This window comes from Nonomuraea candida (genome assembly GCF_000725485.1).
Lineage (GTDB): Bacteria > Actinomycetota > Actinomycetes > Streptosporangiales > Streptosporangiaceae > Nonomuraea > Nonomuraea candida.
Map to the genome: position 1 here is coordinate 167,594 of NZ_JOAG01000010.1, position 101,292 is coordinate 268,885.

Sequence of the window (101,292 nt, forward strand, 5' to 3'; positions counted from 1 at the left end):
CCGGGTGACGAGGGGGCTCCGCCGGCCGGGCCGAGGGCTCTTCCGGTCGCCAGGGGGCGGCGGCCGCTCGTGAAGCGGAGCCATCCGCAGGGCGGCTACGCGTAGAGCTTCTCGATCACCTGTGCGACGCCGTCGTCGTCGTTGGTCGCGGTCACGTGGTCGACCGCCGCCAGCACGTCGGGGTGCGCGTTCGCGACGGCGTACGACGTGCCTGCCCAGCTCAGCATGGGCAGGTCGTTCGGCATGTCCCCGAACGCGACGACCTGGGCCGGCTTGATCTCGTGCTGCCCGGCGAGCGCCGCCAGGGCCGTGGCCTTCGTCACGCCCTGGGCGCTCATCTCGATCAGGCCCCTGCGGCTGGAGTGCGTGGCCGTCACCAGGTGCCCCACCAGCTCGTGGACGATGGCCTGCAGCTCGTCGGCGCCCATGGCCGGATGCAGGGCCAGCAGCTTGGCGCACGGCCTGGCGGTCACCGAGTCGACCCGGACGGCTCCCGCGTGCCGGTCCAAGCCTCCTAGCAGGAAATCTGACTCATGCGCAAAACCGGCTTCATACTCGACCGAAAATACGAGTTCGGACACGTTCGCTCTTAGCTGAGCGACGACTTCCTCCAGTACGTCCACGGTGATGAGGTGAGATTCCACTATCCGTTCGGTATGGAGATCGTAGATCAGGGCCCCGTTGGCGCAGATGGCCAGGCCGCGGTGCCGCACGGCGCTCGCCACCCCGCCCATCCACCGGGGCGGACGCCCTGTCACGATGGCCAGCACGGCCCCGGATTCCTCGACCTTGCCGAAGGCGGCGACCGTGCGGGGAGACACGGTTCCGTCTGTGCGCAACGCGGTGCCGTCGAGGTCGGTGGCCACTAGACGCGGTGCGGGAAGACTGTGCATAACAGGTTCCAGTTTGCCCGGTGATGCCGCCTGACAGAAATCTTCCTAGGGACGGGAACACCAACGCGCCAGAATGGTGTTAGATGTGATGGCGTTGTATTAGCTGATCCCGTAGTGAAAACCAGCATGACTTTGTCTGAGCCACCCCGGGTGCTTGCTGTACGACACACCGGGACCCACGAGGTGTGGGTCCCATAGATTCACATCCTGAGGGAGAGCTTTTATGGCTCAGGGAACCGTCAAGTGGTTCAACGCCGAGAAGGGCTTCGGCTTCATCGCCCCGGACGGCGGTGCGCCGGACGTGTTCGTGCACTTCTCCGAGATCGTCGGCAACGGCTACCGCAGCCTTGAAGACGGCCAGCGGGTCGAGTTCGAGATCACGCAGGGCCAGAAGGGGCCGCAGGCCTCTCAGGTCCGAGCCATCTGACCTGTAGCAGCGAGATAGACCGGGGTTCGCTTCCAGCGGGCTCCGGTCTTTTGCTTGTGTCGGGGAGGTCACGGCTGTGACTCGACTCACACACGCGCCGAACCGGCGGGCCTCCGCCGCCCATCCACCTGGTATGAGGTACGCGTGGTTATGCCACCCCGTGACCGTCACCGGGGTGCTGGTGCTGCTCGTCAACGACCATCTGCTCAAACAGGCCTGGCCGGGGCCGGTCACCGGCAAGCTCAGCGACGTCGCCGGGCTCGTCGTGGCGCCCGCGCTGGTGTCGCTGCTGTTCCGGCGGCGGGCCGACCTGGCGGCGACCGTGCTCACAGGAGCGCTCTTCGCGGTCGTCAAAACGACGGAGACGGGCGCGGAGGCCGCCTCCCATGCCTGGACCCTCGTGGCGGGCCCGTCGCGCGTCCTGGCCGATCCCACGGACCTCCTGGCGCTTCCCGCGCTCGCCCTCGCCTGGTGGGCACGCCGCAGAAGCCTCGACCGCCCGCCGTCGGCCCGGTGGCGGATCGTCGTGACGGCGCCGCTGGCCGTCCTGGCGGTCGCCGCCACGAGCGCCACGCCCCCGCCGCCCTCGGCCATCTCCGTCGAGGTGGACCGCGACGGGCTGATCCACGTGCGCTCGCTCGGGGCACCGTCCTGGACCTCCGGTGACGGCGGCCTCACCTGGACGGATACGGACGGCGGACCGGCCATGGACGGCCGGCCGGTCAAGGAGGGGCAGAGCGCCATGTGCGTGCCCGGGCAGGCCACCCGGTGCTACCGCGTGGTCAAGGGCCGGATGGCGGTGGAGCAGTCGGACGACGGCGGCCGCACGTGGGAGCCGTCCTGGCAGGCGTCACAGGACGACCTGGCGCGGATGGCCAGGCGGTACGACCTCGACTGGATGAGCAGGGCCCACTCCGTCCCGGTCGGGCTCGCCTCCACGGCCCTGGCCGTGCAGGCGCGGCCCGGGGGCGGGCACGTCGTCGTGGTGGCCAACGGCCCCGCCGGCATCGTCGTACGTGACGCCTCGGGGGGCTGGCGGCACCTGGGCCGGCCGGGCGACGACCCCGCCGCCCTGGACCTGAGCCCCGAATCGGGCGTGGCGTTCTTCCTGGCGGCCTGCACGTTGCTCGGCGGGATGGGGGCCGGGCTGCGCCGCCACACCCGCGCCTACCTGACCTGCGCGACCGTCACCTGCCTGAGCCTGCTGGCGCTGCTCAACGGCGGCCTGGCGGGGGCGGGGAGCGTCTTCACGAGCGGGAACGCGTTCCCGCTCCACGGCTTCCTGCTCTTCGTCGTCCTCTCGGGCGCGGTGACGTGCCTGGTGCTGGCGTGCGCCGGCCGGGCCAGGCTCGTGCCCGTGACCGTCGGCCTGCTGGCCGCGCCGCTCGTCCACACGAGCGTCTATCTGCCGTTCCGGGGCTGGGCGGTGGGCACGCCGGACTCATATGGGGTCGCGGTCGCGCTGGCCGCGCTGCTGACCGGCCTCGTCCTGCTGGTGAGCGCCCTGCTCATCAGGAGGGACGCCCGCCGCGCGGACCCGCGTCCGGACGGCCGCTGACGGCGGCCGCCCGGGTGCGGGCTACTTGGCGGGCTGCAGGACGTCGAGCCCCACGTACGGGCGCAGCGCCTCGGGAACCACCACCGAGCCGTCGGCCTGCTGGTGGGTCTCCAGGATCGCCACGATCCAGCGGGTCGTGGCGAGGGTGCCGTTGAGCGTGGCCACGCTCTGGGGCTTGCCGTCCTTGTCGCGATAGCGGACGGCCAGCCTGCGGGCCTGGAACTCGGTGCAGTTGGAGGTCGAGGTCAGCTCGCGGTAGCGGCCCTGGGTGGGGATCCACGCCTCGCAGTCGAACTTGCGCGCCGCCGACATGCCGAGGTCGCCCGCCGCCGTGTCGATGACGCGGTAGGGCACCTCGATCTTGGCCAGCATCTCCTTCTCCCAGGCGAGCAGGCGCAGGTGCTCCTCGTGCGCGTCCTCGGGCCGCACGTAGGAGAACATCTCGACCTTGTCGAACTGGTGCACCCTGATGATGCCCCTGGTGTCCTTGCCGTACGAGCCCGCCTCGCGGCGGAAGCACGACGACCAGCCCGCGTAGCGCAGCGGCAGGTCGTCGGCGTTGAGGATCTCCTGGGCGTGGTAGCCCGCCAGCGACACCTCGGAGGTGCCGACCAGGTAGAGGTCGTCCTCGGGCAGCCGGTAGATCTCCTTGTCGTGGGCCACGTGGAAGCCGGTGCCCTGCATCGTCTCCGGCTTGACCAGCACCGGAGTGATCATCGGCGTGAACCCGGCCTCGATCGCCTGCTGCATCGCCATGTTGAGCAGGCCGAGCTGCAGCCGCGCGCCGACGCCCTTGAGGAAGAAGAAGCGCGAGCCGGACACCTTGGCCCCGCGCTCCATGTCGATGGCGCCGAGCGCCTCGCCGAGCTCCAGGTGGTCCTTCGGCTCGAAGTCGAACTGCCTGGGCTCGCCGTGCGTCTCGAGCACCACGTAGTCGTCCTCGCCGCCGGGCGGGGCGCCCTCCTCGACGAGGTTGGGCACCGTCTGGAGCAGGTCGTCCAGCTCGGCGCCGAGCTTCTCCGCCTCGGACTCGGCCGACTTGACCTGGCCCGCGAGCTCCTTGGCCCGCTGGAGCAGGGCGGACTTCTCCTCGCCCTGCGCCCTGGAGACCGACTTGCCCATGCTCTTCTGCTCTGCGCGCAGAGACTCGAACGAGGTCAGCGCGGATCGGCGGCGCTCGTCGAGGTCGAGCAGCGTGTCGACGACCGAGTCGTCCTCACCGCGGGCACGCTGCGACGCCCGTAGCCGGTCGGGGTCCTCACGAAGGGTACGCAGGTCAATCACAAGGAAAGGCTACCGGCGCGGGAGGGCCCCACGCCCCTGGTTTCCCACCGGCCACCCGCCCTCACCCCTGTGAGGGCGGCCGGCCGGGGCCGCGCTCAGACCTGGCCGGTACGGATCCGCGCCAGCCAGTCGCCCGCCTCGGCGAACTCCCGGTCGGACGTGCCCCGCTTGATCTGCGGCACGATGCCGTCGGCCCGCGGGTAGCTGCCCAGGAAGCGCACCTCGCCGCAGATCCGGTGCAGCCCGGCGATGGCCTCGCCGACCCGCGCGTCGGCGATGTGCCCCTCGAAGTCGAAGTGGAAGAAGTAGCGCCCGATCCCGTCACCGGTCGGCCGCGACTCGATGCGCGTCAGGTTGACCCCGCGCACGGAGAACTCGGTCAGCATCTCCAGCAGCGCGCCCGGGTGGTCGTCGGCCAGGAAGACCACCAGCGTGGTGCGGTCGGAGCCGGTCGCCGCCGGGAGCGGCGCGGGCCGGCCGACCTTGACGAACCGGGTCACGGTGTCGGACCGGTCGCCGATGTCGGTGGCCAGCTCCACCAGCCCGTAGTGCTCGCCGGCGATGCGGGCGGCGATCGCGGCGTCGTACGGCGAGCCGGGCAGCGAGACCTCCTGCGCGGCGGCCGCGGTCGAAGGCGCGGCGACCACGACGGCGTCGGGCAGCTCGCGGGCGATGAAGTTGCGGCACTGCGTGATGGCCGCGGGATGGGTGTAGACCCGCTTGATGTGGGGGATCTCGGTGTCGGGCCGGGCCAGCAGCGAGAACTGCACGGGCAGCAGCAGCTCGGCGTCGATCAGCAACGGCTCGCCCCAGGCGAACTCGTCGAGGGTCGTCGTGATCGCGCCCTCGATGGAGTTCTCCAGCGGCACCACGGCGCCGTCGGCGTCACCGGTGCGGGCGGCGTTGAGCGCGGCGCTGACGGTCGCGCAGGGCAGTCGCTCGGCGGTGGGGTCGAGGAGCCTCAGGGCCTCTTCGGTGAAGGTCCCTTCCGGTCCGAGATAGGCGAGTCTGGGCATGGACCCAGACTATCCGCAGGTGAAGACTTCCCAGCGGATCTTTTACCCAAGCGTTGAACACGCAGCTCGCGCCCCCTGCCCCGAACTCGCCGCTCCCGCACGGCCGCCGACGCCCGCACGGCCGCCGACGCCCGCACGGCCGCCGATACCCGTACGGCCGCCGATACCCGCACGCCACCCGGGAGGGGGCCTACAGCGACTCGGAGGCCGGGCACGCGACCAGCGGCCCGTGCCCCAGCCTGGCGGCCCGCACCGCCTCTTCCTCCTCCGGCGACAGCGGCTGCTGCCCCTTGCCGCCCACCACCGTCCGCACGTACGTACGCGTCTCGCTGCGCCCGTTGATGGAGGTCAGCACGATCCCGTCGCCCAGCCCGTTGATCATGGCCACCGAGAACGACAACCGCCCGGTCATCTCCGACAGCGCGTCGTAGCGGCACACGGCCACGTCCCGGATGGCCCTGAGATCACCACGGCCCTCGCTGAGCTGCCGGAACAGCAGGTGCCGGCAGTCCTCGACCGTGGCCCTGGCCTGGCGCGACGCCAGATATCCCAGCAATACGCCGCTGACCCCTGCGACGACGCCCACGATCACCCCTGCGGTAACGAGCACGGCACAGAGGGTAGTGCCCGGTCAAGTGATCTGTCGGCGTTTCGGCAGCCAGGACGTCAACAACCACACCAGCGCCAGCGCGCCGAGCCCGTACCCGTTCTGGACGATCTTCCCCAGCACCAGGCTCACCCCCGGTATCTCGGCCGCCTTGAGCGAGACCCCCCACCAGGGCACCGGCACCACGTAGTACAGCCACACCCCCGCCGCGACCCGCAGCCGCACCGGATCGCGCCCGTCGCCCACGATGGCCGCGAGCACCACGACCACCCAGGCCAGGTGGTGGATCCAGGCGACCGGCGACAGCAGCACGGCCATCAGCCCGACGAGCGCGACCGCCGTGAGCCCGTCACCCGCCCGGTACGCCGCCAGCGCCCCCCGGAACCCGAACCACCCGACCACGGCCACGAGCACCGCCCAGATGGCCGTCGTCAGCAGGTCGGGCAGGTAGAGCCGGATCAGCATGCCGCGCATCGACTGGTTGGTGGTGGCCGCGTTCGCGCCCAGGCGTTCGGGGTCGAGCAGCGCCGAGAACCAGAAGTCCACCGCGTCCTGCGGAATCACCGCGAACGGCAGCAGCGTCAGCACCGCGGCCACGAACGACGCCATGAAGAACGTCCGCCACTGCCTGGTGACCAGCAGGTAGATCAGGAAGACGCCGGGCGTCAGCTTGACCGCCGTGGCCAGCCCGATCAGGAACCCGCGCGGCCACCACGGCCGCCTGGCCACGCAGTCGGCCAGGCACAGGGCGACCAGCAGGATGTCCACCTGGCCGAACCGCACCTGGTCCCTGATCGGCATCAGGTAGGTGCAGGCCACCATGAGCAGCGCGAACACCCACGGCGCGTACCCGCGCGACGACTCCCGCCCCAGCACCTGCCGGAACGCGAACCCCACGGTCACGGCCAGCGCCACGAAGATCCCCGCCGTCCACACCCACTGGGCCGTCTCCCACGACATCAGGGCCAGCACCACGGCCAGCATCGCGGCGATGGGCGGGTACGTGAACGGCAACAACTGCGGCGCGGGCGTGACGTAGTCGTACACCGGCCGGCCTTCGAGGAGCATCTGCCCCCCGGTACGGTAAACGTCGAGGTCGACCAGGCGTTGGTCGTCCGGATTGGTGAGCCATCCGTGCACCAGGGGGGCCGCGGCCGCCACGACGACGAGGGCCGCCACCACCCACGCCCACCACTGCCGCCGTCTCACCCGCACCTCGCCACTTGTCACGGTGTGGCACGTTACCGTGGCTGTTGTTGATCGAGGGGCAGACTACTGGGGGTCCGCACATGCCGAACGCCACACCGTACCCGCCAAAGGTCCGGTATGCGTCGCACCCCCACCCCGCCCGTCCCGCTCCCCTTGGCCACCAGGTCGGCCCTGGCCGGCGCGCGGCCGGCCCCGCACGCCTCGTGGACCTCGGCCCCCGCGTCGGGCGTCCGGCCGGCCTCGGCCGGCGTCTCGCCCTCCTGCTCCTCGCCGTGCTCTCGCCCTGCCTCCTCGCCGCCCCCGCCACGGCTGCGCCCCTCCCCGCCACCACCCCCGTCCTGAGCGCCGGCGCCGCCGGCGGAATCGGAACCCCCAACGCAACCGGGATGGCCGACGGAACCGGGGCCCCCTACGCAACCGGGATCGCCGGCGGGACCGGGGCCCCCTACGCAACCGGGATCGCCGGCGGGACCGGGGCCCCCTACGCAACGGGGATGGCCGGCGGGACCGGGGCCAGCCGCGGAATCGAGGCGACCGGCGGGAGCGAGGTGGGTCACGGTGCCGCCGTGGCCGATCGGGCGGGCGAGGCGAGTGTCGTCGCCGACCGGCGGCGGGTGGCCCTGATCGGCGTTCCGGGGCTGGAGTGGAGCGACCTGGACGAGACGAGGACCCCGCACCTGTGGCGGCTCGTGGGGCAGGGGGCCTCGGGCTCGCTCTCCACCCGGACCGTGCCGCCCCCCGACCGGGGCATCACCTGCCCCGCGTCCGGCTGGCTGACGGTCTCGGCGGGGCAGCGGGCGGGCACGGAAGGCAAGGGCTGCCAGGCGGCTCCCGTTCCCCGGGCCGACGGTGAGAGTGCCACGGTGCCGGGGTGGGACGCGCTGGCCGCGTACCAGGCCGAGACCGGCTACGACGCCCGGATCGGCACGCTCGGCCAGGCCGTCGCGCACGGTGGAGGGAAGGTCGCCGCGATCGGTCCCGGCGCTGCGCTGGCCGCAGCGGACAAGACCGGAAATATCACCAAATACTCTCCCACTCTCGACGGCCTCGGCGATCCCACCGCCTACGACCTGATCGTCTTCGAGGCCGCCGACCTCGCCGACGCCTGGCAGCGGCAGCCCCTCGACGAGTACGGCGTTCCCGCCGCCCTCCCCGCCGCCGCCCGCCGCGCCGCGGTGAGCCAGGCGGACCGGCAGATCGGCGCGCTGATCGGCCGGCTGCCCGCGACCACCACCGTCCTGGTCGCAGGCGTCTCGGACGTCACCCCGAACGCCCACCTCCACGTCGCCATCGCCGCCGGCCCCTCCCCGGACGGCCGGCCGTATCGCCAGGGCCGCCTCACCGCCACCTCCACCCGCCAGGACGGCCTGGTCGCGATCACCGACCTCACCGCCACCACCATCCAGCTCCTGGGCCTGCCCGCGGCCCGGGAGGTGGTCGGCCGCCCCTGGCAGGCGGGCGGGCCCGCCCCCGCCGCGCCGTCCGAGACGGTGACGGAGCTGGCGGACGCGGACCTGGCCAGCCAGGTGCTCCGTGAGGTACGCGGCCCCTTCTTCACCGTCCTGGTCACCGTCCAGCTCCTCTTCTACGCCTTCGCCGCCCTGGCCCTGCGCCGCCGCACCCGCATCCCCGCAACCCCGCCCACACCTGGGAAGTCGCGTGGCTCCGGCGCGCACGCCGGAACCGACGGCACGGCTGCGCGTCCCGAAGGCCACGGGACAGACGCCCATCCCGGCCCCTCCGGCACGAACGCACCCGCCGGGCTGCCCGGGGACGGACAGCCCGGAACCGCCGACGCAGGCGAGCAGCCCGGAATTCCCGACGCAAGCGGACAGCCCGACACCCCCAGCGCAGGCGGACAGCCCGGAACCCCCGACGCGGGCGGACAGCCCGGAATCCCAGGCGCGGGGGCGCATGCCGGAGCCTTCGGCATGGGCGCGCACGCTGGCGCCTTCGGCGCGGGGGCGCACGGGCGGGAGGCGGCGGGGGCTTCCAGGCTGCTCACGGCCGTGCAGATCGTCGCCGTGGTCAGCGGGGCCATCGCCGTGTCCACCTTCCTGGCCCAGCTCGTGCCCTGGTGGACCTTCCCCGTGCCGATGTTGTCGGTGATCGTGACGATCCTCGCCATCGCCGGCCTCATCACCGCGCTCGCCTTCGCCGGCCCCTGGCGCGCGCACGTGCTCGGCCCCCTCACCGCCGTCGCCGCCATCACCTCGATCGCCCTGCTGCTCGACGTCATGACCGGCTCCAAGCTGCAGGTGAACGCCGTGACCGGCTACGAGCCGGTGACCGGAGGGCGCTTCTACGGCTTCAGCAACATCGCCTTCGCCGTCTACGCCACGGGCACCATCCTCGGCCTGGCCGGGGTGGCGCAGTGGCTGCTGCGACGGAACGTGTCGAGAGGCGTGGTCGTGGCGTTGTGCGGGGTCTACGGGGCATTCGCGATCTTCGCGGACGGATGGCCTTCGTGGGGCGCGGACTTCGGCGGTGTGCCGGCGTTCGTGGTCGGCCTGGCCGTCTTCCTGATCCTGCTCTCCGGCAAGCGGGTCTCCCCGCTGAGGCTCCTGCTCGTGGGCCTGGCAGGGGCCGTGATCGTGGGTGTGCTCTCCCTGGTCGACTGGCTGCGCCCGGAGACCCAGCGCACTCACCTGGGCAATTTCGTCCAGCAGATCATCGACGGCCAGGCGTGGACCGTCATCGGCCGCAAGTTCGGCGCCATGATCGGCGTCACGGTGGGCAACTGGTCACTGACCCTCCTCTCGCTGGTCGCGCTGGCGTTTCTCTTCCTCGTGCTGGCCCGCCCGTCACGCTGGGGCGCCTCCTCGCTCGGCCAGGCCTACCACCTGGCCCCGACGCTCAGAGCGGGCCTGTTCGGCGCCCTGACGTGCGCCTTCGTCGGCTTCCTGATGAACGACTCGGGCATCGCCATTCCCGCTATGGCGCTGACGGTGGCCGTGCCGCTGACGCTCGCGGCCTGCGTGCGCGCCCTGCAGCTCGCCATGCCCACACCACCAGCGCCACGGTCAGAGCGAGCAGAACCCAGGCGAGCCGGGGCCTGAGCTCGCCGCTGAGCCACGCCAGATCGCCCGGCACGCCGTCCACCCTCGCGGGCAGGTAGGCCAGCGACAGGACCAGCAGGTGCGCGACCACGAACGAGTCGAGGGCCGAGGCCGTGACCAGCGCCAGCATCCCGAACGCCAGGCCGTCGTACCAGGGCAGGATGTACGGCGTGGCGAACAGGTAGGCCACCACCAGCCCCGCCGCCACCACCGGCGCGTCCAGCCCCCGACCCGCCCCGGGGAGACCCCCGCTCGCCCGGGGCGGCGCAGGGAGGCTGCCGCTCGTCCAGCGTGCGCGCGAGGCCAGGCGGAGCAGGGACCAGGCGATGAGGGCCAGCAGCAGGAGCGAGCCGACCTGGATCTCGCCGCGGTATGCGCTCCCGGGGCCCACGATCCCCTGGAGCCAGCCCTGGACGAGCTTCCAGAGCGAGGCATGCGAGATCGCCTTGCTCGTGCGGGTCATCGGCGCGATGGCCTCGGGCCCGACGATCGCGTATCCGGCGACCACGACCGCGACGGCACACCCCGCCATCAGGGCCAGGCGGGCGGGACGGCGGCGCAGCTCCCAGGCCGGGCCCAGGGCCACGAGGCCGGCGTTGACCTTGACGGCCACCCCGAGCCCGAGCAGCGCGCCCGAGCCGGCGGGCCGGCCCCTCGCCAGGAGCGCGGCGACCATGCAGGCGATGGCGAGCGTGTCGACGTGCATGCCCGCGACCAGGTGGTAGAGCAGGAGGGGATTGGCGGTCCAGAGCAGGGCCCCGCGCATCCGCCTGACCGGGTCGTCCCGCGTGAAACGGTCGATGAGCAGGCCCGTCACGATGAACGCGGCGGCGTTGAACAGGGCCAGCACGAACATCGTCAGCCGGAGCGAGTCGTCGCCGACCCAGCTCGCCACCGCCTGCAGGGCCGTGGCCACCGGGCCGTAGACGCTCGGCTCCTCACGCCACGGCCGCTCCACCGCGTCGGCGATCGGGTCGCCGGGCAGATCGACCGCGCCATGCGTGTACGGGTTGAGGCCCAGCGTCACCATGCGCCCGTAAGCGGCGTAGTTGAGGTGGTCGCCGGAGCCCGAGGGCGGCAGGAACGCCAGGATGCCCGCCGCCACGCACCCGGCCGTCACCAGCACCCGCACGCCCGGCAGGCCCCGCCACCAGCTCTCCGGGGAGGCCGGGGAGGCCGGGGCGCCGGCGGGATCTCGCAGTGACCACAGCGCGGCGAGCAGGCCCAGGCCGCCCAGGACGACGGCGGCCGCCGCCAGGACGATCACCAGGTGCGGGTCCGGCGCCACGTCGAGGGAGTAGGGCGGATGCCAGCCGGGGCCGCCCAGGGCCGGGACCATCGGCGACGGGCCGAGGAGCCCGATGGTGATCGTCAGCAGGATCGAGACGCCGATCGCCGCCGCGGCCGGCCCGCCCGGCCGGCCTCGTGCTCTTGGGTGCCGCGTCTCCGAAGTCACCGGGAAATTCCAGCACACTCGCGGTACGCCCTCGCCCGAAGCCCGCCCGCCTGTGGACAACGCCCCCTGAAGCTCCGCCGCCTGTGCACAACCCGCCCGCGAACTCATGTGGCCTGCGCGGCGCCCCCACCCTGGGGACACTCGGCGCGCCCCGGAGTCCAGGTCTATGGACGGAGGCTCCGTGCGGATGCAGAAGGGTCTCACGCGCCCGGTCGACAACAGGCGGCGGCCGTCGGCGCGCGCAGCAGGCGCGGACGGCCGGCGACCGACGCGGGCAGCAGGCGTGAGGGCGACAGGCGAGGGTCGGCGGGTGGCCGGCTGGCGGTGGCTGGGGGTGAGGTCAGTGTTTGGGGCGGAGTTTGTCGAGGTTCTGGACGACCATCGGCTCGCGTACGGCCAGGGCGCGCGCCACGTCCCGCAGTTGCCGCGCCCGGTGGAGCTGTGCCCGCCAGTCGGTCCCCGTGGCCCGGTGGGCCATGTCGACCTCGACCTCGGTGATCCGGTATCCCTTGCGCAACAGGTCGATCGTCAGCGCCGTCTCCACCCCGAACCCGTGCGCCAGCGGCCTGGCCGCCTCGAAGGCCGCCCTGGTGAGGCAGCGCTGCCCGTTGAGCGGCTGGGCGGGCGTGAAGCCGGTGGCACGGCGGATGCCCTCCTTGGACAGGCGCACCACTAAGCCGTGCCCGCCGAGCTTGACCCTCGTCGCGAAGACGGCGATGGTCATGTCGGCCTCGCCCGCGCGTACGGGCTCGATGAGCGGGGCGGCGGCGCGGGCCGTCTCGCCCAGGTCGGCGTCGAGGAAGAGGAGGTGGCGAGGCGCGTCGTCCTCGTCGAGGAGGCGCACGGCCTCGGCCCCCGTCTCCATGGCGGCGGCCTTGCCCCGGTTGCGGCTGTGGCGGACCACCCGCGCCCCGGCGGCGCGCGCCACCCTGCCGGTCCGGTCGGCGGACCCGTCGTCGACGACCACGACGAGATCGACGCCGGGCAGGGCCGCGGCGGCCGTGACGGTGGCCGAGATGCGGTCGGCCTCGTTGACGGCCGGGATGATGACCGCGGTGTCGCCTCTCACCGGCCCTCACTTCCGCGGCCGGGCACGCACCTGATCATGATCCCTCGGCGATGAGGAACTCCTGCGGCACCTCTTCGTGCACGGTGAACACGGAGTCGAGCCCCGTGACCTGCAGGATCTTGCGTACGGCGGGCCGCGGCGCGGCCACCTCCAACGTCCCTCCCTGCTCTTTCATGCGCTTGAGCGCCGAGAGCAGCACGTTCATCCCCGTGGAGTCGCAGAAATCCACGGCGGACATGTCGATGACCACCCGGCTCGGCCCGTCCTGCAGCAGCCGAGTGAACTCGGACTGCAGGTGAGGCGCCGTATAGAGGTCGATTTCTCCGGTGATGGCAACGAGTGCGCACCCGGCATGTGATCGAGTCGAGACCTTGAGCTCCACATGGGCAGGCTAGCGGCGCGGAGGCTTCCGGTCACGTTGTCACGCCGATAGGGGAACGACAGGTTTTTGTCCTCCGTTTGGGCTCCATGAAAACGGAGAGTACGCGAAGCTTGACAGCGTGACACGGGAACCGGCACGGCTTCATGGCGAAGGAGGGGCTGGGGCACGACCGACGGGCCCCGCATCGATGAATGCAGACAAACCCGAAGACGCTCAGCGCCAGGGGCTCAGAGAACGCCTGGAGACCATCCTCATCAGCACAGAGAAGGCGACGTCATGGCATGACGAAGCAGGACGCCTGCGCGCCCTGGTGAACCACGAGGGCTACGTGCCCATCCGCACCCGGCTGGCGGTCGAGGACCTCGACTTCCTGGCCACGGCCCGCACCGAGCTGCTCAGGTTCTCGGAGCTCGGGCTCAGGTTGCTCGATCTCCACCAGCCGCGCGACGCGGGGGGCATCACGAGCGACACCGCCCATCCGATCCTGCGGTGCCGCAGTTGCATGTGGCGCTGGCCCTGCCCGACGTTCCGCGCCATGTCGGAGTCGTTCGGCGCCCTCCGCGACCATCCGGAGAGCGTCTGAAGGACCTCGAAGCGCCAGCCGGAGAGCATCCGGAGAACCTTGAGGCGCCGACCGGAGAGCGTCCGGAGGACCTCGGAGCGCCGACCGGAGAGCGTTTGAAGGGGCCTCGAAGCGTCAACCGCCGGCCAGGGGCAGCCGGATCTCGAACCGGCACCCCGGCCCGTCGTTGACCACCCCGATCGTCCCGTCGTGCGCCTCCACGATGCCCTGCGCGATGGCCAGCCCCAGCCCCGCCCCGCCGGCGGCGGTGGGCGTGCGCGCGGCCTCCCCCCGGAAGGCCACCTCGAAGACCCGGGGCAGGTCCTCCTCCGGGATTCCTCCGCAGCAGTCCGTGACCGACAGGCGGGCCACGCCCTCGGCGTCCGCCTCGGCCCGCAGCACCACGGTCCCGTCCGACGGCGTGTGCCGGATGGCGTTGACCACCAGGTTCCCCAGGGCGCGTCCGAGCGCCCCCGCGTCGGCCTCCACCGGCACGGCGGCGGGCGCCTCGGCGGTGAGCGTCACGCCCTTGGCCCTGGCCAGCGGCTCCGCCCCGGCGAGCGTGTCGGCGACCAGGTCGGCCAGCCCGATCCTGGCACGCGTCAGGCGGAGCGCCCCGGCGTGGATGCGCGACAGCTCGAACAGGTCGTCCACCATGCCGGACAGCCGCTCCACCTCGAGCCTGATCTGGGCGTGGTAGCGCGCGACCGTCGCGGGGTCGGACACCACGCCGTCCTCCAGCGCCTCGGCCATCGCCCGCATCCCGGCCAGCGGCGTGCGCAGGTCGTGGCTCACCCACGCCACCAGCTCGCGCCGCGCGCCCTCCAGGGCCCGCTCGCGGGCGTACGCCTCCTCAAGGGTGTCCGCGATCGTCTGCAGCTCGGCGGGCAGCCCCCGGGGGGCCGCGAACGGCGTCTCCCGTACGGCCTCCACCAGCCGCCTGCTCTCTCCGACCACCCGTCTGGCCAGCACGAACGCCACCCCGAGCCCCACGAGCCCGCCGACGGCCACCACGCTGAGCACGAAGTCCCTGGCCGCCCCCTCGATGAACATCCCGGTGATGATCGCCACGACGCCCGCCAGCGTGGCCGTCACGGCGACCACCACGACCACGGCCAGCATGACCCCGATCGACCTGGCGCGCAGCCGTCCCATCACCCAGACGCCGGCCAGCGCGACCAGCAGCCCGAGCCCGGCGGTGACGGCCACGACCTGGGCCAGGTCGCCCGGCTGCGGCATCACGGGGCGGCCAGCGGCTCGTAGCGGTAGCCGACCCCCCACACGGTCACGATCCTGCGCGGCTCGGTGGGGTCGGGCTCGATCTTCTCCCGCAGCCGCCGCACGTGCACGGTCACGGTGGAGGAGTCGCCGAACGACCACCCCCACACCTGGTCGAGCAGCGCCGACCGGCTGAACGCCTGGCGCGGGTTGCGCATGAGGTAGGCCAGCAGGTCGAACTCGCGGGCGGTGAGCGGGATCTCCTCGCCCCCCAGGCGTACCTCGTGGGCTCCCACGTCCACCACCAGGTCGCCGTCGCGCAGCACGCCGGTGCCGCCGGTGACGGAGGCGCCGCGGGCGCGCCGGAGCACCGACCGCACGCGCAGCGCCAGCTCGCGCGGGCTGAACGGCTTGGTCACGTAGTCGTCGGCGCCGGTCTCCAGTCCGGCCACGCGGTCGATCTCGTCGCCGAGCGCGGTCAGCATGATCACGGGTACGGGCCGGCGCTCCCTGAGCCGCCTGCACACCTCCAGCCCGTCGATCTTGGGCAGCATGAGGTCGAGCACCATGAGGTCGGGCGGGTCGGCCAGCGCCCTGCGCAGCGCCTCCACGCCGTCGCGCACGCACTCGACCGCGTGCCCGTCGCGCTCCAGATAGCGCGCCACGACCTCGGAGACCGTCGGATCGTCGTCCACCACCATGATGCGCGTGTTCACCCCCTCACGGTACGTCCGGGTGGTCCCGGTGCGAGGGGTACGTCATCGCTTCGTAAGCCTCAGGCCAGGTCCTCCCCGCACGAGCGGTACGTCTCGCTTCGTTAGCCTCGCGGATCATGTCCCGAGGACGTACGGTGGCTCCATGAGTAGAGTCGTGATGCTCGTCCTGGGGGCCCTGCTGGGTCTCTTCGTGCTGTTCAACTTCCTCCTGCCCATGCTGGCAGGACTGCTGAAGCTCGCCCTGATCATCGGCGTGGTCGCCGTCGTCGTCTTCGTCGCGGTCGCCGTGGTGGGCAAGTCCTCCCGTTCGCACTGACCCGCTCACGCTGACCCGTGGGCATGACGCAGTTCCTGTTCGATCCGTGGCTGGTCGGGATCACCATGATGGCGATCCTGCTGCTGGCCACGTGGGCGGCCGCGCTGCTGCCCGTCCTCGGCGGGCAGCCGCCGGGCTTTCCGCTGACCTACGCGCGCCGCAGCGCCTTCCAGCGGCAGCGTGACCCCGACGCGGCAGGTCGATCGCGTCCCCGGGCCCCTTAGGCGTGCCCCGCTTCCGTTGCGCGAGCGGGGCTCCCTGACATCTCTTCGGGCGGGCGAGCCCCTTCCTTCCCCTACGCGAGGAAACAGGGCTCATGATCGATTCTCTTGTCACGTTCGTCATCAATCTGTCCGGCGGCAGCGCCGCGCTCGGCATCGTGCTGTTCACCCTGGCCGTACGGCTCCTGCTGCTGCCGCTCAACGTGCGCCAGGCGCGCACGATGCGGATCCGGGAACGGCTCGCGCCGAGACTGCGCGAGCTGCGCGAGCGCCACGGGCGCAACCCCGAGCGGTTGTCGAAGGAGCTCAACGCCCTCTACGCCAAGGAGGGCACGTCGCCGTTCGCCGGGTTCTTGCCGATGCTGGGGCAGTTGCCGTTCCTGTGGCTGATGTACCGGGTGGCCACGCATCCGACCGCGCTCGTCGGCCATGACCTCTTCGGGGCACCCCTGGGGCACCAGGTCGCCGCGGTTGTGGCCAATTACGGTCTGGTCAGCGGACCATTTTTGGTCTTTGTATCGGTCATCGCACTGGTCATAGCGGTGGCCTGGCTCTCCAGCAGGCAGATCAAGGTCGTGGAGGAGCAGCCGGAGGTGCTGACGAAGATCATGCGGCTGCTTCCGTACGGCACGGTGCTGGCCGCGCTCGTGCTGCCGCTGGCCGCCGGGCTCTATCTGCTCGTCTCGACGGCGTGGGCCGTCGGCGAGCGCGCCGTGCTCCACGCCCGGCCCGCCTGAGCGGCGGACCGGCCCCGTGACGAGCGGCTAGCCGGCTTCCCTGAGGGCCGCCACCTGCCCGTTCACCGACTGGCTCGGCGCGGGCAGGATGGCCCAGACGGTCGTCGTGTCACCGTCGTGCCTGACCCCCCAGCTCTCCGCCACGTATTCGACGATCCCCAGCCCCCGGCCTCCGAGCGAGGACAGGGTCGGGCGGCCCGCCCGCGGCTCGGTGGCCGCACCCCCGTCGCTCACCGCCACCTCGATGTGGTCGTCGCTGCGCAGCCAGGCCACCCTGACCATGCCCGACGGCAGCGGATGCGCGTGCCTCAGCGCGTTGCTCAGCAACTCGCTCACCACCAGCACGGCATCGTCGATCGCGGCGGAAAAAACCCCACTGTCCTGCAGGTCTGTGCTCAGACGCTGGCGGGCGACGGCGACGCTGGACGGCGCGTACGGCAGCAGCACCACGCTTGACACACCCACCTCCCCGTTCCCTGTGCCCCCCGCGGGAACACTCCCCGGTACGACCGAAATGCCCCGTTACTCAATCCCAGAAACCGCATCTCGATCACAGCTTGTACACATTGGACGATAGATCAGCGCAACCGTGACCACCTCGTTACCGCATCGGTGTGTCGGATCGGATAGGGGACGCACACCTGAGGACAAGTCGCATTCTCGTGCCGCCTCCCGGCCTCGGATGGGCGCTCACATCTCCCCCTTGTGCTCTGGCGAGGCTGCGGACGATGTAGAGACCGAGCCCCACTCCACCAAACCGTCTCCGGTCGCCGCTGTCCACCTGGACGAAGCGCTCAAAGATCCGCTCCCGGTCAGGCGGGGCGATACCGACCCCCTCGTCGTCCACGACCACGACCACGTTGTCGTCCTCGGGCCAGGCCGCGACGCTGATCAGCCCGCCGTCGGGCGAGTACTTGAACGCGTTCTCCAGCAACTGCCCCAGCACGATGTCGGTGGCCAGGGCGTCGCCCAGCACGTGCGGCAGCCCCTCCGGCAGGTCCACCTCCACCCGGTGCCTGTCCGACAGCACGGGCAGCCCCAGCGTGGCCCCGTCGATCCGCTCGGCCAGGTCGAACGCCTCGATGCGCACCTTCAGCTCGTCGGCCCCCGCCCTGGCGCCCAGCAGCAGGTGGTCCATCAGCTCGCCCAGCGACCTGGACCGCTCGGCGATCGTGTGCACGGCGGCGCGGCGCTCCAGGTCGCTCATCTTCTCCCAGCGCGCGTCCAGGGTGCCGGCGAAGCCCCGCACGATCGTGATCGGCGTGCGCAGCTCGTGGCTGGTCGTGGCCAGGAACAGGTCCTTGGCCTCCTCCAGCTCCTTGGCCGCGGTCACGTCGCGGAAGTCCACGACCACCTCGCCGGTCTCCTCGATCTGCGCGCTCACCACGTCCAGCCACCGCCCGTTGTCCATCTGGAAGGTCACCTTCTCCCCGGCCGCGGGCAGCGGGAACGGCGGCGGCCCGCCGATGACCGACTCGGGCGGCAGCGCGGTCAGGCCGGCCGCGGCCGGGTTCCACCGCACCACGCGCCCGGCCTGGTCGAGCACGGCGATGCCGTCGGCGCTGGCGTCGAACACGGCCCGCTCGTGGGCCCGCTGCCGCACCGCCTCCTGGTAGGCCACCGCGTTGCCGACCGCGATGCCCGCGTGGCCGGCCAGCAGCTCCAGCAGCTCCAGTTCGAGGTGGCCGGGTGTGCTGCGGGCGAACAGGGCGTACAGGGCGCCGTACGGGCGGCCGCCCACGGCCGCCAGCCCCAGCGCGATCGTGTGCAGGCCGCGCAGCCGCGCCCACACCAGGTCGTCGAGCCCCTGGGACTCCAGCATCACGGTCTTGCCCGTGCGTAAGAGCTTGTCCACCAGGCTCGTCCGCAGGTCGGTGGTGGTGCCCCTGATCGCGTCGGGCAACTGGTAGGTGCTGACCAGCCGCAGCCGGTCGCCCTCGATGAGCACGAACCCGCCCGCGTCCGCGCCCGTCAGCTCGGTGAGGCTGGCCGAGATCCGGTCGAGCACGGCCGGCAGCTCCAACTCGGAGTTGATGTCGCCGACCACGTCGGTGAGCCGGCGCACGAGCCTGGCCCGGCGTGCCATCCGGTCTCTGGCCAGCACGTCGGCCATGGCCGGGTGATAGACGCACACGTAGCCCGCCACGGCGCTGCCCAGGCGCAGCGCGCCGATGTCGACCCGCAGGTCGAGCAGGGTGCCGTCGCGGTGCAGGCGCCGGGTGCGCAGCGAGACCGGCTCGCCGGTGCGTACGCGCTCCAGCGCCGCGTTGTGCTCGGCGCTCAGCTCGTCGGGCACGATCGGCGCCCTGCGCCCGAGCAGCTCCTGCGCCGTCCAGCCGAACACCTGCTCCGCCGCGGCGTTCCACACCAGCACGCTCTGGTCCCTGTCGAGGGCGACGACGGCGTTGGGCGAGCCGGCGAGCGCCGCACGAGCGATCTCATCGTCACTACCGGCCCATTGGTCCCCCACTCCTCCATAGTGCACGTGGCGCGGTGGGTGCGTCGGGCGATCCGTCCGATACGCTGCGGTCACGGTGATTCCCGGGTGGTCGGAGAGGTGGAGGCATGTCGAGCAACGATCTCGATGCCCTGTTGCGGGTGACCTCCAGCACCTATCGGGGTGATACGCCACCGGACATCGCCTTCGACACCTACGACGGGGCCGTGGGCCGGCTGGTGCTGGCCGTGACGGGCAAGGGCATCGCGGCGTGCAGCTTCGAGCCGGAGAACGACGTGTTCGAGCTGGTCTCCAGGCACGTGGGGCGGTTCATCGGGCCCGACGCCCGCCGGATCGACCCGGTGCGCAGGGAGCTGGACGCGTACTTCTCGGGGCGGCTGCGGACCTTCGCCACGCCGGTGGACCTGACGCTGGCCACGACCTTCGCCCGCACGGTGCTGCAGAAGACGATGGCCGTCCCCTACGGCACCACCACCACGCTGGAGGAGATCGGCCAGAGCATCGGCAGGCCGCGCGCGCTGCGCGCGATCGGCAACGCGCTGGCCTCCAACCCCGTCTGCGTGATCGTGCCCTGCCACCGGGTGGTGCGCGAGGACGGCGCGCTGGGCGACTATGCCGGCGGCCAGGCCGCCAAGCAGCACCTGCTCAACGTCGAGCGGCGCGCCGCCGCAGGATGAGCCCGATGAGGAGCGTCACCAGCCCCGCCACCAGCGCCCCGCCCAGCGCGCCGTTCATCCACGTCTGCCGGGTGAAGCCGATGGCCGTGCGCACGCCGGTCCAGAAGGCGTCCCAGGCCGGGACCGTCGGCGACGAGGTCGTCAGCCAGTAGGCCACGAAGCCCAGCGCCCACGGCGCCAGCATGACCCAGCGCGAGGGCGCGTCCTCGGAGGTGTTCCAGCGGCGGGCGCCGCCCAGCACGAAGTAGTCCACGGCGAGCACCGCGAACATCGGCACGAACACGGCCCCGATCACGCCCAGGAACGCGCTGTAGGACGTGACGTCCACGATCAGCGCGATGGCGACGGTCAGCACGCCGATCGCGACGGAGAACACCCGCCGGTCCATGCGCGGCATCAGGTTCTGCAGCGAGAGCGTGGTGGAGTAGACGTTGGCGAAGGACTGGTCGGTCTCGCGCAGCACGAGGATGCCGAAGAACAGCGCGCCCAGCGGGGCCGCGACGAACGGGCCGAAGGTCGCCACGGGGTCGGCCGAGCCGGCCATCGCCACCGCGTACACGCCCAGGCCCAGGCAGGCCACCTGCGCCAGCGTGTAACCCCCGACCACGCCGGTGAAGGCGGCGGCGCTGGAGCGCGAGTGCCTGGCGAAGTCGGCCGCCATGGGCACCCAGGAGACCGACAGCGCGATCACGTAGTCCACCGCGGCGGGGAAGGCCGTCCAGCTCCCGCCCGTCTGAGCGGGGGCCTCGCGCAGGAACACCACCGTGAACCAGATCATCGCGACGATCACGCCGGCGGTGACGTACCGGCGCAGCACCCGGATCGACCCGAGCGGCCAGATCGTCAGCGCGGTGGTCAGCACCCCCGCGACGATCACCCACACCTGGTACGGCACGCCGCCGAAGATCGCGCTGGCCCCCATCGCGATCACCCAGAGCTCGAAGGCGCCCCAGCCGAGCATCTGCACGATGTTCAGCACCGTGGGCAGGTAGGAGATCCGGGCCCCGAACAGCCCGCGCAGCAGCACCATCGACGGCTGTCCCGTGCGCGTGCCCGGGATGGCCGACAGGCCCACCATGGCGGTGCCGATCAGGCTGCCGACCACCGTCGCGACGAGCGCCGCGGCCAGGCTGAGCGGCGCGTTGCCGAGCGGGTCGAGCAGGAACATCGCCCCGGAGAAGCCCAGCAGGCTGACACCGAGGTTGGCCCAGAGCGCGCCCTGGTCGAGCACGCCCAGGGTCTTCGGCGGCCGGCCTTCGAGTGTCAGTGGAACTTCATCGGCGACATGCGTCATCGCACTTCTCCCTACGCCGGCATTATCCGGACAGGTTCCGGCGGTCGGCAGCGGATCGAATTGCTGCCCTCTCAGCCCGGCGACCCCGAGCTCCCGCGACGATCTGTAGTTTGCGCCCTCATCATGCCTTAACGGCGGCCGAACCGCCACAGTGGGCGATTTCAGGCGACGTACGGCGGCTGGCCGGTCTCGCTGACCATCGGGCGGTTCGCGGACTCCCACGACTGCATGCCGCCCCCGACGTTGACCGCGTCGCGCCCGAGCTGGTTGAGCCAGGCCGCGACCTGCATCGACCGCCCGCCCACCCGGCAGACGACGTAGATCGTCCGGTCGTCGGGGATCTCGTCGGCCCGGCCCTGGATCTGGGTCATGGGGATGTGCACGGCCTCGGGGGCGTGGCCGGCCAGCCATTCGTCCTGCTCGCGGACGTCGAGCAGGTAGGCGTCGTCGGGAACGGCGTTGGCCTCGATCTCAGGAACGGTCATGACCCCATCATCTCGCGACCGGGGAGTGCCACCGTATGAGGGAGGTGGACGGCGATCCGGGCGACCGGGCCCGCCTCACCGAGCGCCGCCGTCGGCACGCGCGTCGTAGGCGGCACGGGCGGCGGCGATCTCCTCCCGGTGCGTCTCGGTCCACGTCACCAGGGACTTGATGGTCTGGTGCAGCGTACGGCCGAGCGGCGTCAGCTCGTAGTCCACCCGGGGCGGCACGACGGGGTGGACCGTGCGGCGGACCAGGCCGTCGCGTTCGAGCTGGCGCAGCGTGACGCTGAGCATGCGCTGGCTGATGCCGTCGATCTCGCGGCGGAGCTGGGTGAAGCGCAGGCTCTCGCAGTCGAGCAGGGCGATCACCAGCAGGGACCACTTGTCGGCGATCCGGTCGAGGATCTGCCGGACCTCGCAGTCCTCCCTGACGTCCCACTGGCGCACGTCGTAGTCGTCGTCGTCCATGGTGCCTTCGGAGTAACTGAGTGATCTGAAAGTGCCGTCTTCCATGAAATTTCATGCTGGCGCATGATTTGCACGGTTACAAGAGAGAACTGAGCGACGAGAAGTAACCGGGGGTTTGTCGTGCCTGTGTCTGCCCGTTCCTGGGCCGTGTTGATCGTTCTGTGCGGTGCCATCTTCCTGGAGGGCATCGACGTGGCGATGCTGAACGTCGCCCTGCCGTCCATCCGGGCCGACCTCGGGCTGTCCACGGGCATGCTGAGCGGGGTCGTGAGCGCGTACGTGCTGGGTTACGGCGGGTTCATGCTGCTCGGCGGCCGGGCGGCCGACCTGCTGGGGCGGCGCCGGATGTTCCTGCTGTGGCTGACGGTCTTCCTGCTCTTCTCCGGGCTGGGCGGCTTCGCGCAGGAGGGGTGGGTGCTGCTGCTGGCCAGGTTCGTCACCGGGGTGGCCGCCGGCTTCATGACGCCCGCCGGGCTGTCGCTGATCACCACGAGCTTTCCCGAGGGCAGGCCGCGCAACCGGGCCCTGCTCATCTACGCCGGCACGGCGGCGGGCGGGTTCGCGCTCGGGCTGGTGATCGGCGGCCTGCTGACCGCGATCGACTGGCGCTGGGTGTTCTTCGCCCCGGTCCTGCTGTCGCTGGTCATCCTGCTCGCCGCGATCCCGCTGCTCAGGGAGCCGGAGGCGGAGCGTCCCGCGGTGCGGGGCTTCGACCTGGCGGGCGCGGCCAGCGTCACCGGGGCGATGATGCTGCTGGTCTACGGCGTCGTACGGCTGGAGCGCCCGGCCGACGGCCCCCTGCTCACGGTCGCGGCCTTCGCCGGCGGCCTGGCCCTGCTGGCGCTCTTCGTCACCATCGAACGCCGCTCCGCCAACCCCCTGGTGCGCCTCGGCATCCTGCGCTCGGGCCCGCTGGTGCGCGCGAACCTGATGGCCGCCCTGCTCACCGCCTCGTTCTTCGGCTTCCAGTTCCTGCTCACGCTCTACCTCCAGGAACTGCGCGGCTGGTCCACGATCCAGACCGGCCTCGCCCTGCTGGCCGCCGCCGCCGACGTGGTGCTGGCCCCCACGCTCACGCCGTGGCTGGTCAACCGGTACGGCAACGTCAAGGTCGTGCTCGGCGGCCTGCTGTCGGGCCTGCTGGCCTACGCGTTGTTCCTCGGGGTGGGCCTGGACTGGACGTACGCGGCCATGCTGCCGTCGATGCTGCTGATCGGCCTGATGTTCGCCTTCGCCTACGGCCCGCTGACCATCGTGGCCACGGACGGCATCGCCCCGCAGGAGCAGGGCCTGGCCGGCGGGCTGCTCAACTCCTCGTTCCAGTTCGGCGCGGCGCTGGGCCTGTCGATGGTGACCGCGGTGAACGTGGCGGTGCTGGGCGGCGCGACCGGCAAGGAGGCGGGGCTGGCGGCGATGCGCACGGCGCTGCTGGTGCCCACCGCCGCGACGCTGCTGGCCGCGGTCATCGCGGTCGTGAGCCTGCGTACGCGGGCGCGCGTCCGCGTCGAGGAGCCGGTGCTCACCGCCACCTGAGCGGCGCCCCGTGCCCGCGGCGGGGCTATTTGAGCAGCTTGGACAGGCGGCGGTCGGCCAGCGGCTTGCCGCCCGTCTGGCAGGTGGGGCAGTACTGCAGCGAGGAGTCGGCGAACGAGACCTCCCTGATCGTGTCGCCGCACACGTCGCAGGGCTGCCCCGTGCGGTTGTGCACGCGCAGCCCGGACTTCTTCTCCGCCTTGAGGTCCTTGGCCGCCAGGCCGTGCGCGCGCTCGACCGCGTCGGCCAGCGTGGTGACGATGGCCTCGTGCAGGTCGGCGATCTGCGCGTCGGTCAGCGTCGCGGCGATCTTGAACGGGGACATCCTGGCCGCGTGCAGCACCTCGTCGGAGTAGGCGTTCCCGATGCCCGCGATGACCTTCTGGTCGCGCAGCAGCCCCTTGATCTGGGAGCGGTTGCCGCTGACGATGCGCTTGAGCGCGTCGACGGTGAAGGAGTCGGCGAGGGGGTCGGGGCCGAGGGCGGCGACGCCGGGCACATCGTCCGGATTTTTCGTGACATAGACGGCCAGCCGCTTCTGGGTCCCCGCCTCCGTCAGCTCGAACCCCGGCGCCCGGCCCTCATCGTCGGGCGCCAGCCGCACCCGCACCGCCAGCGGCCCCTTGCCCGGCCGCACCGGCCGGGCTCCCGACAGGTCCTCGCGCCAGCGCAGCCACCCGGCCCGCGCCAGGTGGATGACCAGGTGCAGGCCGTCGCAGTCGAGGTCGAGGAACTTGCCGTGCCTGGTCACGCCGGTGACCGTCAGTCCGCCGAGCGCGCTCACCGGCGGGTCGAACGTCTTGAGCGCCTGGAAGGCGACCACGTCGACGCCCAGGATCGTGCGGCCCACCGCCCGCTCGCGCAGGAAGTGGGTAAGGGACTCCACTTCGGGAAGTTCGGGCATGCTCCCAGGGTACGTGCCGCGCCCCGATGTCCAGGGCCCGTCACCCCGGCCACGACGCCTCGCCCGCAGGACGGGCGCGCACCCACCGGCGGGCACCCGGCCGATGTGCGGCCAACCGGCGGGCACCCGGCCGACGTGCGCCCCACCGGCGGGCGGCCGGCCGGTCGTGCTCCGGGAGGGGCCGGCCGGCGGGGGTCAGTTGGCGTCGAGGATCTCCTTGGGCACCGGCCGGTCCTCCTTCAGGGCGTTGAAGAGCTGCAACGCCTTCGTCCTGTCCCACTTGACCGCCGTGCCGCCGTTGGGGATGACCTCGTTGCCGCCGAACGGCACCACCGTGGTCACCGGGCTGTCGCCCATGGCCAGGCCCAGCGAGAGCAGGTTGAAAGCGCCCGTGCCGTCGTCGACCTCGACCGCGTCGGTGGCGCTCATGGCCAGCGGGATCGAGGTGAACGGGTTGATCAGCACGCCGGGGCTGGCGGCCTTCTTCACCACCGCGCCGAGGAACTGCCGCTGCCGCTTGGTGCGCTCGAAGTCGGGCAGCGCGCCGCCCTTGCGGGTGCGTACGTAGCCCAGGGCCTGCGAGCCGTTGAGCTCCTGCACGCCCTTCTTCAGCTTGAGCCCCGCCTTGGGGTCGTTCACGGCCGCGCGGACGTTGATCTCGACCCCGCCGATGGCGTCGACGATGTCCACGAAGCCGGCGAAGCCGATCTCCATGTAGTGGTCGATGTGCACGCCGGTGACCGTCTCAACCGTCTGGACCAACAGCCTCGGCCCGCCGATGGCGTAGGCGGAGTTGAGCTTGTCGCGCCCCTTGCCCGGGATGGTGACGGCGGAGTCGCGCGGCAGGCTGACCAGCGTGGGCTTGTCGCCGCTCTCGGGGATGTGCAGCAGCATCATCGAGTCGGTGCGCTGCCCGGCGGCGCGGCCCGTGGCGAGCCTCTTGCGCTGGGCCGCGGTCAGGCCCTTGCGGCTGTCGGAGCCGACGAGCAGCCAGTTGGTGCCGGGGGTGTCGGCCACGCGGTCGGGATACTCGTCGAGCACGCCCTCGATCCCGGTCAGCCGGGAGTTGATCCAGAAGAACAGGCCCACGGCGGCCACCAGCAGCACGACCAGTAACCCGGCGATGATCCGCAGGATCGCGCGGCCCGACGGTCTCCTGCGCGGCCCGCCGGGGCCCTTCGGCGGCCGGCCCGGCCCCTCGGGCGGGCCCTCGCCCCGGGAGCGGAGCGGCCTGATGGGGCTCTTGCCCGAGCGTTCGCGCCCGTAGACCCGCGCGCCGGCGCGCGGCGGCTCGGCCCGCAGCGACTCGGGGACCTGAGCGGCGGCGGGAAGCTTGTGCGTGGGCGCTCCCGGCCCTCCTGCGGGCGCGGGCGCTCCCGGCCCTCCTGCGGGCAGCCGATGGGCGGGCGCGCCACCGGAACGCAGGCCGTCACCGGGCCGTGGTGGCAGCGGGCGGCCGTCGCCTGGCGAGCGCATGGCCCGCGTCCGGTCGTCCTCAGACACTTCGCCTTCCCTTCGCTTTGTCATAAACGCTACGTCCAACCCCCTGGCAGTGAAGACGTTCGGCCAAGCTTTTCCCAGGGAAAAGTACGCGGAACCGGCTCAGAGTCACTGCGGAAACATAGATGCCACCAGCATCGTTACCGTTATGGACGACCTCTATCGAAGGGATGATCGTGTCCGATCCGGACCCCTGGAGTCTTCGCCCGTGCTCAGGCACGGGTTCCTCTGAGGGCTCACTGCGGTGAGCGCCTATCTCGGGCTGCTGGCCCTCTTGCTCCTCACTGCGGCGACGGGCTACTTCGTCGCCCAGGAGTTCGCCTTCGTGGCCGCCGATCGCGGCGTGCTGCGTGAGCAGGCCGCCGCCGGCGACGTCTCCGCCCAGAAGGCACTCCAAGTCACTTCTCGCCTGTCCTTCATGCTCTCCGGCGCCCAGCTCGGCATCACGGTGACGGCGCTGCTGGTCGGGTTCCTGGCCGAGCCGGCGATCGCCACGATCACCCGGCCCTGGCTGGCCGACGCCGGCCTGTCCGACTCGATGATCACGGGTGTCTCCGTGGCGATCGGCGTCTTCGTGGCGACCGTGGTGCAGATGGTGCTCGGCGAGCTGGCCCCGAAGAACCTGGGCATCGCCAGGCCGGAGCCGGTCGCCAAGTTCCTGGCCCGTTCGACGCTGGTCTATCTGACCGTCGTCGGCCCGGTGGTCAGGCTGTTCGACTCGGCCGCCACCGGCCTGCTCAGACGCGTCGGCATCGAGCCGGTGGAGGAGGTGGAGCACGGCGCCACCCCCGAGGAGCTGTCGCGCATCATCGCCGACTCGACCCAGGCGGGCGAGCTGCCGCCGAGGCTGTCGGACCTGCTGGAGCGGGCGCTGAGGTTCGGCGACCGCACCGCCGAGGAGATCATGGTCCCCCGCCCCAGGGTGGTGGTGCTGCGCTCCTCGCAGCCCATCTCCGACCTGCTGTCGGTGATGCGCGAGTGCGGCCACTCCCGCTACCCGGTGCTCGGTGACGACGGTGACGTGGCGGGCGTGACCGGCGTGCGCGAGCTGCTCGCCTCCGGCCTCGACGAGGGCCGCATCGCCACCATCACGCGCCCCGCGCTGCTGGTCCCCGACTCGGTCCCGCTGCCCGCCGTCCTGGACCGGATGAGGGCCGCGAAGGACGACATCGCCTGCGTCATCGACGAGTACGGCGGCCTGGCCGGCGTCATCACCGTGGAGGACCTGGCGGAAGAGCTGGTCGGTGAGCTCGTCGACGAGAACGACCCGGAGCCGGTGGGCGCGGTGGAGCACCCCGACGGCATCTGGGAGGTCCCCGGCAGCCTCCGCCTGGACGAGGTGGAGCGCGCGACCGGCGTGGCGCTCCCCGAGAGCGACGACTACGACACCCTCGCCGGCCTGGTGCTGGCCAAGCTGGGCAGGATGCCGAACCCGGGTGACACGGTCGTCGTGCCGATCACCCCCGACGCGGACCCGTTCGCGGAGACGGCACAGGAACATCTGGCGGAACTCACAGTCATGTCACTCAACCGCCGCGTCCCCGAGTGGGTGCGGCTGACGCCCCTCCAGCACGTGGAGGCGACGTCCCGATGACCATGATCATCATAAGCCTCGCGCTGCTCGCCTTCAACGCGCTCTTCGTGGCCGCGGAGTTCGCCTTCGTCTCCTCCCGGCGCCACCGCCTGGAGGAGATGGCCTCGGGCGGCAACCGCCTGGTCAGGATGGCCGCCAGGTCGGCGGCCGGCGGCAGCAGGCAGCTCTCGCTCATGCTGGCCGGCGCCCAGCTCGGCATCACGCTGTGCACGCTGGGGCTGGGGCAGGTCACCGAGCCGGCGATCGAGCACTACCTGGAGCCGGTCTTCGCGGCCATCGGCGTCCCCGAGGCGCTGCGCCTGCCGATCGCGCTGACGTTCTCGCTGGCCCTGGTGACCTTCCTGCACATGGTGGTGGGCGAGATGGCGCCCAAGTCCTGGGCGCTGACGCACCCGGAGCGGGCCGCGTTGCTGCTCACGTTCCCGTTCCGGGCCTTCACCACCGTGATGCGCCCGCTGCTGTCGACGCTGAACGGCCTGACGAACGTGCTGCTCCACCTCTTCGGCGTGCAGGCGCGAGACGAGCTGGCGACGACCAGGACGCCGCGCCAGCTCGCCATGCTCGTGGGCGAGTCGGGCCGGATGGGCCTGCTCGACCGCGAGGAGCACGACCTGCTGACCAGGGCGCTGCGGCTGGACGACGAGGGCATCGAACGCCTGATGGTGCCCATCGACCGGGCCGTCAAGGTGCCGGTGACGGCCACGGCGTCCGAGATCAGGTCCGTCGCGGCGGGCAGCCGCCACCTGCGGCTCCTGGTGGAGGGCCCCACGGGGGTGAGCAGCGCGCTGCACGCCCGCGACGCCCTGCTGAAGCCCGGCAGCACGGCCGGGGACCTCGCGCGGCCCCTGCCGAAGCTCCCGTGCGTCACGCAGGTGCCCGAGGCCGTCACGGTCCTGCAGGAGGCGCGCTCCCACCTCGGCCTGGTGACGAACCAGGACGGCGAGGTCATCGGCATGGTGAGCCTCACCGACCTGGTGGGCGAGCTCCTGGACACCAGGGCCGCCTGACCCTCCCTCCGCTCCGGTACGGGCACGGCACGCCCGTACCGGGCGGCTCAGCGCGTGTTCGCGCGCTGTCAGAGCCGTGTCAGCGGCGGCCGCCATCTTCGGAGTGCGAGCCGGACGGCGACGAGGCGCACAGGAGCCTCGGACGCCTGCCACCCGGAGAGACGGAAGAGGAAGCGCCCATGTCGAACGTCAGCCTGTCCGAGTCGAACGTGAACCTGTCCGAGCTGGTCGCCGCCCGCCTGATCGTGGGCGTGGACCTGGCCGGCCGCCTGTTCACCCGCGCCTGACCGCCTCGCGGGCGTCCGCACCCCTGGCGCCCGCCCGGCGCGGGCCCGTTCCGGCGCGGGCCCGTTCCGATCGGAATCGGGCCCGGCGGAAAAGAGCGGTGCGTGCCGCAGCGGTAACCACATAATGTGACCTAAATCACGTAAGTCATCCGAAAGCGATCTGCAAGCGGGGGGCTCTACGGTCTCCATGCGGAGCACAACCGTTCACACAAGGTCGTGACAAAGAAGTAGCCCCGGCTCTTGCGAACCGGGGCTTGTTTCGTCAGTGTGGGTCTGCCGATTTCATCGGTGACCCGAGGTGGGCGAGGAGGGATTTGAACCCTCACGTCCTTTCGGACACACGGACCTGAACCGTGCGCGTCTGCCGTTCCGCCACCCGCCCTTGTGGGTGCGGAAAGAACATTAGCACGGAACAGCCAGTGGTACTGAACCCGGATACGATCGCATAAGACACGGGAGCGGAGGAGCTGGGCGCGGCAGCCGACGGGCGCCTGGCACGCCGCGACGTGGAACGAGCGGAAACCGGGCGCCGAAGCGTCTCGGGGCCGCGATCATATGCACGGAGGAAGGGAGGTACCCGGTGGGAGTCCTTCAGCGCTTCGAGCGAAGGCTCGAAGGCTTGGTTGAGGGGGCCTTTGCGCGGGCGTTCAAATCTGACCTTCAGCCGGTCGAGGTCGCCAGCGCGGTTCAGCGGGAGATGGATGAGCGTGCGGCGATCGTCGCGCAGGGTCGGACGCTCGTGCCCAACGACTTCGTGGTCGAGCTGTCCACGACCGACAGCGAACGGCTCGAGGTCTACGCCGACAGCATCAGCCACGAGCTGGCCAACCTCGCCAGGGAGTACGCCAAGGAACAGGGCTACTCCTTTGTGGGACCGGTCCGGGTCCGTTTCGAGACCGCGGGCGACCTGGCTGTGGGTCTGTTCCGCATCAGGTCGGGGGTCATCCGCGGCGCGACGGTCGAGCAGGACGAGATCCGTCAGCCGGCGAGCGACCTGCCCCCTTCCCGTCCGCACGCGTTCAACGGGCGGCCGCGGCTGCTCGTCTCCACGCAGGACGATCCGCAGGGCGACCGCTCCTACGAGCTCACCACTCCGGTGACCTTGCTCGGCAGGGGCACCGACTGCGATCTCCGCCTCGTCGATCCAGGAGTCTCGCGGCACCACGCGGAGCTGCGCGTCGAGGGCCAGCTCGTGGTCCTCGTCGATCTCGGATCGACGAACGGCACCTTCGTCAATGGCCAGCCGGTACGCAGGATCGAGCTCCAGAACGGCACGCGAGTGACCCTGGGGCGTACGACTCTGGTGTTCCGGCGCGATTAGGGGTAGACAAACGGTCCATGTCCGAGCTCACGCTGCTGCTGATCCGGCTCGCTTTCCTGGCGGTGCTGTGGTTCTTCGTCATTGCCGCAGTCGGCGTGATCCGGACTGACTTGTTCGGCTCACGTACGGCTCCCGCGGGTGGGCGCAAAAGCGCCAAACCCGCCAAACCGGTGGTCAAGCCCAAGAGCAAGAAGGGCGAGCCACGCCAGCTCATCGTCACCGGTGGCCCTCTCCAAGGCACCACCATCAACCTCACGGAGACGCCCATCACCATTGGCCGGGCGAATGACGCCACGCTGGTAGTCACCGACGACTACGCTTCCAGCCGGCATGCCCGGCTCTTCCCTCAGGACGGTCAATGGATCGTGGAAGATCTTGGGTCCACCAACGGCACGTATCTCGACCGCTCGAAAGTCACCCGCCCGACCCCGGTGCCGCTCGGTGTTCCGATCCGCGTCGGCAAAACAGTCATTGAATTGCGCAAATGACCATCGCACTCCGCTACGCCGCCCGCTCGGACGTCGGCCTCCTCCGCGAAGGAAACGAGGACTCGGCGTACGCTAGCGGCCGCCTGCTCGCCGTCGCCGACGGCATGGGCGGGCACGCACACGGCGAGGTGGCGAGCTCAGTCGCCATCGCCGCCATGGCCTCTCTGGAAGAGGCCCAACAGGGGGGTGACCTGCTCAACGCCATCGAGGCAGCGGTACGCGACGCCAACCGCAAGCTGCACGAAATGGTGGGGCGGGATCCCAGCCTCAAAGGCATGGGCACGACTCTGACGGCCATGCTCTGGAACGGCACCCAGGTCGCGCTGGTGCACGTCGGCGACTCGCGCGCCTACCTGCTCAGACGCGGGGAGCTCTACCAGATCACGCATGACCACACGCTGGTGCAGCAGCTCGTCGACGACGGGCGCATCACGCCGGAAGAGGCGGCCACGCATCCGCAGCGCTCGATCCTGCTGCGCGCGCTCGACGGCAGCGGCGAGGTCGATCCCGACCTCACGCTCCGCGAGGCGCAGGTGGGCGATCGCTACCTGCTTTGTTCGGACGGTCTGTCGGGCGTGGTCAGCGCGGAGACGCTGCACGCCACGCTGACCAACATCGACGACCCGGAGGAGGTCGTCCGCCAGCTCATCGACCTGGCGAACCGAGGGGGCGGGCCCGACAACATCACGTGCGTGCTCGCCGACGTGCTGGAGATCGGCGACGGGCAGCAGCTGCCCGCCGAGGCCGCCGTGGTCGGCGCGGCGGGCATGAACCGCCTGCACGATGACCCCCAGGAGACCTCGCCGGGGCGAGCGAGCGCGGTGACCGCGCCCCAGCCGGTGCTCTCCGACGACGACTTCGATGAGCCGGTCGCGCAGGCGACCCGGCGCTCGGGGAGGCGTCGCCGGGTGTGGCCCGTGCTGGTCACCGTGCTCGGCGTGGGCGTCGTCGGCGTCGCGGCCGGCGGATATTTCGGTTATCAGTGGACCCAGGACCAGTTCTTCGTCGGGGCCAGGGGCGACGAAGTGGTCGTGTTCCAGGGCATCCAGAAGGAGGTGGGGCCGTTCCAGCTCTTCCACGTCTCCCAGCCCACGGGCAAGAAGCTCTCCCAGTTGTCCGAGGCCGACCGCGCGCTGATCAAGAGCGGCATCCCGGTCACCACCGTCGCCGAAGGCGTAACGAGGATCAACAGGTTGAATTTCGCCGAGGAAGAATCCAAGGAAGAGCCCACCACGGAGGCGAGCGACTCCCCCAAGTCGACCGCCACCCCCACCGCGACCAAGACGAAGCAGCAGTAAATGAGCGAAGCCGCCGTCGATCCCGTCCCGATGCCCGCCAAGCGGCGCGGGGCCCAGTTGTTCATGCTCGCGCTCGCGGTGGTCATCGTCATGGGCGCCTACGCCAACGTGGGCCTGGCGATGGACGGGCAGATCCCCGCGGGCATGCTGACGTACGGGCTCGGGCTGGGCGGCCTGATGCTGGCCGCCTACCTGGTGCTGGCCAAGTTCGCCCCGTGGGCCGACCCGCTGATCCTGCCGCTGGTGACCGTCATCAACGGCCTCGGCCTGGTGATGATCTACCGGCTGGAGGCCGGCGGCATGCCGCTGGCCTCGGCCACCAACCAGATCATGTGGACGGCCGTCGGGGTCGTGATGTTCACCGTCACCCTGATCGTGCTGCGCGACCATCGCGCGCTCCAGCGGCTCACCTACACCGCGGGCGCCGTCGGCATGGTCCTGCTGGCGCTCCCGGCGGTCCTGCCGGGCAGCATCAGCGAGGTCCAGGGCGCCAAGATCTGGATCCGGTTCGGTGACTTCGCCTCCATCCAGCCGGGCGAGTTCGCCAAGCTGCTGCTCGTCGTCTTCTTCGCCGGCTACCTGGTCGCCAAGCGCGACGTGCTGGCGCTGGCCGGGCGGCGGCTGCTCTTCATCGACCTGCCCCGGGCCAGGGACCTCGGCCCCGTCCTGGTCACCTGGGGGCTCAGCCTGCTCGTCCTGGTCTTCGAGAAGGACCTGGGCACCTCGCTGCTGCTGTTCGGCACGTTCATCGCGATGCTCTACATCGCCACCCAGCGCACCTCGTGGGTGCTGATCGGCGTGCTGCTCTTCGTCGGCGGCGCGTATATGGCGGGGCTGGTCTTCGACCACGTGGGCGCCCGGTTCGACGCCTGGCTCGACCCGGCCAACCCGATCCATTACGGCAACGCCGACATCTGCCAGCAAGACCCGCCCGGCGACCCGATGTGCAGCAAGAGCTACCAGATCATGCAGGGCCTGTTCGGGTTCGGCGCGGGCGGCATCCTCGGCACCGGGCTGGCCCAGGGTCACCCCGACGAGATCCCGCTGTCGTTCTCCGACTTCATCTTCGCCGCGACGGGCGAGGAGCTGGGCCTGACCGGCCTGATGGCGCTGCTGATGATCTACGCGCTGCTGGTCGAGCGGGGCCTGCGCACCGGGCTCGCGGCCCGCGACCCGTTCTCCAAGCTGCTGGCGGGCGGCCTGTCGTTCATCCTCGCCTGGCAGGTGTTCATCATCGTCGGCGGTGTGACCAACCTCATCCCGCTGACCGGCCTGGTCACCCCCTTCATGTCCCAGGGCGGCTCGGCGCTGCTGGCTAACTGGATCCTTATCGCGCTCCTGGTACGCATGTCTGATGCGGCGCGCAGGCCTCCGCCCCAGGCGATCCAGAACGAAGGACTGACGCAGGTGTTCCAGCGATGAATCGCACTCTGAAGCGCGCGGCCGTGGCCTGCCTGGCCATGTTCGCGCTCCTGATGGTCAACGTGAACATCCTCCAGGCCGTCCGCGCCGAGGGGCTGCAGGACGACGCCCGCAACAGGCGCAACTTCTTCGAGCGCTACGCGATCGAGCGGGGCCGCATCACGGCCGGTGGCAAGGTGCTGGCGCAGTCGGTGGAGACGGACAGCAAGGAGTTCCGGTTCATCCGGAAATATCCGGATGCCCGCCTGTACGCGCACGTGACCGGCTTCTTTTCGCCCGAGAGCGCCGACGCGATCGAGGCGACCGAGAACCAGCTGCTCGACGGCTCCAGCGCCGACCTGCTGCTGCGCCGCAGCATCGACCTGTTCACCGGCGAGCCGACCAGGGGCGCCAGCGTCGAGCTGACGATCAACCCCAAGGCCCAGAAGGCGGCCTACGACGCGCTGCGCCAGAGCGGCAAGCGCGGGGCCGTGGTCGCGATGGACCCGAAGACCGGCGGCATCCTGGCGATGGTGTCGCTGCCGACGTACGACCCGGCCGAGCTGTCGGGCACCAACAAGGGCAAGGTCTTCACCCGCTACGACGAGCTGGCCAAGGACAAGAGCCAGCCGCTGCTGAACCGCACCATCGCGCAGACCTACCCGCCCGGCTCGACGTTCAAGGTCGTGACGATGGCGGCCTACCTGGAGGACGACCCCTCGCGCACGCCGCAGACCACGGTGGAGGCGCCGCAGAACCTGCCGCTGCCGGGCACGAACATCAGCCTGCCCAACTACGGCGGCTCGGCCTGCGGCAGCGGCCGGGTCACGCTGGTCTTCGCGCTGGAGAAGTCCTGCAACACGCCCTTCGGCTCGATGGGCATGGAGCTGGGCTACGACGCCATGAAGGAGCAGACCGAGAAGTTCGGCATGGGCAAGCCGCTGAGCGTGCCCATGCCCGTGGCGCAGAGCGACTTCGGCAAGCAGGAGGGCAAGGACGCCCTGGCCATGGCCTCCATCGGGCAGCGCAGCAACCGGATGACGCCGCTGCAGATGGCCATGATCGCGGCCGGCATCGCCAATGACGGGACGGTGATGAAGCCGTACCTCGTGAGCAAGGTCACCGACGCCAAGGGTGACACCATCGAGGAGGCCGAGCAGGACGAATGGACGCAGGCCGTCAGTTCCGAGACGGCGGCCAAGCTGCGCGAGATGATGGTGAGCGTCGTCAACAACGGCACCGCGAACCTCGCGCAGGTCCCCGGCGTCCAAGTAGGGGGTAAGACGGGCACGGCGGAGACGTCCGACAATCAGCCGCCGCATGCCTGGTTCATCTCCTTCGCCCCCGCGGAGGACCCGAAGGTGGCCCTCGCGGTCATCGTCGAGTCCGGCGCGGCCCGGGTCGGGGCGGAGGCGACCGGCGGCCACACCGCCGCGCCGATCGCAAAGGCCGTGATGGAGGCGGTGCTGAACAAGTGAGTGACGGTAACCTGCTGGGTCATGCGGCTCCGTAACCGCTACCTCCTGCTCTCCCGCATCGCCACGGGCGGTATGGGAGAGGTGTGGCGTGCCCGCGACGAGCTGCTCGGGCGCGAGGTGGCGGTGAAGATCCTGCGCAGCCACATCTACGCCGACCCCAGCTTCCGCGAGCGCTTCCGCAACGAGGCGCGCCTCACCGCGGCGCTGGCCGACCCCGGCGTGGCCCAGATCTTCGACTACGGCGAGCAGAGCGAGCTGGCCTACCTCGTCATGGAGCTGGTGCACGGCGAGCCGCTTTCGGCCATCCTGGCGCGCAACGGCGCGGTGGGGCCGGAGGTGGCGCTCGACGTGCTGCACCAGACGGCCAAGGCGCTGCACGCCGCCCATGCCGCCGGGATCATCCACCGCGACATCAAGCCGGGCAACCTGCTGGTCACGCCCGAGGGCACCATCAAGGTGACCGACTTCGGCATCGCGCGCGCCCTGGAGGCCGCGCCGGTGACGCAGACCGGCACGGTGCTGGGCACGGCGCAATACGTCAGCCCCGAGCAGGCGCAGGGCTTCCCGCTCACGCCCTCGACGGACCTCTACTCGCTGGGCGTGGTGGCCTACGAGTGCCTGGCGGGGCGCACGCCGTTCCGCGGGGACAACCAGGTGGCCATCGCGCTGCAGCACCTCAGCGAGCCGCCGGCGCCGCTCGGCGCCGACGTGCCCGCGCCGGTGCGCGAGCTGGTCATGTCGCTGCTGGCCAAGGAGCCCGAGCAGCGCCCCGCCACGGCGCTGGAGGTGGCCGACCGCGCCTACCTGCTGCGCGAGTCACTGGCCGGGCCGGAGCAGAGCGCCGAGCTGAGCATGCTCACCGACCCGGCCGGCTTCCGGGTGCGCGAGCCGGCCCCCATCGACGACCTGACGACCGACGACCTCAACCCGGCCACCACCCTGCAGCGGCCGCCGCCGCCCGCGGGCCGGCGCAACAGGGGCGTGCGGACGATGCTGGCCCTGGTCGCAGCGGCGGGGTGCGTGGCGGCGGTGGGGCTCACCGCGGTCTCGCTGGCCAACAGGGGAGAGACGGTCGCGCCGCCGCCCGAGATGGCGGAGCCGTCGGAGTCGCCCACGGTGGAGCCGACGCCGCAGAAGGTGAAGCCGACGAAGACGCGGATCCGGACCCGGACTCCGCAACCGCCGGTGGTGGTTCCGCCGAAGTCGACGGAGCCTATACCCTCGCCGTCGGCTACCGTAAGCAAGTCGGCTACTCCCACCAAGAAGCCGACGCCGAAACCGACCCCGACTCCGACCCGGACCACCCCTACGCCCACCCCGACCCCAACGCCAACCACTACACCGACAACGCCGACACCCACCGCCTCGCCGGACCCGGGTGATACAAACCCGCCCAAGGAGGAGACGTGATGCGCCATGGGGTCGATGATGGACACCGGCGGCCCCCCGAGCAGGCCGGTACCCAAGATGAACGGTAAGGGACAGTGCAGGAAATGACTCAGCCTCGGCTACTCGGAGGTCGCTACGAGCTCGACGGTGTCGTCGGGCGCGGCGGCATGGCCGAGGTGTATCGCGCCCGAGACATCCGGCTGGACCGCATAGTCGCGATCAAGACCCTCCGCTCCGACCTGGCGCGCGACCACACCTTCCAGGCCCGGTTCCGCCGTGAGGCGCAGTCGGCGGCCTCCCTCAACCACCCGGCCGTCGTCGCGGTCTATGACACCGGCGAAGACGTCACCGACGGCACCCCGGTGCCCTACATCGTGATGGAATACGTCGACGGCCGGACGCTGCGCGACCTGCTGCGCCAGGACCGGCGGCTGCTGCCCGAGCGCGCCGCCGAGCTGGTCGACGGCATCCTGCGCGCCCTCGACTACAGCCACCGCGGCGGCATCGTGCACCGCGACATCAAGCCGGCCAACGTGATGATCACGCGCGCGGGCGACGTCAAGGTGATGGACTTCGGCATCGCGCGCGCGATGGCCGACTCCGCGGCCACGATGACGCAGACGGCCCAGGTCATCGGCACGGCGCAATACCTGTCGCCCGAGCAGGCGCGCGGCGAGCGGGTCGACGCGCGCAGCGACATCTACTCCACCGGCTGCGTGCTGTACGAGCTGCTGACCGGCCAGCCGCCGTTCACCGGCGACTCCCCGGTCGCGATCGCCTACCAGCACGTGCGCGAGGAGCCCATCCCGCCCTCGCAGATCGACCCCGAGATCCCGCAGTGGGCCGACGCGATCGTGCTCAAGGCCATGGCCAAGGACCCGGCGCACCGCTACCAGAACGCCGGGGAGATGCGCGCCGACATCCAGCGCGCGATGTCCGGCATGCCGGTCGACGCCCAGACGATGGCCATGACGAGCAACTTCGGCCAGGGCACGCGCATGATGACCGCGGCCCAGGCGGCCCAGGGCCCGGCCACGCAGCGCACCAGCGCCGTCCCGCCCTACGAGTACGGCGACGACGACGGCGGTGGCCGCGGCGGGCGGCGCCGGGCGAGCGGCGGCGGCAACGCGCTCAAGACGGCCTTGTGGATCATCATCCCGCTGCTGATCATCGGCGCGTTCATCACGGTCGGCTACGTCGTGTTCAGCGGCCGGGGCACGCCCGCCGACACGCAGGTCACGATCCCGGCCCTGGCCTCGCAGGAGCAGGATTACGCCAAGTCCGAGCTCGAGAAGCTGGAGCTCAACGTCCAGGTGGTCCAGGAGTTCAGCTCCGAGATCGAGAAGGGCGCCGTGATCAGGACGGAGCCCGACGCCAACACCAAGGTCGACAAGGGCTCCCCGGTCAAGCTGGTCGTCTCCAAGGGCACCGAGAAGGTCAAGGTCCCCGACGGCCTGATCGGCGTCAAACAGGCCGACGCCGAGGCGCTCCTGGAGGAGAGCGGGCTGCGCAGCGTCATCAAGACGCGCAACTCCACCAGGCCCCAGGGCACGGTCATCGCCACCGACCCCAAGGCCGGCCAGGAGGTCGAGAAGGGCGGCACGGTCACCCTCTTCGTGCCCAAGGAGCTCGGCGAGGTGCCCAGCGTGGTCGGCCTCACCGAGGAGGACGCCATCGCGCAGCTCAAGGGCGCGGGCTTCAAGACGCGGACCGACAGGCAGCCCAGCGACCAGCCCGAGGGCACCGTGTTCCAGCAGAACCCGCCGGAGGGCACCAAGCTGGCGCCGGGCACCACGATCACGATCACGGTGTCCACCGGTCCCGAGGACACGGCGCCGCCGCCCACCACCGACGTGCCGACCGACGACTTCCCGTCGGACCAGCCGACCGACGACTTCCCGTCACAGGATGACCCGCCGACCGACGACAACCCGATCGGCGACGACGGGCTCGGCGGCGGCTTCGGCGGCTGAGGTCCACGCGGAGGGCCGTCCGTTCCCTGAGCGGGGATGGACGGCCCTCGGCCTGTCCTGGGCGCTCTGGGTGGCTCTCAGGGGTGCGCGGGAGCTCGGGCGGCGGCGTCGCCGCACGCACCGGCGGGGTGGGCACGCGGCGGTGAGGTGCGCGGCGAGGAAGTGAGCACGCGGCCGGTGAGGTGCGCGGACGCGAGAACGCCCCCGCCGCTCGGGGGCAACGGCGGGGACGCTCACTTGTACGTCGCTCTGCGCGAGACTTGTGTTACACGATTCTTCGCAGCCAATTTCCCAGCAGCCGGTGCCCGTGTTCGGAGAGCACGGACTCGGGGTGGAACTGCACGCCCTCGATGGGCGCGGTGCGGTGCCGCAGGCCCATGACCACGCCGTCGTCGGTGCGGGCGGTCACGTCGAGCACCTCCGGCACGGTCTCGGGCAGCACGGCCAGCGAGTGGTAGCGGGTCATCCGCACCGGCGAGGGCAGCGCCTCGAACACGCCCCGGCCGTCGTGCGCGATGGCGCTGGTGCGGCCGTGGAAGAGGTCGGGCGCGCGGGTCACGGTGGCGCCGTAGGCCACGGCGATGGCCTGGTGGCCGAGGCAGACGCCGAGCAGCGGCCGGCCGGTCCCGGCCGCGTGGCGGACCAGGGGCACGCTCACGCCGGCCGCCTCGGGGGTGCCGGGGCCGGGGCTGATGAGCACGCCGTCGAAGCCGTCGGCGTCGTGCACGCGCACGTCGTCGCGGGGCCGCACGTCGCAGTCGGCGCCCAGCTCGCGCAGGTATTGCACGATGGTGTGCACGAAGCTGTCGTGGTTGTCCACGACCAGCACCCTGCTCATTTCTCGACGGTCACCTCATCCAGCGTCACGGCGGGCTCCAGCAGCGGGAACACGACATACCAGAGTACGGCCACGACGGCCGCGAGCAGCACGACGGCCGTCAGCGCCCGCGTGCGCGGGCGGCCGGGCAGCTTGCGCCAGAGCCAGGCGTACATGTCACTCCTCGCCGGTCACTCGTTGCGGGTCACTCGTTGCGGGTCACTCTTTGCGGGTCACTCTTTGCGGGTCACTCTTTGCGCGGTTCGGTCTCCTTCAGCACGCCGTAGACGATGAGCCGTTCGGCGGCCGAGTATTCGGGGTGGCAGGTGGACAGTGTGATGAAGGCCCGGATGGGGCGGATGTCGGGCTTGCCGGGCACGGGGGCCAGCACCTCGATCTCGTCGGGGCGCACGATGTCCTGGGAGGTCACGCGGTAGGTGTAGCGGGCCTCGCGGGCCTCGACCACGATCTCGTCGTCGCGTTCGAGCTCGTCGATCTCCCGGAACGGCGCCGCGTAGGTGGTGCGGTGCCCCGACAACACGAAGTTGCCCGTCTGGCCCGGCATGGCGCTGTCGGGGTAGTGCCCCGGGCCCTTCTTGAGCTGTTCGGCGCCCACGCCCTCGACCACGGCGTACTGGTAGTCGCGGCCCAGCTTCGGGATGCGCAGCAGCGCCACGGCCCGGCCGAGCTCGATCCGGTCAAGCTTGCCGGCGTTCTCGCGCTCCAGCTCCCGCTTGAGCAGGAGCTGCTGGCTCTGGGTGTAGGCGCCGGTGCCCCAGAGCAGGTAGGCGCAGAACAGCATGAGGATCAGGCCCGCGGTGATGCTCGTCTCCCCCACGGCCCGGAGCGTGGCCCGCATTCGCTCAGGGTATTCGCGGATGTCGCGGGGCCAGGGGATCGCCATGTCGTGCGCGTGGCGACTATCCTGGGGCACGCTTCAACTACGCTTAACGAAGAGCCTGTGGACGATCCGGATGCCCAGGCCCTCAGCAGGAGTTACCCAGTGCCCAAGTCCAAGGCTCGCAACAAGAAGGCGGTCTACACTCCGCCGCAGAGGTCTCAGCAGGTCAAGGTCAGCCCGCGCTGGCTGGCGCCGACCATGGTCGTCGCATGGATCATCGGCATCCTGTGGATCGCGATCTACTACGTCGCCCCGCAGGCGCCCTTCTTCAGCGACCTCCAGAACTGGAATCTGCTGATCGGGTTTGTTTTCATCATCTTCGGTGTGGTGCTTTCCACCCGCTGGCGTTAGTTCTTTCCACAGTCTTTTCCACAGCCTGGGGAAGAGGTCAGACCGCGGCGAGGATCGCCGAGGTCCTGACCACCACGAGCACGGCCAGCAGGGCCAGCGCTCCCGCGATCGCCACCACCTGCCAGAGGGTGCGGTTGTTCTTGGGAGCGTAGGCCAGCGCCCCCGCCAGCAGCGATCCCGTGACGAGGCCGCCGATGTGGCCGGTCCAGCTGATGCCCGAGACCAGGAACGTGATCGCCAGGTTGAGCGCGATGAGCACGGCGATGCCGCGCACGTCCATGTTGAGCCGGCGACCCACCACGAAGACCGCGCCGAACAGACCGAAGATCGCGCCCGAGGCGCCGACGGTCGGCTGGTTGAGCGGGTCGAGCCAGAGGCCGAGCACCGAGCCGCCGAGCGCGCTGATCGCGTAGATGGCGATGTAGCGCACGTGGCCGAAGGCGCGCTCCAGGTAGGGGCCGACGACGTAGAGCGCCCAGCAGTTGAACAGGATGTGGAAGACGCTGCCGTGCACGAAGGCAGCGCTGATCAGCCGGTAGTACTGGTCGCCGAGCGCCACTCCGGCCGGCCACATCGCCAGCTGCGCGGTGACCGCGTCGCCCGTGAGGTATTGCGCGCCGAAGATCAGCACGTTGACGGCGAGCAGGGCGTACGTGACGAACGGCGTGCGCACGACGTTGCCGCCGAACGTCGACCTGGCCGTGCGGAGGCCCTTGTTGCCCTCGGCCACGCACTCGGGGCACTGGAAGCCCACCGCGGCGTCACGCATGCAGTCGGGGCAGATCGGACGCTCGCAGCGTTGGCAGCGCACCCAGGTCTCCCTGTCGGGATGCCGGTAGCACGTGGGCACGGCCTCAGCGGGCTGCTCGGGGTGCGGGGGCGGGCTGGGCGGCTGGCTGGTCATGACCGAAAGCCTATGGCTTGTACGGGCGTGCCGGGCTCCCCCGCCGGGCCCCTTCTGGGTGGGCACGGCAGGGGAAGGGCCGCAAGTGCGTCAGGCCGGGACGCGGTCGATGGTGACCGACTCCAGGATGACGTCCTCCGTCGGACGGTCGCGGCGGTCGGTGCGGGTCTTGGCGATCGCGTCCACGACCTCCTGGCCCTCGACGACCTCGCCGAAGATGGTGTGCTTGCGGTTGAGGTGCGGAGTCGGCACGACCGTGATGAAGAACTGCGAGCCGTTGGTGCCCTTGCCGGCGCGGACGCCGGCGTTGGCCATGGCGAGCAGGTAGGGGCGGTCGAAGGAGAGCTCCGGGTGGATCTCGTCGTCGAACTCGTAGCCGGGGCCGCCGATGCCCTGGCCGAGCGGGTCGCCGCCCTGGATCATGAAACCGGAGATGACCCGGTGGAAGATCGTGCCGTCGTAGTAGCGCGCGGTGCTCTTCTCACCGGTGCCCGGATGCGTCCACTCGCGGGAGCCCTCGGCGAGCTCCACGAAGTTGCGCACCGTTTTCGGAGCCTTGGTGGGGAAGAGTTCTACCTTGATATTGCCGCGATTGGTCTGCAGGTTCGCGATCAGCTTCTCAGCCACGAGACAGCTGCCCCCCTCTATGCACAGGGTTGGTTTTGTGGTGTTTGAGGATTATGGCCGTTCGGCCTCCCGAGCCATCCTCCCATGGACGGCCATGATTGAGCCGCCTTGTCCAGGGAAGGTCAGGCTCGGGGCCCCAACGACAGGGGAGGTTGTCGTGTCCCTGAGAATGAGAAAACGCCGCGTGGTCATGGAAGTGCCCGCCACGTGGATGGGCCGAATGAAGGCCCAGGCCGTACGAACCGGCCAGCGCATGGCGCCCATGGCCGACCAGGCCAAGGTCGTCGCCGCGCACCGCATCGAGGACGCCCGCTACTGGGCGGCGCCGAGGCTGGAGTCGGCGGCGCACGGGTTCGAGGACCAGGTCGCACCCAAGGTCAGCGCCATGCTGACCGCGGCGGCCAGGAAGATCGACCCCAAGCCGTCGCAGTCGAGGCGGTGGCCGATGCTCGTACTGCTGACCGGCCTCGCGGTGGGGACGATCGGTTACATGTTCTATCGCCGCAACGCAGAGCAGTGGACCGAGCACATGAAGGACTCCGCCTCCGATGCCTCACGATGGGTCAATGAGAAGGCGGAACGGACATCGGAATCCGCTGACCGGTTGGCGGCCAACGTGTCGAACAAGGCGGATGAGGCATCTCGCAAGATGTAGTGATCTCGCCGGGAAGCGCGCCCTCGGATGGTCCGGGGGCGCGCTTCGGCCGTCCGGGGCCGTTGACCGCACACCAAGCGCTTGCTACAAACGCGACCATGGCGCTGTCACCGCTCGATGACCACCCCGTGCACCAGGCCGCCCAGGTCATGCGGCACGTGACCACCGGAGACCGCAACTTCTACGACCGCTACTACTTCAACTGCCACGCCGCCTCCGACGAGCTCATGCTGATCGTCGGCCTCGGCCAGTACCCCAACCTGGGCGTCACCGACGCCTTCGCCTGCGTGCGCACCCAGGAGCTGCACCGCGTCGTCCGGGCCTCGCGCGAGCTGGGCGCCGACCGGATGGACACCCGGATCGGCCCCTTCCGGGTCGAGGTGCTCGAAGGACTCAAACGGCTCAGGGTGGTGCTGGAGCCCAACGAGCACGGCCTGTCGTTCGACCTCCTGTGGGAGGGCACGATCCCGGTCGTGCTGGAGCCGCGGCACTTCCTGCGGTGGCAGGAGCGGGTGGTGTTCGACTCTGTACGGATGGCGCAGACCGGCCGGTGGACGGGGCACATCACGATCGGCGAGACGGAGATCCCCGTCACCCCCGACCGCTGGATGGGCACCAGGGACCGCTCCTGGGGCATCAGGCCGGTTGGCGAGCCCGAGCCGCCCGGGATCCAGGCCAAGAACCCCGGGACGTTCTACTGGCTCTACGCGCCGATGCGCTTCGACGACCACGCCGTGCTCTGCATCGTGCAGGAGGACGAGCAGGGGCGCAGGCTGCTGGAGGAGGCGGTGCGCGTGTGGCCGGACGGGCGGGAGGAGTATCTCGGCAGACCGGAGTACCGCCCGGTCTACGCCCCCGGCACCCGCGACGTCACCGAGGCCGTGATCGCGTTCGCGCCTCCCGGCGGCAAGCCGTTCGACGTGCGCTGCACGCCGCTGCTGCCGGTGCACCTCATGGTCGGCACCGGCTACGGGCTGGAGCAGGAGTGGCGGCATGGGATGTACCAGGGTCCCGGGCCGGTCGTGCAGGGTGTTACGTACCGGCTGCCCGACGACGCCGCCAGGATGTGGGGCCTGGTGGACGCCGTCGGGCGCTTCGAGTACGACGGGCTCGTCGGCCATGGTCTCTTCGAGTACTGGGCACTCGGACCGCACCCGTCGTTCGCCGGGTGATCCGGCATTCCACGAGCCGCCTTGGCGGTCGCGGCTACTCCGGCTTTTCGCAGACCACCTTGGCGGTCTTGGCCCAGCCCTCGACCGGGGCCGCCGCCTCGCCCGTCTCCGTGGGCAGAGCCGGCAGGGCCGGCATCGCCTTCACCACGTCACCGGGGGCGAGCTTCTCGATCTCCTCCGGCGTCAGCTTCCGGGTCTCCGCCGGGGCCACCTTCTCCAGCTTGCCGATCTTGCCGAGCTTCTCGAGCTCCTCCGGCGAGAGCGGCCTGATCTTGACCGCCTCGGGCGCCTCACCCTCGGGAAGCGCCGGCGCGGCCTCGCCCTCGGGAAGGGCCGGCGTGACGTGCGCGTCCGAGCCGATCCGCGCCACCTTGCCCTCGCGCCGGACCACGACGCCCTTCTCAGCGGGCAGCGCCTTGACCAGCTCGACCGTCCTGCCGTCGCTGGTCGTGCAGGTCACCTTGGTGTCCTCGGCGGGGGCGGGCCCGTCGGCCAGGGCGGAGCCGGCCAGGCCGGTGACGGTGAGCACGGCGACCGCGCCGAGCACCGCGAGACGTCGTTTGAACATGGAATCTCCTCGAACGGGGACGATCTGACGCCTCAGAGCGTGGCCCGGCGTACCTGAAGCGATCCTGAAGAGGGCATAAACGATCTTCAGCTTCGCTTTAGGTGCTCTGAGGCAGGCTGGACGGCGTGCGAGTGTTACTGGTGGAGGACGAGCAGCGGCTGGCCGACCTGATCAAGGGCGGGCTGGCAGGCGAGGGCTTCGCGGTGGACGTCGCCCACGACGGGCGCGACGGGTTGTGGCTGGCCACCGAGAACACCTATGACGTGATCGTCCTTGACGTGATGCTGCCCAGGCTGAACGGCTACGCGATCTGCTCCCGGCTGCGCGAGGCCGGCGACTGGACGCCGATCATGATGCTCACCGCCAAGGACGGCATCTACGACGAGGCCGAGGCCCTGGACAACGGGGCCGACGACTATCTGGCCAAGCCGTTCTCCTACGTCGTGCTGCTGGCCAGGCTGCGGGCGCTGGTGCGGCGGGGCGGGCGCGAGCGGCCGGTGTCGATCACCGTGGGCGACCTCGTGATCGATCCGGCCGGGCTGCGCTGCCGCAGGGGCGAGGCGGAGATCGCGCTGACGCCGAAGGAGTTCGCGGTGCTGCACGCGCTGGCGCGGCGGCCCGGGGAGGTGGTCTCCAAGAGCGAGCTGCTGGCCCAGGCGTGGGACTTCTCCTACGACGGCGATCCGAACATCGTCGAGGTCTACATCAGCGCCCTGCGCCGCAAGATCGACGTGCCCTTCGGCAGGACGACGCTCATGACCGTCCGCGGGGCCGGATACCGCCTGGAAGCGGCATGAGACGGCGCGGGGGTCGCGGGCAGCGGCTCGGGAGGGAGGGCGCGTGAGGCGGGCGGAGGGGTGGGCCGGGCTGTCGTCGGTGCGGTGGCGGGCGACGGCGGCGGCCACGCTCGTGGTGGCGCTGGCCCTGGGGGTCGCGGCCCTGGTGCTGGTCGCGGTGCTGCGCGGCAGCCTGGTGGACAGCGCGGACGCCGAGGCGGCCAGGAAGGCCACGGCGGCGGTGCCGTACGCGGAGACGTTGCAGCTCAAGCCCGTGACGCCCGTCGAGCGGACCGACGGGAAGGCCGACGGGAAGGCCGACGGGAAGCCCGGCGAGAAGCCCGACCCGACGGCCGGCGAGAAGACCGGCGGGAAGACCGGCGGTGAGCCCGGGAAGAAGACCGGCGGGGAGGAGGCCGTCGCGGCGCCGGTGGAGGTCGTGCCCGCGCGGCCCGCCGGGGCCGTGCAGGGCGAGGTGCGCCTGCGCGACGGCACGATGGCGCGGCTGGCCGACCCGGACCTGCTGGTCACGAAGAAGGCCGCGACGGCGCCGGCGTGGGCGGAGCCGGGTCAGTACGCGGTCGCGGCCATCGAGGTGGCCACCGTCGACGGCCCCGCCATGGTGTGGTCGCGGGTCTCGCTGGAGGGCGCGGAGCAGGCGCTGCAGACCCTGTACGGCGTGCTGCTGCCCGGCGTGCCCGCGCTGCTGGCCGTGGTGGCCGGGATGACGTGGCTCTCGGTGAACAGGGCGCTCGACCCGGTGGCCGCGATCCGCGCCAAGGTCGCCGACATCACGGCCCGCGACCTGGGGCAGCGCGTGCCCGTGCCGCGTTCGAAGGACGAGATCGCCGCGCTGGCGACCACCGTCAACGGCACCCTCGACCGGCTGGAGACGGCCGTGGAGCGGCACAAGCGGTTCGTCGCCGACGCCGCGCACGAGCTGCGCAGCCCCATCGCGACCCTGCGGGCCCGGCTGGAGCTGGCCGCGCCCAGCGAGCTGACCAAGGAGGCGCTGGCCGACGTCGAACGCCTCCAGTCCCTGGCCGCCGACCTGCTCATGCTGGCCAAGCTGGACGCGGGCGAGCCGCTGCGGGCCGCCGAGCTGGACCTGGGGCAGGTGGCGGCCGAGGCGGCGCTGCGCGCCCGGCGGCGGCCCGAGGTGCGGGTGGAGCTGGACGTCGAGCCGGACGTGGTGATGCACGGGTCGAACGCGCATCTCGACCGGCTGGTGACGAACCTGGTCGACAACGCCGTGCGGCACGCCGCCTCCACCGTACGGGTGCGCGTGGCGGCCGAGGAGGGCGCGGCCGTGCTGAAGGTGCGCGACGACGGGCCGGGGATCCCGCCCGGCCAGCGGGAGGCCGTGTTCGACCGCTTCACCCGGCTGGACGAGGCGCGGGCCAGGGACGCGGGCGGGGCCGGGCTCGGGCTGCCCATCGCCCGCGACATCGCGCACCTGCACGACGGCTCACTCGTGTACGCCGGCGCCGGGTTCGTGGCCCGTTTCCCGTTGCGGGAGGGTTAGGGCGTAGACGGTGCTGCGTCTGGTGACGGTGAAGCCGGCCCGGGCGTAGACGCCGACGGCTCCCGTGGGGTTGTCGGGGTCGACGGTGAGCCCGGCGCGTTCGTACCCCTCCTCGGCGAGGGCGGCCAGCGCCCGCGCGACCAGCGCGCCCGCGACCCCTCTGCCGCGCCACTCCTTCAGCGTGCCGACGATGCGGATCCAGGCCAGGCGCACGCCGTCGCGGGCGCCGCGGGCCCCGGAGGAGTGCGTGATCAGCACGCCGACCGCCCGGCCCCGCGCCAGCGCCACGAACGAGCACTCCGGGCGGAAGCCCGCCGGGCCGGTGACGTGGACCGCCCAGCTCGCGGGGGTGTGCGGCACGGTGCCCCAGTGGTCGCGGAACGACTCGTTGCGCACGTGGCGGGCCCCGCCGTCCAGCTCGGGAGACCAGGCCACGATGGACACACCCGGCGGCGTCGCGATCGCGGGCAGGTCGGGCGGCGTGCCTGGTGGTGCCGTGGTCTCGGGCAGGCCGGGGGAAACGCCGGGGGTTCCGGTCCCGGGCGGGGCGATGGGCGCGTCTGGTGGCGTGCCGGTGGGCAGGCTCCGCTCCATGTCGGCGAAGCTGCGCACGGGGGTGAACCCGGCGGCGCGGGCCAGCGCCGCGATGCCGGGATTGCCGTCGTACGCCCACAGATGCACCTCCACCGGCACGCCGGGGAACGCCTTCTCCCCGAGCCGGGGCGCCGCCGCGACGGCCCAGTCCACGACGTGGCGGCCGAGCCCGCGCCTGCGGTAGGCCGGGTGCACCCCGCCCCACAGGCGCATGATGTGCACGCCGCCCTCCGCGGACTGCCTGGCGGGCAGGTGGCCGAACGCGATGACGCGGTCGCCGTCCCTGGCCGCGAGCGTGCCCTCCGCCAGGTCGAGCAGCGGGCTGGACAGCCGTTCGGCCAGGTCGCCCGCGTCGAAGACCTCGCCGGCGCGGTCGGCGGCCTCCACCTCGGCCCAGAACTCGGCCAGCCGGCCGGCGTCCTCACGCGTGAGCGGTCCCCATTCCATGCCCGCAGCCTAGGCGAGCCGTTTCGGGCGTCCCCGGTCAGGCGTCGAGTTGCAGGAAGGCGCGGGCGATGGCCTGGCGGCAGACGTCCTCGGGGTAGGGGAAGTGCTTGATCAGGTCGCGCAGCCCCTCCACGTGGGCGCGCTTGGCCAGCTCGGCCACCAGGGCCAGCTCCTCGTGCTGGGCCAGCGCGTACGCCCGGTCCACCACCGCGCCGTGCCCCGGCACGATCACCGGCTCGGGCATCTCCGCCAGCATCCGCGCCGTGGTGCCGGGCCAGTCCAGCGGGTACGAGTCGCCGAACGCGGGCGGCGCCCCCTCCTCCACCAGGTCACCGGCGAACACCACGCCCGCGTCCGGCACGTGCGCCACCACGTCGTTACTGCTGTGACCGAGCCCGAAGTGCCGCAGGTGCACGATGCGCCCGCCGATGTCCAGGCTGGCGGCGACCGTGAAGGTGTGGTCGGGCGGCACGATCGCCACCTCCTCCAGCTCCTCGCGCCGCTCGGGGCGCTGCTCGATCAGGCCGGTACGGTGCAGCTCGCCGTACGTCTCGATCTCCTCGGCGCATCGGGCGTGGCCCCAGATCTCGGCGCCGCCGAAGAGGGCGTTGCCGAAGTAGTGGTCGAAGTGGGAGTGGCTGTTGACCACCGTCCAGGGGAAGGCGGTGACCGTCCTGATCGCCTCGATGAGGTCGGCGGCCTCCCGGTGCGAGCCCCGCGTGTCGAGCACCAGGCAGTGCCCGTCGCCCACGATCAGGCCGGTGTTGACGTCGAACGACCGATGGCGCCGGACATAGACCCGGTCGCCGACCTCCTGCCACTGCTCGTTCATGCCACCGAACCCTACTTTCGGCAGCGATGCCTGGCATATGGCCTCCCCGTCGCCATGGCCCGATCTCGGCCGGAAGGCGGTCGCGTGCCGCTCAGCCCTGAAGGGCGTGCGGCTCAGCCCTGAAGGGCGTGCGGCTCAGCCCTGAAGGGCGTGCGCTCAGCACCGGAGGGGGCCGATCAGCCGTGGAGGTAGGCCAGGACCGCCAGCACCCGCCTGTGCCCGTCGGCGGCCGGGGGCAGGTCGAGCTTGGCGAAGATGTTGGCGATGTGCTTGGCCACGGCGGCCTCGGTGACGAACAGCTCACCGGCGATCGAGGCGTTCGTCCGCCCCTCCGCGATCAGGCCGAGCACCTCCTGCTCGCGCGGGGTGAGCCGGGCCAGGGGGTCGCGCCGCCGCCGCAGGAGCTGGCGCACCACCTCGGGGTCCACGACCGTGCCGCCCGCGGCCACCCGGTCGAGGGCGTCGACGAACTCGCGTACGTCGCCGATGCGGTCTTTCAGCAGGTAGCCGACGCCGGCCCCGGCGCCCGACTCGAGCAGTTCGGCCGCGTACGTCTGCTCGACGTACTGGCTGAGCACCAGCACGGCCAGGTCCGGCCGCCGGGCGCGCAGGTGGAGCGCGGCCCGCAGCCCCTCGTCGGAGAAGCCCGGCGGCATGCGCACGTCGGTCACCACGGCCTCGGGGCGGTGCTCGGCGACGGCCTCGATCAGGGCGGGCGCGTCGCCGACGGAGGCGACGACGGTGTGGCCGAAGCGTTCGAGCAGCCCGGCCAGGCCCTCGCGGAGCAGGACGGCGTCCTCGGCGATCACCACGCGCACCGGATCTCCCTCTGGTCTGTCATGAGCCCTCGCCTGTCATCAGCCCTCTGTCATGAGTCCTCGCCCGTCACGAGCCCGCGCCCGTCACGAGCCGGGGATCTCCACCCGGACGCGGGTCGGGCCGCCGGCCGGGCTGGACAACGACAGTCTGCCGCCCACCACGGACAGCCGGTCGGCCAGCCCCGTCAGCCCCGTGCCCCGTTCCGGGTCCGCGCCGCCGACGCCGTCGTCGCGCACCTCGACGACCAGCGTGCCGCCCTCCATCCGGCCGGTGACGGCGGCCCTGGCGGCCCGGCTGTGCTTGGAGACGTTCGCGAGCGCCTCGGTGACCACGTAGTACGCGGTCACCTCGACGGGGGCGGGCAGGCGGCCGGGCAGGGCGACGTCCACGTCCACGGGCACGGGCGAGCGGCCGGCGACGTCGCGTACCGCCGCCGCGAGGCCCCGGTCGGTGAGCACCTGGTTGTGCACGCCCCTGATCAGCTCGCGCAGCTCGGCCAGCGCCCGCTTGGCCTCGTCGTGGGCCTGCCCGACCAGCCGCGCCGTCTCCGAGTCCGCCGGCAGGTCCAGCCGGGCCATGCCGAGCTTCATGGACAGGGAGACGAGGCGCTGCTGCGCGCCGTCGTGCAGGTCCCGCTCGATCCTGCGGCGCTCCACCTCGAAGGCATCCACCAACCGCGCCCGCGACCGCAGCACCTCGTGCAGCTCGGAGTCCGGCGGCGCGAGCATCGCGCGCGCCATCGCCCCTCGCGCGCCGCCCCACGCGGTGATCGTGTACGCGGCCACGGGCAGCAGCAGGACGCCCGCCAGCGACGCCGGCGCGCCGATGAGCGGGGACACCGGCTCCTGCAGCACCGGGGTCAGGGCCAGGACCAGCGGCCCGGCGATCGTGAACGCCAGCATGAGCAGGTCGATCCACCAGAACGCGAGCACCGTCATCACCGCCAGCCAGACCTCCCGCCGGCGCCGGTCGGGCGGCTCCGGCACGGGGGCCGGGTCCACCAGGCGCAGCCTGAGGCGTTCGAAGCGGGCGACGAGCGGGACGGACAGGGCCAGCGCGGCCAGGCCCGCGACGGCGCCCAGGGCCGGGGTGACGAGCGCGCCGCCGGCGGCGGCCGCGGCCGTGGCCCCGGCGGCCAGGCCGGGGACGACACTGGCCGCGAGGTACGCCGCGCCGCGCCACGGCCACGAGGAGGCGAGGAACGGCAGCGGGCGCCGGGTCAGGGCTTCCAGCGCGGTCCTGTTGAGCACCTCAGGACCGTATCGGCCGGCCGGAAGGCCGGTCAGTAGTGCTGGGTAGAGCTTTTCCCCGGGGCGCCGTCACGGATTCGCGCGGGCGGGTGACGCCGGGTGAATGGCCGCGCCATTTCCGTCGCGGGATTCACGCCGGGGGGCCGCATTCCACTCCCGCTGTTCGGCCGCGCCGTTCCCGGCGCCCTCCGAATTTCCCGCGGAAATGCGCCGCGTTTCACCGGCGTCGTCTTTCCGGGCGTACGGCAGCACGCCTATCTGGAATTCGTCCTCATAGATGATGGTGCCCGGGTCGGGCGAGCGGACGATGTCGCAGGGCACGTCATAACGCCGCAACAGGTCCTCCAGCGGCGCCAGCGCGGCCATGAGCGAGGTCGCGCCCGGCTTGAACCAGGGCACGGCGCGGATGGTGTTGCCGTCGGCGTAGAAGGGCGGGTAGGGCAGACGGGCGATGAACCAGTTGTCGACCTCCCCGAAAAGCTCGTCGTCCTGCGGGGCGAGGCGGCCGGCACGGCGGAGGTGGTGACAGGCGGCGAAGATGCCGACGGGCACGCCCAGCCGTCCGTAATAGCGGACTTGGAACCGTACATAAAGGCGGCCGTCGCCTTTGCGTGGGGGTTTACGGCTTCCTGTGGTCACAGGATTGGTTTACCCCGCGGGAACGGCCACCGCACGAAATGCCTACCCTGCGGTCATGGTGGTCGCACGCCCCGGTCAGATTCGCCAGCGTCCGAAAAGGCCCCGGCCGGACCCGCCCCTGGCCGGAAGCCCGCCGGAAGACCTCGCCGGTCAGACCTCGACGCCGCCGCGGCGGCCGAACCGGTCGGCCACGGCGTCGAACATCGGCACCGCCGAGCCCAGGTCCGTGACCTCAGCGATCGGCAGGCCGAGTTGCGGGTCGAAGCACTCGAACCCGGACTCGCGCTCCACCAGCGACGCCACCTCGTACAGCAGGCCGACGACCCGCCGCGCCTCCTCGCCGTGGGTCCAGTAGGGGACGCTCATCTCCCAGCCGCCCTCCCAGTGGTTGACCGCGATGCCGGTGCCCTCGTGGTCGAGCTCCCAGTTGGGCGGGTACGCGACGATGCGCACCTCGCCGAGCAGGTCGCGGGCGCCGGCCACGATGGTGTCCCACGCGGCCAGATCGGGCGTGCGGGGCTGCCCGGAGGACTCCAGCGCCTCGTCCCACGACTGTCCGGGGTCACGGCGGGCGAAATAGAGGTCGTAGCTCATGGGGACGAAGGTACTGGCAATCCGGGCCGCCTATGGATCTTGGTCTCGCCGTACGGCCGGCGGGGGTCAGGCGGCGCCCTTCGGGGGACGGAACTCCAGGCCCTCGAACGTGCCGGAGTCGCGCCAGGCGGCGATGTGGGTGAAGTACGCCATCGCCCCGTGCGGGTGCCCGACGCCGACCCAGCTCTTCCTGCCCGCGTCCCGGCCCTCGTTGTTGTAGTAGCCGGGCGTGCAGTCGGCGGAGCCCAGCAGGCGGGCGGTGCCGGACAGCAGGAACTCCACCCAGGCGTCCTCGGCCCGCGCCGTGGGCTCGACCTCCGCGTACCCGTGGTCGAGGGCGTGCCTGACGGTGACGGCGATGGTCCTGCCGGCCTCCGTCAGGTTGTGCGGGATGTTGGAGATGAGGTTGGCCCCCTGCGTGGGCTGGACGAGGAAGACGTTCGGGAAGCCGTGCACGTGGATGCCGTGCAGCGTGCGCATGCCCTCCGCCCAGTGCTCCGACAGGCGCGTCCCGCCGCGCCCGGTCAGGTCGTAGCCGGCGCGGCGGTGGTAGTCGGTGCCGACCTCGAAGCCCGAGGCGTAGATGACGCAGTCCACCGCGTACTCCTTGCCGGCGACCACCACGCCGGTCTCCGTGATCCGCTCGACGCCCTTGCCGTCGGTGTCCACGAGGTGCACGCCGGGCAGGTTGTAGGACTGGAGGTACTCGTCGTGGAAGCAGGGCCGCTTGCAGAGCTGGCGGTACCACGCCTTCAGGCCGCGCGCGGTCTCCGGGTCGCGCACGACGGCGTCCACCCGGGCGCGGATCTCCTCCATCTTCTCGAAGTCGGCGTCCTCGAAGGCGGCCAGCATCCGCTCCTGGGTGCGCTCCTCGGGCGGCAGCGCGCCGAGCCTGGCGCGGAAGCGGCGGGCGAGGTCCGTCCAGCCGTCCATGACCAGGTCCTCCTCGGCCAGGCCGCCGGTCTGGTTGGCGGTGAAGTTCTCCAGCCAGCGCTGCTGCCAGCCCGGGGTGGCGATCGAGGCGAACCAGCCGGGGTCGGTGGGCCGGTTGTCGCGCACGTCCACGGAGGACGGCGTGCGCTGGAAGACGTACAGCTCCGCGCACGAGCGCGCCAGGTGCGGCACGCACTGGACGGCCGTCGCGCCGGTGCCGATGATCGCCACCCGCTTGTCGCCCAGCCGGTCCAGGGGCGCGCCCGAGGGGTCGCCGCCGGTGTAGGCGTAGTCCCAGCGGCTGGTGTGGAAGGAGTGCCCGCGGAAGTCGTCGATGCCGGGGATCCCGGGCAGCTTCGGCACGTGCAGCGGGCCGATGCCCATGGCGACGAACTGGGCGGTGAACGCGTCGCCGCGGCCGGTTCTGATCAGCCAGCGCGATCGGGTCTCGTCCCAGGTGAGGTCCACGACCTCGGTGTGGAACAGGGCGTTGTCGTACAGGCCGAAGTGTTTGCCGATGCGGCGGCAGTGCTCCAGGATCTCGGGGGCGTGCGCGTACTTCTCGGTCGGCATGTGGCCGGTCTCCTCCAGCAGCGGCATGTACACGAACGAGGCCGTGTCGCACTGCGCGCCCGGATAGCGGTTCCAGTACCAGGTGCCGCCGAAGTCGCCCGCCTTGTCGATGACGCGCACGTCGTCGATGCCGGCCTCCTTCAGCCGGGCGCCGGTGAGCAGCCCGGCGAAGCCGCCGCCGATGACGGCGACCGTCACGTGGTCGGTCTTCGGCGCGCGCTCGGTCACCGGCGTGTACGGGTCGTCGAGGTAGCGGGCGAAGCGGCCGGTGAGGCGGAGGTACTGGTCGTTCCCGTCCGGGCGGAGCCGCTTGTCGCGCTCTTCGCGGTATTTCCGGCGCAGGGCGTCCTTGTCGAGGTCGGCGACGGTCATGCACCCTCCCGTTGCTGATAATTCCAGAATTGCATTCGGTCCTGTCGCCGACAAGCCCCCGGACGGCAACCCGGTTTGCCGTTTCCGGGACCGTCCTGGTGCAATGGGGCCGTGGACTCATCGGCCATCGCCAAGGCCCTCACCGACGTCGGCCCCCGGCTCAGGCGGCTGCGCACCGAGCGCGGCGTCACGCTGGCCGCGCTCGCCGAGGCGACCGGCATCTCCAAGAGCACCCTGTCCCGGCTGGAGTCGGGGCAGCGGCGGCCGAGCCTGGAGCTGCTGCTGCCCATCTCCCAGGCCCACCAGGTGCCCCTCGACGAGCTGGTCGGCGCGCCGGAGGTGGGCGATCCGCGCATCAGGCTCACGCCGCGGCGGGTCAACGGCAACGTCGTGCTGCCGCTGACCCGGCAGCCGGGGCCGATCCAGACGTACAAGATGGTGATCCCCGCCTCCCGCGACAGGCCCGACCTGCTCACGCACGAGGGGTATGAGTGGATCTACGTGCTGTCCGGGCGGTTGCGGCTGCGGCTGGCCGATCACGACCTGGTGCTGGGGGCGGGCGAGGTGGCGGAGTTCGACACCCGGGTGCCGCACTGGTTCGGCAGCACGGGTGAGGGGCCCGTGGAGATCCTCAGCCTGTTCGGGCGGCAGGGCGAGCGCATCCACGTCCGCGCCAAGCCCGCCACCGGCGGAACCTCCTGACCTGGTTGATCAACGGTCCCGCTCGCTGTCCGGGTTGTCCACTATGGTGGTGGATCGCACACACGAGGAAGCGGATTCGTCTTGGCTCATCGCGCACTGCTCATCGCCCTGTTGCCGGCGATCGGCCTGCGGGTGCTCGCCGTGCTCGGATTCCCGCCCGCCATCCTCTTCTACGGCGACTCCTTCGCCTTCCTGCGCGAGGAGCTGACCCCCGGCACCGCCAGGCCCTCCGGCTACTCGCTGCTCCTGGCGCTGCTGCGGCCCGCGCACAGCCTCACGCTCGTGACGGTCCTGCAGCACCTGCTGGGGCTGGCGCTGGCGATCGCGGTCTACGCCCTGCTGCGCCGCCGCGGCCTGCCCGGCTGGGGCGCGACGCTGCTGGTCACGCCGCTGCTGTACGACGAGTTCCTGATCCTGCTGGAACACATGATCATGGCGGACGCCGTCTTCATCGTGCTCGTCACGGCGGCGATCGGGCTGATCGTCTGGCGGGTCACGCCCGCCACGGCCGCCGTGGGCGGGGTGCTGCTCGGCCTGGCCGGGATCACCAGGACCGTCGGGCTGCCGCTGCTCATCCTGACCGCCGCGTACCTGCTGATCAGGCGGTACGGCCGGCGCCCGCTGGTCGCGCTGCTCGTGGCCGGGGCGATCCCGCTGGGCGCGTACGCCACGTGGATGAAGGCCGAGAAGGACACGTTCGCCCTGACCCAGGCCGACGGCAACTTCCTGTGGTCCAGGACCATGAGCTTCGCCGACTGCGACGTGATCGAACCGCCGGAGCGGCTGGCCGTGTTGTGCCCCGGCATGCCGGTCGAGCAGCGGCCCTATCCGCCGCACTGGTTGTGGGAGAGCTTCTCGCCGCTGCTCAAGGTGCCGGGCACGGCCAACCGCAACCAGCTCGCCGGGGAGTTCGCCCGGCAGGCCATCCTGGCGCAGCCGGGCGACTATCTCGCGGCCGTGGTGACCGACCTGGGGCAGTTGCTGCGCTGGGAGCGGACGGGGGTGGCGGAGAAGACGCCGTACAAGCTGCCGGCCTCGGAGCGGCCGATCAGCGAGTCGGTGCGCGGGGTGGCCGAGTCGTATGAGGCCGGGCCCGCCGCGACGCGGGTGGTGGAGCCGTTCGCCGGCTGGCTGCGCGCCTACCAGCGCTTCGGGTATGTGCCGTTCCCGCTGCTCACCCTCGCCCTGGTGGGCACGCTGGCGGCGGCGCTGGTCAGGCGGCGCTGGGACGCGCTGCTGCCCGGGCTCGCCGCCCTCGCGCTGGTCGCCTCGCCGCCGTTCCTGGCGGCCTTCGACGTGCGGTATGTGATCCCGGCCATCCCGCTGATCGTCCTGGCGGCCGGGCTCACGCTCGCCAGGGCCGAACGGCCGGCGCCGGCCGCGAAACGGGAACCGGTCAAAGCGGCCCGCTGACGCCCGGGATCAAGGCAGCCCGCTGACGCCCGGGATCAAGGCAGCCCGCCGACGTCCGAGAGCCAGGTGGCCCGACGGCGCCCGGATCAAGGCGGCCCGCCGGCGCCCGGGGAGGTGGGGAAGCGGGTGACGTAGCGGCGTTGCCAGGGGGTCTCGACGGCCTGTTTCGCGTAGTGCTCGCGCACGTAGGCGACCGCCCGGTCAGGGGGGACGCCGTCGAGCACGGCCAGGCAGGCCAGGGCGGTGCCGGTGCGGCCGCGCCCGCCGCCGCAGGCGATCTCGACGCGCTCCGACCCGGCCCGCTCCCACGCCTCGCGCAGCGCCTCGGCGGTCGCCACGCGGTCGGACGGGAGCCAGAAGTCGGGCCAGCGCACCCACCGGTGCTCCCAGTCCACCGGGGGCGGCTGCTTGCCCAGGAGGTAGAGGGCGAAGGTGGGCCGGGGGCCCGGCGGCAGCGGATGGCGCAGGCCCCGGCCACGGACGAGGCGGCCCGAGGGCAGGCGCAGGATTCCTTCAGCGGTGGGCTCCCAAGTCATGCGGCGAGCGTAACCACGACTCCTCCGGCCCCGGCCCGCCTTCCGCTCGCAGCGATCGGCTTCCGCTACCAGCGATCACCACCCCGCATGACCGGGGGCGGATAGGTGACAGGACGGGAGGAAAGGGGCCGTACTGACGGGGTTGGGGGACGGCTCAGGGGGTGGCGGTGGGGAGGTCGTTCAGCCACTGGGTGGTCAGGGTGGTGAGGACGGCCCCGCCGCGATCGGTCAGGTGGACGTGGTCCACGAGCAGCTCGCGACCGCCGTCCAGGGCGATCTCGTCCCAGGTGCGCCCGAGCAGGTAGTGCTGGGCGGCGACGGCGAAGGCCAGGGGGAAGCCGAAGTCGTACGCCGGGCGGGTGTCGCCGCCCCGGTGCAGGACGTCCGCCAGACGCTCGTACAGGGGGAGGTAGTCGGAGCCCGTCTGGGCGGCGATCTTCTGGATGGCGGCGTTGTAGCCGGTGAGCGTCCGGTTGACGGGGGCGTTCAGGTCCTCGCCGAGCGGGGGCAGGGACATGAGCGCGACGCGGGCGCCGGTGCCCTTCTTGACCCGGTCGACGATGGCCCGGAGGTTGGCGTCGTACCGGTCCAGGGGGACCCCGTCGCGTACGTCGTTGGTGCCGATCAGGAGCGTGACCACGGCCGGGCGGCACGCCACGATGTCGGTGCCGACGCGTTCGAGGAGGCCGGCGGTGGTGTCGCCGTTGCTGCCGGCGTTGACGAACTCGTACGCGGGAAAGCCGGCCCGCAGCGCGGCCACCCAGTTCGCCCCGAGTGAGCCCTGCGTCATGCTGGCCCCCGCCGCGACCACGCGCGGTCGCGTGGCCGGCTGCCCGCAGGCGTCGGCGGGCGGGTTGTCGGCTGGTCGCAGGAAGGTCAGGTACATGACGGCCCCGGCGGCGCAGAGCGCGGCGGCGAGCAGCAGGCAGAGGGTGATGGCGATCGGTCGCTTCACGGTCAGTACCCCACCGAGACGCTGTGGCCGATGGTCGCCCAGTCGCCGGTCACGGCGAGGACGGCGTGGGCCAGGTCGGCGCGGGCGATGGTGATGCCGCCCCGGACGTTCCGGTCGACGGCCGTCCGGTACGGACGCCGCCGGCCGTCGGTGAGGCGCGGCGGCCGCATGATCGTCCAGTCGAGCCCGCTGGCGCGCACGGCCTCGTCGGCGCGGGCGAAGTCGGCGAACCCCTCCCGCAGGAGCCGGCGCAGCAGCGGCTTGACCACGAGGCGGCTCAGCAGGTCGTCGCCCTCGTCCACGACGTGCCCGCTCGCGGTGACGACGACCAGTCGATAGGCGCCGGTGGCCCGCATCGCGGCGATGATCGACCGGGTGCCTTCGGCGCACACCTGCCCGCCGCCCCGCCCGCGCGGCCCCAGCGCCGAGATGACGGCGTCGCTGCCCTTCACGCTCGGCTCGATGGCCTCGGACCGCATGACGTCGGCGATGACCGGGGTGAGGTGGGGATGACCGGGGCAGGGCAGCGCACCGGGGTCACGGACCACGGCGGTGACGTGGTGCCCGGCGGTGAGCGCCTGCTCCACGACGTGCCGCCCGGTGCCGCCGGTCGCCCCGAAAACAGTGATCTTCATTTAGGCTCCGGACAGGAGGTTAGTAAACGCTCGTTAACGAGGCCGAGGCTAGTGAGCGTTTACTAACCATGTCAAGCGGAAGCGGAAGGACGGCAACATTGGGCACCAGAGACGTGATCCTCGACGCGGCGGCGCGGGTCCTGGCCGAGCAGGGCCTGGCCAACGCGACCACGCGGCAGATCGCGAAGGCGGCCGGGTTCACCGAGGCGGCCCTCTACAAGCACTTCACCAACAAGGCCGACCTGCTCGTCGCGGTCCTGCGGGAGCGCTCACCGGGCTTCGCGCAGCTCGCCCGGGCGCTGCGCGGGGAGCGCGGGCTGGTGGCGGACCTGACGGCGACGGCGCTGGCGGCCATCGACTTCTACCGCGCCGGGTTCCCGATGCTCGCCTCGATGTTCGCCGACCCGGGCACCCTGGCCGCGCACAAGGAGGAGCTGCGGCAGCAGGGGGCCGGGCCGCACAAGGCCAACGAGGCGGTCGCCGCCTATCTGCGCGGCCAGCAGGAGGCCGGTCGGCTGCGGCAGGACGCCGACGTGCGCGCGGCGGCGGGCCTGCTGCTCGGCGCCTGCTTCCAGTACGCCTTCCTGGGCCACATGACGACCCCGGAACGGGAGGCCGGCGACCAGGCGCCGCGGGCGGGTGACGAGGAGGCGGCGGCCGGCTTCGTCCGCACGCTGCTCGAATCCCTCACCCCGCCGCCCTCCCCCAGGCCGTGACCGCGTCGCCGGGACACCGCCGCACGCGCTCCTCATGCCTCTCATCGGGGCCGGGTGGCGGGGTTCGGGTCAGAAGAAGGTCACGGTGCGGTCGCTCAGGCGGTGCCGGTTGACCCACCAGAGCGCCGCCTGGGCGGCCAGCAGGAACGGCAGGATCGGCAGCGCCACCATCGTGAGCTGGTCGATCGTGGTCGTCCCGGCCACCCCGGCCAGCAGCCGCTCCGCCATCAGCGCACCCGCCGCGAGGGGCAGGCAACCGGTGGCGACCGCCGTGCTCGCGAAGGCCACGCCGTCACGGCCCTTCCTGACGGCCGCCCAGGCCACGGCGACGGCGACCGGGACGAGCAGCCCGAGCCCCACGGCGAGCGGCGTGACGCCCACGGCCGGCGGCGCGCTTGCGGTGGCCGGGGATGCGATTCCCGCGGGCTGTGGCGTGCCGGCGGCGGCCAGGGGGGCCGTGGCGGCGAGGGCCGCGGCGAGGACGAGCGCGAGGGGCGCCAGCCGCCGGGCGGTGCGCGTGGCGCGCTCGCGCAGGTCTCCGGTGGCGCGCAGGCCGACGAACGCCGTGCCGTGCAGGCCGAACAGCGCCGTCGTGGCCAGCGCGCTGACCAGCGCGTACGGATGCAGCAGCCAGAGCAGCCCCTCTCCCGGCTCCCGGACGGCGTTGCCCAGGAAGAGCCCGGCGAAGGCGGCGAACGCGGCACTGGCCACCGCCTGGGTCGTCTCCCATCGGCGCCGCCATGCCGTCCCCGGCCGCCGGGCGCGGAACCACATGCCCATGTCGCGCACGAGCCAGGCGGCGACCATCAGGACGATCACCGGGTACAGGGCGGTGAACAGCACGGCCTCGGCGTCGGGGAAGGTCACCGCGAGCACGCCCGCGAAGGCGATCAGCCACACCTCGTTGGCCAGGAAGAACGGCCCGACGGCCGCGACCACCCGGCGGCGGCCCCCGGCGTCGCCCTTGAGCGCGGCCAGGAACATGCCCGCGCCGAGGCTGAACCCGTCGAGCGCGTACCAGCCGGCCAGCAGCAGGCCGACCACGAGCAGCCAGACGACCTCCATCACAGCTCCCTGAACGGTTCGGGTTCGGCGGCGTTCCCTCCATCGGCCCGGCGCGGGGCCCGGCCGGCGGCGCTCTCCTGGCAGGCCCCGGAACGGGCCCCGCCGGCGGCGCTCTCCTCGCCGGTCCGGTCATCGGCGCCCTCTCCGCCGGTGGCGGCCCCGTGCGGGGTCTTGTCGTCGGGGTCGCCGAGGACCTGGCCGAGCACCAGCGTGCCGGGGCCGGCGCGGGCGATCCTGGCGATCAGCGTGTACCCGATGACCACCAGGGCGACGTACAGGGAGGTGAAGATCACCAGGGAGGCGAGCACGCCGGTGGCGCTCACGTCCGAGACTGCCTCTCGCGTGGGCAGGACGTCGTAGATCACCCAGGGCTGCCGGCCCATCTCCCGGACGGTCCAGCCGAGGATGACGGTCAGGAAGGGCAGCGGGATCGTCCAGACCCCGACCCCGAGCAGGAGGCGGCGCCGCTCGATCCGGCCCCGCCCGAGCAGCGAGATCGGGACGAGCGCGCCCAGCACGTAGAGGTAGGCGACCGACAACATCAGGGTGAGGGCGATGGGGACCCACGCGGGCGCCAGGTAGTCGCCCGGCCCGTGCTCGGCGACCATGCGCGCGGCGGCCTCCTGGGCCTGAGCGCCGCCGGCCAGCTTGGTGGGCTGGTTGCGCACCACCCACAACACCGAGGCGTCACCGAACCCGATGGTGAAGAAGGTCGCGACGTAGCCGACGGTGAGGCCGAGCCGCAGGGACAGGCGGAAGAAGGCCACCTCGGCGGTGCCGCGCCGGAAGTGCCAGGCGCTCACCCCGGCCATGAAGAAGCCGCCGACCATCAGCGCGGCGGGCAGGATGTGCCCCACGGCGAGGAGCGCGGCGGGGTTGGTGAACACCGCGCCGATGTCCACGACGCGCAGGGCGTCACCGGCCCGCTCGTAGCCCACCGGGTGCTGCAGGAATCCGTTCGCGACCACGATGAGGTACGCGGAGCCGATCGCGGCCAGCGCCACGACATAGAAGGTGAGCAGGTGGACGACCTTCGGCAGCCGACCCCAGCCGAAGATCCACAGACCGAGGAACGTGGACTCGACGAAGAACGCGTACAGGGTCTCCATCGCCATCGGGGCGCCGAAGAGCTCGCCGGCGAAGTGCGTCAGCCCGCTCCAGTTGAGGCCGAACTGGAACTCCAGCAGCAGGCCGGAGATGATGCCCAGGCCGTAGTTGACGATGTAGATCTGTCCCCAGAACTTCGTCAGCCGCTCGTGCAGGGGGTTGCCGCGGACCACCCACAGGGTCTGCAGGAACAGGATCAGCGGCGCGAGGCCGAGCGTCAGGGCGACGAAGAGGAAGTGCAGGCTCGTCGTGATCCCGAACTCCAGCCGCGCCAGGCCCAGCGCGTCCACGGCCTACTTCCCGGTGCGCCGGAACAGCCCGAACTCGACCAGGAGACCCAGCGCGGCGCCTGCGCCGAAGGCGAGGAGCTCGTCCGGCCCGAGCCCGCTGTCGCGGTCGGTCAGGAGGGTCACGAGCACGTTGCCGACGACGATGCCCGCGACGACGAGGACGATGAGCCGCACCGTTCGTGCGGGGGATCCCTGGGTACGGTTCTCGGCCATCAGGTCCATCCTTCCCATGCGTAGACAGTCAACATGTAGACAGCCTACACAAAGGCGGACTTCACCGGTCCCGGACGATCAGTCCTTGATGCGCTTCATGGTCAGATGGGAGTCGACGCGGGAGACGGCGGGCAGCGGCAGGATCTTCCGGCTGAGAAACTCCTCGTAGGCGATCTGGTCGGCGACCGCCACCCGCATGTAGTAGTCGGGCCGCCCGAACATGCGCCGGAACTCCAGCACCTCCTCCAGCGCCGCGACCCGCGACTCGAAGTCCTCCACGGTCTGCAGGTCGTTGACCGCGATCTCCACCGACACGACCACTTCGAGGGAGCGGCCGAGGGCCTCGGGCGAGATCTGCGCGCGGTAGCCCGCGATCACCCCCGCCTCCTCCAGCCGCTTGACCCGTCGCAGGCAGGGCGGCGGCGTCAGCCCCACCCGCCGGGCCAGCTCGACGTTCGACATCCGGCCGTCCTGCGACAGTTGGAACAATATTTCGCGATCAACGTGATCAAGGCTAATGACATTACGCATATGTCCGAATCCTTCTAACAGGTGAAACCATATTATGCGAAATAAGCACTAAAATTGCGTTTCATGAGTGGAACACGGGCGAGGAGTGGAGGGCGGGACTTCACGGCGGCGGTGGCGGACACCGCGTCGGTGGGGTTGAGCCTGTTCCCCCTCGGGATCAGCTTCGGCGTCCTGGTGGTGCACGCCGGGCTGAGCTGGTGGTGGGCGACGGTGTTCACCGCCGTGATCTACGCGGGCTCGCTGGAGTTCCTGCTGCTCGGGCTGGTCGCGTCCGTGACGCCGCTGGGGCAGATCGCGGTGACGGCGCTGCTGGTGAACATGCGGCACATCTTCTACGCCCTGTCCTTCCCCCTGCGTCAGGTCCGCCCGCTCGGCCGCGTCTACGCCACCTTCGCGCTCACCGACGAGGCGTACGCGCTGACCGCCGGCGGCCGGGCGCGGTCGTGGAGCAGCGCCCGCATCCTGTGGATGCAGGTGTTGTGCCAGGGCTACTGGGTCGGCGGGGCCACGGCCGGCGCGCTGGCCGGCTCGCTGGTCCCGGTCACCCTGCACGGCCTGGACTTCGCCCTGACCGCGCTGTTCGTGGTCCTGACGATCGACGCCTGGCGCGCCCAGCGCGACCTGCCCGCGCCGCTGCTGGCGGCGGTCAGCTTCGCCCTCGCCGCCCTCCTGGTCCCGGGGCAGCTGCTGCCGGGCGCGATGGGCCTGTTCACCGCGGCCCTCCTCATCCGGTACGCCCTGCACCGCCGCGCCACCGCCGGGTCGCAGCAGGACGCTCTCGACGGCCCGCCCCAGCACCCCGTCCCGGCCCCGGCGTCTCCCTCGACGGCTACGGCAGCGGGTCCGGCTACGGCAGCGGCTTCGGCTTCGGCTTCGGCTTCGGCTTCGGAAAGGTAGGACCGCGTGCCCACCCCGCTCTACCTGGCGGCCGCCGTGGCCGTCAGCACCGCCATCACCTGGGGCCTGCGCGCCCTGCCCTTCGCCGTGCTCACCCCGCTGCGCCGCTCGGCCGTCCTGCGTTACCTCGCCTTCCACATGCCGGTCGGCATCATGCTGATCCTGGCCCTGTACACCCTGCGCGACTTCCGCCCCACCGCCTGGCCGGCCGCCCTGCCCACGGTCGTGGCCCTGGCGGCGGCGGTCGGGCTGCACCTGAAGACGCGCAACGCGGTGATCAGCGTGCTGGGCGCGACCGCCGTGCACGTGCTGCTGTCGACCTTCTGGGCGGCCGGCTGAGAGGTTGACGCCGGGCCGCGCGGATATCGACGATCTGTGGATGCGCCTTCCCCGCGTGAAGCCCGAGCACGCCCCGTACCGGCTGGGTGACGGCACGATCCGGCTCGGTGGCGCCCTGTACCCCATCGCCTCGGAGATCACCGACGACGACGGCTGGGCGTGGACGGCGCTGACGCTCATGGACGGCACGCGTACCCAGGAGGAGATCGCCGCCCGGCTCCGGGCGGCCTTCCCGGACCTGAGCCAGGAGGAGGCCGAGGACGTCGTCGCCACCCTCGTGGCCTCCGGCCACGTCGAGGAGGCCGCGCCCGGTCCCTGCGCGGAGCTGAGCGAGCACGAGAAGGAGCGTTACAGCCGCAGCAGGGACTACTTCCGCTGGGTGGACCTCAGCCCCCGCGACCACGGGTGGGAGCCGCAGGTGCGGATCAAGGCCGCCCGGGTGCTGGTGCTCGGCCTCGGCGGTACGGGCAGCCACGCCGCCTGGGCGCTGACCGCGGCGGGTGTGGGCCGGCTGCACCTGGTGGACCCCGACGTCGTGGAGCTGTCGAACCTCAACAGGCAACTGCTCTACACCGAGGCGGACCTCGGCCGCCCCAAGGCCGACGTGGCGCTCGACCGGCTGCGCCGGGTCAACTCCGGCGTGCGGATCACCGTGGCGAGGACGGCGGTGGACGGCCCCGGGGAGCTGGCCCGGCTGGTGCGCGGCTTCGACGTGCTGGCGCTCTGCGCGGACCGGCCGCGCGAGCTGGGCGGCATCCAGAGCTGGGCCAACGAGGTGTGCGGCCGGGCCGGCATGCCGTGGGTGAGCGGCGGCTACAACGGGCCGCTGGTCAGCGTGGGGGTCTTCGGCCCCGGCGGGCCGTGCTTCGCCTGCGTGCGTGCCGGCATCCCGCCGCGGCCCGGCGCCGACTACGCCTGGCCGGGGGTGACGGGCGCGTCGGCGGGCTTGTCCGGGCAGCTGGTCGCGCACGACGTCCTGGCGCTGGTGACCGGGCTGCTGCCGACGCCGCCGGGCTACTTCCACGGGGTGACGCTGCTGGACCCGGACGGCCACGTGTACGCCCGCCATCCGGCGCGCCCCGACTGTGCCATCTGCTCTTGATCAGCGGGCGACATGATCGTACCGTCGCGGATAGCGTTCCCTCCCCGCTTGGTAAGGAGTGTCATGAGCAGCACCCCCAGCCCGGAACCACCCCAGGAGCGGAAGCCGCGCAAGAAGATCACTGTCCGGCGGCTGGACAAGATCGAGCCCACGGCGATGACGCCCAGCCACGGGAACTCCAACTGATCCGCGTGCGGGCAGGGTGACCTGCCCCGCGCTCCTACTCCGCCGGGATGCGTGTGCCTTTGACCGTCGCCTTCCACCGCCTGGGCGTCCGCCGCGACGGCGACGAGTGGATCGTCGGGCGGGTGGACTCCGGCGACTTCGTGGCCGTGCCGGAGGAGGGGCTGCGCGCCATCCGCCTCCTCCAGGCCGGGCTGGGCGTCGAGGAGGTGCGCGCGCGGCTGCTGGAGGAGACCGGGACCGACCTCGACGTGGAGGACTTCGTCACCGACCTGGCGGAGGCGGGCCTGGTGGCCGCGATCGACGGCCGCGCCGTCCCGGGCCCGCCGTCGCCGCGGCCCACGTTCCCGTGGCTGCGGCCCCGGCACCTGCGCTGGGCGCTGCATCCCGCGCTGCACCTGTCGCTGCTGGCCCCGATCGGGGCCGGGGTCGTCTGCCTGGCGCTGCGGCCCTCGATCTTCCCCGGCTGGGACGCCGTCTTCTGGACCGAGCACGGCGCCCTCGTCCTGCTGACCTGGGCGGCGGTCGCCTGGCTGACCACCGGCCTGCACGAGCTGGCCCACCTGTGCACCGCGCGTGCCGCCGGCGTGCCGGCGCGGATCACGCTCGGCACGCGCCTGCAGTTCCTCGTCGCCCAGACGGACGTCTCGGGGGTGTGGCTGGCGCCGGCCCGGGTGCGCGTCACCGTCTACCTGTCCGGCGTCGCCGTGGACCTGGCGATCTGCGGGCTGGCGCTGACCTGGGCGTTCTTCATGGGGCCGCATCCGGTCCTGGCGTGGGTGACGCTCGTGCAGGTGCTGCGGCTGGCCAACCAGCTGCTGGTGTTCATGCGTACGGACCTGTACTTCCTGCTCCAGGACCTGACGGGCTGCCGGAACCTGTACGGGAACGGCGCGGCGTACGTGCGCGCCCTGCTGCGCGGCCGGCGCGGGACGCTGGCCGCGCTGCCGCCGCGCGAACGGCGCAGCGTCCGGCTCTACGCGATGGTGCAGAGCGCCGGCACCGTCACCTGCGTCGCGTTCGCGCTGCTGGTGACGCTGCCGCTGGTGGTCAACCTCGTGCTGCACGCCGGGCGGGACCTGGTGCTGGCGCGCGATCCGCTGGCGATGGCCGAGGCCCTCGTGGTGCTGGCGGTCATCATCGTGCCGGACGTCCTGTGGGTGCGCGCGTGGTGGCGCCGGCACGGCCATCGGGTACGGCGGGGCGCGGCGGCCGTACGCCACGGCCTCCTCCGGCCCCGGCCGCACTGATCGCGCGGAACCGCGCCCGGCGATGGCCAGAAGATGCCCTCCGTGCTCAGATGGACGAGGCGGACCGATCATCGAGGCCCGCCGATCACGTCAGCCCCTGCCCGGAAGGTGAGACGTCCATGAGTCATCCGCAGCACGAAGGGTTGAGCCGGCGCCGGGTCCTCGGCGGGGCGGCCGGGCTGGCCGCCGGAGCCGCGGCCACCGCCGCGGGGCTGCCGTCCGCCGCCTCCGCGGCGACACCCGCCCCGCAGGAGCTCGCCCGCCTGCGCAGGCAGGCGGCGCGGGTGACGATCACCCGCGACGACTGGGGCATCCCGCACGTGACGGGCAGGACCGACGCCGACGCGGTCTTCGGCATGATGTACGCCCAGGCCGAGGACGACTTCAACCGCATCGAGCACAACTACCTGGTCAGCCTGGGCCGGCTCGCCGAGGCCGAGGGCGAGGGCGCGATCTGGCAGGACCTGCGCCAGCGGCTGTTCGTCGATCCGCGCGCCCTGAGGAGGGACTACGAGCGGTGCCCCGGCTGGTTACGCCGGCTGATGCGGGCCTGGGCCGACGGGCTCAACTACTACCTCGCCACGCATCCCGAGGTGCGCCCGCGCGTGCTCGACCGGTTCGAGCCGTGGATGCCGCTGAGCTTCTCGGAGGGCAGCATCGGCGGCGACATCGAGCGGGTGCCGCTCACCCAGCTCGAAGCCTTCTACGGCGGCCGGCCGGCGCCGATGACCGACGAGGAGCGCGCGCTGCTCCTCCACGAGCCCAGAGGCTCGAACGGCATGGCCATCGCGCCCCGCCGCACGAGGGACGGCCGCGCGCTGCTGCTGATCAACCCGCACACCAGCTTCTTCTTCCGCTCCGAGCAGCACGTGACGAGCGAGGAGGGGCTCGACGTCTACGGCGCGGCCACCTGGGGCCAGTTCTTCGTCTACCAGGGCTTCAACGCGCACGCGGGCTGGATGCACACCTCCAGCGGCGTGGACAACGTGGACGAGTTCGCCGAGACGATCGTGACCGGGGCGGACGGCAGCCGTTCCTACCGCTACGGCGACGCGCTGCGCCGGGTGACCACCAGGACGATCACCCTGGACCACCGGACGGCGGACGGCGGGCTGGCGCGGCGCACGTTCACCACCTACGCCACCCACCACGGGCCGATCGTGCGCGAGGCGGACGGCAAGTGGATCGCGTTCGCGCTGATGAACCGCCCGGTCGAGGCGCTGCAGCAGAGCTTCCTGCGCACGAAGGCGCACGACTACCGCGGTTTCCTCAAGGTGGCGGCCTTCAAGGCGAACAGCTCGAACAACACGGTCTTCGCCGACTCGAAGGGCGAGATCGCCTTCCTCGTGCCGCAGTTCATGCCGCTGCGCGACGACCGCTTCGACTATCGCCGTCCGGTGGACGGCAGCGACCCGGCGACCGACTGGCGCGGGCTGCACAGCCTGGCGAGCCTGCCGCAGGCGGTGAACCCGCGCAACGGCTGGGTGTTCAACACCAACAACTGGCCGTGGACCGCGGCGGGCCCGGACAGCCCCGAGGCCGCCGACCACCCGCGCTACTTCGACCAGGCCGGCGAGAACCCGCGCGGGCCGCAGGCGATCCGGGTGCTGAGCGCGCGCGCCGACTTCACCCCGCAGGCGCTGATCGAGGCCGCCTTCGACCCCTACCTCACCGCCTTCGCCCGGCTGCTGCCCGGCCTGGTCGCGGCCTGGGACGCGCTGCCCGGCGGCGACCCGCGCAAGGCCGCGCTGGCCGGCCCGGTCGAGCTGCTGCGCGGGTGGGACCACCGCTGGGCCGCGGACTCGGCGGCGACGTCACTGGCCGCGGACCCGGCGGCGACGTCACTCGCCGCGGACCCGGCGGCGACGTCACTGGCCGCGGACTCGGCGGCGACATCGCTGGCCGTGTTCTGGGGTGACGCGATCTGGGCGGTCGCGCTCCAGCCCGCCCGGGACGCGGGCCTGTCGGTCTGGGACTACCTGGCCGGGCGCGCGACCGACGCGCAGCGGCTCGCGGCGCTCGACGAGGCGGTGTCGCGGCTGACGCGGGACTTCGGCGGCTGGCGGGTGCCCTGGGGTGAGATCAACCGGTTCCAGCGCAATGACGGCGCGATCGTGCAGCGGTTCGACGACGCCAAGCCGAGCCTGCCCGTGCCGTTCACCTCCGCGCGCTGGGGCTCCCTCGCCTCCTTCGGGGCCGGCCGCCATCCGGGGACCAGGCGTTACTACGGCACCAGCGGCAACAGCTTCGTCGCGGTGGTGGAGTTCGGGCCGCGGGTGCGCGCCTGGGCGATCACGGCGGGCGGCGCGAGCGGGCACCCCGGCTCGCCGCACTTCACCGACCAGGCCGAGCGGTACGCCGCCGGCGACCTGCGGCCCGTCCACTTCCACCCCGGCGACCTCGAAGGCCACGTCGAGCGGCGCTACCGGCCGGGCGAGTGACCTAGTCCTCCTCCGTGAACACCACCTCGCGGCGGCGGCGGATCGCCGGCAGCACGGCGACGACGAGCGCCGCCACGGTCAGGGCCAGGAGCACCGCGGAGATCGGCCGGGTCACGAAGACCGTCACGTCGCCCCGGTTGATGATGAGCGCCCGCCGCAGGTTCTCCTCCAGCAGCGGCCCGAGGACGAAGCCGAGCAGCAGCGGCGCCGGCTCGCAGCCGCACTTGATCAGGAGGTAGCCCAGCAGCCCGAAGAAGACGATCGCGTAGACGTCGTAGGCGTTGAACCCCAGGGAGTAGGTGCCGATCGCGGCGAACAGGATGATCATCGGGAACAGCACCTGGTACGGGATGCGCAGCATCCGCACCCAGAGGCCGATCAGCGGCAGGTTCAGCAGCACCAGCAGCACGTTCCCGATCCACATCGACGCGATCAGCCCCCAGAACAGCGCCGGCTGGTCGGTGATGACGTTCGGGCCGGGGGTGATGCCGTGCACGATGAACGCGCCCACCATCAGCGCCATGACCGGGTGGGCGGGCAGGCCCAGGGTGAGCAGCGGGATGAACGACGTCTGCGCGGCGGCGTTGTTGGCCGACTCGGGGCCGGCGACGCCCTCGATCGCGCCGCTCCCGAACTCCTGCCGCCGCTTCGAGACGCGCTTCTCGACGGCGTAGGAGGTGAACGAGGCCAGCACGTGGCCCCCGCCGGGCAGGACGCCGAGCGCGGCGCCCAGGCCGGTGCCCCGCAGGATCGGGCCGACGATCCGGCGGCGCTCCTCGCGGGTGGGCCAGAGGTTGCTCACCCTGTTGATGACGGCGACGCGGGTGCGCTCGTTCTCCAGGTTGCGCAGGATCTCGGCCACGCCGAACATGCCGACGGCGACCGAGACGAAGTCGATGCCGCCGTACAGTTCTCGCCGGCCGAACACGAAGCGCGGCGTGCCGGTGTAGATGTCCTGGCCGACGGTGCCGAGCAGGACGCCGAGGGCGATCATCGCCAGCGCCTTGAGCGTGCTGCCCCGGGCCAGCGCGATCGACACGATCAGGCCGAGCAGCACCAGCGAGAAGTACTCGGCCGGACCGAACCGCAGCGCGACGCGGGCCAGCGGCGGGGCCGCGACGGCCAGCGCGACGGTGGCCACCGTGCCCGCGACGAAGGAGCCGATCGCGGCGGCGGCCAGCGCCGCGCCCGCCCGGCCCTGGCGGGCCATCTCGTGCCCGTCCAGCGCGGTGACCGCGGCCGACGACTCGCCGGGCAGGTTGATCAGGATGGCGGTGGTCGAGCCGCCGTACTGGGCGCCGTAGTAGATGCCGGCCAGCATGATCAGCGCCGTGACCGGCTCGAAGCTGAACGTGATCGGCAGCAGCATCGCCACCGTGGCCGTCGGGCCGATGCCGGGCAGCACGCCGACGGCCGTGCCGAGCAGGACTCCGACGAAGCAGTAGAGGACGTTCTGGACCAGCAGGGCGGTGGAGAAGCCCAGCGCGAGGTTGTCGAGAAGTTCCATGCCTCACAAATCCGGATTCCGTGTCAGAACCCCAGCCACGGGCCCCACAAGGGGATGCGCAACTGCAGTCCGACGACGAAGATGAGCGTGGCGGCCACGGTCAGCCCGGCCGCCACCAGCACGGCCGTCAGGGGCCGCACCCGCGTGCTGGCCAGGGTGGTGAGCAGGGCGGTCACCGCCGACGCCGGCACGAACCCGAGGCCGCGTACGGTGAAGCCGAAGAACACCAGCGCCGCCACGATGACGGCGACCGCGCGCCAGGGGATCGGCCCGAACGCGATCACCTCGCCCGCGACCAGCCCCTTGACCAGGATCGCCAGCCCCAGGCCGGCCACGGCCACGCCGGCCAGCAGCGGGAAGGCGCCGGGGCCCATCCGCAGCGGGGTGCCCAGCTCGTAGCCGAGCGACCCCGCCACGAACGCGCCACCGATCAGCACGAAGATCCCCCCGGCGAGCACGTCGGGGAAGGAGCGGCGGCGCTCCACCTCAGGACGCCTTGACGCCGGCGTCGGCGATGACCTTCGCCCAGGTGCCGAGCTGCTCTTCGAGCTTGGTCCGGTGCGCCTGCGGGGTCGCGTCCTCGGCCGGGACCGGCGCGGTGCCGAGCTTGGCCATCTGGTCCACGACCTTCTGGTCGGCCAGCGCCGTCTTCAGCGCCTCCGACAGCTTTTGCACCACGTCCTGCGGCGTGCCGGCCGGGACGTAGAGGCCGTGCCAGACGCTGACCTGGAGCTGCGGCAGCCCGGCCTCGGTGGTGGTGGGCAGGTCGGGCATGCTCTTCACCCGCTCCGGCGTCGTGACGGCGTACGCCTTGACCTCGCCCGCGGTGATCTGGCCGCTGGTGTTGGTGGTCTGGTCGCACATGAAGTCCACCTGGCCGCCGACGAGGTCGGTCAGCGCGGGGCCGGTGCCCTCGTACGGGACCTCCTGCAGCTTCACCCCGGCGGCGGTCTGGAACAGCAGGCCGCACAGGTGGGAGGCGGCGCCGATGCCGGCGTTGGCCAGCGTGACCTTGCCGGCGTTCGCCTTGACGTGGGCGACCAGGTCCTTGAGCGTGGCGGGCGCGAAGTCCTTGCGGGCGACGACCGTCATCGGCACCTCGGTGACGAGCCCGACCGTCTGGAAGCTCTCCAGCGGCTTGTAGCCCAGGTCCTGGTAGAGGGCGGGCGCGGTGGACATGCCGATGTGGTGCATGAGCACGGTGTAGCCGTCGGGCTCGGCCCGGGAGACCTCGCCGGCGCCGACGGTGCCACCCGCGCCCTCGACGTTCTGGACGACCACCTTCGTGCCGAGCTTGGCGGCCATCGGCTCGGCGATCAGGCGGGTGACGGTGTCGGTGGGGCCACCCGCGCTGAACGGGACGACGATCGTGATGTTCCGGTCCGGGTAGCCTCCGCCCCCGGTGGCGCCGGTGGTGCCCGTGGTGCCGCCGTTCCCGGAACAGGCGGCGGCGAGCGAGACGGCGCCGATGGCGGCGATCATTCGTGCGGCGGCCCGGTACCTGCTGGTCGTGGTCATATCGCGGCCTCCTCGTCAGCGCATGCGCATGTGTCGGTGAGTGCTCGGCCTCAGGATCGGCTGGCAGGGACGCGGATGGTGTCAGGGTAAACCCGGGGAATGCGCCTGATACGTCAGAGGAATCCCAAGAAGTGAAGGGGTGCCGCGAGTGTCGGCCCGCGCCGTACAATCCGCCGGTATGCGGATCACGATCATCGAGGATGACGACCGCGTGGCGCGGGGTCTGGTGACGGTCCTGACCCAGGCGGGCTTCGAGGTGCGCCGCATCGCCACCGCCGCCGAGGCCGTGCGCGCCGCCCCCACCGACGTGGTCCTGGTCGACCTGAACCTGCCCGACGGCGACGGGCTCGACGTGATCCGCCGGCTGCGCGACCGCCCCGAGACCGCCGTCATCGCCGTGACGGCCCGGTCGGAGGAGCACGAACGGGTCCGCGGCCTGCGCGCCGGGGCCGACGACTACATCGTCAAGCCGTTCGGCATCCCGGAGCTGCTGGCCAGGATCGACGCCGTGCTGCGGCGCACTCGGGCGGCCCGCGCGCTCAGCCACCCCGGCGAGCCGCTCGTCCGCGGGCCGATGCGGATCGGTGTCGGCACCCGCGAGGTCACCGTGGCCGGCGCGCCCGTGACCCTGACCCGCAAGGAGTTCGAGCTGCTCCTGCTGCTGGCCCGGCGGGCCCCGAACGTGGTGAGCCGCGACGTCATCCTCGACCAGATCTGGGGCGCGACCTGGGAGGCGTCCAGCCGCACCCTCGACACGCACATCGCGGCGTTACGGCAGAAGATCGGGCCGGCCGTGCTCATCCGCACCATCCACGGGGTCGGCTATCGGCTCCTGGCCGACCAGCCGGAGCTGATCGGCTGACGCGCCGTGCACCGTCGCCTGCTCGTCGTCCTGGTGCCGCTCGCGGTGCTGCTCGTCGCGGCGCTCGGGGTGCCGCTCAGCGTCACCGTGGCCGAGCGCGAGATGCAGGAGACGTACGTCGACCGGCTCAACGACGTCGGCCGGTTCGCCTCGCTGACCGAGACCGCGCTGTCGTCCGGCCGCACCGAGGCCCTCCGCCAGGAGCTGGCCCGCTACCACGAGCTGTACGGCATCCCGGTCGCGGTCATCGACACCTCGGGCGCGGTGCTGCTCGGCCCGGCCGGCGCCTACCAGCAGGCGGCCCGCGCCGAGCCGGCGCTGGCGCGCATCGTGACCGCCGCGCTGGCCGGGACCAGGTCCCAGCCGTCGGGCGAGTGGGCGCCGTGGGACGACTCCCCGCTCGTGGTCGCCGAGCCGGTGGGCCGCGACAGCGAGGTCGTCGGCGCGGTCGTGACGATCTCCGACCTGTCCGGGACGCGCTCGCGCATCCTCGTGCGCTGGGCCCAGTTCGCCGGGCTCGGGCTGCTGCCGCTGATCGCCCTGGTGGCCGTCGCCTGGCCGGTGTCGGCGTGGGTGCTGCGGCCGGTGCGGGAGCTGGACGCGGCCAGCTCCCGCATCTCCCAGGGCGATCTGACCATCCGCGCCGACGCCGAGGCCGGCCCGGTCGAGCTGCGGCGGCTGGCGGGCTCGTTCAACACGATGATGGACGCGGTCGAGAACGCGGTGCAGCGGCAGCGGGCGTTCGTCTCCGACGCCTCGCACCAGCTCCGCAACCCGCTGACCAGCCTGCGGCTCGCGGTCGAGAGCCTGGAGCCGCACCTGCGCGGCGACGGGCTGGGGGTGTACGACGTCGCCGTGGACGAGGTGCGGGCGATGCAGCGGCTGCTGAACTCGTTGCAGGCCAGCGCGCGGATGGAGAGCATCAGGACGGTGTCGCCGGTGGAGCTCGACTCCGTGCTGGCGACGCGGGTGGACCGGTGGCGGGCGCTGGCGGCGACGGCCGGGCTGTCGCTGGTGGTCGACGTGCCGCCGGGGCTGCGGCTGCTGGAGCCGTCGGGTGGGCTGGGCAGCATCCTGGACGAGCTGGTCAGCAACGCGTTACGGCTGTCGGGCGCGCGGGTGGTGGAGGTGAGCGCCCGCGCCGTCTCCGGCGGCAGGGGGGCGCGCGATCAGGCCGTCTCCGGCGGCGGCCGGGCCGGGAAGGTGGGCGGCGGGGTCGCCTCGGGGGGTGGGGAGGTGGTCGTCATCGCCGTGCGTGACGACGGGCAGGGGCTCGACGCGTCCGAACGGGCCCAGGCGCTGCGGCGGTTCTGGCGCTCGCCCCGGCACCAGAACGTCTCCGGGACCGGGCTGGGGCTGGCCATCTGCGCCGACCTGGTGGGTGCGGCCGGGGGTGAGCTGCGGCTGGAGGAGGGGCTGGCGCGCGGGGACGGCTCGGACGGTCACGGCTTCGCCGCGCTGGTCACCCTGCCGGCCTCTCCCGAGCCGCCGCCGCCATGATCCGTTCGCGATCGAACGGAACTCTTTCCCGATCGAACGCGATCGGCCGTCTGCCCGGATGCCCCAGACAGCCCGAAAACTGCGGCCGGCGTCGCCGGGGTGTGGCCGGTGGGGCTGGAAGTGAAAGGGGATGCGCTGCTACGGCTCAGCGCTTGCGGTCGCGGAACCATCGGGCCGCCCCCGGATGGAGCGGGATCGAGGCCGTGGAGATCCCGGTACGCACGTTGATCTGCCACGCTTCGGGAACGGCCTCCGGAACGGCGTCATCGGTGTCGCCGCGCCCGGCGGAGGTGATCGTACCGGTGTGCGTGAAGATCGTATCGGTAATGGCGTACACCAGGGCGTCAGACAGGTCGTTGCGGACGAGAAGCACGTTCGGCACCGCCACGGTGCGGGTGGCCGGCACGCCGGCGTACGCGGTCGCGGGGATCCTGGCCGGCGTGTACGGGCCGGGATACGCCGTGAAGAGCGCGCCCGCCTGCTCGTCCAGCGGGATCAACCGGACCGGGTGCCGCTGCGCCAGCTCCGTGATGGCCGGGGTCGGCACCCCGGTCAGGGAGAACATCGCGTCGATCGCGCCGTCGCGCAGCGCCGCCGCCGACTCGGCCTGGCTGAGGTAGCGGCCGTCGGCGTCCACCCGGCCGAGCTCCAGCACGCGTAACGAGGTGAACTCCGTGCCCGAGTCGCGGGCCCCGAGGGAGACGCGCCTGCCCGCCAGGTCCCGGAACTTCCTGATCGGCGATCCGGCCATGACCACGAGGTGCAGGTGGCTGTCGTACAGGCGGCAGACCGCCGAGAGCCCGCCGGGCGCGCTGCCGTCGGCCGTGATCAGCGCGTCCAGGCTCGTCAGGCCGAGGTGCACCGAGCCCGTGCGCAACATCCGGATGTTGTCGGTGGACGCCCCGCTCGGCACGGTGCTCACCGTGGCGCCGGGCACCCGCCGGGAGATGTGCTCGGCCAGCGACCCCCCGATGCGCCGGTACACCGCCCCCGCCGGCCCGGTGGCCAGCCGCAGGTGCACCTGATGGGTCTCGGGCCGCCCGGAGCAGCCGGCCAGCAGCCCGCCGGCGGCCAGGAGCACCACCCGCCGCCCGGGCCCCGGCTCCACCCGCCGGCCGGCCCCTGACTGCGCCCGCCGGCCGGGCCACGACTCCGGGCTCAGCACCATGCCGCGATGATACGGACGGCACCCCAGGAAACCCCCGTGACGCGCCGCCACCCGGACCAGCGCTCACCCCCGCCCCGTGATCAGCGGCACACCCCGGGCAGGTCGCACACCTTCTCGGCCATCTTCTTCGCCTGGGTGACGACCTTGCTCGCCGGGCGGCCCGTGTGCAGGTCCGTGTAGACATCACTCTCCTGATCATGACTGGTCAGACGCGCGCCCCGGCCTCCCGGTTCGCCGGGCCGCGCGCCGGCGCGGACCCGGGTCCGGTCCGGAAAAGCGGCGGCCTGCTCGATCCAAGATCGCGCCATAGTGTTCCAACGGAAAGGATCACCGCCCCGGGCCGCAGGAGGTTGTCTTGACAGCTCGCAAGCACGCAGACCTGGTCGTCTTTCTCGTCCTGACCTTCACCCTGGCCTGGCTGGTCGCGCTGCCGCTGTGGTCAGGCGAGGAGCAGCCGAGCTCGCCGTTCGAGACTCCGCTCTCCTCCATGCTGACCTCGGTGGCGCTGATGATCCTGCCCACCCTCGGCGTCGTGGCCGTCTGGCTGATGGCCAGGCGGACGGGGCGGCCCTGGAGCTGGCGGAGCGACGCGGGGCTGAGCTGGGGGACGGACAGGCGGCGGACGACCTTGCTCTTCGGCTTGGGCTGGTTCGGGACCCCGCTCGTGGTGTTCGCCTCCGTGGCGCTCAGCGCCCTGCTGGGGCTGCTCGCGCTCGACCTGAACGGCCTGAGCATGTTCCGCCAGGTGCAGAACCTCCCGCCGGCCTCGCAGCCGGTCACGGAGTCCCTGCTGGAGCTGCTCCCCCGGCTCGCGTCGATCGCGCTCCTGGAGCCCCTGCTGCTCCTGCTGCCGGCGCTGGGGGAGGAACTGGGCTGGCGGGGCTGGCTCGTGCCCCGGCTGCGCAGGCACGGCGTGTGGCCCGCGCTCCTGCTCTCGGGGGTCATCTGGGGAGCGTGGCACGCCCCGTACACCCTGCTGGGCTTCAACTATCTCAACCTCGGCGCGTGGGCGGCCCTGATGATGATCGGGCTGTGCACGATCTACGGCGTCATCCTGGCCTGGCTGAGGCTCAAGAGCGGCAGCGTCTGGCCGGCGGCCGTCTCGCACGCCGCCTTCAACAGCTCCGCGATCGTGGTCCTGCTCGTGGGGGACGCGAAGGCGCCGTACAACCCCGCCATCGCCGGCATCACCGGCGTGGTCGGCTGGCTCGTGCTCGCCGCGGTGGCCGCGACGCTGCTGAAGCGGTGGCCGATCACCCCAACCGACCTGGACGTGCGCGCGGCCCGGCGCGCCGGGGCCGGGGATCAGGAGCAGCTCTGATCGTCATGCCGCACGACCGGGAGAATTCCCGCCGCACGACCGGGAACCGCCCCCGCAGGACACGCCGCCATGGCGCGCGCGAGGAACGGTTGCCGTGGATGAAGCGTGGATGAAGTCGGAATACCGGAGGCGGCGGGCGCGCCGGTGAAGGCCGGGGTCCCGGGGCTCAGGGGCGGCTGGTGAGCTTGGCGTACGCGGCCGGGGGCATGCCGACGGCGGCCGTGAAGTCGCGCGTCAGGTGGGCCTGGTCGGTGTAACCCAGCTCGGCGGCCAGGGTGGCGAGGTCGAGGCCGCGCTGGACGCGTTCGGCGGCCTCGTGCAGCCGGAAGCGGCGGATCACCCACTTGGGCCCGATCCCGACGTAGTCCCTGAACAACCGCTGCAGCGAGCGCACCGACCTGCCCGACCTGGCGGCCAGCTCGTCGACCCTGGTCACCGAGACGTCGCTCTCCGCCGTCTCCACCAGCGCCGCGACCTCCTCCGCCAGCGGGTCACGGGCCGGCTCCAGGCGCAGCAGGAACGTGCCGATGAGCGCGACGGCGGCCGCCGGGTCGGGCTCGGCCAGGACGTGCCCGACCAGCTCCGCGCCCGCCCGGCCGTACATCTCGCCGATCTCCGCGAACCTGCCGGTGAGCTGCGACACCGGAGCGCCGAGGAAGGGCCGGAAGCCGCCGGGGCGGAAGCGGGTGCCGATCACGCGCCCGCTGCCGCGCATCGTGTAGGAGAACCCGCCCCTGATCACTCCGGCGATGCGGTGGAAGTCCCGGGTGATCGTCATGTTCACGGTGGGGTGCGAGACGATGCGCTGCACGTACGGCTCGGGCAGGTCCCTCCACGTGACGACCCAGAAGTGGCCCACGAACGGTGCGAGCTCCGGCGACGGCTGGTGGCGGGCGTAGTCGAAGGCGTCGAGCCCCGCGTACGGATCGACCCACCCGCGCTGTCGCGTTTCTACAAGCCGCCCGTCCGGCGGATCCGGCACCATGCCTGCCATGCACGACATGATGCCGCTGATGACGCGCGCCACGGAACAGACCTCCGCCCTGGTACGGGCGGTGCGGCAGGACCAGCTCGGACTGCCGACCCCGTGCGCGGACTTCGACGTCAAGGCCCTGATCGGGCATCTCGAATGGGTGGCGGAGATGCTCGAACCCACGGCCCTGCGGGGCGAGCGGGTCGAGCAGGGGCCCTACGCGGGCGACTTCCCCGACCGCGCGGAACGCGCGCTGGCCTCCTGGTCGCGCCCCGAGTCCTGGGAGGGCGTCAGCCCCGCCATGGGCGGGATGCCGATGACCGCCCTGGCCCACATGTACCTCATCGACCTGGTGGTGCACGGCTGGGACCTGGCCAGGGCGACCGGCCGGAAGCACGAGCCGGACCCGGAGGCCGTGCCGCGGATCCGGCAGTTCGCGGACCAGATGATGGAGATGGGCCGGCAGCGCGGCGTCTTCGGGGAGCCGGTGCCGGTCGCCGACGACGCCCCGCCGTTCGACCGCCTCCTCGGCCTCCTCGGCCGCGACCCCGCCTGGCCCCACTGAACCCGGGCGCGGCGGGCGGTGCGGGGTGGTGAAACCTGGGCGAGGGTGTGGTGAAACCGGGGGCGCCCAGAGTGGGGGCATGAGCAACGCAGAACTCGGCCGCGCCGGGGGCGCCGGCCTCGCCGTACGGGTCGAAGGGCTGGTGAAGACGTTCGGGGAGCACCGCGCGGTGGACGGGATCGACCTGGACGTGCGACCCGGAGAGATCTTCGGCGTCCTGGGCCCGAACGGCGCGGGCAAGACCACCACGCTGCGCATGCTGGCCACCCTGCTGCGGATCGACGCGGGCCGGGCCGAGATCTTCGGCGTGGACGTGGCCGCCAACCCGCACGTGGTCCGCCAGCTCGTCGGCGTCACCGGACAGTACGCCTCGGTCGACGAGAACCTGACCGCCCGCGAGAACCTCTGGCTCTTCAGCCGCCTCCAGGGCGTCGCCGCGCCGCGCGCCCGGCGCGTCGCGGTGGAGCTGCTGGGCCAGTTCGGCCTGGAGGAGGCGGCCGACAGGCCGATCACGCAGTTCTCCGGCGGCATGCGGCGCCGCCTCGACCTGGCCGCCAGCCTGATCACCCGGCCTCCGCTGATCTTCCTCGACGAGCCGACCACCGGGCTCGACCCGCGCACCCGCGGCCAGATGTGGGACACCATCCGCGGCCTGGTCGCCGACGGGTGCACGGTGCTGCTGACCACGCAGTACCTGGACGAGGCCGATCAGCTCGCCGACCGGATCGCGGTCATCGACCACGGCCGCAAGGTGGCCGAGGGCACCCCCGACGAGCTGAAGACGGCGGTCGGCGACTCCACCCTGCAACTGCTGCTCGCCGAGCCGGGCGAGGTGCCGGCCGCCGTGGCGGTGGTGCGGCGCGCCCTCGGCTCCGACCCGGTGCTCAGCCCCGAGCAGGGCCGCCTCAACGTCGCGCTCGACCAGGCCGACCTGGCCGCCGACGTGCTGATCGCGCTGCGCACCGCCGGGGTGTCGATCTCCTCGGTGAGCGTGGCCAAGCCCAGCCTGGACGAGGTGTTCCTGGCCCTGACCGGCCACGAGACCGGCCACGAGACCGGCGACAGACCCGGCGACGAGACCGGCGACGACGGCCGCACCCGCATGGAGGAGACCCGATGAGCACCATGATCGCCCCCGCCCGTGAGACGGTGCGTGCGGCCGACCGCGTGGCCGCCGCCCGCCGTCGCGTCACCATGGGGGAGACGGTCGCCCAGACCCTGACGATGGCCTGGCGGGCGCTGAAGAAGATGCGCCGCAACCCGGAGCAGTTCTTCGACGTGGCGCTGCAGCCCATCCTGTTCACCGCGATGTTCGCCTTCGTCTTCGGCGGCGCCATCGCCGGCGACGTGCAGAGCTACCTCCCCCTGATGATCCCCGGCATCCTCGCCCAGACCGTGCTGACCACCTGCATGGCCACCGGCACGCAACTGCGCGAGGACATGGAGAAGGGCGTCTTCGACCGGTTCAAGGCGTTGCCCATCGCCCGGATCGCCCCGCTGGCCGGCCCGATGGTGGCCGACCTGCTCCGGTACACGATCGCGGCCGCCCTGACCTTCGGCATGGGGCTCGTGATGGGTTACCGTCCGGGCGGCGGCGTGGCCGGCGTGCTCGCGGCGATCCTGCTGGCGATCGTCACGGGCTGGTCGCTGGCGTGGGTCTTCACCTGGGTCGGCACGATCGCCAGGAGCGCCCAGGCCGTGCAGGGCATCTCCATGATGATCCTGTTCCCGCTGACGTTCCTGTCGAACGCGTTCGTCCCCGTCGAGACGCTGCCCGGCTGGCTGGCCGCGTTCGTCCGGATCAACCCGGTCTCACACCTGGTCACGGCCGCCCGCGACCTCGCCAACGGCCCCGTCGTCAGCGCGGAGGTGGCCTGGACGCTGCTGGCCTGCCTGATCGTCATCGCGATCTTCGCGCCGCTGTCGGTGCGCAGCTACAAGCGGCACATCTGACCGGTGCCCGGCCTCTCCCCCGGCCGCGGACCCGTTCGGCGCGCCGGCGGGCCGGTCCCGGCCGGAGACGCGCGCGACCAGGTCGCGCGCCTCGTCGAGCAGGTCGGCGCCGCGCCGGTCGCCGTACCCGGCCCGGACGGCGGCGAGCAGCCCCGGCGCGGCCCCCTCGGCGTACGGCTCGACGCGCTCGAAGGACATGCAGGGCATCGTGTTGTTGTACGCGAACCGCTCGGCCACCACCAGCAGCCCGATCGCGTCCCGGGGGTCCAGGGCCTCCCGCACCAGCCCCCAGACGCCGAGCGCGAACAGCAGCGAGCCGCACATCGGGAAGTCGAGGATGGGACTGTCCTCGGCCAGCGGGTCGTAGCCGCGCATGGTGGCGAACAGCTCCTCCCCGTACGCGACCTCCTCCGGCGGGGCGTGGTACGCGTACGCCGTCAGGGCGTACGACACCGCGACGATCGACCACGGCGTGATGTGCGTGGGCGGCGTGCCGGGCAGGCGCAGGTCGTGCGCCCGCCGGACGGCCAGGCGGTACTGCGCGAGCGCGGCGGCCGTCTCACCCCGGGCCAGGGCGAGCTCGGCCGCGCACAACGAGGCGAGCGCCACCCCGCCGAGCACGGTGCCGTGGTCGTTGATCCGGGTGATCTCGGCCAGCTCGGCCTCGGCCGCGCCGAGGTCGCCGTCGCTCAGGGCGGAGGTGAGCAGCACCGCGCGGAGCTGGGTCTCGTCGTCCGTGGCGCCGACCCGGCGCAGCACCGGGATGGCGGTGCGCGCGTGCCCGACCGCCCGCCGCCGGTCGCCGTTCTGCAGGACCAGGTGGGCCAGCATGGCGTGGATGATCGCGGCGAACCACGGCCCCCCGTCGTCGCCGAGCAGCGCCAGGGTCCGCTCCGCGGCCTCGATCGCCCCGGGCACGTCCCCGGCGTTCTCCAGAACGTGGGCGCTCGTCTGCGTGGCCGCGAGGACCACGGCGGGGTCGTCGTCGCGGCGCAGCGCCGCCAGCCGGCGGCGCACCTCGGCGCCGTCGTCCGCGTCACACGCGAGCACCACCGTGGCCATCGCCGCCAGCCGGGGATCGGTCGACGGGCCGGTGGGCAGCCTGCTCAGGAGGCGGCGCATCGGGTCGACGACGCGGTCGGTGATGATCAGGCTGTTCATCAGCGTGATCAGCATGGCCGCCCTGGTGACCTCGAAGAGGTGCGGCGGCGGGACCCAGCCGGTCACCGCCTGGGCGATCGCCCGCTGGTGCACGAGGATGCGGGAGTGGTCGCCGCGGATCGACCACAACGCGCCGACGCCGGCCAGCAGCCGGACCGCCGTGCCGGGGTCGGGCTCGGCGAGGGCCTGGCGGAGCAGGTCGGCGAGGTTGCCCTCCTCGGCGTGCAGCGCGTCGGCCGCCGCGAACTGCCCCGGGCCGAAGATCCTGGAGGCGTGCTCCAGGCTGTAGGCCGTCGCCCAGTCCCGCTGCGCCGCCCGGGCGGCCGGCTCCTCGCCGGCCTCGACCAGCCGCATCCGCCCGAACTCCCTGACGGTCTCCAGCATCCGGTAGCGCAGCCCGTACGCCGTCTCGCGGACGTTCAGCATCGACTGCTCGATCAGCGCGTCCACCACGTACAGGGCGTCCGGACCGAGGACGTGCTCGGCCGCGGCCAGCGTGAACCCGTCGCCGAACAGCGACAACCACCGCAGCGCCCGCCGTTCCGGCTCCTCCAGCAGGTTCCACGACCACTCGATGACCGCGAGCAGCGTGCGGTGCCGGTCGGGGGCCGTCCGGTTGCCGCCGCGCAGCAGCGCGAACCGGTCCGCCAGGCGGCGCGCGATCTCCGCCACCGACATCACCCGCACCTTGGCCGCGGCCAGCTCGATCGCCAGCGGCAGCCCGTCGAGGCGGGCGACGATCTCCCCGGCCGCCTCCTCGTCGATCAGCACCCCGGGGCGGGCGGCGGTGGCGCGCTGGCGGAACAGCTCCACCGCGTCGCCCGCGGGCAGCTCGCCGAGCGGGTAGACGCGTTCGGCGGGGATGGCCAGCGGGGCGCGCGAGGTGGTGAGCACGCGCAGGTCGCGGGTGGCCACGGTGAGGAACGCCACCAGGTCGGCGACGGCCTCGATGACGTGCTCGCAGTTGTCCAGGATGAGCAGCGCCGGCGTCTGGTCGAGCTGCTGGGCGATGCGGGCGCGGACGTCCGAGCGCTGTTCGGCGGTCAGGACCCGGCGGCCGCTGACCGAGTCGCGCACGCCGAGCGCCGAGCCCACCTCGCCCACCACGCCCTCCGGCGAGGACACGCCGACCAGCTCGACGAAGTGGGCGACGGGCTGCGCGGCGGCCCTGCCGACGACGTGGGCCAGCCGCGTCTTGCCCAGCCCGCCGGGGCCGATGATGGAGACCACCCGGTTGGTCTGCAGGAGGGCGTGCACCGCGCGGATGTCGCGGTCGCGGCCGAGCAGGGAGGAGCCGTCGAACAGGATGCCGTCGCGCACCGGGCGGTCGGCGGCGAGGAGTTCGGCGTGCACGCGGGCCAGCTCGGGCCCCGGCTCGGTGCCCAGGCGCGCCACCAGGCCCGCGCGGTAGCGCCCGTAGCGGTCCAGCGCGGCGGCGGCGCCGCGGACGGCGGCCTCGCTGCGCAGCAGGCAGGCCAGCAGCTCCTCGTCGTTCGGCGCGTCGGCCACGGCCGCCTCCAGCAGCGGCAGCGCGGCCTCGTGCGCGCCGCCGCGGCCCCGCGCGACGGCCGCGACCCGGCGCGCCCGGGCCGCCCACTCCGCCGCCACAGCCCTCAGCTCGGCCAGCGTGCCCCCCGCGCCGTCCGCGCCGTCCGCACCGCCGCCGGCGTTCTCCGGGGCGCCGGTCGCGAGGGTCATGGCCTGTTCGGCGCGTTGCCGGGCGAGTGCCACGTCGTCCGCGCCCAGCGCGGCCCGCGCCTCCTCGGCCAGCACGCCGACCAGCAGCGCGTCCACCTCGTGCGCGGCCAGCCCGAGCCGGTAGCCCCGGGAGATCCGCACCACGACGTCGGCGCGGGTCGCGGCCCTGGTGCGGGAGACGACCACCTGCAGAGCCTTCGTCGGGTTGGCCGGCGGCTCGCCGGGCCACAACTCCTCGACCAGGCGCTCGTCACTGACCCCCGCCCGGCCGTGCAGGGCGAGCACGGCCAGCAGCGTCCGGGCGCGCTCGCCGACCACGGGCGCGCCTCGCCAGCGAACGCCGTCCAGCAGGATCAGGGCGGGAGACACATCCCCAGCTTACGGACGACCCGGACGTCACTGCGGCGCTGCGGGGACCGCGGGGACCGCCGGTACTGCGGGGACCGCGGCCGGTCAGCCGGAGGCGGCGGAGTCGCGGAAGAGGAAGCTGGCGGCGTGATCGGCGTGCAGGTACCGGTGGAACCGCGCGGCCCTGGCCCGGGCGGTCTTGTCGGCGGTGACGACCGTGAGGAGGACGTAGCTCCTGGTCCGGGTCAGCCGCTGCTTGCCGTAGGCGTACGTGTCGAGCATCGTGTCCCGGCGCCACTTCACCGCCCCGGAGGCGCCCGTCAGCCGCTTGAGCGCGGCCTGCGCGGCCTTCTCACCGGGGAAGGCCATGATCATCTGAATCGCGGTGAGATGCCCCCCATAGGCCCGGTAGGCCAGCTGCACGACGCGCTCGCACCCGCTGGCGGCCAGCAGCCCGCGCCTGTCGACGGGGGCGCAGGACGCGTACGTCCAGCCGCCCACCTTCCGGGCCTGGAACGCCACGTCACCCATGCGGAAGTTCCAGTCGCCGTACTGGTCTGCGTGGATGCGCCGGTCCGGCGGGCGCGCCTGCCCGCTCGGCCCCGGCTCCTCCTCCGGCTCTGGCCCGGCGGCGGGCCAGGACACCGTGAGGGCCGGGGCGGAGGCGGGGTCGAGATACCGGTACAGGCTGTACGCGAGGCCGCCCGGCAGCAGCACCACCAGGATCAGGACCAGGGCGGTGACCACACCGGGGTATTCCCGCACGTCGGGCTGCCGAGGGTGTGCCATGCCACGATTGTGCAGCACGTCCCCTTCTGCCCCATACCTCCCGGCAGCACCTGAGGACCCGGCGGCCCCCGCACGACCGGCCCCCACGGGCCGTGGCGCACTGTTGTCCGGCCGCCGTTGAACACGTTTTAATGACGGTGAGTTTCGGCGGCCGCCGGCCCAGGGATGGAAAGCGTGCGATCGGCATTCGGGGAGTCGCACGCCCGCACGGTCATGGGATGAGTGACGGCTTGGAGTCCAGATGTATGACGAACCGGCACCGGCACCCTCCCCGGCCGCGCGCGCCTGGAGCCTCTTACGACGGTTGGGGAGCCTTTTCCGGCGCCGCCTGGTGGTGATCGTGGTGGTCGTCGCCGTGCTGATCTCCACGGTGGTGCTCGTCAACTACACGCAGGGCTGGTGGCCCTGGGGCGGCTGCGAGACGAGGAGCGCCGACGTCGTCTCCGTCGACGGCGAATGCGTCGGCCTGATGGACCCGGCCGAGGGCACGGCGGTCCTGGGCCCGCAGTACCAACGCATCCTGGAGGCCATCGCGGCCGAGAACCGCGAGGTCACCCAGGACAAGGACTACAGCACGATCGCGCTGATGGCGCCGATGGGGGCGGGCCCGCGCGGGCTGGTCGGCGAGCGCGCCCTGCACCAGCTCGAAGGGGCGTTCATCGGCCAGTACCGCGCCAACCGCTCCGACACCTTCCCCAAGATCCGGCTCCTGCTGGCCAACACCGGCCACGACGGCTCCAAGTGGCGCACCACGGTGCAGGCGGTGCGCAGGAACGCCGCCACGGGCGCCACGGCGAGCCCCGGGCAGATCGTCGCCGTCACCGGCATGGGCCCCAGCCAGCAGGAGAGCATCGACGCCGCCCGCGCCCTGGCCAAGGACCCCGGCATCCCGATGGTCGCCGACTTCATCACCGCGGCCGGCTTCAACACCACCGGAGAGATCGACGACGGCGGGCCCATCCCCGGCCTCACCCGCACCGCCGTCAGCACCTCCGCCCAGCTCGCCGCCATCGCCGCCGACTTCAAGAAGCGCAAGGTGGGCGGGAGCGCGGCGCTGATGTGGGCGGACGTGACCCCGCAGGGCACCAAGGACCTGTACGCCCGCTCGCTCAAGGACGCCTTCCTCGACCCCAAGCTCGGGCTCAAGCCGTACGTCGACAGGTCCGGGCTCAGCTTCCCCTTCGACCCGCGCGGCGGCCCCTCGCTGCTGCGTACGATCAGCGACACGATCTGCGGCACGAAGGTCGACATGATCTTCTACGCCGGCCGCCAGGCGTTCATGCCCACCTTCCTCAAGCTGCTGCGCAACCGGCCCTGCCGCTCCACGCCCATCACCGTCGTCACCGGTGACGACGCCCAGGACCAGGACCCGAACGACCCGTCGCTGCACGACCCGGAGGCGCCCATCAAGGTGCTGTTCGTGCCGCTGGCCGACCCCAAGCGGCTCGACCACGAGGACAACCAGCACCGCCAGCTCTACCGCGACTTCCGCAACGAGTTCGTGGCGGCCCACCACGGGGTGACCTTCCCCGCGGGGCACCTCGGCAGCGGCCTGGCGATCCTGGCGTACGACGCGGTGACCGCCGCGGCCACCGCCGTGCAGAAGGCCGCCATCGGCGTGGACCCGTCCCAGCTCAGCCTGCCCTCGGCGGCGGCCGTGCGCGGGCAGCTCTACCTGTTCACCGGCACCAACGTCATCCGCGGCGCCAGCGGCGCCTTCATCCTCGACTCCAGGACCGGCGAGCGGGTGAACGTCACCGCGCCCACCCCCGTGACCATCCCGTGAGCGCGACGATCACCACGCCCACGCCCGCGAACCATCCCGTGAGCGCGACGATCACCACGCCCACGCCCGCGAACTACCCCGTGAGCGCGACGATCACCACGCCCACGCCCGCGAACTACCCCGTGAGCGCGACGATCACCGCCAGCGCCACGACCGCGACGAGCAGCAGGACCAGCCACCGGTGCGTGGCGGTCAGCCGGCCGAGCCGCACCCGCTCCAGCTCCCCCGCCTCGGTGAGGCGGAGCACCGCCGTGCCCATCCTGAACCGGTCACCCGGCCGCAGCGTCGCGTAGAGGACCGGGCGGCCGTCGATGTACGTCCCCCGCCCGCCGCTGTGGTCGTGCAGCCGGTAGCCCGCGCTCACCCGGCGCACGGTGGCGTGCGCGGGCGCGACCCCCGCCCCCGGGATCACGATGTCGGCCGCGGGCCCGCTGCCCAGCGTGGTGGTCTCCTTCAGCGGCCCGAGGGCGACCGGCAGCATGCCGGGGCGCGGCACCGTCGCGTGCGCGGTCCGCGACCGCTGCCCCACCAGCCGGCCGAGCAGCTCCATCGTGCCGGGCCGCCGCGCCGGGTCCTTGGCCAGGCACTCGGCGACCAGGGAGCGCAGCGGCTCGGAGATCATCCCCACGTCGGGCGTCTCGGTCAGGACGCGGTTGATGATGGCCGCCACGTTGTTCCCCGCGAACGGCGCCCTGCCGGTGGCGGCGAAGTACATCGTGGCCGCCCACGCGTGCACGTCGGCCGGCGGCCCCACCTCGGCGTCCACCCCTTCCACCTGCTCCGGCGCGAGGTAGCCCGGGGTGCCCAGCGGCGTGGTGAGCGCGGCGGTCGCCTCCAGGGCCCGCGCGATCCCGAAGTCCACCACCCGCGGCCCGTCCGGCCCGACGATGACGTTGGCGGGCTTGAGGTCCCGGTGCACGACCCCCGCGCCGTGGATCGCGGCCAGGGCGGTGGCCGTGTAGGTCGCCAGGCGCTCCAGCGCGGCCCCCGACAGGGGCCCGTGCCTGTCGACCAGCTCCTGGAGCGACGGGCCCGGCACGTACTCGCTCACGATGTACGGCTGGTCCCGGTCGATCGCCGCCTCGATGATCATCGCCGTGTACGCCCTGGGCACCCGCGACGCGATGGCCACCTCGTCCGCGAACCGCCGGCGCGCCCTCGGGTCGGCCGCCCCCTGCGCGTGGATCACCTTGATCGCGACCCGGCCCGCCTCGCCGCGCGCGAGGTAGACCGTGCCCTGGCCGCCCGCGCCCAGGCGGCCGAGCACCTCGTACGGCCCGATGCGCCGCGGGTCGCCGGCGTTCATTCAGGCTCCCCAGGTGAGCGCGACGACGACGGCGATGGCCGCCAGGACGACGATCAGCACCACGATGCCCCCACGCGCCCCGCGCGCGGCGGCCCCGGCGGCGGACTCCCCGCGCCGCCACGCCTCGCGCAGGTTGGAGTCGGTCTCCACGTAGATGCGCTCGGGCGTGACGAGCCACCGCCACGACTCGCCCGCCGCCCGCCACCGCTCGACGTCCACCGACTCCGGCGCGCCGTCCAGGCACTGCCTGATCAGCCGGCGGTGCCGGGCCGGCAGGACCCTGGCGAGCGCGGCCTCGTCGACGGTCCACGCCTCGGCGCTCTCCTGGAGGCACCGCACGACGGCCCAGGCGAACTTGTAGTAGTCCGACTCCGGGGTGAACGCGCCCTCACGGGGCAGCTTCCACTGCTCGGGATCGGCCTCCGGCAGGGCCCCGCGCCCTCCGGCGGGCAGGCAGGAGTCGCAGTCCAGCAGGTACACCGCGGGCGCCGGATCGACGGTGAAGACCGCGTTGCGCAGTTGCAGATCGCCCACCACGTAGCCGTGCTCGTGCAGCCACTGCATCGTAGCCAGCAGCCGGCCGAGGACGGCCAGCTTGTAGGGCGGCTCGTAGTAGCGCGTGTCGTAGTGCTCCTTGAGTGCGCGCACCCGCTCGGGCGAGCGGGTGAGCTCGTCCAGGTGGCGCGGGGTCAGCCGGTCGCGCAGCCCGGCGAACATCCGCTCGGGAGCCGGCCTGACCAGGATGCCGACGACCCGGCCGCCCTCTCCTCTGACCGCCGCGATCGGCCAGGCGCAGCGCCGGTCGAGCGTCCTGCGGTCCTGCCCGGGCAGGTCGCGCCGCCAGCGCACCATGGCGAGCAGGGCGTCCTCGTCCAGGCCCGCCAGGGTCTCCTGGTCGTACCGTTTGCACAGGAACCGGCCGCGTACGCCGGGGACCTGGCACAACGCCAGGCCGCTCGCCTGGCCGCCGGGACGCAGGTGGTAACCCCCGCCGTCCTCGGCCACCACCAGCTCCGCCTCCTCGACCACCTCCGGGGGACCGTCGGCGGGCCCGCTCGCGAACCTGCCCGGCGAACCGCCCAGCGGGCTGCCCGGCGAACCGCCCCCGGACCCGTCCGGCGGAGCGCTCGCCGGCCTTGCCGACCCGTCCGGCGAAGCGCTCACCGGCCTTGGCGACCCGTCCGGCGAAGCGCTCGCCGGCCTGTCCGCGGCCCCGTCCAGGGGGCTGCCGGAGGGATGGGGACTCATGCTTCCACCACCGCAGCACTCCCGTCACAGGACGGCCGTGTCGTGGCGGCCCGCCCACACCGCCAGGACTGTCCGGTCGTCGTCGTAGGTCGACAGCTGGAAGTCCACGTCCCTGAGGAAGCCGCGCAGCTCCGGCGGAGAGCTCCAGGAGGTGGCGAGCCGCTGGGCGAGCAGGCTGCCACCGCCGCCCATGGCCGAGCCGAACCCGTCGCTGCACAGGACGAGCACATCCCCCGGCCCCCAGTCGATCTGCCGTTCCCGCAGCTCGCCGAGGTCCTCGGGGAGGGCGGACGTGACGTTGCCCGGCCGCTGCCCCTCGGGCGGGAAGAGCTCGGTCCACATCCCGTCGTGGAGCCACAGCGCGGGGGAGTCGCCGATGGCCGCGCAGGCCGCGATGCCCCGCCTGCCGTCCGCCGGGACGACCCCGATCGTCAGCGTGGTGGCGGGCGGCTCCGAGGCGCCGGCGCCGCGCTCGCCACCCGGCCGGCCGCCGAGCCGGGCGGTGGCGCGCATGACCTCCCCGGCGACGGTGGCGAAGGCCGCGTGCCAGCCGAGGCCGGGGGTCAGCGAGAGGTTCGTGGCGGCGCGCACGGCCACCGCGGCGGCGTGCTCGGCGTGCAACGTGCTGCCCAGCCCGTCGGCCACGGCCGCGATGACCCATCGCCCGTCCGCGCTCAGCCGTACGGCGTAGGCGTCCTGCAAGGGCTCGCCGCGATACCGGTGACGCCGCCCGCGGATGCTCACCGCGCGTACCGTGGTCTGCGCCAGCATGCCGCCGTCGAGCGCCACGCCGGGGGCCCGCGAGTCGGCGCCGCCGGCCAGCAGGACGGGCACCGGCTGCGGCAGCGGCCCGAGCGGCGCCCCGCCACCGCCGCTCCCGCTCCCGGCGCGGTTGCGGCGATCGAGCAGCGAGCGCCCGAGCAGAGCGGCGCCGCCACCGGCGACGAGCCCCGACAGGATCCACCACGGCCACTGCGACGCACCCCCGCCGCCCGGCCGCCCGGCCGGCGTCACGGTCACCGTCACGGTCGGCTCGGCCCGCTGCCCGGGCAGCGGACCGGACGTCACATCCGCCGTCACGGTCGGCTCCGCCCGCTCCCCGGGCAGCGGACCTGACCTCACACCCGCCATCACGGTCGGCTCCGCCCGCTCCCGGCACAGCGGACCTGACGTCACGCCCACCGGCCCGGCTCCGGCGACCAGGAGTAATCCCGCCAGCGCCGCCCTGATCATCTCAGCTGCCGCATCCCACCGGGCCGGCGCAGCACCGCCGTGTTCCTGTTGACCGAGGCGCTGATGCTGTCGGAGACGGCCTGCGCGATCCCGTGCAGCACGGTGGCCGCGCCCGTCGCGATCTCGCCCGCGAAGGCCAGCACCTCACCTCTGAGCGTGGTGGCCACCCGCCGCAGGGTGTCCTCCCGCACCGTCCCGAACCCGAGCGCCACGATGTACGGCGCCGGCCGCAACTCCGCCAGCCGATCGCGGGCCGGCCCCCAGATCTTGACGTCCTGATGGCTGTCACCCACGTACGGCTCGCCGTCGGTGATGAAGAAGACCACCGGCGCCCGCACGTCGAACTGCCGTGACAACCTGCGGTGATCCCGCTCGATGATCTTCACGAGCTCGCTGAAGACCGCGAGATAGTCCGTCTGCCGGCCCCGACGCAACGCCGGCACCCTGATCGCGTCGCACGGCCTGGTCAGCGGCAGCACCACCTCCACCTTGTCGGAGAAGGACACCACGGCGACGTGCGCGGCCTCGCTGACGCCCGGATCCCCCGCCTCCAGCTCGAACAGCAGCTCTCCCACGCAGTTGGAGAGCACCTCGAAGGGGGTGGGACGTCCGTCGTCGCGGGCGGTGTGCATCGAATGCGACACGTCGCACACGATGTAGAAGGGGAAGGCGCGCGGGCGCCCGTTGGCCGACCTCATCGGCTTTTCATCCTGATGCGGATCGTCGGTCTTGGCAAGGTTGCGAACAGAATGGTGACATCACCAGATTCGCACCCAACGCCCGACATTCCCACCACTCGTCCCAAAATCAACGCCCTTCCGATATCTGGTGGGCTTGGGTAGGCGAATGAGTGCCGAATCGGATCCGGCCGGGCGGCTTCTCCACGCGCCGGCGAAGACGAAAACGGCAGGTGGGAAGGCGAAGGGCAGCACGGCGGTGCTCGTCCTGTGCGCGGTGCCCCTCCTGGTGGCGAACTGGCGCCCTCGGAGGAGAGCCGGCCGATTGAAAATGTGAGGCGAGCCGTCGCGGCAGGTCGTGCACGCCGGCCGGGTGCCCTTTTCGGGCGCGCCGCAACGTGCGGCGATCGCCGGGATCCGGAGGATTGTCCGGTACGGCATACCCCATGTCAAGCGTCGATCTCTGGCAGAAATGTGCAGGCCCGGGCAGTTTGCTGCACCCGAAACTCCTGGTTCGGCGGCCCGGACTCCCGCAGAGTTATCCATACGCAAGCAGATCGGCGCTTCGAGATGAGGAACAGGACATGGCACTATTCGGCTCCACCTCCGACTCTTTGGCCGCCCTGCCGCCGCTGGAGGTGGCCGGGTCCGGCCCCGCGACCTCCCCTCTGCTCCAGACCGCGTTCGCCGGCCCCGGCACGCCGAACTACCGCTTCTGCGTCGACAGCGTGAAACGCAAGTACCTCAGCCGGTACGGCGCCGTCGTCTCCCCGTCCCCCGACCTGTTCGTCCTCGCGTGGGACAGCGTCCGTGGCCTGCCCGCCCCGGGCAGCATCGTGGGCGTCGCGGGACTCACCACCGCCGCCGGGCGCACGTTGTTGTCGGAGAGCTATCTCGACGTCCCGGTCGAGCGGGCCTGCGCCGAGCTGACCACCGGCGCCCGGGTCGACCGCTCCCGAATCGCGGAGATGGGTCCGCTCGCGTCGTTCCATCCCGGCGCCGGCCTGTTCCTCATGCGCGCCCTGCCGGGCATCGCCCTCCACCTGGGATACGACTTCCTGCTGTCCACGCTGACGGAGAAGCTGCACAACGTGGCCAGGACCGCCGGCTGGGACTTCCACACCCTCACCAATGCCCGCCGGGCCGACCTTCCGGCCAGCGGCAGCGCCGACTGGGGCACCTACTACTCCGCGAAACCCCGTACGGGCATCCTGCGCTGCGGGCAGGACCTCGCCCTGCGGGCCGCCGGCTGACGGCGGCCCTCTCCACCGGGCCGGCGACGGCCCTCACCCCCTGACCTGTCGAAGGAGATCACTGATGCGTTGGCTTGACCATGCCCTCAGCCGCCTGGGCTCGCTGGAGACGGTGGCGGTCGAGGAGATGCGCTCGTCCGGGCCGCCCCGCCCGTACAGCTACGGAACCGTGCTCGGCGCGGCGATCCGCACCGGCGACGCGATCGTCGCCTCGGCCGCCGGCCGGGACACCGGGACCAGCACGATCGGCATCCTCACCGGCAACGGCGTGGAGGGGATCGTCGGCGACCTGGCCTGCCTGCTGACCGGCGTACGGTCGGTGCCGATCCCGATCGCCTTCGGCCGGGACCAGGCCCGCCACCTGCTGTCCCACTCGATCGTCTGCCTGGTCGACGAGCAGGGGCGCAAGCGCCTGGCGGAGTGGGGCGGCGAGGACCGGATCCTCCCCGAGGGCTGCGAGATCATCGCGATCACGGTCGAGGGCGGATACTCCGCCGAGGAGATCACCGCCCGGGTACGCGCCGCCGCCGCGCTGGACGAGCACGCCATCTGCAAGATCGTCCACACGTCCGGCACCACCTCCACCCCCAAGGGCGTGATGCTGCGCCGCGGCGCGGTGGACGACCTGATCGACTCCGTCACCAGCCGGGTCGGCGTCGAGGCGTGGCAGCGCTACGTCTCCGTCGTGCCGCTGAGCCTGCTGGTGGAGCAGGTCTTCGCCGTCTACCTGACCTTCCTGGCCGGCGGCACGGTCGTGTTCCTGCCGGAGGAGGTCAAACCGCTCGGCACCGCCGGCGGCGACGTCGAGCAGGTGCGCGGGCTGCTCCCCGCGGCCCGGCCCACGGTGTCGCTGGTGCCGCCGTCCCTCGTGGAGTCCATCGCGGCCCGCGCGCGGACCACCCCGGACGCGACCACGCGCGAGCTGTCCCTGGCCGTGTACGGCCGGGAGGACCCGATGCTGCTGTTCAGCGGCGGTGCCCCGGTCTCCGACGAGGTCCTGCGCGTGATGTGGGACCGCGGCCTGCCGGTGTACGTGGCGTACGGGCTCAGCGAGAACGGCTCCGTGGCCACGCTCAACGGCCCCGGCCTCGTCCGGCTCGGCACCGTCGGCAAGCCGCTGCGCCACTGCGAGGTCAGCCGGTCCGACACCGGCGAGCTCCTCATCCGCAGCTCGTCCCTGCTCACCGGCTACCTCGGCTCGGACGACCCGACCGCGCTGCCGCTGGACGCCGAGGGCTGGCTGCACACCGGTGACATCGCCGACATCGACGACGACGGCTACGTCACCATCACCGGCAGGCTCAAGAACATCATCATCACGTCCAACGGGCGCAACGTCAGCCCGGAATGGGTCGAGGCCCAGTACAAGAGCCGGCCCAGCATCGAGGCCGCCGCCGTGTTCGGCGACAACATGGAGCGGCTGATCGCGGTCTTCGTCGTCAGGCGCGGCGCCGACCCGGCCACCGCGCTCGCCGAGGTGCGCCACGTCAACGCCGAGGTGCTCTCGGAGATCGAGCAGGTCGGCAGCGCCGCGTTCGTCGAGGCCGACGAGACGTTCTACGCCGAGTTCTTCACCGTCACCGGACGCCCCCGCCGTACAGAGATCAAGCAAGCACTCACCACCGGCCGATTCGACCTGATGGAGGTCTGAGACATGCTGAACAACTTCGCCACCACCGAGCACATCGACGGCAAGGGCCTGGTCGTCACCGCCGCCGACCGCGCCGGGCTCGACAGCGTGGACCGCATCGAGCTGATGACCGCGCTCGCCGAGCACGGCTACGTCGTCCTGCGCGGCTTCGACACCGACCCGACCACGTTCTCCACGCTCATCCAGAGCGTCTCCTCGCGGATCACCCTGGACCCGGCGCGCAAGTTCGCCGGCGGCAACGTGGCGCAGAAGATCGAGGCCGGGCTGGTGCCGCAGGGCCTGCACGTGGAGAACGGCGCCACCCCGTGGGTGCCGGACCTGGTGTGGTTCTACTGCGAGACCCCGGCCAAGGTCGGCTCGCAGACCACCATCTGCGACGGGCTGTACGTGTGGGACCGGCTGCCGGCGCGTACGCAGGAGCTGTTCCTGTCCACCCGCATCAGCTTCGCCCGGCCGATGCCCGAGGACAAGTGGAAGAACCTCGTCGTCCGCCTGCTCGACGGCGCCAAGACCGCCGACGAGGTCGTCTTCGACGACCTGCTGGCGGTGACCGACGACGGCGTGGACGTCAAGTACCGGCTGCGCCCCGACGGCTCCGTGCACTACAAGTACTTCACCTACGCCGCGCACACCACGTTGTTCGGCTCCGACATCGCCTTCGCCAACAGCATCCTGACCCCGTCGGTGAACTACGAGCCCCCAGTGATCGAGTTCGAGGACGGCCGCCCGCTGGACGCCATGCTGATGCGCCAGATCATCGAGGCCACCGAGCTGGAGACCGACGAGATCGACTGGCACGAGGGCGACGTCGCGCTGGTCGACAACAGCCGGCTCATGCACGGCCGGCGCAAGATCCGCGACCCGCTCCGCTCCCTCTACAACGCCCAGAGCTACGCCAAGGACGACGTGGTCGGCGCCGTTCGCGAGCGGGTGGCCACCACGCGCAGGGCCGCCTGATGCGCACCCAGTACGACGACATCGGCCAGTCCTACGAGCGGCTCAAGCGGGAGATGCCCCTGGCCAAGGGCCCCGAGCGGGCCACGGTCGAGGCCCTGACCGGCGCGGCGCTGACCGGCGGGACGCCGGCCGGTGGGACGCCGGCCGGTGGGGCGGCGGGCGGGTCCGTGCTGGACCTGGCGTGCGGCACCGGCTGGTACAGCAGGATCATCGCCCGCGCCGGCGCGGCGTCCGTCCTCGGGGTGGACATCTCCGAGGAGATGGTCGCCGCCGCCGAGCGGGCCGAGGCCCGCGAGCCGCTCGGCATCCGCTACAAGGTCCACGACGCCCGTACGCTCGGCGTCATCGGCCGATTCGACCTGGTCAACGCGGTCTGGCTGCTCTGCTACGCCCGCGACCGGTCCGACCTGGCCGCCATGGCCCGCACCATCCACGACAACCTCGCCCCCGGGGGCGTCTACACGGGCCTGGAGATGAACCCGCGCTTCGACTGGGCCGGCCCGAAGGCCACCAAGTACGGCCTGACCCACCGGCCCGACGCGGACTTCCCCGGCGGGAAGGAGCTGACGGTCACCGCGCACGTGGACCCGCCCATCTCGTTCCAGGCCTGCTTCTGGGAGGAGGAGCCGGTGGTCACCGCACTGCGCGAGGCGGGGTTCCGCTCGGTGGAGCTGGTGCCCGCCGTACTGACCGCCGACCAGGCCGCCGACCCGTTCTGGGACGACTTCCGGGCCAACCCGCCCATCGTCGGCATCCGCGCCGTCAAGTAGCCCCCGAAGCCCGTACGAGAACCGGCCCGCCAGATGAGGAGGAACCATTCCTGACCCCCACCACTGCCACCATGACCCGCCACGACCCCCGTGACCAGCCGGCGCAGATCAGGGACGGCCCGGACCGCGAAGACCGTCCCGCCCCCGCGGCCAGGATGACCAGGAGCACCACGGGACCACCCCTGGCCCGGGCGATCACCAGGGGTGAGGCTCCTTCCCGGCGAGCCTCACCCCAGACCACAGGCAAACCCCCGGACACAGCAACCCAGGTCGGAGACACGCACCCCCGACCTGGGTTTCTTGCTGTGGAGTCACGCTTCCGGCAGACCGGCGCAGGAAGCGGACATGCTCTGGAGCAGCGTCGACCCTGCTCAGGCAAGCATTGGTCGACGCCCGCCTCCCGCACAGCGGCCCCGTTGCTGCACTCTTCTGCACTACAGCTGCCTCTACGACCGCCGGAAGTGATCTCGGAGCACGCCTACTAGCTCGGCTCTCTGAACTGACGCGTTCGAATTGTGCTACTGGGTAGCACCGAATAGCACAAACTGTAGACTTGGAGCGTGAGCACTCCTGAGCCTGACCACTCCCACGAGATCTCGCAACGCGACCTGCGTAACCGGTCAGCGGAGATCATGGATGGCCTAGAACGTGGGGAGCGGTATGCCGTAACCCGCAACGGCCATCACATCGGTGACCTGGTTCCTCTTCGTCGCCGGCGCAGGGCTGTCTCGCGCGCCGAGTTCGCCGCCGTATCACGCGGTATGCCGCGGCTAGACGACCGTGAATATCGCAAGGACATGGACCATCACGTCAACGACGATTTCTACGACCCTTACGATCGCGCATACGGCAACCCTGAAAGCGCAGAGGACGAGGGATGAACCATGGCCTAGGGCTGCTCGATACGAACATCCTCATCTTGCGCGCCGGCATTGATCCGGACGAACTACCCGATGAGATGATGATCAGCGCCATAACCACCGCAGAACTCTCGGTCGGCGTCTTGGTGGCGACAGGGCCGCAGGAACTTGCTCAGCGGATGAAGATTCTGCAGACGGCAGAAGCCGAGTTCGACCCACTCCCCTTCGACGGCGCCTCGGCTCGCGAATACGGCCAGCTGTGGACAGCCGTAATCGCTTCGGGACGGAAACCTCGCCCCCGCACTGCGGATCTGATGATTGCTTGTGTGGCAATCGCGAACCAGCTTCCCCTGTACACCTGCAATCCCAAAGATTTCAAAGGCCTTGATCACCTCCTCACCATAGTTCCGGTAACCCGTCCGCAGTGGGGCGGAGCCTAAGAGGGCGGATCGTGAGTTGATGTCCTTTTGATCGCTTGCGCTGCATGAGGACAACTGGTCACAGGCTCGGCGCCAGGGTCACGAACGTGGCTGGATGAACAATCCCGGCTCGGATTCGACGAGGATGCCGAGGGCGGCCAGACGTTTGAGCTTGGCCCGGACGTTCTGGATGCTGTTCTGCGTCAGCGGCAGGTCCATGGCCATGGCCAGGTCGCGGGCGCGCAGGAAGCCGCCGGCTTCGCCGAAGACGGTGAGAATCTGCTGGTAGGCGGGGTGGCCAGGGACCGCAGGAGGCGGTTTGGCCGGGGCGGGGTCTTCCTCAGCGAGGGAGATGAGGGTCTTGCGGCTGATCCGCAGGTGCTCGACCTGCTCGGCGAGTTCGCCCAGACGCGCGGTGAGCGTGTCGATCTCTTCCTGGGTCTGCTCGCTCTGGCAGGTCAGGGCTCGTTCGCGGGCGTCGATCCGGTCCAGCAGCCACGTGCCGGGGTCCGCGCCGTTCACGCCGGGCGCCAGGCAGGGGTGGAGGTGCCGGTCAGCCGGCGGGTCATCACGTCAGTCATCGCCCAGTACACCCGTGATTCGGAGCTGGCCGGATCGTGTTCGTAGTCGCGTACCAGGCGGCGGTGCAGGGACATCGTGCCGTAGGTCTGTTCCACGACCCAGCGCTTGGGCTGGGGGACGAACCCGGCCTGATCGGGGTTGCGCTCGACGATCCTCACGTCGATGCCGCGGGTGGCGCCGTGCGCGACCACGCTGGTCTTGAAGCCCTGGTCGGCCAGGGCGGTCTGGACGCTGCCGGGCTCGGTGGCGGCGGCGACCCGGTCCAGCAGGGCGTTGCCGATGGCGTTGTCGTGGATCGAGGCTGCCGTGACCACCACCGCGATGACCAGGCCCAGCACATCGACGGCCAGCCCGCGTTTACGGCCGGGGACCTTCTTGGCCGCGTCCTTGCCGGTCGTGGTGGCGGGGACTCCGGCCGCGGCGCGCACGCTCTGGGTGTCGAGTACCACCAGGCTCGGGTCGGCTAATCGGCCGTGCTTTTCTCGTACCTGCCAGCGGAGCAGGTCGTGGATGGCCTTGTCGATGCCGTCCTGGCGCCACGTGCGGTAGTAATAGAGGACCGCGCTGCGTGGTGGCAGGTCGTGGGGCAGCAGGTTCCACTGGCAGCCGGTCCGGCTCTGGTAGAGCAGCGCGTTGACGATCTCGCGCATCTCGTATTTGCCCTGGTGGCCGCTGACCGAGGGGTGGGCGGCCTTCCACGCGGTGATCACCGGCTCGACCAAGGCCCATTGCTCGTCGGATAAGTCGCTCGCGTACGGCTTGCGCTCAGTCACGCCGTCATCCCAGCACATCCCGGCCTGCCAGGCAGGCATAACGCTACAGAATCACTCGATTACATTGTGACATCACGGCCATGGGCTAACGATCCGCCCTCTAAGGCGGAAATTATCCCAAGCGACAGCGAACGTCCGTTGCCGTATGACACACCTCAGGGGCTGCCATACCGGTTCACCGAGCGCGCTCGCGCGGCGCCCAGTCCCTCGACAACGAGCGCCGCCTGGAGCAACGCCTACGCTCGGTCACATTGTGAGTGCCCTTAGGCGTTCCGTGCTCGTCACGTGACACAGCCTCACCATCCATTCCTCCTCTCATTGGCCAGGAGCGCCTGGAGGCCGTCAAAGTCACCACCGGCCGGCGCGGTGCGGGCATCAGGGAAGTCCTTGCGGTATCGCCCAATCTTGAACCGTTATCGTGGTCCACGTGATCACGGGCCTGTGCATCCCACGCGATGACCTCAAGTCCTCCTGCGGCAGGGAACCGCGTCCGTCCCCGCCTCTTCACAAGGGCCAACGTGATGCAGCACAGTTGGCCGGAGCGGCTTCCCCTTGAGCAGCGCTTTGATTCACCCGGCGGGTACCGCAGGGTCATTCGGGGCCTTGGGCGGGAATCCCCTCGAGCCTTCCCCGGTACGGGTGCGGGCGTTCCCGGTACTCCTCCCACCAGAGCAGCGCCGCCAGGTGACTTGGCAGTTCGGGGCGGTACGACCGGATCACCTGGGGGTTCTGGGGGAGCGTGAGCAGGAATCGCCAGTACTCCTCGACCGCGCTTTTGACCGTGGGCATCGGGCACGAGGTGGGCGGGGGGCCGCCGATGTGGGTGAAGACTGCGGCGAGATTCGACATGCTCACCTCGTAGTCGTTGCCGTCGTAGCCAGCCGTCTCGCTGCGACCGGACAGCACGTCGTCGACTACGCAGAGCGCGTCGAGGCAGCAGTCGAACGAGAATCCCATGTCGAATGTCAGCCACAGGCCGAGATCGACGAGCTCCGGGTCTTCCGTGCGGAACTTGATCGACCGGTCGGAGCATTGATAGAAGTGCACTGGAACCCCTTGTGCTCAACAGTGGCGTCGATTTCACGACTGAGCGGCCTGAACGGGCGCGACGACGCCATGAGGAACAGGAAGGTACTCGATCGCGCTGGGTTGGTCAGTGCAGAGTGGACATCTCTCGCGAGCTACGGCACAGCTTCGTGTCGATCCTGTCGGACTCGGGAATCCCGATCGAGGCCATCTCGCGTTCGGCAGGCCATGTGAACACCGAGGTAACCGAGACGGTCTACCGCTTCCAACCACGGCCAGTGCTGATGGAAGGGGCAGAAGCCATGGACGGCATCTTCCCAGCGCAAGACGCGACGTAGTCACTCATATTCGCGCACCCCCGCCACGTGATCTTGAGCGGGGGTGCGTTGTGCTGGTGGAGCCTAGGAGATTCGAACTCCTGACTTCCTGCTTGCAAAGCAGGCGCTCTGCCAACTGAGCTAAGGCCCCTTCGACGAAGATAGCTTACCGGGCGGAGGAAGCTACCTGCGTCGTGCCGAGGTCGTCGCTCAGGATCAGGCTCGGGAAGTCGGCGATCGAGTCCAGGATGTGTGTCGCGCCGCCCTTGAGGAGTCGCTCCTTACTGTGTACGCCGGTCATCACCCCGGCCACGATCGATGCGCCGGCGCGCTTGCCGGCCAGCATGTCGCTTTCCGAGTCGCCGATGACGGCCACCTGGCGTACGTCGTCCACGCCCAGCCGGAGTACGGCGTGCAGGACCATGTCGGGCCAGGGGCGGCCGCGGCCGCCGGCGTCTTCGGGGGAGATGGCCAGGTCGATCTTGTCGTGCCAGCCGAGCATGCTCAGGACGCGGCTCAGGGTGGTGCGGCTGAAGCCGGTGATCACGGCGAGCTTGATGCCGGTGCCGCGGAGCTTGTCGAGGACCTCCAGGACTCCGGGCATGGGTACGAGACCCGCCCGCTCCAACGCCCCCTCATAGGAACGTTCGAACGTCAGGTTCGCCGCCTGGGCCTGAGCCTCGTTTCCGGGGAAGATCCCGCGGAAGACATCGATCTTGGGGCAGCCCCGGGACCGGTGCACGTGAACCATGGCACGCGCGTAAGCTCCGGTCCCGGGGACTATGCCCTGGGTCGCGATCGCCTCGGCGAATGCGCGCTCGACCATGGCGATGTCACCGACTGTGGTGCCTGCCAGGTCCAGGCACGCCAGCTTGATGGGGACGACGTCACTCATCGCCTCGCCGGTCGGTTAGTTCTCGCTGCCGGTCGCCTCGGTCCAGAGATCGAGCTCTGCGCGGTCGGCCTGCACCTTACGCCAGATCAGCAACCCCCCGAGGGCGATCAGCGCCAGAACGAGCAGCTTCTTCACGGTGTGACCCCACTTCTTCGACGGCCTCACCTGCCGGGGTGAGACCCAACGGTTGGACAGCAGCCTAGCAAGGGATGGCTGCGTCCCCTGTGTTGCGCACGGACCAGATGTGCGGAATGTGCGAAGGACGGGCGTTCAACCCCTGGTGGGGGCGCTATGCCCAACCCTTTTCGGACAACCTCCGCGACAACGCTGCTCCGGGCGCCCCAACTGGGACAACAGCTCGATCATGCCAAATATCCAGCTCGCGTGCGCGGATGGGGCGGGTCGGGCCGGTGGCCGGGGAAGGGGGCGGGGCTACCGTTTGACATACCCCTAGGGGGTATCGTACGTTCTGAACATCCGAGATACCCCCTAGGGGTAAGTGAAGAGGTGGTGATGGCGATGTCAGCGGCAGAACGGGAGATTCGCCGGCCTGATCCGCGTCTCGTCACACCCGACCCGGGACGTCCGCCATCCGTATCTGCAGGAGGCGACGTGACGCAAAACACACGGACGGCTTCGGTGAAAATACCCTGGGGGGGTACGGTAGTGAGCTGGAAAGAGCAAGGCGAGAGAACCATGACGCTTGAGGAGACGACCATGAGCACCGCCACCTACACCGTGAACGGCATGACCTGCGGCCACTGCGTGAGCTCGGTCAAGGAGGAGGTCGGCGGGGTGGCCGGTGTCACCGCCGTCGAGGTGGACCTGGCGAGCGGCCTGCTGACCGTGAGCAGCGACGCGCCCGTCGAGCGGGCGAAGATCGCCGCCGCGGTCGAGGAAGCGGGATACGAGATGGTGGATCGATCATGAACACGGCCGCCAGGCTCGGCACGTACACGCTGGGGCTGGCCGTTGTCTTCGGCGGCGCCCTGGGCGTGGGCACCGTGGTGGGACCGGCCGACATCGCTACGACGACGCATACGACGGCCGCACAAGACCGTGCGGCCGATGGCGGTGCGGGAAGTCACTCCGGAGGCCCGGGTGGTCATGCGGAGGGTACGGGCGGCCATGCCGGTGCCGGTCAGGCGGCGGGTGGGCATGGCGCCGGGGCCGAGCAGCAGCAGCAACGACAATCAGCACAGAGCAATACCCCTGGGGGGCTTCAAGTGTCGCAGAACGGCTACACGCTCAACCCGATCACCTCGATCACGACCGGCGTGCCCACGGACTTCGCGTTCACCGTGATCGGCCCCGACGGCCGGCCGGTCACCGGTTACGAGGTCGAGCACGACAAGAAGCTGCATTTCATCGTGGTCTCCCGGGACCTGACGACCTTCCAGCACCTCCACCCCGACCTGGCCCCCGACGGCACCTGGTCGGTCAGGCTGACGGTGCCGAAGGCGGGCGCGTACCGGGCGTTCGCGGACTTCACCCCCACCGGCGGGCAGCAGCTCACGCTCGGCGCGGATCTGCAGGCCGCGGGCGACTACCGGCCCGAGCCGCTCCCCCACGTCAGCCGTACGTCGGCCGTCGACGACTACACGGTCAACCTCGCCGGCGACCTGGTGGCCGGCCGGTCGAGCAAGCTCACGCTCACGGTGAACAAGAACGGCGAGCCGGTCACGGACCTGGAGCCGTACCTGGGCGCGTATGGTCACCTGGTGGCCCTGCGTGCCGGGGATCTCGCCTACCTGCACGTGCACCCCGAGGATTCCGAGCAGGCGGGCCCGGAGATCACGTTCTACGCGGAGGCGCCGAGCCGCGGCGACTACCGGCTGTTCCTCGACTTCAAGCATGAGGGCAAGGTCCGTACGGCGAGCTTCACCGCCACGGCCACCCTGTCGGACGGGCACGCCCCCTCCGCCACCCACGACCACAGTCACTGAGCCGGAACGCGTAGAAAGGAGAGGTGATGTCTTCCCTGACCGGAGCGGCCGGAGCCACTGGAGCAACCGGAGCGAGCGGAACGGCCGGAGCGGCCGGAGCGGCCGGGACGATCGAGGACAGGGCCGTCGAGCTCTCGATCGGTGGCATGACGTGTGCCTCGTGCGCGAACCGGATCGAGCGCAAGCTGAACAAGCTGGAGGGCGTGTCGGCGTCGGTCAAC

At 71.7% G+C, this 101,292-nt stretch carries 101 protein-coding genes, 2 tRNA genes, 2 pseudogenes and 1 riboswitch; of the genes and pseudogenes, 49 read left to right on the plus strand and 56 right to left on the minus strand.

All coding sequences use genetic code 11. The features are described from left to right. Positions 1 to 95: 95 nt before the first annotated feature. On the minus strand, positions 96 to 893 hold the full coding sequence (locus tag IO39_RS10575) for an HAD family hydrolase (RefSeq protein ID WP_043619748.1): 798 nt from the start codon (positions 891 to 893) through the stop codon (positions 96 to 98). Between the two features lie 223 nt (positions 894 to 1,116). Between IO39_RS10575 and IO39_RS10580 the strand changes: the two genes are divergently transcribed. Then, positions 1,117 to 1,320, plus strand: coding sequence for a cold-shock protein (locus IO39_RS10580; RefSeq protein WP_043619750.1), 204 nt, complete (start codon positions 1,117 to 1,119; stop codon positions 1,318 to 1,320). 133 nt (positions 1,321 to 1,453) lie between these two features. After that, a complete protein-coding gene (locus tag IO39_RS50460) occupies positions 1,454 to 2,878 on the plus strand; it encodes a hypothetical protein (RefSeq protein WP_157548160.1) in 1,425 nt (474 codons plus the stop codon). Between the two features lie 21 nt (positions 2,879 to 2,899). On the opposite strand, the gene serS is transcribed toward IO39_RS50460, so the two are convergent. The 4 genes from serS to IO39_RS10605 all read right to left on the minus strand — a co-directional run bounded on the left by serS (position 2,900) and on the right by IO39_RS10605 (position 7,015). After that, complete coding sequence (gene serS / locus IO39_RS10590; RefSeq protein WP_043619752.1) at positions 2,900 to 4,162, minus strand: serine--tRNA ligase; 1,263 nt, start codon at positions 4,160 to 4,162, stop codon at positions 2,900 to 2,902. Between the two features lie 95 nt (positions 4,163 to 4,257). Continuing rightward, positions 4,258 to 5,178 carry a prephenate dehydratase gene (gene pheA, locus IO39_RS10595; RefSeq protein ID WP_043619753.1) on the minus strand — a complete coding sequence of 307 codons (921 nt, stop codon included), beginning with the start codon at positions 5,176 to 5,178 and terminating at the stop codon, positions 4,258 to 4,260. Positions 5,179 to 5,368: 190 nt separating this feature from the next. Continuing rightward, positions 5,369 to 5,788 (minus strand): DUF4446 family protein, encoded by a 420-nt coding sequence (locus IO39_RS10600; RefSeq protein WP_052422704.1) that lies wholly within the window; start codon positions 5,786 to 5,788, stop codon positions 5,369 to 5,371. A gap of 21 nt (positions 5,789 to 5,809) precedes the next feature. After that, the gene (locus IO39_RS10605; protein WP_245641901.1) at positions 5,810 to 7,015 is read right to left on the minus strand and encodes a glycosyltransferase 87 family protein; all 1,206 of its coding nucleotides are present in this window, start codon (positions 7,013 to 7,015) and stop codon (positions 5,810 to 5,812) included. 545 nt (positions 7,016 to 7,560) lie between these two features. On the opposite strand from IO39_RS10605, the gene IO39_RS57580 reads away from it, so the two are divergent. Continuing rightward, positions 7,561 to 10,053 carry an ICP22 family protein gene (locus IO39_RS57580; RefSeq protein WP_245641902.1) on the plus strand — a complete coding sequence of 831 codons (2,493 nt, stop codon included), beginning with the start codon at positions 7,561 to 7,563 and terminating at the stop codon, positions 10,051 to 10,053. A 298-nt stretch (positions 10,054 to 10,351) separates the two neighbouring features. Here IO39_RS57580 and mptB read toward each other — a convergent pair. The 3 genes and pseudogenes from mptB to IO39_RS10635 form a co-directional block, all read right to left on the minus strand. Beyond that, a pseudogene (gene mptB / locus IO39_RS57585) lies at positions 10,352 to 11,617 on the minus strand (polyprenol phosphomannose-dependent alpha 1,6 mannosyltransferase MptB); the annotation flags it as partial. A gap of 232 nt (positions 11,618 to 11,849) precedes the next feature. After that, a complete protein-coding gene (locus IO39_RS10630) occupies positions 11,850 to 12,578 on the minus strand; it encodes a glycosyltransferase family 2 protein (RefSeq protein WP_043619765.1) in 729 nt (242 codons plus the stop codon). A gap of 34 nt (positions 12,579 to 12,612) precedes the next feature. After that, positions 12,613 to 12,960 carry an STAS domain-containing protein gene (locus IO39_RS10635; RefSeq protein ID WP_052422705.1) on the minus strand — a complete coding sequence of 116 codons (348 nt, stop codon included), beginning with the start codon at positions 12,958 to 12,960 and terminating at the stop codon, positions 12,613 to 12,615. A 187-nt stretch (positions 12,961 to 13,147) separates the two neighbouring features. Here IO39_RS10635 and IO39_RS50465 point away from each other — a divergent pair, with 187 nt between their 5' ends. Beyond that, a complete protein-coding gene (locus tag IO39_RS50465) occupies positions 13,148 to 13,543 on the plus strand; it encodes a hypothetical protein (RefSeq protein WP_052422706.1) in 396 nt (131 codons plus the stop codon). Positions 13,544 to 13,657: 114 nt separating this feature from the next. On the opposite strand, the gene IO39_RS10645 is transcribed toward IO39_RS50465, so the two are convergent. Continuing rightward, positions 13,658 to 14,761, minus strand: coding sequence for a sensor histidine kinase (locus IO39_RS10645; protein WP_043619768.1), 1,104 nt, complete (start codon positions 14,759 to 14,761; stop codon positions 13,658 to 13,660). Then, positions 14,761 to 15,456, minus strand: coding sequence for a response regulator transcription factor (locus tag IO39_RS10650; RefSeq protein WP_084772655.1), 696 nt, complete (start codon positions 15,454 to 15,456; stop codon positions 14,761 to 14,763). Before IO39_RS10650 ends, IO39_RS10645 begins: the two co-directional genes overlap by 1 nt. 142 nt (positions 15,457 to 15,598) lie before the next feature. Here IO39_RS10650 and IO39_RS54285 point away from each other — a divergent pair, with 142 nt between their 5' ends. The 3 genes from IO39_RS54285 (at position 15,599) to IO39_RS10660 (ending at position 16,730) form a co-directional block, all read left to right on the plus strand. Next, positions 15,599 to 15,772: a hypothetical protein gene (locus IO39_RS54285; protein WP_157548162.1), complete on the plus strand. Its 174-nt coding sequence runs from the start codon at positions 15,599 to 15,601 to the stop codon at positions 15,770 to 15,772. 23 nt (positions 15,773 to 15,795) lie between these two features. Then, positions 15,796 to 15,996: a DUF6412 domain-containing protein gene (locus IO39_RS10655; protein ID WP_043619770.1), complete on the plus strand. Its 201-nt coding sequence runs from the start codon at positions 15,796 to 15,798 to the stop codon at positions 15,994 to 15,996. Between the two features lie 92 nt (positions 15,997 to 16,088). After that, complete coding sequence (locus tag IO39_RS10660) at positions 16,089 to 16,730, plus strand: YidC/Oxa1 family membrane protein insertase (RefSeq protein WP_052422707.1); 642 nt, start codon at positions 16,089 to 16,091, stop codon at positions 16,728 to 16,730. A 27-nt stretch (positions 16,731 to 16,757) separates the two neighbouring features. On the opposite strand, the gene IO39_RS10665 is transcribed toward IO39_RS10660, so the two are convergent. After that, positions 16,758 to 17,189, minus strand: a complete 432-nt coding sequence (locus tag IO39_RS10665; RefSeq protein WP_245641903.1) for an ATP-binding protein — start codon at positions 17,187 to 17,189, stop codon at positions 16,758 to 16,760. Between the two features lie 142 nt (positions 17,190 to 17,331). Further along, complete coding sequence (locus IO39_RS10670; protein ID WP_052422708.1) at positions 17,332 to 19,200, minus strand: ATP-binding protein; 1,869 nt, start codon at positions 19,198 to 19,200, stop codon at positions 17,332 to 17,334. Between the two features lie 95 nt (positions 19,201 to 19,295). On the opposite strand from IO39_RS10670, the gene IO39_RS10675 reads away from it, so the two are divergent. Then, complete coding sequence (locus IO39_RS10675) at positions 19,296 to 19,865, plus strand: methylated-DNA--[protein]-cysteine S-methyltransferase (RefSeq protein ID WP_043619774.1); 570 nt, start codon at positions 19,296 to 19,298, stop codon at positions 19,863 to 19,865. Here IO39_RS10675 and IO39_RS10680 read toward each other — a convergent pair. From IO39_RS10680 to IO39_RS10690, 3 genes are all read right to left on the minus strand, one after another. After that, entirely contained in the window at positions 19,834 to 21,159 is a 1,326-nt protein-coding gene (locus IO39_RS10680; protein ID WP_043619776.1) for a purine-cytosine permease family protein, read from the minus strand. The two genes, IO39_RS10675 and IO39_RS10680, sit on opposite strands and share 32 nt — an antisense overlap. After that, positions 21,151 to 21,266: riboswitch (TPP riboswitch) on the minus strand. (Overlaps the previous gene by 9 nt.) Before the next feature lie 54 nt (positions 21,267 to 21,320). Then, positions 21,321 to 21,644, minus strand: coding sequence for a rhodanese-like domain-containing protein (locus IO39_RS10685; RefSeq protein ID WP_043619778.1), 324 nt, complete (start codon positions 21,642 to 21,644; stop codon positions 21,321 to 21,323). Between the two features lie 75 nt (positions 21,645 to 21,719). Continuing rightward, positions 21,720 to 22,157: a winged helix-turn-helix transcriptional regulator gene (locus IO39_RS10690; RefSeq protein WP_043619780.1), complete on the minus strand. Its 438-nt coding sequence runs from the start codon at positions 22,155 to 22,157 to the stop codon at positions 21,720 to 21,722. Between the two features lie 102 nt (positions 22,158 to 22,259). Here IO39_RS10690 and IO39_RS10695 point away from each other — a divergent pair, with 102 nt between their 5' ends. Further along, complete coding sequence (locus tag IO39_RS10695; protein WP_245641904.1) at positions 22,260 to 23,645, plus strand: MFS transporter; 1,386 nt, start codon at positions 22,260 to 22,262, stop codon at positions 23,643 to 23,645. Between the two features lie 25 nt (positions 23,646 to 23,670). Here IO39_RS10695 and IO39_RS10700 read toward each other — a convergent pair whose 3' ends face one another. Both IO39_RS10700 and IO39_RS10705 read right to left on the minus strand, forming a co-directional pair. Next, a complete protein-coding gene (locus IO39_RS10700) occupies positions 23,671 to 24,549 on the minus strand; it encodes an Fpg/Nei family DNA glycosylase (protein WP_043619786.1) in 879 nt (292 codons plus the stop codon). Positions 24,550 to 24,744: 195 nt separating this feature from the next. After that, the gene (locus IO39_RS10705; protein ID WP_245641905.1) at positions 24,745 to 26,052 is read right to left on the minus strand and encodes an LCP family protein; all 1,308 of its coding nucleotides are present in this window, start codon (positions 26,050 to 26,052) and stop codon (positions 24,745 to 24,747) included. 241 nt (positions 26,053 to 26,293) lie between these two features. Between IO39_RS10705 and IO39_RS10710 the strand changes: the two genes are divergently transcribed. Then, positions 26,294 to 27,643 carry a hemolysin family protein gene (locus tag IO39_RS10710; RefSeq protein ID WP_043619788.1) on the plus strand — a complete coding sequence of 450 codons (1,350 nt, stop codon included), beginning with the start codon at positions 26,294 to 26,296 and terminating at the stop codon, positions 27,641 to 27,643. Beyond that, complete coding sequence (locus tag IO39_RS10715) at positions 27,640 to 28,650, plus strand: hemolysin family protein (RefSeq protein ID WP_043619790.1); 1,011 nt, start codon at positions 27,640 to 27,642, stop codon at positions 28,648 to 28,650. Before IO39_RS10710 ends, IO39_RS10715 begins: the two co-directional genes overlap by 4 nt. 586 nt (positions 28,651 to 29,236) lie before the next feature. Here the strand turns inward: IO39_RS10715 and IO39_RS10720 are convergent. Further along, positions 29,237 to 29,319 (minus strand) — tRNA-Leu (locus tag IO39_RS10720). Between the two features lie 198 nt (positions 29,320 to 29,517). Here IO39_RS10720 and IO39_RS10725 point away from each other — a divergent pair. The 7 genes from IO39_RS10725 to pknB all read left to right on the plus strand — a co-directional run bounded on the left by IO39_RS10725 (position 29,518) and on the right by pknB (position 38,285). Next, positions 29,518 to 30,258 (plus strand): FHA domain-containing protein, encoded by a 741-nt coding sequence (locus IO39_RS10725; protein ID WP_043619792.1) that lies wholly within the window; start codon positions 29,518 to 29,520, stop codon positions 30,256 to 30,258. Positions 30,259 to 30,275: 17 nt separating this feature from the next. Next, positions 30,276 to 30,746, plus strand: coding sequence for an FHA domain-containing protein FhaB/FipA (locus tag IO39_RS10730; RefSeq protein ID WP_043619795.1), 471 nt, complete (start codon positions 30,276 to 30,278; stop codon positions 30,744 to 30,746). Continuing rightward, positions 30,743 to 32,044: a Stp1/IreP family PP2C-type Ser/Thr phosphatase gene (locus IO39_RS58840; RefSeq protein WP_043619797.1), complete on the plus strand. Its 1,302-nt coding sequence runs from the start codon at positions 30,743 to 30,745 to the stop codon at positions 32,042 to 32,044. Before IO39_RS10730 ends, IO39_RS58840 begins: the two co-directional genes overlap by 4 nt. Then, positions 32,045 to 33,466, plus strand: coding sequence for an FtsW/RodA/SpoVE family cell cycle protein (locus IO39_RS10740; protein ID WP_043619799.1), 1,422 nt, complete (start codon positions 32,045 to 32,047; stop codon positions 33,464 to 33,466). Beyond that, positions 33,463 to 34,923: a peptidoglycan D,D-transpeptidase FtsI family protein gene (locus IO39_RS10745; RefSeq protein WP_043619801.1), complete on the plus strand. Its 1,461-nt coding sequence runs from the start codon at positions 33,463 to 33,465 to the stop codon at positions 34,921 to 34,923. Before IO39_RS10740 ends, IO39_RS10745 begins: the two co-directional genes overlap by 4 nt. 21 nt (positions 34,924 to 34,944) lie before the next feature. Beyond that, positions 34,945 to 36,333: a serine/threonine-protein kinase gene (locus IO39_RS50470; RefSeq protein WP_052422709.1), complete on the plus strand. Its 1,389-nt coding sequence runs from the start codon at positions 34,945 to 34,947 to the stop codon at positions 36,331 to 36,333. 83 nt (positions 36,334 to 36,416) lie between these two features. After that, positions 36,417 to 38,285 carry a Stk1 family PASTA domain-containing Ser/Thr kinase gene (gene pknB / locus IO39_RS10755; RefSeq protein WP_043619802.1) on the plus strand — a complete coding sequence of 623 codons (1,869 nt, stop codon included), beginning with the start codon at positions 36,417 to 36,419 and terminating at the stop codon, positions 38,283 to 38,285. A gap of 265 nt (positions 38,286 to 38,550) precedes the next feature. Here pknB and IO39_RS10760 read toward each other — a convergent pair whose 3' ends face one another. The 3 genes from IO39_RS10760 to IO39_RS10765 all read right to left on the minus strand — a co-directional run bounded on the left by IO39_RS10760 (position 38,551) and on the right by IO39_RS10765 (position 39,961). Beyond that, positions 38,551 to 39,123 carry an anthranilate synthase component II gene (locus IO39_RS10760; RefSeq protein ID WP_043619803.1) on the minus strand — a complete coding sequence of 191 codons (573 nt, stop codon included), beginning with the start codon at positions 39,121 to 39,123 and terminating at the stop codon, positions 38,551 to 38,553. Continuing rightward, positions 39,120 to 39,278, minus strand: coding sequence for a hypothetical protein (locus IO39_RS56005; protein ID WP_169789045.1), 159 nt, complete (start codon positions 39,276 to 39,278; stop codon positions 39,120 to 39,122). Before IO39_RS56005 ends, IO39_RS10760 begins: the two co-directional genes overlap by 4 nt. Before the next feature lie 71 nt (positions 39,279 to 39,349). Beyond that, positions 39,350 to 39,961, minus strand: coding sequence for a class E sortase (locus IO39_RS10765; protein WP_043619966.1), 612 nt, complete (start codon positions 39,959 to 39,961; stop codon positions 39,350 to 39,352). 144 nt (positions 39,962 to 40,105) lie between these two features. Between IO39_RS10765 and IO39_RS10770 the strand changes: the two genes are divergently transcribed. Further along, positions 40,106 to 40,354: a cell division protein CrgA gene (locus IO39_RS10770; protein ID WP_043619804.1), complete on the plus strand. Its 249-nt coding sequence runs from the start codon at positions 40,106 to 40,108 to the stop codon at positions 40,352 to 40,354. 37 nt (positions 40,355 to 40,391) lie between these two features. Here the strand turns inward: IO39_RS10770 and IO39_RS10775 are convergent, their stop codons facing one another. Next, positions 40,392 to 41,258, minus strand: a complete 867-nt coding sequence (locus IO39_RS10775) for a rhomboid family intramembrane serine protease (RefSeq protein WP_043619806.1) — start codon at positions 41,256 to 41,258, stop codon at positions 40,392 to 40,394. 90 nt (positions 41,259 to 41,348) lie between these two features. Continuing rightward, entirely contained in the window at positions 41,349 to 41,885 is a 537-nt protein-coding gene (locus IO39_RS10780) for a peptidylprolyl isomerase (RefSeq protein WP_043619808.1), read from the minus strand. Positions 41,886 to 42,069: 184 nt separating this feature from the next. On the opposite strand from IO39_RS10780, the gene IO39_RS10785 reads away from it, so the two are divergent. Both IO39_RS10785 and IO39_RS10790 read left to right on the plus strand, forming a co-directional pair. Beyond that, complete coding sequence (locus IO39_RS10785; RefSeq protein WP_052422710.1) at positions 42,070 to 42,540, plus strand: YtxH domain-containing protein; 471 nt, start codon at positions 42,070 to 42,072, stop codon at positions 42,538 to 42,540. A gap of 98 nt (positions 42,541 to 42,638) precedes the next feature. After that, entirely contained in the window at positions 42,639 to 43,712 is a 1,074-nt protein-coding gene (locus IO39_RS10790) for an Rv3169 family protein (RefSeq protein WP_043619810.1), read from the plus strand. A 34-nt stretch (positions 43,713 to 43,746) separates the two neighbouring features. Here the strand turns inward: IO39_RS10790 and IO39_RS10795 are convergent, their stop codons facing one another. After that, positions 43,747 to 44,280 (minus strand): hypothetical protein, encoded by a 534-nt coding sequence (locus IO39_RS10795; protein ID WP_043619812.1) that lies wholly within the window; start codon positions 44,278 to 44,280, stop codon positions 43,747 to 43,749. Between the two features lie 125 nt (positions 44,281 to 44,405). On the opposite strand from IO39_RS10795, the gene IO39_RS10800 reads away from it, so the two are divergent. Continuing rightward, positions 44,406 to 45,077, plus strand: coding sequence for a response regulator transcription factor (locus tag IO39_RS10800; protein ID WP_043619813.1), 672 nt, complete (start codon positions 44,406 to 44,408; stop codon positions 45,075 to 45,077). 43 nt (positions 45,078 to 45,120) lie between these two features. Then, the gene (locus IO39_RS10805) at positions 45,121 to 46,581 is read left to right on the plus strand and encodes a sensor histidine kinase (protein WP_245641906.1); all 1,461 of its coding nucleotides are present in this window, start codon (positions 45,121 to 45,123) and stop codon (positions 46,579 to 46,581) included. On the opposite strand, the gene IO39_RS10810 is transcribed toward IO39_RS10805, so the two are convergent. The 7 genes from IO39_RS10810 to IO39_RS10840 form a co-directional block, all read right to left on the minus strand. Continuing rightward, positions 46,525 to 47,622, minus strand: coding sequence for a GNAT family N-acetyltransferase (locus IO39_RS10810; RefSeq protein ID WP_043619816.1), 1,098 nt, complete (start codon positions 47,620 to 47,622; stop codon positions 46,525 to 46,527). The genes IO39_RS10805 and IO39_RS10810 overlap by 57 nt on opposite strands. Before the next feature lie 37 nt (positions 47,623 to 47,659). Continuing rightward, complete coding sequence (locus IO39_RS10815; RefSeq protein ID WP_043619818.1) at positions 47,660 to 48,454, minus strand: MBL fold metallo-hydrolase; 795 nt, start codon at positions 48,452 to 48,454, stop codon at positions 47,660 to 47,662. A 176-nt stretch (positions 48,455 to 48,630) separates the two neighbouring features. Beyond that, the gene (locus IO39_RS10820) at positions 48,631 to 49,272 is read right to left on the minus strand and encodes a response regulator (protein WP_043619819.1); all 642 of its coding nucleotides are present in this window, start codon (positions 49,270 to 49,272) and stop codon (positions 48,631 to 48,633) included. A gap of 84 nt (positions 49,273 to 49,356) precedes the next feature. Further along, positions 49,357 to 50,523, minus strand: a complete 1,167-nt coding sequence (locus tag IO39_RS10825; RefSeq protein WP_043619821.1) for a sensor histidine kinase — start codon at positions 50,521 to 50,523, stop codon at positions 49,357 to 49,359. 69 nt (positions 50,524 to 50,592) lie between these two features. After that, a complete protein-coding gene (locus IO39_RS10830; RefSeq protein WP_043619823.1) occupies positions 50,593 to 51,075 on the minus strand; it encodes a hypothetical protein in 483 nt (160 codons plus the stop codon). A gap of 237 nt (positions 51,076 to 51,312) precedes the next feature. Further along, on the minus strand, positions 51,313 to 51,756 hold the full coding sequence (locus tag IO39_RS10835; protein WP_043619825.1) for a hypothetical protein: 444 nt from the start codon (positions 51,754 to 51,756) through the stop codon (positions 51,313 to 51,315). 66 nt (positions 51,757 to 51,822) lie between these two features. Then, positions 51,823 to 53,634, minus strand: coding sequence for a flavin-containing monooxygenase (locus tag IO39_RS10840; protein ID WP_043619827.1), 1,812 nt, complete (start codon positions 53,632 to 53,634; stop codon positions 51,823 to 51,825). Positions 53,635 to 53,745: 111 nt separating this feature from the next. On the opposite strand from IO39_RS10840, the gene IO39_RS10845 reads away from it, so the two are divergent. Continuing rightward, positions 53,746 to 54,336, plus strand: coding sequence for a helix-turn-helix domain-containing protein (locus tag IO39_RS10845; RefSeq protein ID WP_043619829.1), 591 nt, complete (start codon positions 53,746 to 53,748; stop codon positions 54,334 to 54,336). Positions 54,337 to 54,417: 81 nt separating this feature from the next. Further along, on the plus strand, positions 54,418 to 55,749 hold the full coding sequence (locus tag IO39_RS10850; RefSeq protein ID WP_052422712.1) for a hypothetical protein: 1,332 nt from the start codon (positions 54,418 to 54,420) through the stop codon (positions 55,747 to 55,749). A gap of 86 nt (positions 55,750 to 55,835) precedes the next feature. On the opposite strand, the gene IO39_RS10855 is transcribed toward IO39_RS10850, so the two are convergent. The 3 genes from IO39_RS10855 to IO39_RS10865 form a co-directional block, all read right to left on the minus strand. Beyond that, positions 55,836 to 56,285: a protein-tyrosine phosphatase family protein gene (locus IO39_RS10855; protein WP_043619831.1), complete on the minus strand. Its 450-nt coding sequence runs from the start codon at positions 56,283 to 56,285 to the stop codon at positions 55,836 to 55,838. Between the two features lie 154 nt (positions 56,286 to 56,439). Beyond that, on the minus strand, positions 56,440 to 57,240 hold the full coding sequence (locus IO39_RS10860; protein ID WP_043619832.1) for an SGNH/GDSL hydrolase family protein: 801 nt from the start codon (positions 57,238 to 57,240) through the stop codon (positions 56,440 to 56,442). A 2-nt stretch (positions 57,241 to 57,242) separates the two neighbouring features. Next, positions 57,243 to 57,875 carry an NAD(P)-dependent oxidoreductase gene (locus tag IO39_RS10865; RefSeq protein WP_043619834.1) on the minus strand — a complete coding sequence of 211 codons (633 nt, stop codon included), beginning with the start codon at positions 57,873 to 57,875 and terminating at the stop codon, positions 57,243 to 57,245. Between the two features lie 98 nt (positions 57,876 to 57,973). Here IO39_RS10865 and IO39_RS10870 point away from each other — a divergent pair, with 98 nt between their 5' ends. Continuing rightward, the gene (locus tag IO39_RS10870) at positions 57,974 to 58,591 is read left to right on the plus strand and encodes a TetR/AcrR family transcriptional regulator (RefSeq protein ID WP_211266972.1); all 618 of its coding nucleotides are present in this window, start codon (positions 57,974 to 57,976) and stop codon (positions 58,589 to 58,591) included. Positions 58,592 to 58,660: 69 nt separating this feature from the next. On the opposite strand, the gene IO39_RS50475 is transcribed toward IO39_RS10870, so the two are convergent. The 4 genes from IO39_RS50475 to IO39_RS10890 all read right to left on the minus strand — a co-directional run bounded on the left by IO39_RS50475 (position 58,661) and on the right by IO39_RS10890 (position 61,797). Further along, positions 58,661 to 59,656 carry a cytochrome d ubiquinol oxidase subunit II gene (locus tag IO39_RS50475; RefSeq protein ID WP_052422713.1) on the minus strand — a complete coding sequence of 332 codons (996 nt, stop codon included), beginning with the start codon at positions 59,654 to 59,656 and terminating at the stop codon, positions 58,661 to 58,663. Continuing rightward, positions 59,656 to 61,053: a cytochrome ubiquinol oxidase subunit I gene (locus tag IO39_RS10880; RefSeq protein WP_063765246.1), complete on the minus strand. Its 1,398-nt coding sequence runs from the start codon at positions 61,051 to 61,053 to the stop codon at positions 59,656 to 59,658. The genes IO39_RS50475 and IO39_RS10880 overlap by 1 nt, the downstream gene beginning before the upstream one ends. Before the next feature lie 3 nt (positions 61,054 to 61,056). After that, the gene (locus IO39_RS10885) at positions 61,057 to 61,266 is read right to left on the minus strand and encodes a hypothetical protein (protein ID WP_157548164.1); all 210 of its coding nucleotides are present in this window, start codon (positions 61,264 to 61,266) and stop codon (positions 61,057 to 61,059) included. 78 nt (positions 61,267 to 61,344) lie between these two features. Continuing rightward, positions 61,345 to 61,797, minus strand: coding sequence for an Lrp/AsnC family transcriptional regulator (locus IO39_RS10890; protein ID WP_043619840.1), 453 nt, complete (start codon positions 61,795 to 61,797; stop codon positions 61,345 to 61,347). Positions 61,798 to 61,860: 63 nt separating this feature from the next. Between IO39_RS10890 and IO39_RS10895 the strand changes: the two genes are divergently transcribed. The 6 genes from IO39_RS10895 to IO39_RS10915 all read left to right on the plus strand — a co-directional run bounded on the left by IO39_RS10895 (position 61,861) and on the right by IO39_RS10915 (position 68,009). After that, the gene (locus tag IO39_RS10895; RefSeq protein ID WP_084772686.1) at positions 61,861 to 62,694 is read left to right on the plus strand and encodes an AzlC family ABC transporter permease; all 834 of its coding nucleotides are present in this window, start codon (positions 61,861 to 61,863) and stop codon (positions 62,692 to 62,694) included. A 6-nt stretch (positions 62,695 to 62,700) separates the two neighbouring features. Beyond that, positions 62,701 to 63,033: a branched-chain amino acid transporter permease gene (locus tag IO39_RS10900; protein ID WP_043619842.1), complete on the plus strand. Its 333-nt coding sequence runs from the start codon at positions 62,701 to 62,703 to the stop codon at positions 63,031 to 63,033. A gap of 40 nt (positions 63,034 to 63,073) precedes the next feature. Further along, the gene (locus IO39_RS10905; RefSeq protein ID WP_052422714.1) at positions 63,074 to 64,135 is read left to right on the plus strand and encodes a ThiF family adenylyltransferase; all 1,062 of its coding nucleotides are present in this window, start codon (positions 63,074 to 63,076) and stop codon (positions 64,133 to 64,135) included. Positions 64,136 to 64,198: 63 nt separating this feature from the next. Continuing rightward, complete coding sequence (locus IO39_RS58845; protein ID WP_281200071.1) at positions 64,199 to 64,321, plus strand: hypothetical protein; 123 nt, start codon at positions 64,199 to 64,201, stop codon at positions 64,319 to 64,321. A gap of 47 nt (positions 64,322 to 64,368) precedes the next feature. Then, a complete protein-coding gene (locus tag IO39_RS10910; protein ID WP_043619846.1) occupies positions 64,369 to 65,568 on the plus strand; it encodes a hypothetical protein in 1,200 nt (399 codons plus the stop codon). 119 nt (positions 65,569 to 65,687) lie between these two features. After that, positions 65,688 to 68,009: a penicillin acylase family protein gene (locus IO39_RS10915; RefSeq protein ID WP_052422715.1), complete on the plus strand. Its 2,322-nt coding sequence runs from the start codon at positions 65,688 to 65,690 to the stop codon at positions 68,007 to 68,009. Position 68,010: 1 nt separating this feature from the next. Here IO39_RS10915 and IO39_RS10920 read toward each other — a convergent pair whose 3' ends face one another. The 3 genes from IO39_RS10920 to IO39_RS10930 are packed head-to-tail and all read right to left on the minus strand — an operon-like array spanning position 68,011 to position 71,034. After that, positions 68,011 to 69,516 carry a tripartite tricarboxylate transporter permease gene (locus IO39_RS10920; RefSeq protein ID WP_043619848.1) on the minus strand — a complete coding sequence of 502 codons (1,506 nt, stop codon included), beginning with the start codon at positions 69,514 to 69,516 and terminating at the stop codon, positions 68,011 to 68,013. Positions 69,517 to 69,539: 23 nt separating this feature from the next. After that, entirely contained in the window at positions 69,540 to 70,001 is a 462-nt protein-coding gene (locus tag IO39_RS10925) for a tripartite tricarboxylate transporter TctB family protein (RefSeq protein ID WP_052422716.1), read from the minus strand. Position 70,002: 1 nt separating this feature from the next. Next, a complete protein-coding gene (locus IO39_RS10930) occupies positions 70,003 to 71,034 on the minus strand; it encodes a tripartite tricarboxylate transporter substrate-binding protein (RefSeq protein ID WP_211266974.1) in 1,032 nt (343 codons plus the stop codon). A gap of 178 nt (positions 71,035 to 71,212) precedes the next feature. Here IO39_RS10930 and IO39_RS10935 point away from each other — a divergent pair, with 178 nt between their 5' ends. Both IO39_RS10935 and IO39_RS10940 read left to right on the plus strand, forming a co-directional pair. Further along, positions 71,213 to 71,896 (plus strand): response regulator transcription factor, encoded by a 684-nt coding sequence (locus IO39_RS10935; protein WP_043619850.1) that lies wholly within the window; start codon positions 71,213 to 71,215, stop codon positions 71,894 to 71,896. A gap of 6 nt (positions 71,897 to 71,902) precedes the next feature. Next, entirely contained in the window at positions 71,903 to 73,396 is a 1,494-nt protein-coding gene (locus tag IO39_RS10940) for a sensor histidine kinase (protein ID WP_043619851.1), read from the plus strand. 145 nt (positions 73,397 to 73,541) lie between these two features. Here the strand turns inward: IO39_RS10940 and IO39_RS10945 are convergent, their stop codons facing one another. Then, positions 73,542 to 74,564 carry a TAXI family TRAP transporter solute-binding subunit gene (locus IO39_RS10945; RefSeq protein WP_084772657.1) on the minus strand — a complete coding sequence of 341 codons (1,023 nt, stop codon included), beginning with the start codon at positions 74,562 to 74,564 and terminating at the stop codon, positions 73,542 to 73,544. An 80-nt stretch (positions 74,565 to 74,644) separates the two neighbouring features. After that, positions 74,645 to 74,872 (minus strand): hypothetical protein, encoded by a 228-nt coding sequence (locus IO39_RS10950; protein ID WP_043619853.1) that lies wholly within the window; start codon positions 74,870 to 74,872, stop codon positions 74,645 to 74,647. A gap of 47 nt (positions 74,873 to 74,919) precedes the next feature. Between IO39_RS10950 and IO39_RS10955 the strand changes: the two genes are divergently transcribed. Further along, positions 74,920 to 75,885 carry a CPBP family intramembrane glutamic endopeptidase gene (locus IO39_RS10955; RefSeq protein ID WP_052422717.1) on the plus strand — a complete coding sequence of 322 codons (966 nt, stop codon included), beginning with the start codon at positions 74,920 to 74,922 and terminating at the stop codon, positions 75,883 to 75,885. Between the two features lie 166 nt (positions 75,886 to 76,051). Here IO39_RS10955 and IO39_RS10960 read toward each other — a convergent pair whose 3' ends face one another. Beyond that, on the minus strand, positions 76,052 to 76,879 hold the full coding sequence (locus IO39_RS10960; RefSeq protein WP_169789046.1) for a helix-turn-helix domain-containing protein: 828 nt from the start codon (positions 76,877 to 76,879) through the stop codon (positions 76,052 to 76,054). Here IO39_RS10960 and IO39_RS10965 point away from each other — a divergent pair. The 3 genes from IO39_RS10965 (at position 76,878) to IO39_RS52455 (ending at position 79,376) form a co-directional block, all read left to right on the plus strand. Next, entirely contained in the window at positions 76,878 to 77,423 is a 546-nt protein-coding gene (locus IO39_RS10965) for a TIGR03086 family metal-binding protein (RefSeq protein WP_043619857.1), read from the plus strand. The genes IO39_RS10960 and IO39_RS10965 overlap by 2 nt on opposite strands. A 79-nt stretch (positions 77,424 to 77,502) precedes the next feature. Beyond that, complete coding sequence (locus tag IO39_RS10970) at positions 77,503 to 78,543, plus strand: ATP-binding cassette domain-containing protein (RefSeq protein ID WP_052422720.1); 1,041 nt, start codon at positions 77,503 to 77,505, stop codon at positions 78,541 to 78,543. Beyond that, on the plus strand, positions 78,540 to 79,376 hold the full coding sequence (locus IO39_RS52455) for an ABC transporter permease (RefSeq protein WP_084772662.1): 837 nt from the start codon (positions 78,540 to 78,542) through the stop codon (positions 79,374 to 79,376). The genes IO39_RS10970 and IO39_RS52455 overlap by 4 nt, the downstream gene beginning before the upstream one ends. 2,079 nt (positions 79,377 to 81,455) lie before the next feature. Here the strand turns inward: IO39_RS52455 and IO39_RS57595 are convergent. Both IO39_RS57595 and IO39_RS10980 read right to left on the minus strand, forming a co-directional pair. Next, positions 81,456 to 82,604 (minus strand): annotated as a pseudogene (locus IO39_RS57595) (AfsR/SARP family transcriptional regulator); the annotation flags it as partial. 84 nt (positions 82,605 to 82,688) lie between these two features. Further along, positions 82,689 to 83,372, minus strand: a complete 684-nt coding sequence (locus IO39_RS10980) for a hypothetical protein (protein WP_157548168.1) — start codon at positions 83,370 to 83,372, stop codon at positions 82,689 to 82,691. A 304-nt stretch (positions 83,373 to 83,676) separates the two neighbouring features. Between IO39_RS10980 and IO39_RS10985 the strand changes: the two genes are divergently transcribed. Continuing rightward, a complete protein-coding gene (locus tag IO39_RS10985; RefSeq protein ID WP_157548170.1) occupies positions 83,677 to 85,158 on the plus strand; it encodes a type 1 periplasmic-binding domain-containing protein in 1,482 nt (493 codons plus the stop codon). A 115-nt stretch (positions 85,159 to 85,273) separates the two neighbouring features. Here IO39_RS10985 and IO39_RS10990 read toward each other — a convergent pair whose 3' ends face one another. The 4 genes from IO39_RS10990 to IO39_RS11005 all read right to left on the minus strand — a co-directional run bounded on the left by IO39_RS10990 (position 85,274) and on the right by IO39_RS11005 (position 89,643). After that, on the minus strand, positions 85,274 to 86,464 hold the full coding sequence (locus tag IO39_RS10990; protein ID WP_052422722.1) for an FHA domain-containing serine/threonine-protein kinase: 1,191 nt from the start codon (positions 86,462 to 86,464) through the stop codon (positions 85,274 to 85,276). After that, the gene (locus IO39_RS10995; RefSeq protein WP_043619863.1) at positions 86,465 to 87,493 is read right to left on the minus strand and encodes a hypothetical protein; all 1,029 of its coding nucleotides are present in this window, start codon (positions 87,491 to 87,493) and stop codon (positions 86,465 to 86,467) included. Between the two features lie 243 nt (positions 87,494 to 87,736). After that, positions 87,737 to 88,792: a protein phosphatase 2C domain-containing protein gene (locus IO39_RS11000; protein ID WP_169789047.1), complete on the minus strand. Its 1,056-nt coding sequence runs from the start codon at positions 88,790 to 88,792 to the stop codon at positions 87,737 to 87,739. Positions 88,793 to 88,941: 149 nt separating this feature from the next. Beyond that, entirely contained in the window at positions 88,942 to 89,643 is a 702-nt protein-coding gene (locus IO39_RS11005) for a vWA domain-containing protein (protein ID WP_043619867.1), read from the minus strand. A 563-nt stretch (positions 89,644 to 90,206) separates the two neighbouring features. Between IO39_RS11005 and IO39_RS50480 the strand changes: the two genes are divergently transcribed. The 6 genes from IO39_RS50480 (at position 90,207) to IO39_RS11030 (ending at position 95,553) form a co-directional block, all read left to right on the plus strand. Continuing rightward, a complete protein-coding gene (locus IO39_RS50480) occupies positions 90,207 to 90,875 on the plus strand; it encodes a thermostable hemolysin (protein WP_169789049.1) in 669 nt (222 codons plus the stop codon). 64 nt (positions 90,876 to 90,939) lie between these two features. After that, positions 90,940 to 92,526, plus strand: coding sequence for an AMP-binding protein (locus IO39_RS11015; protein ID WP_043619870.1), 1,587 nt, complete (start codon positions 90,940 to 90,942; stop codon positions 92,524 to 92,526). A 3-nt stretch (positions 92,527 to 92,529) separates the two neighbouring features. Beyond that, positions 92,530 to 93,483: a TauD/TfdA family dioxygenase gene (locus tag IO39_RS11020; RefSeq protein WP_052422724.1), complete on the plus strand. Its 954-nt coding sequence runs from the start codon at positions 92,530 to 92,532 to the stop codon at positions 93,481 to 93,483. After that, the gene (locus IO39_RS11025; RefSeq protein WP_043619872.1) at positions 93,483 to 94,253 is read left to right on the plus strand and encodes a class I SAM-dependent methyltransferase; all 771 of its coding nucleotides are present in this window, start codon (positions 93,483 to 93,485) and stop codon (positions 94,251 to 94,253) included. The genes IO39_RS11020 and IO39_RS11025 overlap by 1 nt, the downstream gene beginning before the upstream one ends. 560 nt (positions 94,254 to 94,813) lie before the next feature. Continuing rightward, complete coding sequence (locus IO39_RS52460) at positions 94,814 to 95,134, plus strand: type II toxin-antitoxin system Phd/YefM family antitoxin (RefSeq protein ID WP_084772669.1); 321 nt, start codon at positions 94,814 to 94,816, stop codon at positions 95,132 to 95,134. Further along, positions 95,131 to 95,553 (plus strand): type II toxin-antitoxin system VapC family toxin, encoded by a 423-nt coding sequence (locus IO39_RS11030; protein WP_043619874.1) that lies wholly within the window; start codon positions 95,131 to 95,133, stop codon positions 95,551 to 95,553. The genes IO39_RS52460 and IO39_RS11030 overlap by 4 nt, the downstream gene beginning before the upstream one ends. Positions 95,554 to 95,631: 78 nt before the next feature. Here IO39_RS11030 and IO39_RS11035 read toward each other — a convergent pair whose 3' ends face one another. The 3 genes from IO39_RS11035 to IO39_RS11045 all read right to left on the minus strand — a co-directional run bounded on the left by IO39_RS11035 (position 95,632) and on the right by IO39_RS11045 (position 97,934). Next, entirely contained in the window at positions 95,632 to 96,054 is a 423-nt protein-coding gene (locus IO39_RS11035; protein WP_043619876.1) for a hypothetical protein, read from the minus strand. Next, positions 96,051 to 96,887, minus strand: coding sequence for an IS5 family transposase (locus tag IO39_RS11040; RefSeq protein WP_043619998.1), 837 nt, complete (start codon positions 96,885 to 96,887; stop codon positions 96,051 to 96,053). The genes IO39_RS11035 and IO39_RS11040 overlap by 4 nt, the downstream gene beginning before the upstream one ends. Positions 96,888 to 97,478: 591 nt before the next feature. Beyond that, positions 97,479 to 97,934, minus strand: coding sequence for a hypothetical protein (locus IO39_RS11045; RefSeq protein WP_052422725.1), 456 nt, complete (start codon positions 97,932 to 97,934; stop codon positions 97,479 to 97,481). A gap of 116 nt (positions 97,935 to 98,050) precedes the next feature. On the opposite strand from IO39_RS11045, the gene IO39_RS11050 reads away from it, so the two are divergent. Continuing rightward, complete coding sequence (locus IO39_RS11050) at positions 98,051 to 98,251, plus strand: site-specific integrase (RefSeq protein WP_052422726.1); 201 nt, start codon at positions 98,051 to 98,053, stop codon at positions 98,249 to 98,251. A gap of 54 nt (positions 98,252 to 98,305) precedes the next feature. On the opposite strand, the gene IO39_RS11055 is transcribed toward IO39_RS11050, so the two are convergent. The 3 genes from IO39_RS11055 to IO39_RS56695 form a co-directional block, all read right to left on the minus strand. Beyond that, a tRNA-Ala gene (locus tag IO39_RS11055) sits at positions 98,306 to 98,381 on the minus strand. A gap of 15 nt (positions 98,382 to 98,396) precedes the next feature. Continuing rightward, positions 98,397 to 99,125: an HAD-IA family hydrolase gene (locus IO39_RS11060; RefSeq protein ID WP_043619878.1), complete on the minus strand. Its 729-nt coding sequence runs from the start codon at positions 99,123 to 99,125 to the stop codon at positions 98,397 to 98,399. A 15-nt stretch (positions 99,126 to 99,140) separates the two neighbouring features. After that, positions 99,141 to 99,260 carry a DLW-39 family protein gene (locus tag IO39_RS56695; protein WP_020542320.1) on the minus strand — a complete coding sequence of 40 codons (120 nt, stop codon included), beginning with the start codon at positions 99,258 to 99,260 and terminating at the stop codon, positions 99,141 to 99,143. 582 nt (positions 99,261 to 99,842) lie between these two features. Between IO39_RS56695 and IO39_RS11065 the strand changes: the two genes are divergently transcribed. From IO39_RS11065 to IO39_RS52465, 3 genes are all read left to right on the plus strand, one after another. Beyond that, complete coding sequence (locus tag IO39_RS11065) at positions 99,843 to 100,055, plus strand: heavy-metal-associated domain-containing protein (protein ID WP_043619880.1); 213 nt, start codon at positions 99,843 to 99,845, stop codon at positions 100,053 to 100,055. A gap of 296 nt (positions 100,056 to 100,351) precedes the next feature. Continuing rightward, on the plus strand, positions 100,352 to 101,071 hold the full coding sequence (locus tag IO39_RS11070) for a DUF8832 domain-containing protein (protein ID WP_245641908.1): 720 nt from the start codon (positions 100,352 to 100,354) through the stop codon (positions 101,069 to 101,071). Positions 101,072 to 101,097: 26 nt separating this feature from the next. Further along, a partial coding sequence (locus IO39_RS52465; protein WP_157548172.1) for a cation transporter occupies positions 101,098 to 101,292 on the plus strand: 195 nt, incomplete at its 3' end.

What these genes read in the sequence shown, in the direction of transcription:
- IO39_RS10575 (WP_043619748.1), bottom strand. Translation starts at nt 893, where the DNA reads ATGCACAGTCTTCCCGCACCGCGTCTAGTGGCCACCGACCTCGACGGC.
- IO39_RS10580 (WP_043619750.1), top strand. Translation starts at nt 1,117, where the DNA reads ATGGCTCAGGGAACCGTCAAGTGGTTCAACGCCGAGAAGGGCTTCGGC.
- IO39_RS50460 (WP_157548160.1), top strand. Translation starts at nt 1,454, where the DNA reads ATGAGGTACGCGTGGTTATGCCACCCCGTGACCGTCACCGGGGTGCTG.
- pheA (WP_043619753.1), bottom strand. Translation starts at nt 5,178, where the DNA reads ATGCCCAGACTCGCCTATCTCGGACCGGAAGGGACCTTCACCGAAGAG.
- IO39_RS50465 (WP_052422706.1), top strand. Translation starts at nt 13,148, where the DNA reads ATGAATGCAGACAAACCCGAAGACGCTCAGCGCCAGGGGCTCAGAGAA.
- IO39_RS10645 (WP_043619768.1), bottom strand. Translation starts at nt 14,761, where the DNA reads ATGCCGCAGCCGGGCGACCTGGCCCAGGTCGTGGCCGTCACCGCCGGG.
- IO39_RS54285 (WP_157548162.1), top strand. Translation starts at nt 15,599, where the DNA reads ATGAGTAGAGTCGTGATGCTCGTCCTGGGGGCCCTGCTGGGTCTCTTC.
- IO39_RS10655 (WP_043619770.1), top strand. Translation starts at nt 15,796, where the DNA reads ATGACGCAGTTCCTGTTCGATCCGTGGCTGGTCGGGATCACCATGATG.
- IO39_RS10660 (WP_052422707.1), top strand. Translation starts at nt 16,089, where the DNA reads ATGATCGATTCTCTTGTCACGTTCGTCATCAATCTGTCCGGCGGCAGC.
- IO39_RS10675 (WP_043619774.1), top strand. Translation starts at nt 19,296, where the DNA reads ATGTCGAGCAACGATCTCGATGCCCTGTTGCGGGTGACCTCCAGCACC.
- IO39_RS10680 (WP_043619776.1), bottom strand. Translation starts at nt 21,159, where the DNA reads ATGACGCATGTCGCCGATGAAGTTCCACTGACACTCGAAGGCCGGCCG.
- IO39_RS10685 (WP_043619778.1), bottom strand. Translation starts at nt 21,644, where the DNA reads ATGACCGTTCCTGAGATCGAGGCCAACGCCGTTCCCGACGACGCCTAC.
- IO39_RS10690 (WP_043619780.1), bottom strand. Translation starts at nt 22,157, where the DNA reads ATGGAAGACGGCACTTTCAGATCACTCAGTTACTCCGAAGGCACCATG.
- IO39_RS10700 (WP_043619786.1), bottom strand. Translation starts at nt 24,549, where the DNA reads ATGCCCGAACTTCCCGAAGTGGAGTCCCTTACCCACTTCCTGCGCGAG.
- IO39_RS10715 (WP_043619790.1), top strand. Translation starts at nt 27,640, where the DNA reads ATGACCATGATCATCATAAGCCTCGCGCTGCTCGCCTTCAACGCGCTC.
- IO39_RS10730 (WP_043619795.1), top strand. Translation starts at nt 30,276, where the DNA reads ATGTCCGAGCTCACGCTGCTGCTGATCCGGCTCGCTTTCCTGGCGGTG.
- IO39_RS58840 (WP_043619797.1), top strand. Translation starts at nt 30,743, where the DNA reads ATGACCATCGCACTCCGCTACGCCGCCCGCTCGGACGTCGGCCTCCTC.
- IO39_RS10740 (WP_043619799.1), top strand. Translation starts at nt 32,045, where the DNA reads ATGAGCGAAGCCGCCGTCGATCCCGTCCCGATGCCCGCCAAGCGGCGC.
- IO39_RS10745 (WP_043619801.1), top strand. Translation starts at nt 33,463, where the DNA reads ATGAATCGCACTCTGAAGCGCGCGGCCGTGGCCTGCCTGGCCATGTTC.
- IO39_RS50470 (WP_052422709.1), top strand. Translation starts at nt 34,945, where the DNA reads ATGCGGCTCCGTAACCGCTACCTCCTGCTCTCCCGCATCGCCACGGGC.
- pknB (WP_043619802.1), top strand. Translation starts at nt 36,417, where the DNA reads ATGACTCAGCCTCGGCTACTCGGAGGTCGCTACGAGCTCGACGGTGTC.
- IO39_RS10760 (WP_043619803.1), bottom strand. Translation starts at nt 39,123, where the DNA reads ATGAGCAGGGTGCTGGTCGTGGACAACCACGACAGCTTCGTGCACACC.
- IO39_RS56005 (WP_169789045.1), bottom strand. Translation starts at nt 39,278, where the DNA reads ATGTACGCCTGGCTCTGGCGCAAGCTGCCCGGCCGCCCGCGCACGCGG.
- IO39_RS10765 (WP_043619966.1), bottom strand. Translation starts at nt 39,961, where the DNA reads ATGCGGGCCACGCTCCGGGCCGTGGGGGAGACGAGCATCACCGCGGGC.
- IO39_RS10775 (WP_043619806.1), bottom strand. Translation starts at nt 41,258, where the DNA reads ATGACCAGCCAGCCGCCCAGCCCGCCCCCGCACCCCGAGCAGCCCGCT.
- IO39_RS10790 (WP_043619810.1), top strand. Translation starts at nt 42,639, where the DNA reads ATGGCGCTGTCACCGCTCGATGACCACCCCGTGCACCAGGCCGCCCAG.
- IO39_RS10795 (WP_043619812.1), bottom strand. Translation starts at nt 44,280, where the DNA reads ATGTTCAAACGACGTCTCGCGGTGCTCGGCGCGGTCGCCGTGCTCACC.
- IO39_RS10810 (WP_043619816.1), bottom strand. Translation starts at nt 47,622, where the DNA reads ATGGAATGGGGACCGCTCACGCGTGAGGACGCCGGCCGGCTGGCCGAG.
- IO39_RS10815 (WP_043619818.1), bottom strand. Translation starts at nt 48,454, where the DNA reads ATGAACGAGCAGTGGCAGGAGGTCGGCGACCGGGTCTATGTCCGGCGC.
- IO39_RS10835 (WP_043619825.1), bottom strand. Translation starts at nt 51,756, where the DNA reads ATGAGCTACGACCTCTATTTCGCCCGCCGTGACCCCGGACAGTCGTGG.
- IO39_RS10840 (WP_043619827.1), bottom strand. Translation starts at nt 53,634, where the DNA reads ATGACCGTCGCCGACCTCGACAAGGACGCCCTGCGCCGGAAATACCGC.
- IO39_RS10855 (WP_043619831.1), bottom strand. Translation starts at nt 56,285, where the DNA reads ATGACTTGGGAGCCCACCGCTGAAGGAATCCTGCGCCTGCCCTCGGGC.
- IO39_RS10865 (WP_043619834.1), bottom strand. Translation starts at nt 57,875, where the DNA reads ATGAAGATCACTGTTTTCGGGGCGACCGGCGGCACCGGGCGGCACGTC.
- IO39_RS50475 (WP_052422713.1), bottom strand. Translation starts at nt 59,656, where the DNA reads ATGGAGGTCGTCTGGCTGCTCGTGGTCGGCCTGCTGCTGGCCGGCTGG.
- IO39_RS10885 (WP_157548164.1), bottom strand. Translation starts at nt 61,266, where the DNA reads ATGGCCGAGAACCGTACCCAGGGATCCCCCGCACGAACGGTGCGGCTC.
- IO39_RS10890 (WP_043619840.1), bottom strand. Translation starts at nt 61,797, where the DNA reads ATGCGTAATGTCATTAGCCTTGATCACGTTGATCGCGAAATATTGTTC.
- IO39_RS10895 (WP_084772686.1), top strand. Translation starts at nt 61,861, where the DNA reads ATGAGTGGAACACGGGCGAGGAGTGGAGGGCGGGACTTCACGGCGGCG.
- IO39_RS10905 (WP_052422714.1), top strand. Translation starts at nt 63,074, where the DNA reads ATGCGCCTTCCCCGCGTGAAGCCCGAGCACGCCCCGTACCGGCTGGGT.
- IO39_RS58845 (WP_281200071.1), top strand. Translation starts at nt 64,199, where the DNA reads ATGAGCAGCACCCCCAGCCCGGAACCACCCCAGGAGCGGAAGCCGCGC.
- IO39_RS10910 (WP_043619846.1), top strand. Translation starts at nt 64,369, where the DNA reads ATGCGTGTGCCTTTGACCGTCGCCTTCCACCGCCTGGGCGTCCGCCGC.
- IO39_RS10915 (WP_052422715.1), top strand. Translation starts at nt 65,688, where the DNA reads ATGAGTCATCCGCAGCACGAAGGGTTGAGCCGGCGCCGGGTCCTCGGC.
- IO39_RS10920 (WP_043619848.1), bottom strand. Translation starts at nt 69,516, where the DNA reads ATGGAACTTCTCGACAACCTCGCGCTGGGCTTCTCCACCGCCCTGCTG.
- IO39_RS10930 (WP_211266974.1), bottom strand. Translation starts at nt 71,034, where the DNA reads ATGACCACGACCAGCAGGTACCGGGCCGCCGCACGAATGATCGCCGCC.
- IO39_RS10935 (WP_043619850.1), top strand. Translation starts at nt 71,213, where the DNA reads ATGCGGATCACGATCATCGAGGATGACGACCGCGTGGCGCGGGGTCTG.
- IO39_RS10945 (WP_084772657.1), bottom strand. Translation starts at nt 74,564, where the DNA reads ATGGTGCTGAGCCCGGAGTCGTGGCCCGGCCGGCGGGCGCAGTCAGGG.
- IO39_RS10950 (WP_043619853.1), bottom strand. Translation starts at nt 74,872, where the DNA reads ATGGCGCGATCTTGGATCGAGCAGGCCGCCGCTTTTCCGGACCGGACC.
- IO39_RS10965 (WP_043619857.1), top strand. Translation starts at nt 76,878, where the DNA reads ATGCACGACATGATGCCGCTGATGACGCGCGCCACGGAACAGACCTCC.
- IO39_RS10960 (WP_169789046.1), bottom strand. Translation starts at nt 76,879, where the DNA reads ATGGCAGGCATGGTGCCGGATCCGCCGGACGGGCGGCTTGTAGAAACG.
- IO39_RS10970 (WP_052422720.1), top strand. Translation starts at nt 77,503, where the DNA reads ATGAGCAACGCAGAACTCGGCCGCGCCGGGGGCGCCGGCCTCGCCGTA.
- IO39_RS52455 (WP_084772662.1), top strand. Translation starts at nt 78,540, where the DNA reads ATGAGCACCATGATCGCCCCCGCCCGTGAGACGGTGCGTGCGGCCGAC.
- IO39_RS10980 (WP_157548168.1), bottom strand. Translation starts at nt 83,372, where the DNA reads ATGGCACACCCTCGGCAGCCCGACGTGCGGGAATACCCCGGTGTGGTC.
- IO39_RS10990 (WP_052422722.1), bottom strand. Translation starts at nt 86,464, where the DNA reads ATGAACGCCGGCGACCCGCGGCGCATCGGGCCGTACGAGGTGCTCGGC.
- IO39_RS11005 (WP_043619867.1), bottom strand. Translation starts at nt 89,643, where the DNA reads ATGAGGTCGGCCAACGGGCGCCCGCGCGCCTTCCCCTTCTACATCGTG.
- IO39_RS50480 (WP_169789049.1), top strand. Translation starts at nt 90,207, where the DNA reads ATGGCACTATTCGGCTCCACCTCCGACTCTTTGGCCGCCCTGCCGCCG.
- IO39_RS11015 (WP_043619870.1), top strand. Translation starts at nt 90,940, where the DNA reads ATGCGTTGGCTTGACCATGCCCTCAGCCGCCTGGGCTCGCTGGAGACG.
- IO39_RS11020 (WP_052422724.1), top strand. Translation starts at nt 92,530, where the DNA reads ATGCTGAACAACTTCGCCACCACCGAGCACATCGACGGCAAGGGCCTG.
- IO39_RS11025 (WP_043619872.1), top strand. Translation starts at nt 93,483, where the DNA reads ATGCGCACCCAGTACGACGACATCGGCCAGTCCTACGAGCGGCTCAAG.
- IO39_RS11030 (WP_043619874.1), top strand. Translation starts at nt 95,131, where the DNA reads ATGAACCATGGCCTAGGGCTGCTCGATACGAACATCCTCATCTTGCGC.
- IO39_RS11060 (WP_043619878.1), bottom strand. Translation starts at nt 99,125, where the DNA reads ATGAGTGACGTCGTCCCCATCAAGCTGGCGTGCCTGGACCTGGCAGGC.
- IO39_RS11065 (WP_043619880.1), top strand. Translation starts at nt 99,843, where the DNA reads ATGAGCACCGCCACCTACACCGTGAACGGCATGACCTGCGGCCACTGC.